Source organism: Terasakiispira papahanaumokuakeensis (assembly GCF_001709345.1).
Taxonomy (GTDB): domain Bacteria; phylum Pseudomonadota; class Gammaproteobacteria; order Pseudomonadales; family Halomonadaceae; genus Terasakiispira; species Terasakiispira papahanaumokuakeensis.
Genome location: NZ_MDTQ01000001.1, coordinates 689980 through 805322 on the forward strand (window position 1 = coordinate 689980; position 115343 = coordinate 805322).

A 115343-nucleotide genomic window follows, 5' to 3' on the forward strand; every position below is an offset into this window, starting at 1 on the left:
TTATGTCGAGCTGGGTGCTGCTGATCTCGGGGTGGCAGGCAAAGATGTGCTCATGGAGCATGGTGACGAAGGTCTGTACGAGCCGCTAGATCTGGAAATTGCACACTGCCGTTTGATGACCGCTGGGATTAAAGGGGCAGCCATTCCGCAAGGGCGACGCCGTGTGGCCACTAAGTTCATTGATACGGCTAAGCGCTGGTATGCTGAACGTGGTATTCAGGTTGATTTGATTAAACTTTACGGCGGTATGGAGTTGGCCCCCATCATGGGTCTGGCCGATGAAATCGTTGATATTGTGGATACTGGCAATACGCTTAGAGCCAACGGACTTGAGCCACGTGAATGGATGGCCGATATCTCAACGCGTTTAGTGGTCAATAAAGCGGCCATGAAAATGAAGCATGTTCGTATTCAACCATTGCTTGAGCAGATGCGTGAAGCGGTCGTGCGTAAGCGGACAACTGCTGCCTAGTGTCGTCGCTTGATCTTAAATCAGTATGATCAATCAATGCCGATATTGCGGGGTGGGCCCGTAATACTCGTTCTGTAGTGCTCAGTGCTGTGATGTCGTTGTTATCACGGCGCTGGGTTTATGACTCAGGTCTGACCGGAGATAAAATCTCATGACGGATGTAAGCCTAGTGAATCGTCTTGCCACCACAGATGCTAATTTTAATAAGCGTCTGGATCATCTCTTGGCTTGGGACTCGGTGTCCAACCATGAGGTGCAGCATGCGGTTGAGGCGATTATTGCGGATGTCCGTCAGCAAGGTGACCAAGCCCTACTGACATTGACACGTAAATTTGATCGTGTTGATGCGACCTCTTTTGCTGAATTGATCTTGCCCAAGTCTCGCTTAAAAGCCGCATATGAAGGGTTGCCCGAAGCACAACGCCAAGCTTTGGAAAAAGCGGCCAGCCGTATCAAGACTTACCATGAGCACCAAAAGCAAAGCTCTTGGGAATATACTGAAGCTGATGGCACGGTGTTGGGACAGCAGATTACCCCGTTGGATCGTGCAGGGATTTACGTACCTGGAGGTAAAGCCGCTTATCCTTCTTCGGTATTGATGAACGCAATTCCAGCGAAAGTCGCAGGGGTCAAAGAAGTCATTATGGTCGTGCCGACTCCAGGTGGCGAGCTGAATGAACTGGTGTTGGCTGCGGCTTGGCAGGCGGGCGTGGACCAAGTGTTTACGATCGGCGGGGCGCAGGCGGTTGCCGCTTTGGCCTATGGGACTGAAAGCGTTCCTCATGTCGATAAGATCGTTGGGCCGGGAAATATTTTTGTGGCTACCGCTAAACGTGCCGTGTTTGGCCAGGTCGGCATTGATATGATCGCAGGCCCTTCTGAAATTCTGGTGGTGTGTGATGGTCAGACCGACCCCGATTGGGTGGCGATGGACCTCTTCTCACAGGCCGAACATGATGAAGATGCGCAAGCCATTCTGGTGAGCTGGAATGCTGATTTTATGGATCAGGTTGAAGCCAGTATGGCGAAGCTGCTGCCAACGCTGGAGCGTGAAGCGATTGCGCGTACCTCACTTGCCAATCGTGGCGCTTTGATTCATGTGCAAGATCAGGCTGAGGCGGTGAAGATGATCAACCGTATTGCGCCTGAGCATTTGGAGCTGTCTGTAGAAGACCCGCAGGCTTGGTTAAGTCAGGTGCGTCATGCGGGGGCGATCTTTATGGGGCGCCACACTTGTGAGGCGCTAGGTGACTATTGTGCCGGGCCCAATCATGTCTTGCCGACTTCGGGTACAGCGCGTTTTTCCTCGCCGTTAGGGGTGCAGGATTTCCAAAAGCGTTCGTCATTGATCTTCTGTTCTCCTGAAGGGGCTTCAACATTAGGCCAAACGGCCTCTGTGCTGGCCCGTGGGGAATCGTTAACGGCTCATGCCCGTAGTGCTGAATATCGGATTGATCCGACTGCGGAGGTGTCGAAATGAGTCGATTCTGGAGTGAAACTACTCAAAACTTGACGCCCTATGTGCCTGGCGAACAGCCGAAAATCGCTAATCTGATTAAGCTCAATACCAATGAGCATCCCCATGGGCCTTCCGCGCAAGTGATTGAGGCGATTCAGGCCGCGACGAGTGATGCTTTGCGCTTGTATCCTGATCCTGAAGCAACAGCACTGAAGCAGACGTTGGCGTCTTATTATCAGGTGAAGCCGGAACAGGTCTTTGTGGGTAATGGTTCCGATGAGGTGCTAGGGCATATCTTCCAGGGCTTGCTCAAGCATGAAGCGCCTTTGTTGTTTCCTGATATCAGTTACAGCTTTTATCCTGTTTACTGTGGACTGTATGGGATCAACTATCGACCTGTGCCGCTGGATGATGAACTTTGTCTGTGTCCACAAGATTATATGCCAGGGCCTGATCAGCCGGTTGGCGGTATTATCTTTCCGAACCCTAATGCACCAACAGGTCGTCTGTTGGCGTTAACGGCTATCGAGCAGATCCTCAATGCCAACCCTGATGTGGTGGTTGTCGTTGATGAAGCCTACATCGATTTTGGTGGCGAGAGTGCGATTTCACTGGTGTCACGTTACCCCAACTTACTCGTGGTCCAAACACTGTCTAAATCCCGCGCATTGGCAGGATTGCGTGTGGGGTTTGCCATAGGGGATGCACACTTAATTGAGGGGTTAGAGCGAGTTAAGAATAGCTTTAATTCTTATCCGTTGGACCGACTAGCGATTGCCGGTGCAGTGGCGGCCTTCAAAGATACGGCATGGTTTGAAAAGACCCGTCAGGACGTAATCAGTTGGCGTGAGACTCTGACCGCCGATCTGCAAGCATTGGGCTTTGAAGTATTGCCCTCTGCGGCCAACTTTATCTTTGTGCGTCATCCTGAGTGTGATGCGGGCGAACTGGCTGCGGGGTTGAGAGAGCAGGGCGTTATTGTTCGGCACTTTAAGCAAGCCCGCATTCAGCAGTATCTGCGCATTACGATTGGGTGGCCGGAGCAGCATAAGGCGCTGTTATCAGCGTTAAAGCCTTTGTTGTCGCGTTTGGTTTAGTGTCTTATTCGATCTAGTCTCTAGCGTGAGTATGGCAAAAAGGCGGCCTTTCAATTGAAAGGCCGCCTTTTTTAATTAATTTCTCTGTTTAATTAATTTCTCTTTTAATCAAGTTCCGTTATCAATCTCTCGCAATGGGCGGGTTTATTGTGTGGTCGGTGTTGGCCTTTGTTGAACGGTTACGGTGGTTTCGAGCCGTTTGCCATTGCGCAATACTTGTATTTTGATGCGTTGATGGGGGGGGGTTGATGCGATTTGATTCATCGACTGACGTGCATTCTCAACGGCTTGTCCATCCAGCTCAACAATGACATCACCGGGTAATAGACCCGCTTGATGGGCGGGCCCACCACGCAGTAAACCTGCGATCAACACACCTTGAGTGTTGGGCACTTGTAATGACTGGGCTAATGCAGGCGTGAGATCTTGAACTTCAACACCGAGCCAGCCGCGCACCACATAACCATTGTCAATCAAGTCTGTCATGATCTTGCGGGCCAGATCTGACGGGATCGCAAAGCCTATGCCTTGTGAGCCCCCGCTACGACTGAATATGGCGGTATTAATGCCCAGTAACTGCCCGTAAGCATTGATCAGGGCCCCGCCCGAGTTGCCCGGGTTAATCGCCGCATCGGTTTGGATAAAGTTCTCATAAGTATTGATGCCCAGGCTGTTACGCCCCAGTGCACTGATAATGCCCTGGGTCACGGTTTGCCCAACACCAAAAGGGTTACCGATTGCCAGTACCACATCTCCGATAGCGGCATCGTGGGCGCTGGCCAAGGTGATGACGGGTAGGTCATCTAAATCGACTTTCAGTACAGCCATATCGGTGTCAGGATCTGCACCAACAACAGTGGCAAACGCTTCTCGCCCATCGCGTAACGCGACTCTGATTTCATCGGCGCCGCTGATCACGTGGTGGTTGGTCAGAATATAGCCTTCAGCACTGACAATGACGCCAGACCCGAGACTGGATTGCATTCTTTTTTGGCGCGGTGGTGCGCTACGACCAAAGTAATGACGAAAGAAAGGGTCGTTGAGTAGCGGATGGGATTGTTGCTCAATAATTTTAGTGGTGTAAACGTTCACAACCGCTGGGGCTGCCAAGCGGACGGCTTCAGCATAGGAGACCGGGCCTTGCTGACGATTAATGCGAGGCAGTTCGCTCGCCTGGACTTCCGGAATAATCGTATCCGTATGTGTGGGCCGTTCGACGGGGGAGGGCTCGCCGCTTAGAATAGGGAATGTCTGGAGTAGCACCACGGCCAGTAAAATGCCGGAGATCAGTGGCCAGACAACGGCGGGTCTGAGTAAACGCATGCAAGACAGTCCTGTTATCGTCTTGGGATTAGGGCATTCATGACCCCATGGGCCAAGCGTCAATAAATGACGTGCTTTCGGCTCATTATGACAGACCTGATGCTGATCGTGGACTGTTTGATGTCATTTTGGCCGGTGACGGCGGGTTAAATCTAAGGAGTTAAGATGTCTGTACCTTTGAGTACCCTGTGTGAAGCGATGAACCAGGAACTCGCGGTTAACCAGTTTCAAGATTATTGTCCAAACGGATTACAAGTTGAGGCGAGTGACCAGGTTTCTCATATTGTGACAGGCGTGACGGCTTGCCAGGCTTTAATCGACGCGGCCATTGAACGACAAGCTGACATGCTGCTGGTTCACCATGGTTATTTCTGGAAGGGGGAAAGCCCGGCGCTAGTCGGCATGAAGGGGAGGCGTATTCGTCATTTGATGCAGCACGGGATTAATCTAGTCGCTTATCACCTCCCTTTAGATGCGCACCCTGTGCTGGGGAATAATGCCTGTTTAGCCGAGCAGTTAGGGTTGGTGACTGAAACTGGGCTGGATAGCAGTGATCATCCCATCGGCAATATCGGGATTTTGGAAACCCCTTTGACAGGCGCTGCGTTGGCGGCGCGGATTGAACAAGTGCTTGGCCGATCGCCTTTACATATTGCCGGGCATGAGGGCCTGATTCGGCGCGTTGGCTGGTGCACGGGGGCAGCCCACAGTATGCTCAACAAGGCTGCTGACCTGGGGCTGGATGCCTTTATCAGTGGAGAAATCAATGAGCCGACGGTGCATTTGGCACGAGAGCGAGGCATCGATTATTTCGCGGCAGGGCATCATGCGACAGAGCGTTACGGTGTGCAGGCTTTAGGACGCTGGCTGGCGCAACGCTTTGATGTCAGCTGTGAGTTTATCGATATTGATAACCCCGTATAACACCATGGCTCCAGCAAGCCGTGCTGGAGCCATCGTTGTCGAGCGTGATTCACTGAGGGCGATCAAGCGCCTGTACGTGGCGGTTCTTTGACATCCTGATGGGAAAAGCCAAAATCCTCAGACAGGGTCCCGCTGGTGCCTTCAGAATAATCTTTCGGTGGCTCATAATGATCCGTTGAAGGTGCGGCAGGGTCATCGTGGGTGGCTCGACGATGCTCAAGACGCTTCAATACCGTATCATCATCACACAGTCGTGAGGCATCCTGCTGCAAGCTTTGCTCAAGCTCTTCTATTTGACGCGCTAAGATGGAGAGGCCATCGGCCGTGCGGGCAAAGTGGTCATTGACACCTTCACGCGTCTGCGTCAGCTGCAACTCTGTTTCCGTCAGTTTCTGACGAACTTTCAGGTTACGCGCGACACTACTGTTGAGCAGATGATAAATCAGTGCGCCTGCACCACCGCCCAGTAAAAATGCAATCAGTACAATGATCCAAGGGGTATCAGCTAGGTTCACGCCTGGCTCCTTAATGCTTCGGCCATGCACCTGCTGCAACGGCCATGATTTCATTATATCGAGCTTAACCGGTCATTGGTCAAACATTGAGTAACAGTTGCGCTTATTTGAATGGAAACGAATAGATTTGTCTTGTGGGCTCTGATCCGATTTGTGCTGATTTTGTTGATCGGGTGTTTCTTTGTGATATCTACTGATGAATGCTCATCCAGTCGTTACCCTTTGTCCCGTTTAGGTATGAGGTCATACGTGGGGGATTGCAAGGCGTTAATGACGACAAGTTGTTGCCGGTGATGACAAGTGGTTGTCAGCCTCTTTTGAGCTGAGTCATCGATTATCTGTATAATATGCCTCTTTTGAGGTGTCGCCGGTTGTGAAGACTGCCACCTCACTGCCCACAATCCTGACGACAATACTTGATCGTCCACTGAGGCTACGCCTGAGTCGGTTGGCGCATCATCACTGTCTGTAGCCTCCGTTTTATCGAGGCTGGTCGACGTGATGGCTTGTATTGGTATAAGAGACTTTTTATGACACCCCTTGAACGTTACCAGGAAGACCTGAAGCGGGATGACTTTCATCATGATGAAGCCCAAGAAATGGCCGTGCGCCATTTGCAACGTGTCTATGATGAACTGGTGGCCTATGAACGACCTCGGCAAGGATTTCTGGATCGTTTAATGAAGCGTGATCCAGATGTTGAGCCGGTTAAAGGCCTGTACTTCTGGGGTGGGGTCGGACGGGGTAAAACGTACCTAGTCGATACTTTCTTTGATAGTTTGCCGTTTAAAGATAAGTGGCGCACTCACTTTCACCGCTTTATGCAGCGCGTCCACAATGATCTGCGCGAGTTTGATGGTGAAAAAAATCCTTTGGAATTGGTCGCCCGTAAACTGGCCTCCGAAGTGCGCGTGTTGTGCCTAGATGAGTTTTTTGTCAAAGACATCACCGATGCCATGATTCTGGCTAACTTATTGCAAGGCTTGTTTAAACGAGGCGTAACCTTGGTGACGACCTCCAATATTGTGCCCGATGGCTTGTACAAAGATGGTCTCCAGCGTGCACGATTTCTGCCGGCCATCGATTTGCTCAAGCGCTATACCGAAGTAGTGAATGTGGATAGCGGTGTTGATTACCGTTTGCGCACCTTGACGCAAGCCCGTTTGTTCCACCATCCGCTGAACGACCAGGCTGAGCAGGCCATGTTAGAGAGCTTTAAAACGATGGTGCGTGGGGCCGAAGGGCAAGTCGATGTGTCTGTCCCGATTAATCATCGGGTGATCACCGCAAAACGCTTGTATGACGGCATTGTATGGTTTGATTTTGATGCCCTGTGTGATGGCCCTCGTAGTCAAAACGACTATATCGAGTTGTCGAAGGAGTTCCACACGGTATTGCTTTCAGGTGTGCCGCAGCTCGGGCGAGAGAATGATGACCAAACGCGACGGTTTATTAATCTCGTCGATGAATTTTATGACCGTTGCGTCAAAATGATTATTTCCGCTGAAGTCGGTATTGACGAAATCTATACGGGCGGCAATTTGGCGTTTGAAATAGAGCGAACACAAAGCCGATTATTAGAAATGCAGTCTCAAGAATATCTTGAGCGTGAGCATAAGCCATAATCGCTCTTGGCAAGGCCGGGTATATCAATTGGCCCTTAACAATTCAACTCAACACACGTATAATGCGCGCTCTCTTGGCTTAGGGTGCTGAATGTTGACGGTGTTAATGTCGAAATATGTTGATGTCGAATATGTTCAAAACGCCAGCCAAGGGGTTCGAAGCACTGTAGTGCGTGTTGTTCTTTGTATTTCAAAAGCACTGAACAACCAATAAAAATAGGTAATGGTCAGTACGATCTGATTGATCGCCATGATTTATTAATCCACTGCTGTGGAATATGAATCAAAGCATCAGTTAAGTCGTGAAGACCCTGCTGAGGTTTTATTCATGAAAACTTTCTCTGCCAAGCCGCAAACAGTCACGCGTGACTGGTACCTCGTGGACGCTACCGACCTGACTTTAGGTCGTCTGTCGACTGAATTGGCACGTCGTCTGCGTGGTAAACATAAGCCCGAATATACGCCTCACGTTGATACTGGCGATTACATCGTCGTGATCAATGCTGAGAAAGTTGCCGTTACTGGCAAAAAAGCGCAACAGAAAATGTACTATCGTCATACCGGTTTCCCGGGTGGCCTGAAAGAAACTAATTTCGCCAAGCTCATCGACCATGCGCCGGAGCAGGTGATCCAGAAAGCCGTCAAGGGCATGCTGCCGAAAGGTCCGTTGGGCCGTGCTATGCTGTCCAAGCTCAAAGTTTATGCCGGTGCTGAACACCCGCATACCGCCCAGCAGCCGCAATCCCTGAACATCTAACGGAAGGTTTGTCATGTCTGTTAATCAAAACTACGGTACTGGTCGTCGTAAGACCTCTACAGCGCGTGTATTCCTGAAGCCAGGCACTGGTAATATTTCAGTTAATGGCCGTACTCTTCAGGATTATTTTGGTCGTGAAACTGCTCGCATGATCGTCATGCAGCCGCTGCAAGTGACGGATACTGCTGGGCAGTTTGATCTGCATATCACCGTTAAAGGTGGTGGCGGTAATGGTCAGGCCGGTGCGATTCGTCATGGCATTACTCGTGCCTTGATCGATTACAATGAAGAGTTCCGTCAGCCGCTGCGTGCAGCCGGTTATGTGACGCGTGATGCGCGTATGGTTGAACGTAAGAAAGTGGGTCTGCGTAAAGCGCGTAAGCGTCCTCAGTTCTCCAAGCGTTAATCCATACGGGTGTCAGGGACAAAAATTTGTCCTGCATCAAGGAAACGCCCATCCGCTACAGCGGATGGGCGTTTTTTTATGAAAAAATCAATAAGATGTCACCCCAAACGATCCACCTCAATGTTGTTTGTCGATAGAAAGGCTACATTGGGCAAGTTGGGTAGTTTTTTCTACGATTAATGTCATTTGACAGTATAAAAAAATTGGCGACAGCTGTAGTCAGTGCTGCCGGTTTGATAGAAGGATGGGGAGACACCTGAAATGAGCAATGACGGCGTGAATAAGGGGCGGCGCCGCTTCCTCGTCGGCGCGACTTCCGTCGTGGGGGCGGCGGGGGCCGTAGGCGTGGCTGTACCCTTTGTGGCTTCATGGAATCCGAGTGCCAAGGCCTTGGCTGCTGGCGCGCCCGTCAAGGCGGATATCTCCAAGCTGACCGACGGTCAACAGATGACAGTCGAATGGCGGGGGAAGCCGATTTGGATTCTTAAGCGAACTCCGGAAATGATGAAGCGGTTGGAAAGTCTTGGAGAGGATACCCTTAGGGATCCTAACTCTACGGTGGCTTCCCAGCAGCCCAGTTATATCTCTGGACCCATGCGTTCGATCAAGCCGGAAATCGGCGTCATGATCGGCATTTGTACCCACTTGGGATGTTCTCCAACGTTTCGGCCTGAGCCTGCTGCAGCCGATTTGGGAGGAGACTGGCCGGGTGGTTACTTTTGTCCTTGCCACGGCTCTCGTTTTGACTTGGCGGGACGCGTTTTCAATGGTGTACCGGCGCCAACCAACTTGGAAATTCCGCCGTACTCCTATGAGAGCGACAATGTGATTGTCGTGGGTGTGGATCAGGAGGTGGCTAATGGGTAATTCAAACCGTGCCAAAGCCGAAAGCGGCATCATGCGCTGGATTGATGATCGCTTTCCTGCGACGCAGATGTGGCAGGAGCATCTAAGCAAGTATTATGCACCGAAGAACTTCAACTTCTGGTACTTCTTTGGCTCATTGGCATTGCTGGTATTGGTGAATCAGATTCTGACTGGGGTCTGGTTGACGATGAGTTATAACCCGACTTCTGAGGGCGCTTTTGCCTCAGTTGAATACATTATGCGGGATGTCAACTACGGCTGGTTGTTGCGCTATATGCACTCAACTGGTGCCTCAGCGTTCTTTGTCGTCGTTTATCTGCATATGTTCCGCGGCATTATTTATGGTTCTTATAAAGCGCCGCGTGAACTGATCTGGATTTTCGGGATGGCGATTTACCTGGCGTTGATGGCTGAAGCCTTTATGGGATACCTGCTGCCTTGGGGGCAGATGTCTTACTGGGGGGCTCAGGTCATCATCTCGCTATTCACTGCGATTCCGGTTGTCGGTGGGGATTTGGCACAGTGGGTCCGGGGTGACTTCCTGATTTCAGGGATCACACTGAACCGCTTCTTCGCACTACATGTCATTGCCTTGCCCATTGTGTTGCTGGCGCTTGTCGTCCTGCACGTATTGGCTTTGCATGAAGTAGGGTCTAATAACCCCGATGGCGTGGATATCAAAAAACTCAAAGATGAAAATGGTGTGCCGCTAGATGGCATTCCGTTCCATCCGTATTACACCGTGAAGGATATTGTCGGTGTCGGCGTTTTCCTGCTGGTATTCTGTGGTGTTATTTTCTACTTCCCTGAAGGGGGCGGTTACTTCCTGGAAAAACCCAACTTTGAGCCTGCTAACCCCTTAAAAACACCGGAACATATTGCACCTGTTTGGTACTTCACGCCTTTCTACGCCATGCTGCGTGCGATTACTTATCCATTATTTGGTGTGGATGCCAAGTTCTGGGGGGTTGTTGTGATGGGGGCGGCGATCGCCATTCTCTTTGTGTTGCCGTGGCTCGATCGTAGCCCAGTGCGTTCCATCCGATACAAAGGTTGGATCAGCAAGGTCGCGGTGCTGTTATTTGCCATTAGTTTTATTGTGCTCGGTGTTTTAGGCGCTATTCCGACCACTAGTGGCCGGACGCTGATGGCTCAAATCGGCACCTTGGTTTATTTCCTCTTTTTCCTGCTGATGCCCTGGTATACCCGTGCAGAGCAGTGTAAACCGGTTCCAGAGAGGGTGACTGGCTGATATGAAAAAGCAACTGATTGCACTCATTATGGCGCTGGTGCCGTCATTGGCGCTGGCTGCAGGGGGGGCTGCTGTCCACCTGGATTCAATGAAACCCGATATCCATAATCAGGCTTCATTACAAAATGGTGCGCGCCTATTCGTGAACTATTGTATGGGATGCCACTCTGCCAAATTTCAGCGTTTCTCACGTACGGCTCAGGATCTAGGGATCCCGCAGTCTTTGGTGGAAGAAAACCTGATCTTTAACCCGGACCTGAAGTTTAATGACCAAATGCGGATTGCGATGCATGAGGATGATGCGGCTCAGTGGTTTGGTGCGCCGCCGCCTGATTTGTCACTGACTGCACGGCTGCGTGGACCGGATTGGATTTATACCTATCTTCGCAGTTTCTATGTCGACGACAGTCGGCCTTGGGGCGTGAATAATACGGTTTTTCCCGATGTCGGGATGCCGCATGTGCTGGCGCCGTTGCAGGGTGTAAACCGTTTGACTTGTGATCCTAATCATGTGGAGTCTGAAATCATTGACCCGCTCAAAGGCTCTGTGACTTCAACTCGGGATTGCTTTAAACAAGTCCAGGCTGGCAGTATGTCGCCACAGCAGTTTGATCATGCGGTCTATGATCTCACTAACTTTTTGGTCTATGTCGGTGAACCCAGTAAACTGCAAAGTCAGTCTATTGCTTGGAAAGTCTTGCTGTTTATTGTGTTCTTCACTATCGTGGCCTACCTGCTTAAGCGTGAGTACTGGCGCGATGTGCACTAAAGCCGTTGGCTGAGTCCTAACGCTTGATTAAGTGTGTTGAGGGCGTGCAGATTAAAAGTCTGCACGCCTTTTGCTTTATAAGGCCGCAAAGCGGTAAAATGGACGTTATTAATGTCGAGTGAGGATCTTTTCAATGGGTGTTGTGACCAAACGCTCTTCCATGACCTTCTTCTCTGATGGTGGGGATCACTATAGTCATCGTGTTCGCATTGTCTTGGCGGAGAAGGGGGTAACTGTCGACGTACTGGACATCAACCCCGATGACAAGCCGGACGAGTTGGCAGACCTGAACCCTTATAACAGTCTGCCGACGCTGCTGGATCGTGACTTGGTCCTATATGAGTCCAAGGTGATGATGGAGTACCTCGATGAGCGCTTCCCTCATCCGCCATTGCTGCCGGTTTATCCCGTTGCGCGTGCCCAAAGTCGGTTATGGATGTACCGGCTGGAAAATGAATGGTGCCCGCTAGTGGATGAAATCACCAAAGGTGCAGGGGGTAAGAAGGCGGATAAAGCGCGTAAAGAGCTACGTGAGAGCCTCTTGGGGGTTGCCCCCATTTTCCAAGAATGCACTTATTTCATGAGCGATGAGTTCAGTCTGGTGGATTGCTGTGTGGCTCCGATTTTGTGGCGCTTAGATCATATGGGCATTGAATTGCCGGAAAAACAGTGTCAGCCACTGTTTGACTATATGACACGCATTTTTGCGCGAGATGGTTTCCAGGCCAGTCTGTCTGAGCAAGAAAACGATATGCGTGGATAATGGTGAGGTCATCAGTGATGAACGCATCTAGTCGTCCCTACTTGTTACGCGGTTTGCATGAGTGGCTTTTAGATAATGGCTTGACGCCTTATGTCATTGTGGATGCTGAACAACCCGGTGTTCAGGTGCCTCAGCCTTATGTCAGAGACGGGCAGATTGTGTTGAATGTCTCGCCGGATGCGACTCGACATCTCATGATTGATAACTTTGGCATCAGTTTTAGTGCTCGCTTTGGTGGTGTAGCGATGCAGCTGAGTATTCCTGTCGCGGCCGTTATGGCAATATATGCACGCGAGAATGGTGCCGGTATGGTCTTTGGTTCAGAGCCGACTTTAGAAGCCGGGTCTGATGAGCCGTTGACGGATGATTCGGTTGATCGAGCGCTTGAGGTGGTTCATCAGTTGAAAGATGAAGATGACGTCGCGACAGAAGACACTGACTCGGCTGAATCTGAGCAAGTATGGCATGAGCCTGTCGATACAGATGATGACGACGATGATGATCACACACCTCCAGGAGGAGGGCGAGGAAGCCACCTTCGCGTGATCAAATAGTCAGCCTTGCCGTGGTAAACAGGTGTGAGTTGTAAACTGAAAGCCTGCTGTCTGAAATAGGCCATGCTGGCTTGTCAATAAAAACGCCCGTGAGTGTCATCACGGGCGTTTTTTTATGATCCACTGAAAGCGATGTCTTACATGCCGCCGAACAGTTGCTCATCAATCAGATCACACAAACAGTGAATGACCAGTAAATGCACTTCTTGAATACGTGCGGTGACATCACTGGGCACACGGATTTCGCAATCCTCCGCGGTCATGAGTGATGCCATATTGCCGCCATCTTTACCACTGAGCGCCACGACCTTCATATCCCGCTCATGGGCGGCTTGAATCGCTTGAATAACATTGGCGGAGTTGCCGCTGGTTGAGACCGCTAACAAAACATCACCTGGCTGCCCTAACGCTCTGATCTGTTTCGAGAAGACTTCGTTGTAACTGTAGTCGTTAGCGATCGATGTCAGTGTTGAGGTGTCTGTTGATAGCGCCATGGCGGGTAGGCTCGGGCGTTCACGCTCAAAGCGATTGAGCAGTTCAGAAGAAAAGTGCTGAGCATCGCCGGCTGAACCACCATTACCACAGCTTAGAATTTTGCCTTCATTGAGTAAGCTGTCGACCATCAGGCGACTGGCGTACTCGATATGCGCGGGCAAGACTTCGCTGGCCTGGCTTTTGGTATCAATGCTGTTATGAAAATGTGTGAGAATTCGGTTTTGAAAGTCCATGGGCGTCCTGTTGAGCTCTCGAAATGTCATCAGTTCGGCATCGGCTTAGAAGGCCTGGAAAGCGTCGCGAATCCATTGATCGATGCACGGCTGGCCTTCGTGATCCAGCACTAAGGTGATGACATCAAAACGACAAGGAGATGATAACTGTTCATGCTGCAAATAGAAATTAGCGGTGTGAATCAGTCGTTGTTGTTTTTGTCGAGTCACACTGGCCAAGGCGCCACCAAAACGATCGCTACGCCTGAGTCTGACTTCAACAAAAACACATGTATTGCCGTCCTGCATGATGAGATCGACTTCTCCCAGGCGACATAAAAAATTTTGTGTGCGTAATGTTAATCCCTGGTGTTTGAGGTAATCGCGAGCGAGGGTCTCTGCTTGATCGCCGAGACGTTGGCGAGCTGTGCGTGGCGACATCATAATGGCCCTCCATGGCCATCAATAGGGGAAGGGCCGATATAAGGGATTATCGGCCCTTCTTGCGTGCTCTGTTTTCGTTTATCGATCGTTTATTCGTTGTTGGCTGCTGTTGGCTTTACCCATCGGGCTTTGCTTATCGGGCTTTACTCATCGGGAATCAGTTGCTCGGCTAATCCTTGCTGAGCATGAATATCTTCTGGCGATAGTGGGCGAGGGCGGCCCTCTTCAAAACGTGCCCACTGTAGGTGGCGCATAATGCGTTGATGGGTTTGTGTGAGCCGACCCGTTGCTCCCTCGATTTGACTTTCCGGCAGCGCTTCTAATAAAGGCAGTCGCTCAGCCAAGGTATAAGCATCTGCCCCCATGGCATAAAGTCTTCCATAACTGTGCATGTTACCGGGCCATAACTCGGCTAATTTCTGACGCAATGGGTTATCGCGATTTTCTAAGTACCAAGGGATATCGCAAAAGGCAATGCCATCCATATCCCGATCTTGCTTCGGATCGATCTGGCCATCGAATACTGCGGAGGTGGCCAGTACAGGGAGATGGTTGGCTTTTAAATAGGCGAGTGCTGGCGTAACCTGCCGTGCGGTTCCCGGCCGTGCATGTAAGAAGAGGAAGTCGGCATCTTGACGTGCACGCGGTTCAAAGTGCATGCCCAGGCCTAAGGTCTTGACCAGCTGGCGTTTACGCTCTTCGCTCAGGTTGACTTCCAATAGTGAGCGGAGTGCTTTGTCGACATTCTGGCCGTCACCGAATGTTGCTTGGCGGGCAATGCTGCCCCCCATTTGGGTCCAGACTTGAGTAAAGCTATCCGCGACTCTTTGTCCCCAGCTGCTATTCGGTGTGAGCACTAGGGCTCGACGTAAGCCATTCTGCCAGGCTTGTTCGGCGACTTGTTGCGCTTCGTTTTCAGCGGATAAGCCAAACTCCATCAGGCCGTCAGTCTCATTATTTTTTTCTGTGCCGTAGTTTAAAGCCAGTGTGGGTAGTGGAACGCTGCGCCACTGCTCCAATTCACTTACTAAGCCTTTAGCCAGTGGGCCGATGACGACATTGGCCCCGTCGTCTTCGGCGCGATCATAAAGATCGTCGAGCGAAGTGCTTTGGGTGTCGTAAAAATGCATTTTAAGCACCGGTTGACCGGCAGCGAGGCGTTGATAGTGACGTGCCATCAAGGCATCTCTTAGCACTTGAGCGGGGCCTGCTAAAGGACCGCTGCTAGGCAGAAAAACAGCCACTTGAGCGACTGGGTTTTCGCTGAGTTGGCGCAATAGGGCCAGATCCTTGGGTAACTCTTCTCGGGCCGGGTGATCAGGCCAACGACGGAACCAGCTGGTGAGTTGCTGGTCCAGATTAACGAGGTTGTCATTGGCGGTCTGACGAATTTCGGCCAGCTCGAACCAACCGCGCAGTGTGGCGATTTTTTCTTGGTTGGCGAGCATTTTGAGCGTGTCTGGAGACAGCGCTTGTAAGTTACGCCAAATCGCTTTGCGGGTTTCGGTTTGGGCGCTGGGGTTGTTGCGCTGGAGTTGGCTGACGGCGAAATACTCTCTTGCCGCAGCCTCATGCAGGCCGATCAGTTCATAAGCGTGAGCGCGGGCAATTTGTAATTGCGTCTGTTGATCGCGGTCGAGTTGCATCAATGATGGGCTGATCTCATCGATCATCATCAATGCTTGCCAACCATCCTCAAGGTTCAATGCGGTCTGTGTGCCTAAGTGGATGAGCAGCCAACGGTCATCCATGGTGAGCATACGCCACTGGATTTTGGAGAGAATATCCAGTGCCTCCTGATCACGATTGAGCTGTGCTAGAATTTGGCCGGCTTTGAGGCGTGCTTCAGCGGCTTGGCGACCTTGGCTGCGGGCAGCCAGATCCAGCCATTGCTCGGCACTGCCTTCGGTGCCGGCAATTTGTGCCGCACTGGGGGTGGTATTTTGACCGGCGCAGCCGGCCAGCAGGAGTACGCAGACCGCTAGCAGCAGCCCGGTGAGACGGGATTGGCACTTCACGCTGTTTTCCCTCACCCTATGGTCAGTTTGACTAGAAGATATTGGTTCAATGTTCCGGTTAATCCCAGGGCGCTTTGATCGCTTTGGGTTTGATACTGGAGTTGCTTATCCTAGCCGCAAGGACTTGTTTCTATTATGTCTGATGCTCGAGCTCATGCTCATGTATTACCAGAGTCTAGCGCCGAATCCGGTGTATTGTATGTCGTCGCCACGCCGATTGGTAATTTGGCTGATCTCACCGAACGCGCAAAAGATCTGTTGTCTTCTGTTGATCTGGTTGCTGCTGAAGATACCCGCCATACTCGCAAGCTGCTAGTGTCGCTGGGCGCCAACCCTTCTATGTTGTCATTACATGATCATAACGAGCAAGGCCGCATTGCCCAGATACAGACACGACTACAAGCCGGAGAGTCTGTTGCTCTGGTTTCTGATGCCGGTACCCCGCTGATTTCTGATCCGGGCTTTACCTTGGTCCGAGCGCTTCGGGATGCAGGCCATCGGGTCGTGCCGGTGCCGGGCGCTTGTGCGCTGATTGCTGCCCTGAGTGCCAGTGGATTACCGACCGATCGGTTTACTTTTAACGGCTTTTTACCCGCTAAATCTAAAGGGCGGCGGGATCGTCTGCAACAAGTGGTGCAAGAGAGTGCCACTCAGATTTTTTATGAATCGCCCCACCGTATTATGGATACGCTTGATGACATGATGACGGTTTTTGGTGAGCACCGAGATGTGTGCTTAGCCCGCGAATTGACGAAAACCTTCGAGACGTTTTTATCGATGCCCTTGGGTGAGTTAAGAGATGCGTTGGTGGCCGATTCTAATCAGCAGCGTGGCGAAATGGTGTTGATGGTGGCGGGGCGGCGTGAAACTGATCTTGATCAGGCTTGGCCACAAGCTCAAGCTTGGCTTGAGTCATTGATGCCTTTGTTGCCGTTAACTCAGGCGTGTGCTGTGGTGGCTCGACATACCGGCATTAAAAAGAAAGCCCTTTATAATTGGGCATTGTCGCAGTCATCCGACGAAGACGCTTGAGCCTTGGGCCTAATGTCTATATCCTTGCGCAGCGGAAGTCGGCTGGACAGTCGCTGTTATCCCGTCTGATCTCTATGAGATGGCGCGATAATGGAGGAAAGTCCGGGCTCCACAGGGCAGGGTGCCAGGTAACGCCTGGGAGGCGAAAGCCTACGGAAAGTGCCACAGAGATCAGACCGCCGATGGCTGCTTGCAGCACAGGTAAGGGTGAAAAGGTGCGGTAAGAGCGCACCGCGCGGGTGGCAACATACCGCGGCACGGTAAACCCCACTCGGAGCAAGACCAAATAGGGACCCATTGGCGTGGCCCGCGCTGGGTCCGGGTAGGTTGCTAGAGCCGGATGGCGACATCCGGTCGAGATGAATGACTGTCCCCGACAGAACCCGGCTTACAGGCCGACTTCCGCCCTTTCATATAGAGTTCAGCATGACAGACCAATCCGCTTCTCAATCCTCGTCTTCTTCTTTGATCTCCTCTCATGACACAGTGTCATCGCAGGCCGCGGAGCAAGCGCGTGACCGGCACGTCACGGTTTTATTAGATGAAGCTGTTGAAGCTCTGGTGACGCGTCCGGAGGGTCGATATATTGATGGCACTTTCGGCCGGGGTGGCCATAGTCGTCTGATTTTACAGCAGCTGAATAATGAGGGACGTTTGCTGGGGATTGATAAAGATCCACGTGCGATTGCCACAGGTGAAGCTTTAGCGGCTCAAGACCCCCGTTTTCAAATTGCTCATCGCTCTTTCGCTGAGATTGAAACCTTGACCGAGACACAAGGGTGGAGCGAGCAGGTGGATGGCATTTTGCTGGACTTGGGGGTGTCATCCCCCCAGTTGGATGACCCCGAACGGGGCTTCAGCTTTATGCATGATGGCCCGCTCGATATGCGCATGGATACCAGTCAGGGCATGAGTGCGGCCGACTGGGTCGCGCGTGCGCCCGAAAAAGAAATCGCGGATGTCTTGTTTCGGTTTGGTGAAGAGCGCCACTCCAGGCGGATTGCTCGGGCGATTGTGGCCGCACGTCAAGACACGCCGATTACGCGAACGTTGCAGCTGGCTGAAATTGTCAAAGCCGCTAACCCGTCTTGGGAGAAGCATAAACACCCGGCGACGCGTAGCTTTCAAGGGATTCGTATCCATATCAACCGCGAGCTGGCTGATCTTGAGGATGTTTTAGACCGCGCTGTGCGACAGTTGCGTCCTGGTGGGCGTCTGGTCATTATCAGCTTCCATTCGTTGGAAGATCGTATGGTGAAGCGATTTATTCGAGATGCGGCGCGCGGGGATACTCATTTGCCGCCGGGTATTCCGTTAACGGAAGATCAAATCGAACGTCGTTTGAAGCCGATCGGTAAAGCGATCAAACCCAGTGCCGAAGAAATCGAAGTGAATGTTCGCTCACGCAGCGCTGTGATGCGTGTTGCAGAAAAGCTGGAGTCGGTTGGAAATGCGTTGGCGTGAGCTGTTATCCCGGTTGAGTGGCGGGCATTTATTCAGTGTTCCTCATCGACGCCATCCTCTCCTGAAAGGGGGGATGGCGTTGGCTTTGCTATTAGCCGTATTAGTCACGGCCCAGGCGCTGATCCAAGTCACCCAAACATCACGCCAACAACAAGTGCGTCTGCAAACGCTGCAAGGTGAGCAAGATGCCTTGCAAGTGGAGTGGGGGCGCCTGTTATTAGAGCAGGGCGCATTAGCTTCTCCCGCACGGATTGAGCGCCTGGCACGTGAAAAGCTTAATCTCTATCTGCCCGACCCTCACGATATTCAGGTACGCGAGCCATGAGTGGTCACTTTAAACCTGTTGCCTCTTGGCGTTTTTACTTGCTGCTCGGCATCATGGGGTTGGTGGCGGCAGGCTTGGCGGGATTTGTGGTTTGGCTGAATCTGTTTGAGCATGACTTCCTCAAGCAGCAAGGCGATGTGCGAACACTTCGTGTCGAGCCGATCACGGCGCACCGGGGAATGATTACAGACCGCAATGGCGAGGTGCTGGCCATCAGCACGCCTGTGGTGACCTTATGGATCAACCCTCAAGACTTCCCCAAAACGGCTGATGCGGTGCGCCAGCTGGCGCAGGCAGCAGGTCTCTCGCCCGTCAACTTGGCTCAGCGGCTTAAACGTTACGTCAATCATGAGTTTATGTATTTGCGTCGGCAGATGACACCGGATGAAGCCGATGCGGTACTGGCGCTGGGTTTGCCGGGTGTTCATGCCCGCGATGAGTTCAAACGTTACTATCCGCCTGGTGAAGTAGCGACCCATTTGGTCGGCTTTACCAACCTGGATGATCAAGGTCAGGAAGGGTTGGAGCTGGCTTACAATGACTACCTCAGTGGCGAGCCAGGACAACGGCGTGTTTTGAAAGATCTCAAAGGGCGTATTGTTCGTCAGTTGGCGGTTTTAAAGCCTGCCGAGCCCGGTGGTGATCTGGCCTTAAGCTTGGATATGAGGCTGCAGTATTTGGCCTATCGAGAACTCAAGGCCGCGGTACAGCAACACCATGCTGATGCCGGCAGTGCGGTGATTTTGGATGCTAAATCGGGCGAAGTGTTGGCGATGGTTAATCAGCCCGCTTATAACCCCAATAATCGCGCTCATATGGACCCCGAAAGCTTGCGCAATCGAGCCATGCTGGATTTGCTTGAGCCAGGGTCAACCGTGAAACCCATCACCGTGGCAGCTGCGTTGATGTCGGGTGAGTACACCCCCGATACGATCGTGGATACTCGCCCTGGTTATATGCGTATTGGTGGTCATACGGTGCGCGATGTGGTCGATCATGGTGTCCTCACAGTGACCCGCGTGATCACCAAGTCCAGTAATATCGGAGTCGCCAAAATGGCGATGGCTTTGCCAGAGGATGCCGTGTGGGGGCTGTTCAGCCAGTTAGGCATGGGGCGTGCGACAGGTACTGGGTTCCCCGGCGAGAGCGTCGGTCATCTACCGCCCAATACATTGGTTGATCGCGCGGTGATGGCTTATGGCTATGGGCTTTCTGTGACCCCGCTTCAATTAGCTCAGGCTTATACCCCTTTGGCTGATCATGGCCAATTACATGCGGTTAGCTTGCTGCGTCAGGATAAGCCCCAAAGCCACCAAGTGATACCGCCTAAAATTGCCCGTGAAGTCTTGGAAATGATGGAGACCGTGACTCAGAAGGGCGGCTCTGGAACACGGGCGCGTATTCCAGGGTATCGTGTTGCGGGGAAAACCGGGACCACTCACAAAGTCGGCAGTACGGGTCAATATACCAGCGAATACCGCGCCTTTTTTGCAGGGATTGCGCCTGTTTCTGATCCTCGGTTGATTGCCGTCGTTGTCGTCGATAACCCAAGAGGACGTCAATATTACGGTGGGGAGGTAGCGGCGCCGGTATTTTCCCGTTTAATGGGGGGGGCACTACGTATGTTGAATGTACCGCCGGATAACTTAAAGACGCTACCGCAAAAAGATTTACCCACGGGGAGTCTTCCCCAAGATGTGAAGGTCGCTGAATAACAATGAGTGAATTAACCCTGCCGCAACCTTTGACCCCTCAGCACTGGCTGACGTTTTGGGCGCCGTTGGGGACGTCCATGCCGTCTGGCCATTGGCCTCAAGTATCGCGATTGGTGAGTGACAGCCGTCGGATTCAGCCTGGGGATGCTTTTCTCGGGTTATCTGGGGTCTCGCAAAATGGAACAGATTTTTTTGATCAGGCAGTGACTGCGGGGGCGGTGTTATTGGTCAGTGAAGGCCATTGTTGGCAAGTGAGCCAGTACCAAGGCGTTCTGCATTTACAATTGCCGCTGTTATCTCAGCGGTTAGGCGATTGGCTTGCCCAGTTAACCGGGTTGGCATCAAGTGATTTGAATATTACCGCAGTGACCGGCACCAATGGCAAGTCTTCGGTAGCCCTTTACTTGGCCCAAGCCTGGCAGGCCCTGGGCTACAATGCACGGGTGATTGGCACTTTGGGGCGAGGTCGACCGGATCAACTTGAACCGACCACACATACCACGCCTGATTTACTCACCTTGCATCGCTGGTTAGCGCAGTGGTTGGCCGAAGGGGTCACCCATGTGGTGATGGAGGCGTCTTCCCATGCGCTGGATCAAGGGCGTCTGAATGGCTTGCCTGTGCGCTGTGGCGTGCTGACACAACTGTCTCGTGATCACCTGGATTATCATGGCAGTATGGCGGCTTACGGAGAGGCCAAAGCCCGCTTGTTTCTTCGCCCTGAATTAGAAGCGGCCGTTATTAATCAATCTGATCGGTTCGGGCAATCACTGATGGATCGACTTTCCCCCAGTGTGCAGCGCCTGTGTTATGCGACCGAGCACGATGAGCCTGTTTCAGTACCCACTGACCCCGTTGATCTCTCTATTGATGAAGCTCATTTCCATGATGGTGGGATTCGTGCCGTGGTGCGCTATGGTCAAGGGCCGACCGCTGAAACCGGTCTGTTGGAAGCGCCTTTGATCGGAGCCTTTAACCTTGCCAATCTGTTGGCTGTGTTGGGCGTTTTATTGAGTGAAGGGTTGGCGTTATCTCAAGCGTTGCTGGCGATGTCGCAGCTTTCACCGGTGACTGGGCGGATGCAGCGCTTGACACGTTCGGGAGCACCGACGGTCGTAGTGGATTATGCGCATACCCCGGATGCCCTCGCGAATGCCTTGGCGGCGGTGCGGTTACATTGTCTTGGTCGGGTTTGGTGTGTGTTTGGTTGCGGCGGCGATCGTGATACGGGTAAACGTGCCGAGATGGGGCGGATGGCCATGCAGTATGCGGATCAAGTGATTGTGACCGACGACAATCCTCGCACTGAAGACCCGAAAGTGATCCGTGAAATGATTTTGGCCGCCTGTCTTGCAGAAACCGATACGACCGATCACAACACTGGAACGATGGCGCATAGGTCTCCTGGTTATGATCAGGCGCTTTGTCATGCTGCGGCTCTTTGTGATGAAGTCGCCCCGCGTGAAGCGGCGCTTGCGCATGTGTTACAGCAAGCAGGGCCAGAAGACTGGGTCTTAGTGGCAGGTAAAGGCCACGAAGATTATCAAGAAATCCGTGGGGTTCGGCATCATTTCAGTGATATTGAACAGATTCAACGTCTGCTCGCTGGGGAGGTGCACTCATGATTACACAGCTCGCACAGTTAGCAGACATCTTGCAATTGGCACCTTTGTCAGCTGCCGTTGGCGCGCTTGAGTGGGCCCAAGTCAGTACAGATTCTCGTAAAATTGCGCCCCAAAGTCTTTTTGTTGCGCTGGTCGGCGAGCATTTTGATGGCCACGATCACCTCGCCCAGGCTCGTGAAAAAGGGGCCGTGGCGGCATTGGTTTCACGCCCAGTGGCGGATCCGTTGCCTCAATTGGTGGTACCCGATACATTACAAGCACTGGCGGATTGGGCGAGTTGGCAGCGTCAGCACTGGCAAGGCCCGATGATTGGGGTGACCGGTAACAATGGTAAAACCACCGTCAAAGAACTGTTGGGGGCTATACTGCGGTTGCATTATGGCGACGTCTTGGTGACAGCAGGCAACCTCAATAACCACATTGGTATGCCTTTAACACTGATCCAGCTGGCCTCTCATCATCAGGCGGCCGTGATTGAAATGGGGGCCAACCATCTGGGAGAAATTGACGCCTTGGCAGCGCTTGCGCGCCCTGATTATGGCGTCATCACCAATGTGACCGGTGCTCATTTAGGTGAGTTTGGCAGTATGGATGCCATTGCCGAAGCCAAGGGGGAGCTGTTGGCTCATTTGCCGCCTTCAGGCACGGCGATCTTAAATGCGGATGATACCTACTGTCGCTACTGGCAGGCCCAAAGTCCCTGCCCAGTGCACACTTTTGGTTTAAGTCAAGGGGACTGGCAGGCTGAAGCCTTGACCCTCTATCCCGAAGGCGGTGCATCATTTACCCTGTCGGGGCCCGACGGTATCCAGCGACAGGTGCAGTTACAGTTGTCTGGCCGCCACAATGTCAGTAATGCGTTAGCGGCCATTACCGGCGCCCTCTCGATGGGGGTGCCTTTGGAGACCGTGATTGCTGGCGTGGCTAAGGTGCAGCCTGCTGCGGGCCGTTTACAGGTGGCTCAAGGGCTGATGGGCATCACCTTGATTGATGACAGTTACAATGCGAACCCTGGATCGACTCGAGCGGCGATTGACTTACTCGCGTTGCGCCCGGCGTCGAGCCGTTGGCTCTTGCTCGCGGATATGAAAGAGATGGGGCCGGAAAGTGAGTGGTTTCATCGTGAAATAGGTGAGTATGCCGCTCAACAAGGTATTGACCATCTGCTCTCTTACGGGCCCATGGCGCGTTTGGCGGCAGAAACCTTCGGTCCGGGAGGCGAGGCGTATGACACTCAAGATGCGCTTCTGGAGGCGGTGATCCCGCGATTGGATGCACAGAGTGTGGTCTTGATCAAGGGCTCACGAAGTGCTCACATGGAACATTTGGTGACGCGCCTGCAAAGTTGAGGTAACCCGCAAAATGGATGCAACTTGTAAACTGGATACAACAAACAGGCGCTAAAACCTGTATTAGAATTGATGCTTATTCAGGAGACCGGCGCATCGCGCCGGTCTGAATTTTGAACCATATAAGACACTGCTCATGCTGCTTTGGCTGACCCAACTACTCTCTGAATTATTCCCGGGCCTGGAAGTGTTTAGCTATCAGACATTACGGGCAATTCTAGGCATTCTCACCTCCTTACTCATTGCATTGCTTGTCGGCCCTTGGATGATTCGCCGTCTGACCCAGCGTCAAATAGGTCAGGCTGTGCGCCAGGATGGCCCTCAAACGCATCTGTCTAAAGCCGGCACGCCGACCATGGGCGGCGCCTTGATTCTTGTGTCCATTGGCCTGAGTACCCTGCTGTGGTCTGATCTAAGCAATCGTTTTGTTTGGATTGTGCTGCTGGTGACGCTGGCCTTTGGTGCCATTGGCTGGGTGGATGATTGGCGTAAGGTGGTTGAGAAAAATCCGCGCGGCTTACCGGCTAAATGGAAATATTTTTGGCAGTCGGTGGTGGGGCTCGGCGCGGCGCTTTGGCTTTACAGTACGGCCCAGTCGCCAAGCGAGACGCAGCTGATTGTGCCTTTTTTCAAATCGGTTGCCCTGGATTTGGGACCCGCCTTTATCGTGCTGACTTACCTGGTCATTGTGGGCTCAAGTAATGCCGTGAACCTGACTGATGGTCTGGATGGTTTGGCGATTATGCCGACGGTGATGGTGGCCGGTGCTTTAGGGATTTTTGCTTATGCCACCGGGCACCTGGAATTTGCCAATTATCTCTATATTCCCCATGTGAGTGGTGCCGGTGAGTTAGCTATTTTCTGTGCGGCGATTATTGGCGCAGGCTTAGGGTTTTTATGGTTTAACACTTATCCCGCCCAGGTGTTTATGGGCGATGTCGGGGCTTTGGCACTGGGGGCTGCCCTTGGGATTGTGGCCGTGATTGTGCGCCAGGAAATTGTCTTATTTATCATGGGCGGCGTCTTTGTGATGGAAACCGTGTCGGTGATTTTGCAAGTGGGGTCATACAAGCTGACGGGGCGACGCATTTTTCGCATGGCCCCTTTGCATCACCACTTTGAACTCAAAGGCTGGCCGGAGCCCCGCGTGATTGTACGCTTTTGGATCATCACCGTCATTCTGGTGCTGATCGGCTTATCAACATTGAAACTACGTTGATGGATACGCCGTTGATGGATACGCCGTTGATGGATACGCCGTTGATGGACGCTGGGTTGATGAGAGAGGCTGCTATGGAGACGGCGCCGGTCGCGACTGATCAGGTCGAAGTGGCGGTTGTTGGGCTTGGTCAGACCGGGCTGTCCGTCGCACGCTATCTCTATGAGCAAGGGGTGGCCTTTGTGGTGGCGGATACGCGCCTCTCACCGCCCGGTCTGACTGAATTACAAGCACTGTGTCCCGATGTGCCGTTATGGTTAGGGCCCTTAAATGGGGCTCAATTGGGACAAATGCAGCAACTGATCGTCAGCCCAGGGATTGCCATTGCGGAACCAGCGTTACAGCAGGCGCAACAGGCCGGTGCGGAAATTATCGGTGATATTGAGCTTTTTGCTCGTGCTCATAGCACCTTGGCAACACCGCTGCCGGTGATCGCCATTACGGGCTCTAACGCCAAGAGCACCGTCACCACGCTGGTGGCTGAGATGGCTCGCCAAGCGGGTTGGCAAGTCGGGGTGGGGGGCAATATTGGTACACCGGCCTTGAGCCTCTTGGGCGCACCCTATGATCTTATTGTGTTGGAACTCTCTTCTTTTCAGCTTGAAACGACTCAAAGCTTGCATTGCCAAGTCGCGACCATTTTGAATCTGTCGGAAGATCACCTTGATCGTTACGACGGGATGACGGGCTATATTCAGGCGAAGCAACGGATCTTCTTACATGCAGCACAAGCGGTTGTGCCGCTGGATGAGCCCTTGACTTACCCCCAGGCCATGGCCGAAGCGGTGCCGCTGACGACTTTTGGGCGGGTGCCTGAGGCTGATTTTGGCCTTGCCACAGTGGATGGGCAGCGGATGTTGATGCAGGGTGATCAGCCATTATGTCCTGTTTCGGCGATAACACTGCCCGGTGGCCATGGTCAATTGAATGCGCTAGCGGCACTGGCGTTGGGCCATGCGGTTGGGCTACCGATGCCCGCGATGCTGGCCACTCTGGCTGATTTTAATGGGCTGGCGCACCGCTGTGAGCAGGTTGCGATCCATCAAGGCGTGACCTGGTTTAATGACTCCAAAGCGACGAATGTCGGGGCGACCTTGGCCGCTATTGCGGGTTTGGCCCCGGAGTACTCACGTCTTTGGGTGATCTTAGGCGGGGAAGGTAAAGGGCAAGATTTTACGCCACTATCCGATCCGCTATTAAAAGCGGATGCTGTCGTGATGCTGCTTGGTCGTGACGCCCCTCTCATTGAGCAAGCATTGGATAAAGGGATTCCCTTGCAGTCAGCGGCTGATTTACCGGCCGCCGTCGCCGCCTTGGCTGAACAGGCCCAACCGGGTGATGCCGTGCTGCTATCACCGGCCTGTGCCAGTTTTGATATGTTCCAAGGATTTGCCCATCGTGGTGAGGTGTTTGCGCAATGCGTTCAACAGCTATCGTCTTAAAGCTGAAAGCGTTGCGAGCGCGTTTCCCCGATCTTGGGTGGCCGCTGCCGTCAACGGTCGTATGGCAACGTGCTTTGGGCGACCGTTGGTTGCTTGTGAGCGCGTTAGGCCTTTTGTTCATGGGTTGGATCATGGTCAGTTCGGCGTCAGTCGATGTGGCTCAAGCGCGTACGGGTGATCCTCATTATTACTCTATTCGACATGGCCTTTATGTCTTGGCCACCTTGATCACTTTGGTTGCAGGGTCTTGGATTCCATTACGTTTATGGCAGCGCTACAGCCCTTGGGCACTGGTGCTGGGCGTGATGCTGTTGGTGGTCGTGCTGCTCGTTGGGCGTGAAATTAACGGTAGTGTGCGTTGGATTCCGCTCGGCATTATTAATCTTCAGGCCTCCGAAGTCGCCAAATTGTGCTTGGTGATTTATCTCGCCAGTTATCTCGTGCGGCATATGAACGCTGTGCGGACAGAGTTTCGTGCTTTCTTACGGCCCTTCCTGTTGATGATGGGGATGGGGCTGCTGGTGATTTTGGAACCCGATTACGGCGCCCTAGTGGTGATGCTCAGCGCACTGCTCGGCATGATGTTTATGGCCGGTGTGCGCTGGTACTACTTTGTCGGTGTCGTCGTGCTGGCCATCGTCGGCATGGCCTTGATTGCTTATGCCGAACCCTATCGCGTGGCCCGAATGATCACGTTTACCGATCCTTGGGCGGAACAATATGGGGCGGGCTATCAGCTGACCCAATCACTGATCGCTTTTGGTCGAGGGCATTGGTTTGGTCTCGGCTTGGGTAATAGTGTCCAGAAGTTGTTTTATCTTCCCGAGGCGCATACGGATTTTGTCTTCGCCATTGTCGCCGAAGAGTTGGGTCTGTTTGGTGCGCTCAGTATGTTGGGGCTGTTTGTATTGCTGGTGGCGCGGATTATGCTGGTGGCTCGGCGTGCCGAACTCCGTGGACGCCTTTATGGGGCTTATCTCTGCTACGGTATCGGGGTCATTATCGCAGTACAGGCGACGATTAATATCGGGGTGAATGTGGGCGCTTTGCCGACCAAAGGCCTGACTTTACCGCTCGTGAGTTATGGCGGCAGTAGCTTATTGATCAGTGGGCTGATGCTCGGCATGGTCATGCGGGTGGCTTTAGAAACCGACTCCTATCAGCCGAAAGCGCCGCGCACTCAATCTTCATCACGTCATGCTGATGCCCGAACGTCTTCTCGGCGCCGAGTGCCCCCTGCCGGTTCGGAGGCGCCCTTATATCGCCAGCCGACTCGCCGTGCCTCACGTTTTACTCATTTGGGAGATCATTGATGCGTCGTACAGTCATGATCATGGCCGGGGGGACCGGTGGGCATATTTTTCCTGGCTTGGAAATCGCCCGTGCATTGCAAGCCCAAGGACATTTCGTGTGTTGGTTAGGCAGTGCTGGGCGTATGGAAACGCGGCTAGTGCCCGAAGCCGGTATTGACCTGGATACGGTGACCATTGATGGCTTAAGAGGTAAAGGGCGGCTCTCATTATTGGCCGCGCCTTGGCGCTTATTGAAAGCGACACTACAGGCAAGGCGTATTATTCGTCGACGGCGGCCAGATGTCATCCTGGGGCTAGGCGGATTTGCCAGTGGGCCGGGAGGTTTGGCGGCGCGCTGGTTGGGGGTTCCCCTCTATGTGCACGAACAAAATGCGATTGCCGGTGTGACCAACCGGGTGCTCTCGCGCTGGGCGCGGCGGACACTGGCGGCTTTTCCGGGCGCTTTCCCTGAACCGCAAGCGGTCTCGGTGGTGGGCAACCCTGTCCGTGAAGCCATTCGACAGCTGCCTGCACCGGTGCTGGATCCGGCGCGCGCTGTTCAATCCCTCGGCGACACCGCCGCTCATCCCCCCCGTTTGCTTGTTGTGGGGGGCAGTCTTGGCGCTCAAGTATTGAATGAGCAAGTCCCTAAGGCATTAGCACAGCTAGCGGCCTCATTGCGCCCTGAAGTGCGACATCAGGCGGGCCGAGATAAAGATGAAGTCACTCGGCAAGCTTATTGTGACGCGGGCGTTGAGGCGCAAGTGAGTGATTTTATCGGTGACATGGCCGCTGCTTTTGCATGGGCGGATCTGGTGATCTGCCGAGCGGGTGCTTTGACGGTATCAGAACTCGCTTGTGCGGGGGTTGCTTCGATTCTGGTCCCACTGCCGATTGCGGTCGATGACCACCAAACCATGAATGCGCGTTTTTTGAGTGAGGGTGGGGCTGCCATTTTAATGCCGCAGCCTGAATTAGTGCAGGGTGCGCTGATCCCCACCTTACAGGGTCTACTGGCCGATACTGACCGATTGCATGATATGGCTTTGAAAGCCCGCGCTCTGGCACGCCCTGATGCGACAGATGCGGTGATTGAAGCCATTCTGGAGGAATTTTAATGACAGCTGTTTTTAATGATACCGTGTATCCGGTACCCACCATGCGTCGTATTCGGCATATTCATTTTGTCGGGATTGGTGGCTCAGGCATGTGTGGGATTGCCGAAGTCCTGTTGACACAAGGGTATCAGGTCAGTGGTTCAGACTTACGCGAGAGTGCCGTATTAGCCCGTCTTCGAGATCTTGGGGCTGTCACCTGTGTTGGGCATTTGCCTGAACATATTGAAGGTGCGGATGTCGTCGTGGTGTCCAGTGCGATTGACCCGACTAACCCTGAAGTGGCTGCTGCTCAGGCACGCCGTATTCCGGTTGTGCCGCGTGCGGAAATGTTGGCTGAACTGATGCGCTTTCGTCATGGCATTGCGGTGGCGGGCACTCATGGGAAAACCACAACGACCAGTTTGATTGCCTCTATTTTAGGCGAAGCCGGGCTTGACCCAACCTTCGTCATTGGCGGGCGGTTGACCAGTGCCGGGACGAATGCACAGTTGGGCGAATCCCGTTATTTGGTGGCAGAAGCCGACGAATCTGACGCCTCTTTCCTGCATCTGCAGCCGATGGTCGCGATTGTCACCAATATCGATGCCGATCATATGAGCACTTATGGGGGGGATTTCGAGAAGCTCAAGCAGACCTTTATCGATTTTCTCCATAACCTGCCTTTTTATGGGCTGGCCGTTGTGTGTATTGATGACCCCATTGTGCGGGAGCTGATTCCACGGATTGGCCGCCCCGTGTTGACTTATGGGTTCAGCGACGATGCGGACTTTAAGGCCGTTGATTTCCTGCAGACTGAAGGTCGTATTCAATTCCGAGTCCAGCGGCCTGAAGGGCGTAAAACCCTTGATGTCACACTGGATATTCCCGGTGAGCACAATGTATTAAATGCCCTAGCCGCCATTGTTGTGGCGACCGAAGAAGGGTTGGATGATGAGGCGATTGTGAATGGCCTTAAACAATTCCAAGGCGTGGGCCGACGTTTTCAAGTCTACGGTGATTATGCGACCCCGCGAGGCGAGGTGAAGCTCGTCGATGACTATGGCCATCACCCTCGTGAAGTCGAGGCCGTGATTAAAGCTGTACGTAAAGGGTGGCCAGATCGCCGCTTGGTCATGCTGTATCAGCCTCATCGCTTTTCTCGTACCCGTGACTTATACGAAGATTTCGTCAAGGTGTTGTCCAAAGTGGATCTTTTGGTCTTGTTGGATGTGTATCCGGCAGGTGAAGCCGCGATCCCTGGCGCGGATGGCCGCAGTCTTTCTGGCACCATTCGTCAGCGTGGGCAGATTGACCCACTCTTTTTACCCAGTGCAGACGAGTTAGAGCATGTGCTAGGAGGGATCCTTCAGGGCGGCGATATTTTGCTGACACAGGGTGCAGGTGATATTGGTGGCATTGCTCAGCGGTTAGCGGCATCAAGCCTGAATTTTGTGAAGCAAGTGGATTAAGGAGCCACCATGACGACATCGGACGTAACGCATCAATCACTATTCGACCGGGCCCGTGCACTAGGACGTGTCGCCGTGCTGATGGGAGGGTGTTCAGCCGAGCGGGAAGTCTCACTGAAAAGTGGCGCTGCTGTATTAGCGGCTTTGCGCGAAGCGGGCACTGATGCCTTTGGCCTTGATTTGGGGGCCGATGCGCTGGCTCAACTGCAAGTAGAACCTTTTGATCGTGCTTTTATCGCATTGCATGGTCGGGGGGGAGAAGATGGCACGATTCAAGGATTACTGGAATGGATGCAAGTCCCTTATACCGGTAGTGGGGTGATGTCGTCCGCTTTGGGTATGGATAAACTGCGCTGTAAACAAATTTGGCAGTCGTTGGGTTTGCCAACGCCCAACTTTATGCTGCTCAAGGCCCCTTTTGATGCGCAGTCGGTGGTCGATCAACTAGGCTTACCGCTGATGGTGAAGCCTGTGCATGAAGGTTCCAGTGTCGGTATGTCTAAAGTCACCAGTGTTGAGGCGCTGGCAGAGGCGTATGAGCGCGCTTGTGCGTTTGATGGCTTGATCATGGCAGAACAATGGGTGACCGGTCATGAGTTTACTGTGAGCTTGTTAGGTGAGCAGGTTCTGCCCGTTATTGGCTTGGAAACACCGCATCATTTTTATGATTATGATGCCAAATATATTACTGACGATACTCGTTATTTGCTGCCATGTGGCCTGTCTGATGAAGCCGAAACTGACATTGGCACTTTATCGGTTGCGGCGTTTAATGCCATTGGCTGCTCCGGTTGGGGGCGCGTTGATTTAATGCAGGATCAAGCCGGGCGCTTCTGGTTGCTGGAAGTGAATACCAGCCCTGGGATGACAGACCATAGTCTGGTGCCTCAGGCTGCCGCTCATGCCGGTATTTCATTGGCTGAGTTGGTTGTTAGCATTGCCGAAAAAGCACAGTGCCATCTAAGCTTGTCCGGCGTGAAGGAGGCTTAATGCGGCGTCCTGTTCGCTGGGGAGTCACACTGGCATTGCTTCTCATCATGATGGGAGGGGCGATATGGGGGCTGATGACCATGTTAGGTCGCCCCGTCGGCCAAGTGGCGATTCATGGTGATGTACGCTATGCCGATGTTGACCAACTCCGTGAGCGGATGTTGCCGCTGGTGGCGGTGCCTTTTTGGTCAGTCGATTTACCCGAATTGCGCGATGCATTGGAAGATGTGGCTTGGATTAAAACGGCGGATATTCGTCGTCACTGGCCCGATCAGTTGGAAATCAATTTGACCGAGCGTCAACCCATTGCTTATTGGAATGATGACCAGCTGATCGATGCTGAAGCTGTCCTACTACCCCGCTCGCCGAAGTTTAAAGAAACCTTGCCTCATCTGCGCGGACCTCAGGCACGACGACAAGATGTATTAGAGATGGTGGCGCGCCTGAAACAAACACTTACGCCAAAACAACTAAAATTAACCGCCTTAACACTAGAGCCGCGAGGCGCATGGGCGTTGCAACTTGACGACGCTATTTGGGTCGATATGGGTCGTGTTAGAATTCAGCCTCGTTTTCAAAGATTTATCGCCGCTTGGGGAGACTGGCTTGGCCAATATGCCCACCGTATTGAACGTGTGGATATGCGTTATCCCCATGGTTTATCGGTGCGCTGGCGAAAAGCTCAGGCCCCTCGTGTCGCTGATTAGGATCATTGCGTTGCAGAACATGATCACTAATGCTTGTAAAGGCGTATAATTGAGACAAGAATGCGTCTAAAAGTATAGATGAGACAAACACGCAGGGAATTTCCCTCGGTTTGAAGCTTCCTCAAAGGAGTTCGCCAACTTATGGCTCAGCAGTCAAACCGCGGCGACTTGGTGGTGGGCCTGGACATCGGGACCTCCAAAGTGGTCGCCATCGTCGGACAGCTCACACCCGATGGTCAGATTGAAATCGTGGGTATCGGCTCTCATCCCTCCCGTGGGATGAAAAAAGGCGTGGTGATCAATATTGAATCCACCGTGCAATCGATTCAACGGGCGGTGGAAGAAGCAGAATTAATGGCCGGGTGTGAAATTCATTCGGTTTATGTCGGTATTGCGGGTAACCACGTGCAGAGCATGAACTCGCATGGGATCGTGGCGATTCGAGATCGCGAAGTTGGCGATGCCGATTTAGAACGTGTTATTGATGCCGCTCGTGCCGTGGCGATTCCGGCCGATCAACGCATTATTCATATTCTGCCGCAGGAATATGCCATTGATAGTCAGGAAGGGATCCGTGAACCCTTGGGCATGTCGGGTGTCCGTTTAGAAGCTCGGGTTCACTTGGTGACTTGTGCTGTCAATGCGATTCAAAATATTGAAAAATGTGTTAAACGTTGTGGCCTGGATGTCGATGATATTATTTTGGAACAGTTGGCTTCCAGCTACTCGGTGCTGACCGAGGATGAAAAAGAGCTGGGCGTCTGCTTGGTTGATATTGGTGGTGGTACGACCGATATCGCTATTTTCACCGAAGGGGCGATTCGGCATACCGCCGTGATTCCCATTGCCGGTGATCAAGTGACCAATGACATCGCGATGGCCTTGCGCACACCGACACAGCACGCTGAACAGATTAAAATTAAGTATGCATGTGCCCTAGCTCAACTGGCCGGTGAAGATCAGATGATCAAAGTGCCGAGCGTGGGTGATCGCCCGCCGCGTGAGTTATCTCGGCAAGCATTGGCAGAAGTTGTCGAACCGCGCTATGACGAATTGTTTACATTAATACAAGGTGAATTACGTCGAAGCGCTTTCGAAGACCTGATCCCTGCAGGTATTGTATTGACTGGTGGAACCGCCAAAATGGAAGGTGTGATTGAACTGGCCGAAGAGATTTTTCATATGCCGATTCGACTCGCTCACCCGCAAAATGTGACCGGTTTAGCCGATGTGGTGCATAATCCAATTTATTCGACAGGGGTAGGTCTGTTACTCTACGGGATACAGCGTCAGCAGGCGGATAATCGGCGTGCTTTCGGCTATGCCTCGGAAAGTTCCAATCAAGTGGCTGAAGTTGCACCTCAGCCCTCCCTGATGGAGCGCGTAAAATCCTGGTTTCAGGGCAATTTGTAAGTGTTCCTGATGAACAGATTTAAAGCTGTTCGACCACTGGGATGGCAGTTTATGTAAAGCATTGTGTATGAAAATAATGATCACAGCCATTATCTTTATAACCACTGTTTTGCTACGCTGCAATATAATAAGCAAGTAAGACCTGCGTAGTGCCATCAGGATTTAGGCCCGTCTTTCTCCCGAGGAAAGAGCAGGCGAGGGCAGGGGTAGTCGGGACGATTGATCATGCAGGCAAGCATATAGGGTTAAATAGGCAGTCGTGTTTTGGTTCATGGCTGCGTTTAGGAGACGGACATATGTTCGAGCTGGTAGACAACACGCCCTCCAACTCAGCAGTCATCAAGGTCATTGGTGTCGGTGGCGGTGGTGGCAATGCCGTCAACTACATGGTGGCCAGCCACATTGAAGGTGTCGAATTCATCTGTGCGAACACAGATGCGCAGGCACTGAAAAATGTTGCCGCTAAGACGGTGCTGCAACTGGGCAGCGAAATAACGAAGGGATTGGGCGCTGGAGCCAATCCTAATGTCGGCCGCGAGGCTGCACTCGAAGATCGCGAATTGATCGCCGAGGTGCTGCAAGGGGCTGATATGGTCTTTATCACCGCCGGTATGGGCGGAGGTACGGGCACGGGTGGCGCCCCTGTCGTTGCTGAAGTGGCGCGAGAACTGGGGATCTTGACAGTTGCGGTAGTGACTAAGCCCTTCCCTTTCGAAGGCCGCAAGCGTATGCAGGTGGCTGAAGAAGGGATCGAAGCGCTTTCGGGTCACGTCGACTCACTGATCACGATTCCGAATGACAAGCTGTTGACCGTGCTGGGGAAAAATACCAGCCTGTTGGCTGCATTTGATGCGGCCAACAACGTGCTCTTGGGTGCAGTACAGGGGATCGCTGAGCTGATCACCAACCCAGGCCAGATCAACGTTGACTTTGCTGACGTGCGTACCGTGATGTCTGAAATGGGCATGGCGATGATGGGCACTGGTAAGGCAACGGGGGATCAACGTGCACGGGATGCGGCTGAGACTGCGGTACGTAGCCCGCTGCTGGAAGATATCGATCTGCGCGGGGCTCGTGGTGTACTGGTTAACGTGACCGCCAGCAGCGATGTGACGATTGGCGAATTCTCTGAGGTAGGTCAGGTGATTCAGGAGTTCGCTTCTGATGATGCCACTATCATCGTGGGGACTTCCATCGACAACAGCTTGGAAGAAGAACTGCGCGTCACTGTGGTGGCTACTGGGTTGGAACCGCGTAATAAGCGCGAAGAAAACCTTACTGCGCAGCGAAGCAAACCGGTTCAGCAGTCACCGCAACGTATGCGTAATGTTGCAAATCAGGCGGCGGCCCAAGCTCCGCAGGAAAAATCAGCCATCAGCCCGCAGAAAGAAGCGGATCTGGGCTATCTCGATATTCCTGCCTTCCTGCGCAAGCAGGCTGACTAAGAGTTTAGCAGTTGTTTGTTAAAGTTTGGTGAAATGAGCCGGGGCTGCTACAATGCCCCGGTTTCATTATATTTGTTACATCTTCACGACGGCTTACTCAAGCCCAATCGAGTTTCCGATGATCAGACAGCGAACGCTCAAGAACACCATTCGTGCAACCGGCGTAGGGTTGCATTCAGGCGAAAAGGTATATTTGACGCTGCGCCCGGCTCCCATCAACACAGGCATTATTTTCCGTCGTGTTGACCTTGAACCGGCAGTAGACATTCCCGCCCATGCATTGAATGTCTCGGAAACCACCATGAACACAACCCTGGGGCAAGGGGATATCCACATCAGCACTGTCGAGCATTTGCTTTCTGCATTGGCTGGCCTGGGCGTGGATAATTTGTATATTGAAGTCAGTGCCCCAGAAGTTCCCATCATGGATGGTAGTGCAGGGCCTTTTGTCTTCCTGATTCAATCCGCCGGGATTGCCGAACAGGAAGCGCCCAAACAGTTTATCCGTATTAAAAAGCGGGTTGCGATCGAAGAAGACGGCAAACTAGCCAGTTTTGAACCTTACAACGGCTTCCGTGTGACCTTCAGCATCGATTTCGACCACCCCGTTTTCCGCCAGCAAAAGCAAAAAGCGGTAGTGGACTTTTCAACGACCTCATTCGTGCGTGAAGTCAGCCGTGCTCGCACCTTCGGTTTCATGCGTGACATGGAATACCTGCGTGAGCGTAATCTCGCTTTAGGCGGCAGCTTGGAAAATGCCATTGTTGTGGATGATTACAACATCCTCAACGAAGATGGCTTGCGTTATGACGATGAATTCGTCAAACACAAAGTACTGGATGCCATTGGCGATCTTTACTTACTCGGCAAAAGCCTGATTGGTGAATTTAAAGCTCACAAATCAGGTCATGCACTGAATAACCAGCTGCTGCGTGTGCTGTTGGAACAACCGGATGCCTGGGAACTCGTCACCTTCGAAGGTGAAGCCCAGAAAGCCCCAATTTCCTTCTCCACACCCGCAATGGCAGGCATTTAATACTCCTAGGCCATCATAACGCTGGTCGAGTGCACAACTGTCTGATCAAAAAGCCAACCTTCGGGTTGGCTTTTTTTTATGCTTTTTACCCAGATTCTCTTGCCTGCAAGTTCGATGGATCATATCGCTTGGCTTTCTTCGACTTGGCGAATGAGTAAAAGTATGTAAATGTTACTTTTTAGGAAGACGATATTTCAAATAGCCTGACAGGGAATGTGACGGCATGGATGAGTTCTCCCCCTCTGATTTAAAAACCATTCTGCACTCCAAGCCAACAAATTTCTATTCTCTTCAGCGTTGCCGCCTATTAGTCGATAGTGGCCGGGATATATTGCGCCGCCAGGATGAAAATGATTGGCACAGTGGTCAATTGATTCATCTGCTGGCCTCTATGGCGGCGTTATTTCACGATGTGGGTAAAGCGTCTGATGCTTTCCAGAGGCGTCTGACCGGCCAGCTTGAAGGCCGTAATCTGTATCGCCATGAGTGGACTTCCCTGCGCATACTGGAAGCCTTTGTCGGAGACGATGATGATGACGGTTGGCTCACACGGCTACAGCGGGACGACGATGATACGGAGGCGGCGCTTAATGAGGGGCTCGGCTGGCTGGCTCGCCTGCAATGTGATGGCCAAGATCCCGGCATCAATACTCAACCCTTTAAGCGGCTCCCGCCCTTGGCTGCTGCTATTGGTTGGTTGGTGGTTAGTCACCACCGCTTACCCGCATTGCCTGTTTACACCGATGATGGGCGTCAGCAGAAAAGGGTGGGAGCTAGGGCGATTCTCAATGGCGCCAGCGTGCCTTCTCTGCCTGAGGCGATAAAGGCGGCTTGGAATGAACGTCTTGATCCCCATACCCCGGATGAGATTAAGCCTTACTGGTCTTTCTCTAAAGGATTACCCATGAGCAGTCAGCCTTGGCGGGTGCGCGCTGCACGGTTGGCCCGTCAGTTACAGTCGCTGAAGTGTGCTCAGCCCCCTTTGGGCATGCCCTATGTGATGCACCTGGCGCGTTTATCGCTGATGTTGGCGGATCATCATTACTCCAGCCTAACCACATCGGGTCGGTTAACAGGGAAGTGGTCAAACACCTTGTTTGCCAATACTGCTTATATCCAGGGGCGCCGACAGATGAATCAGCCCTTGGATGAGCATCTCGTCGGCGTGACACGTGGCGCTGGGGAAATTGTGCATCGTTTGCCTGATATCCTCATGGCGCTCCCCCGCATTGCTCGGCACAAGGGGTTTAAAGCACGCAGTAAAATTGCTCGTTTTCGCTGGCAGGATAAAGCCTTTGATCTGGCGACGGGGCTGCGTGAAAAAAGCCGCGCCCAAGGCTTTTTTGGCATCAACATGGCCTCGACCGGATGTGGCAAAACCATCGCCAATGGTCGCATTGCCTATGCCTTGAATGATCCTGAGCAGGGGGCGCGTTTTTCGATCGCGCTGGGGCTGCGGACTTTGACATTACAAACCGGGCAGGTGTATCGCGAACGCTTAGGGCTCGAGAGTGATGATCTGGCCATTCGTGTGGGCGGTAGCGCGGTACGCGCCTTATTTGAGCATCAGCAATGGTCTCGTGCCCAGCCATCATTAAAAAAACCGCAAATGGCTGCGAGATTGAGTGATTTTGGAGGCTCAGAATCTCGTGGTGAATTATTGGATGAGCAAAGCCACGTGCACTTTGATGGTCAGTTAGAAGCTCATCCGGTATTAAGCCGAATGTTGGTGAATCCGCAAGCCCGTGCTTTGATCACAGCCCCTGTTCTGATCTCCACCATTGATCACTTGATGCCCGCGACCGAAAGTCTGAGAGGGGGGCATCAGATAGCGCCAATGCTGCGTTTGATGAGCAGCGATCTGATCTTAGATGAACCTGATGATTTTGCTCTTGAAGATTTATCGGCGCTTACCCGTTTGGTGTATTGGGCGGCCCTTTTAGGTTCACGCGTCATACTCTCATCGGCCACGTTACCGCCTGCGCTGGTGCGGGGCTTGTTTGATGCTTATCGAGCCGGGCGGGCTGAGTATCAGCAGCATCGAGGCCTGCCAGGGGCACCGGTTGAGCCCATTTGTGCCTGGTTTGATGAGTACGGCTGTACTCACAAAGCCTGTGTCGACGGCGCCCAATTCGATATCGCGCATCAAGCCTTTGTCCTGCAGCGCATCAGACATCTGGCGGAGCAACCGGTTTTACGTCAAGGCTATTGCGTCCCGCTGACATCGGCGTCGCCTAAACCTGAAGCCGTTTGTTCGGCCTTGGTCGAGACGCTGTTGCCCGAAATGTTCCAATTGCACCAGGCTCATCATAGCCAAGATCCCGGCACACAAAAGTCCGTGAGTTTTGGCTTGATTCGGATGGCCAATATTGAGCCTTTGGTGAGGCTCGCAAAGGCCCTTTATCAAAGCGAGATCCCACAGGGCTGGCAGCTTCATTTATGTGTGTATCACTCGCAATTGCCATTGATCTTGCGGTCACGGTTGGAAGCCCAGCTTGATCAGGTGTTGGACCGGCGTGATCCTGAGGCGGTTTTCGCGTTGCCAGAGATTCGTGAGCGGCTGAACGGGCCTGCTGAGCATCATGTGTTTATCGTGCTGGGCTCGCCGGTGACGGAAGTCGGGCGTGATCATGACTATGATTGGGCGATTGTAGAACCTTCCTCGATGCGCTCGATTGTGCAACTGGCAGGCCGTATTCGGCGTCATCGGCTCACGCCTGTCAGCTCGCCCAATATCGCCCTGTTAGACACCAACGTTCGCCACTTGCAACGCAAAACACCGGCGTTCAGTCGCCCTGGTTTTGAAAGCGACGGTTGGCCGCTTAACACTCATCGGTTAAGCCAATTGCTTCCTGATGACACTCTGGCCGCCATTGATGCACGGCCACGGCTCTTACCGAATGAGCCGCTAAACCCAACGACCCAGCTGGTCGATTTAGAGCATGCCCGACTCCAGGCGCTGATGGTGGAAGAGGCGTCGCCTGCGCAGCAACCGTCACGACGTAAACGTCGAAGTACAATGCCGATCGTGCCGCTAGGGGCTTATCTGTTCTTTCGCCCTGTTTCGATGAGCCTGAGCGCTATGGCGATACAACACGCCCCCTTCCGTTGGGACCCGACCCAACAAGATGAGTGGGTGCTGCTGCCGGACGAGGATGAAACCGACTACGTCTTTTGTCGCGTTGATCGGGCTGATGATGGCGAGCACTTCACCCCGGTTGAGCACGAAGTCACGCGGTTATCGGATCACGTCATCACGCACCCTCGGATAAAGCCCTGGAACGAGCCGGATTATCTCACAGCGCTCGCGGCACAAGCCGATGCTATGGAGCTCTCGCTTGCACAATGTGCAAAACGCTTTGGTCGCGTCCGTCTGACTCGGGATTATGCCCCTAATGGCTGGTGCTTCCACCCGGCGTTAGGATTTGTGCGGCGGGAATAAAAAGCCGGCCTTTAGACGGCCGGCTGAACTGCCTGTGCGGCAGCTGATGGTGCTCTAAAGCATCAATTGATATTGCTGAGCAGCCTATACGGCTGTACATATAAAGATAACATCTTTTTCGAAATTTAAAGAATCAATTGATAGGTTGACTTTTTGGGTTTGGTCTATCATTATGAATGAGAGCTCAATGAGTGGGGGCTCACACAAAGAGTGGCCGCTCTTTGTGTGAGCAAATAGCTAAGTACTTTTAATCTGCTTGAGTAAGAGCAAGGAGGTCGTGGATGGTTGGTTATCATCCCGTTAGAAGAGACTGAACATCGCGCATCCAGCCCCAAGCCTTAGCTTGGGGCACTATAGCATGTATTGAATTAGTGTCCAAAAGGGCAGATCGTTTATGTCTGATACTCAATCGTATGGTTCTCTGCGCTCATTGATTGAGCACTTTATTCGTGATCGCTTTGAAACCAAAACAGAAAAACTCGAACCAGGTTCGGAGGCTTATTTAAAACTGCAAGCGCAGTTTGAGCCTCAAGCGTGGTTGGCTGATGCGGCTCGCCGAGTGAGCCAGTTGCAGGTGGTTACACATTCCTTAAAGGCGATTCATCCTGACGCTAAAGGAACCAACGTGTATGTCACGCCTCAGCAGCTTCCGACTATTCCTCTGGTGGGGAGCCACTGTTTACCCGACGCTTTTGAAGGTGATGTGGTCGGTAATGCGGCGGCGCTGGATGTCTATAAATTCCTGAAGCTGTCATGGGGCGAGCGCTCCCTGTTGGCGTTAGCCCTTCAACGAGATGCGGATTTGTTGGCGGCGTTAAGCCCTGATCCTGCTGAAGCCACCCAATGGGTCGAAGCCTTTGCGGCGATTGTTGAGCCCAAAGGCGCGCCCACCTCTCATACGCGCGCCAAACAAGTCTATTGGTTGGTGGGCGATAACCCTCGTCATGATCAAGACTACCGTTTGCTGGCGCCGTTATATTCAACCGCATTGACCCATCGCTTTTACGAGCATGTCAGCCCGAACCGCTGGTTTTATGGGGATGACAACAAAGCGGCGCGTCATGCCTTGCGAGATCGCCGCGAGTATGAGGGCGGCTATATCCGCTACCCTGATTTGGCGGTGCAAAAACTGGGCGGTACCAAACCACAAAATATTTCTCAGCTTAATAGCGAGCGCGGCGGGCAAAACTACTTGTTAGCCTCATTGCCGCCTCATTGGCAATCACGCGAGATTTATCCGCCCAGGCGCAATGCTTTGGGCGCTTTTCAGCGTCGCCCGGGGGTGGGGCGTTTGGTTCAAGAGTTGAAAGCCTTTCTTGAAGCTGACCCCGTGAAGAATATGCATACCCGTGATCTACGGGATGATCTCACCGCCATGCTGATTGATGAGCTGATGGTCTTTACCCTGGATATGCACAGCCTGGCACCGGGGTGGAGCGCCGATGAGGACTGCGAACTGGCCGATGATGAGCAATATTGGTTAGACCCTGGGCGTATTCATGAGGATGACGCCTTTGCCCAGGCCCGCCGACAGTCGGATTGGTCGAGCGCGATCAGTGATCGTGCGGCTCACTGGCTCAACCGTCAGCTCACTTATCGCAGTGGATTGCGCATGGGGGATGTCGAGCATCGCCATTGGAAGCAGCAGATTGATGAAACGCTAAGGGACTTCCGTCATCAACTAGATGAACTACAAACCGCTTTGGATGCGGAAGATGAGGATACGGATGCGGGTGATATGAAGGCGGGTGATGCGAATGGTGGAGATGTGAATAGTGGAGATGTGAATGGCGATCAAGCAGGAGCCTTATCATGAACCCTAACGATCAACTACATCACCTGCTGGTGTTACCCCGGTTACGGATTCAAAACGCCAATGCCATCTCCAGCCCGATGACTTGGGGCTTTCCCGCCATGAGTGCCTTTGTTGGCTTTCAGCATGCGCTGGAGCGCGGTCTACCGGAATCGATTCAGATTCACTTTGACAGCATCGCCGTGGTCTGCCACCGCTTAGAACCTCAAGTGGCGGATGGCATGGTCGCGCATACCTTTCACTTGACCCGCAACCCTGTGACCAAAAGTGGCGATACGGCCGCCATTGTCGAAGAAGGGCGCGCCCACTTGGACGTGACCTTATTACTTGAAGTCTCCTCCGAAGGGGACGATCTGAGCAGCTTTGAACGCCGCCAGGCCATTGCTGATCAGATCTTTGAACAGGTGCATGGCATGCGCATCGCCGGTGGTAGTGTGATGCCATCGTTATCTGGCTCACATCGCGCTCGTCCCCGCTTGATTAACTTCAGTGATGACAGCGAAATACGGCAGCGTCAGTGGCGTTCACTGCGGCGCCAACTGTTACCCGGTTTTGCCCTAGTGCTGCGGGATGACCTACTGAAAGAGCATACTCAGACCCTGCAAGCCGAGGATGAGCAAGCGACCGCGCTGGAAGCTTGGCTAGACCTTTCTCGCATGAATCATGAATGCCAAATCACAGAAACCCATGACGCGTCTCGCGAGCAAGTCACCCGACAGGTGCATTGGACGTTGCGGCGCCCTTATCCGGGCTGGCTGGTGCCGATTCCGGTGGGGTATGGCGCGATTTCACCCTGTTATGAGCCGGGCGAAGTGGCCCAGGCGCGAGACGCGCAAGTGCCCTTTCAGTTTGTCGAAAGCCTCTACTCGATGGGCGAGTGGATCAGCCCTCACCGCATTGCCCAACCCGAAAGGTTGATGTGGTTTGTTGAGAATGATCTCGACCAAGGCCTATACCGCCTGCAAAACGATTACGCCGAATTTATCGAACACGATTAACCATCCAAGGGATTATGTCATGGCTAAAAACGATACTCTTAAAACGGCTTCTGTCTTAGCGTTTGAACGTAAGCTCGACCCATCCGATGCCTTGTTATATGCCTGCCAGTGGGAGGCGCGCCAGCAGCAGGATCAATGGCAGCCGGTGATCGTGCGCGAGAAATCCGTGCGCGGCACTATCTCCAATCGCTTGAAAGCCAAAGATCAAGACCCCGCGAAACTGGATGCGGCGATTGAAAACCCCAACCTGCAAACCGTTGATGTTGCTACCTTACCGCACGATGCCGACACCCTGGCCATACGCTTTAGCGTGCGCGTGTTGGCGGGAGCGGGCACGCCTTCAGCCTGTAACCATGCGGACTATCAACAGAAACTGACCGATACCGTCGCCACTTACGTCAATACCCATGGCTTTGGCGAACTGGCCCATCGCTACGCCTGCAACCTCGCCAATGGGCGTTTTTTATGGCGTAACCGGGTTGGGGCTGAACAGGTTGAAGTGATTGTGAATAGTCAGCAAGCGGGTGAAGCCGAAGCATCTTGGACCTTCAATGCGCATGAGCATTCATTACGTGATTTTGAAGGCAACGACAGCACCCGCGCCCTAGGGGATGCCATCGCTCAGGCTTTAGCCGGTGAGCGTTACCTGCTGCTGGATGTGATTGCCTTTGCTCGAATGGGCACCGGTCAGGAGATCTTCCCTTCCCAAGAGCTGATCTTGGATCGCTCTCGCGGCAGCAAAAGCAAAACCCTCTACGCCATAGGCGACGAAAACCAAGCCGCGATGCACTCCCAGAAATTGGGCAATGCCCTGCGCACCATCGACACTTGGTATCCCCATGATGAGGGCGAAGACCTAGGCCCGATTGCGGTTGAACCCTATGGCTCAGTCACCACCCAAGGTAAAGCCTACCGTCAGCCCAAGGCCAAACAAGATTTCTACAATTTGTTGGATCAATGGCTACTGAAAGACAAAGTGCCTGAAATCGCGCAACAGCATTTTGTGATGGCCACCTTGATTCGCGGTGGTGTCTTCGGTGATGCGGGGTAAAGTATGGACAGCTATCTCGACATACAACTGCGACCAGACCCTGACTTTGCGCCCCACATGCTGATGAGCGCGCTGTTTAACAAACTGCATCGCACCTTGTTTGAGCTACACGCTCAAGACATTGGCATCAGCTTCCCGGAGCATCGCCACGGCGTTCAAGCTCGCACCCTCGGCAACCGGCTTCGCTTGCACAGCACCGCTGCCCGGCTAGCGCAACTCATGGAGACGCCATGGCTAACGGGCATGCGAGATCACGTGCAACTGAGCGCACCGCTCACCGTACCGGCTGAAACGCGCCACATCCAAGTGATGCGCAAACAACCCAACTTAGGTGGCCCCAGCCGGGTGAAACGTTATGCCAAGCGTCACGGCATCAGTGAATCCGAAGCAGAGGCCCTCTACGCACAACTGGCCACACGGCGGCTGACACTGCCTTTCGTCACCCTCAACAGCCGTTCTACGGGCCAGCGCTTTAACCTCTTGATCGCCCATGGCAAACCTCAAAAAACCGCTCAAAGCGGCCCTTTTAACCACTATGGGTTAAGCCAACACGCCACCGTGCCTTGGTTCTAACCCTTTTCTGGCCCACCCCAGGGTGGGCCAATAAAATCAAGGTGTTACAACGCGGCCTTAAAAAAGGGTCAACTCCACCGAATTCATCATCGCTCTTTAACAAACAACGACTTAACCGTGATAACCTCTAGTTCACTGCCGCACAGGCAGCTTAGAAAATGGGCCGTCTTAAATATTTCACTCAAAACCGGTTCACTGCCGCACAGGCAGCTTAGAAAGGTTTCAGCGGGATCATCGGCAAGCTGATGAAGTTCACTGCCGCACAGGCAGCTTAGAAAAGCTGCGGGCGATGCAGGACAGCTACTACGCTGTTCACTGCCGCACAGGCAGCTTAGAAATGTGCCGATCTGGGCACCGATATAGCCGCCAAGTTCACTGCCGCACAGGCAGCTTAGAAAACGATGGGCGGGGTTAGGGATTAGATATTCGCGTTCACTGCCGCACAGGCAGCTTAGAAAAGCGCGCTCATTAATCTCCAGCGCTTTCTTGGGTTCACTGCCGCACAGGCAGCTTAGAAAGCGCAACATCTGAAATTACAGCACGCCCTATGTTCACTGCCGCACAGGCAGCTTAGAAAGCTGAGCATCACTTCTGCAAATCCGCGCAACAGTTCACTGCCGCACAGGCAGCTTAGAAAGTCTTGCTTCAGCTCAATACTGGGCTTCAGCTGTTCACTGCCGCACAGGCAGCTTAGAAAATAACGGCATAATGTTTAGCATCAAGGATGCGGTTCACTGCCGCACAGGCAGCTTAGAAAGTTGTCAGTCGTTCGGATCTGAACCAGCATATGTTCACTGCCGCACAGGCAGCTTAGAAATGGTAGCGAACATTCAGTGGCAGACGTATGGGGTTCACTGCCGTACAGGCAGCTTAGAAAATGGGCGACGAACGCCTGGCCGAAATCATCGAGTTCACTGCCGCACAGGCAGCTTAGAAAGCAATAGAATGTGGCCTCGTGGCCACGATAAAGTTCACTGCCGCATAGGCAGCTTGGAGGTTTGAGTGGTTCGGGGCGTATGGATTCGCGGCCAAGGCCGCTCCTACAGTTGCTTGGGAGTTGTAGATACTGTTGAGCAGGCAGCTCAGAAAGCCGAGTGGGTCAACGTCACGAACCCCACCAAGTTCACTGCCGCACAGGCAGCTTGGAGGTTTGAGTGGTTCGGGGCGTTTGGATTCGCGGCCAAGGCCGCTCCTACCAAACCCTCTTCAATCTCTGAGGCTTGTATACCTTTCGCGGCCAAGGCCGCTCTACAGTTGCGTGGGAGTTGTGGGCGCTGGGGGCCGTTTTTCGCCTTCAAGCAGGCGCCTACTGTGGGTTCAGGGGTTGGCGTTCGACATCACCCCCTCTTCGTGACCAACGCTTTGATGTCGATCGCATCGAGGGGGCGGAGGGGGTATGCTCCATCGATCTGAATGCTGTTCATTAAAGGATACTCGATGTTATGAGCCTGCTGGATCAAAGAGCGGCCTATTTAAATGAGGTGTTGGTGTGTGGGGGTATTCGAGCTGCGGCTGATCAGCTGGGAGTGAACCCTTCTGTGGTCAGTCGTCAGATCCGTCGTCTTGAGGCCGAGGCTGGTATGGCGTTGTTGGAGCGTCATGGCCGTCAGGTTAAGGTGACTGAGGCCGGTGAGCTGGTGGTTGAGCAGTTTCGGGCGCAACAGCGGTTGAGCAGTGAGTTGCGTGATACGCTGGCGCGCTTGAATAACCTTGAGGCGGGTAAAGTGGTGGTCTCTGTAGGCGATGGGTTTATCGATACCTTTGTGGCGCAGGTATTGAAAAAAGTCTCGGTACGTCACCCGGATGTGATGATTGAGGTTAAAACCGGGATTTATTACCCCCGTGAGCCGCATCATATGGTGATTGATGATGAGGTGGATATCGCCATCACTTATGGGCCTGTCTCTGACCCGCGCTTAACTATTCGCTCTTTTGTGCGCGGGCCCTTGTGTGCGCTGGTCGCGCCGGATCACCCACTGGCTGACTATGAGCAAGTGAGCGTAGCGGATCTGACCTGCCATAAATTGATTTTTCTCCCCGAGGCCTCGGGGTCTCAGCGTTGTATCAACGCGGTTTTTGCTGATGCGGGTAATTTGGTGACGCCCGCTTACCGTTGTAATTTGCATTCTGTGGCACGGCGTATGGCGGCGGCTGGGATAGGGATCGCTTTTATGACGCCCAAAGCGGCTCAGGATGAAATTGGTCGAGGTTTGATTCGAGCGATTCCCATTGATCATCCTGTTGCGGCGAGCACGGTGGGAAATCTGGTACGACGGACTGGGCGGCGGTTATCGCCGGCGGCTCATTTTCTATGGCAGTTGATGTTGCAGATGCAATAACGGCTCGGCTCGTTGCTCTGGTAAAAAAAGCAAACTTCCGTGTCTGCTGTAAAGGGTAATCGGTCGTCAATGCCGACAATTCGCCAATAAGTCGTGGTTCGTTCACGAGTCGAGAGGGCTTAATGAGCCGCGATCCATCAAGGGATCACGACTCATTAATGCGCGAGGTTACTGAGCCATCATCCCAATGCCCGGGCCGATATCCAGCCCCAGCATCAGCCAGATCATCAGGAACGCCGTCCAGGCCACTAGGAAGGCGATGGAGAGGGGTAGCATCGTCGCCATGAGCGAGCCCAGCCCCAGATTCGGTTGATAGCGCTGCATATACACCAGTGCAACTGAGAAATAAGGGCTCATGGGGGAAATGATGTTGGTACTGGAATCCCCGATTCTGAACATTGCTTGTACGAAAGCGGGTTCAAAACCCACCATCATCAGCATCGGCACAAACACGGGAGCCATTAATGCCCACTGCGCTGAGCCACTGGTCATGAAGACATTCATGATGGCGGTCAGAATAATAAAGGCTACGACCAGCGGCAGTCCGGTAAATCCAGTACTTTGCAGCACATTAGAGCCTTCAATGGCAATAAACTGCCCTAATTCAGACCATTTGAAGTAAGCAATAAACTGGGCAATCGCGAAGAACAGCACGAGTGTGGGAGCGAGATCTCGCGCCGCTTCCCCCATTTTATGGGGAATATCCTGGCTGCTTTTAATTTTGCCCAAGGTCACCCCATAGGTGGTGCCAATCAGGACAAAATAAATAAACATCAGCGGCACCAGCGACTTCAAAAAAGGCGAAGGAATTAAGCCGCCATCGGCATTTCGTAGCGGTGATGCCTCGGGCAACACGGCCAGAAAAATTAGGCCGATATAAAGTAAAGTGGCCAGCCCCACCCGTTTCAGACCGCGTTTTTCATCCGCTGATAGTGTATGCGGTGCAGGCATATCAATGGGGGAGTCGGTCAATGGCAGCAGGCGCTGTAAGCGGGGCTCGACAAATTTATCGACTACCAGTGTGCCGACCAGTGCCAGAACGAATACTGAGCAAGCAACAAAATAGTAGTTATCAATCGGCGAGACATACGCATTAGGGTCAACCAGGCGGGCGGCTTCTGTGCTGATGCCAGAGAAGAGCGCATCCCCTACGGTGATAAATAAACTGGCATCAAAACCTGCGCCAGCGGCGGCATAAGCTGCGGCGGCCCCAGCCAATGGGTGACGGCCGACAGAATGGTAAATCATCGCTGCCAACGGAATCAGAATCAGATAGTTGGCATCAGAAGCGATACTGCCGCAAATCCCCGCCATAAAGACGCAGAAAGTCAGCAGGGCTGGAGGTGCTTTAGCGACACTGACTTGCATCAGCGTAGACAGTAAGCCCATGCGGTCCGCCAAGCCAATCCCGAACATGACCACCAGGATGAGCCCTAGCGGCGGAAAGTTAACGAAGTTGCTGACAACGCTGGTCAGCATAAATTCCAGGCCAGGGCCTGAGACTAGGCTGCGTACCGCGACTTCTGCCCCTGTTTTGGGGTTCACCGCAGTAATACCCGCTGAGGCCAGTAATGCAGAGACGACGATGATCACGCCAGACAGAATAATAAATAGAATGAACGGGTGAGGGAGCTTATTGCCCACACGCTCAATCGTCGAGAGGAGGCTATTCATGAGGGATCAATCCTTTTATAGGTTTTGTTATCTTGGTTTTATTTAATTATTGTTATGTAATCGTTTGATTGAGGGTCATTTCCCATGATCATGTGGATGATCGAATGAATTCAGACAAGGCGATGCCTTGAGCGTTTCTATAGAAAAGCCCTGTAGAAAGCTTATTTAGAAAGACGCTTCAGGCATGCCATGTCGGGTGGTTACGATGCCTGCTCAGAAGACATCATGAGATGACGGACCAACGCCACAAAAGTGCCTGCTGCGACCGGTAGAATCTCGTCATTGAAGTCATAATGTTCGTTATGCAGGTAAGCGCCTTCTGTGCCGTTACCGACAAAGAAGAAGCAACCCGGTACTTCATTGAGGTAAAAAGAGAAATCCTCAGCGCCCATGGTCGGCATGTAATCGATCAGTTCAATATGATCTGAGACACCAAAGCGTCGACCGGCCTCAAGCACGGTTTCTGCCCACTCAGGGTCATTGATGACGGGAGGCACGGCATGCAGAGACTCAAGCTGATATTGCGCTCCATGAATCGAGCAGATACCCGCGACAGTTTGCTCTACGTGACCCGCCATCGCTTCTCGTGAGGCGGCAGTACTGCTGCGAATATTGACCAGAAGCTCAGCTTCACCAGGAATGACATTAGGCGCATCGCCGGCATGGAAAGCCGAGACGGTAATGGTGCCGGCTTCCAGTGGCGATTTATGTCGAGACACCAGCCCCTGAAGCTGCTGAATAATGCCTGAGCCGACATAAATAGGGTCAACGGCCAAATGGGGCATGGCCGAGTGGCCTGAGGTGCCCTTGATGGTGACTTTCAAGGTGTCGTTGCCGCCCATGGCCGGGCCTGCTTTGGCAAATAGCATACCGGCTTCAAATCCAGGGCGATTATGGTAGCCAAATACGGCATCCACACGAGGGTTATCCAGCACGCCATCTTTCACCATGGCTTCTGCGCCATTGCCGCCTTCTTCAGCCGGTTGGAACAATAGCTTCAAGTAACCATTCAGCTGTGCTTGATCTTGCATGATCCGCTCGGCCGCGAGTAACAGCGTTGCGGTATGGCCATCATGGCCACAGGCGTGCATGCAACCTTCATGGGTCGAACGGTGATCAAATGTATTGGCTTCGAGAATGGGCAGGGCATCCATGTCCGCCCGAAAAGCGATCACAGGGCCCGGGCGCCCGGTATCCAGCTCAGCCAGTATCCCGGTTCCCCCAGCAAGCCCCGTGGTCACCTGATAACCCAGTGCCTTCAGCCGTTCAGCGACTTTTTCTGAGGTGCGTACTTCGGCGTAACGTAATTCTGGGTGGCGATGTAAATCGTGACGAAAGGCGCGTGCCTTTGCTAACTGTTGCTCATCAAACATGCGAGGCCTGCTTGTTATTATTCAATCGTGATTGCTTGCTTTGTAGCGATTATCTTGGCGAATCGATACAGAGCGTATTCATGGTGATGACTATGTCGTGTTTCGCTATATCAGAAAAAGTCGATCAAACGACCTTTTTGTTGCCTTAAAGGCAACGATTAAACGATATGATGACTGAGAGATTGAGCTGCGAGATTGAGCCGAGAGACGATGGAGCGAAAAAGAAGGGCAAGGCACTGACAAGCAATGGGGAAGTTGAGCTTGATCCAAAAGCACACACGAGGGATCGTTCGTGCTAAAGGTTGATCACGCAATCCTGATGATCTGAAGAATCTGAGTCGAGAAGTACAGTGAAGAGTCGAACTAGGGAAGGAGGATAAACTGAAGCGGTACAGATTGGAGCGGGTGAAGGGAATCGAACCCTCGTCTTAAGCTTGGGAAGCTTCTGCTCTACCATTGAGCTACACCCGCGAAGGCCCTTTACTATATTGATTTTACTGCGGAAGTCAAGACTTATAGTACTGTTAGCCGTGCTGTTAATGGAACGACTCATGGAGCGACTCACACTTAGACTCATACTAAAACTGAGTCATCACTTGAGATCACAAGGTGTCTTTGAATGGTAACAGTTTTCAATAGCGATTTGACTGTATAGTGTGAACAAGCTGATTTTGAATACAAGCGGATGTTAGCGATAACACTGATACGCTATGTCGTTTGGATAGTACGGATGCTCACCAGGTTCAGGATGAATCGACTGTCAGCACAGCTTGATTAATTCCCCTCCTGTGTTTTATCCGTGGCTCCTTCGACGCTATCGCTCTCTTTATGATTGCGCTTAGGTTGTGGTGCTTAGAACTCCATCCGCTTGCTTCAGCATCCGAGAGACCGATGCACTCCTAGGATGGCCTATGTGTGTGTCGGTCATGATTGATCATTGTCAGTTAATGAATGGAGTCTCATATGATTAAGCATGAAAATGGCCACCTTTTGATGAGCCAAGCGGGTGCGACCAGTGGCAATGACTATGTCAGCGCTTACGACGGTTACATGTTTTTTGGTCTTGAGGGTAATGACCGTTTTATTCATGCCGCAGGCAATGATGTGTTCCTCTCCGGGGGCCAAGGTAACGACCTTTATCGTTTTCATGATGTGGGTAATGATGACATGGAAGGTTCCGTGTTCATTTATGAAAATGCTAACGAAGGCCATGACACCCTTGTGTTAGGTGACATTGACGATTACAGCTACTTTTCCTTAAACGGTCAGGACCTTGTCTTCAGTGATCAAGCCTCAGGCGCAACTGTCACTATCCTGGATGGCATGAATAGCCTCAGTAACATTGAGTCAATCCAATTCCAAGAGAATGGGCAGCAGCAGACTGTTTCCAGTATTCAGTTTTTGAATAAGATGGCTCTGAATGGCGCTTATGAAGGCGACTACTCATTTGATCAAGCGGTCTCTACAGGCAAGCTGGATTCAGCGCTTACCGGGCAAGAGTATCAGCAAGTGACTGAGCACTTTATTGACACCGTCGAACTGTCTGGTGTCACGAACCAGGTGAGTGATCAGATGGTGGAATTCTGATTTTTATATTGAATATGTTGATTCGCATAAGCTTTTATTTAGAATCGATATAGCTTTAGCTTGTGCTTAAATAGCAATAATCTTTTGGGGTTTTCATATGATGACCCCTCTCTTGCTATTGGTTAATTTGTTGTTTTTTAACCGTGTTGATTTTTTGAAACTTAACTTGACTGTCGATATTGGGGGTGTTTAGTGTATCGACTGTTGGTTGAATTATTTGACTGCTTTTAATTCTAGCAGTTTATTAATCAACGAATTAATTGAATGTGAGTTGAGCCTAATGAGTAGGCTGTGGAATGAAATCTTGCTAAGGAGATACGCATGGCTGCGTTGCAATTGAATAAACGTCACTTCAACGAAAGCAATAATGAAATCATTACTCACTCTGGTGATGCTGCTTTTGGGCACAGTGGTAATGACGAGTTTAAAGTGAATGGGGAGCAATTATCTTTCTGGGCTGGTGGTCAGGGAGATGATGTTTACTACTTGGAAGAATTCAATGGTCTTGTATCTATTATAGAGAACCCTCATGATAGCAGTAATGATAAGTTAGCTGTTTCTGCGAGCTTGTTTGATATTAGTGGTTATAATGAAAATAGTAATTATTTTGCTGATGATCTGCAGGTTTATTCAGTAGATGATCAGCATCTTTTTATTAGAAGTGATTCCCATGATCAAAGCATTGTAATCGCCAATGGTATGGATAACTTTGGTAACGTTGATTTTGTCCGCATGGTGGGTGAAAAGCATGTAGCAGAGATGAGTTCAAGCTTGGTTTTCGATAACTTGATCTCTAGTGATCATTATATGGGCAATGTTTCCGCCTCAGAACTTGGTGCTAGCGATATTGCGAATGCGTTGGATGATGTGATTCATGAAGCACAGTTGACTTCTCAAATTGAAAATAATCTGGCTTCTGAGAACTTAACTTGGGATGAATCAGTGGATTTTATCAAAGATAATATTGATAACCCCCAGGCGATCTATGTTGCGGCGAATCTTTCTGATTTGAATACTGAAATGCTGGGTGTATTAGTCGGTGTTTCAACCGATACAGTGAACGAGTATTTTACTGCTAACGGTTTTGATCCTGCTGGGCTGGGTTAATTAGCCCTAGTTTAGATCATAATCTGATCTCTAAAGCCGCTCTTTTCGGGGAGCGGCTTTTTTTATCTTTTGAGTAAACCATCACCATCACTTGGATATCATCATGGTGATGAGTTCAAGGCTTAATGGATTAAGCCTGAGTACCAAAAGACTTTACCAATGATGCGAATGCAGCGTTGTACATACTCACCATCGAGGTCTTCATCCGGGTATTCGCTATGGTTGAGGCTGCGAATACGAATACCGCCCCCCGGTAGACGGTGAAGGATTTTGACCCTCAGCATGCCGTCGTGATCAATCGCATAGAGTGCGCCATCGCGTATAGTGGTTTCAGCCAGATTGACGCCCACGGTGCTGCCATCATAGAGCATGGGTTCCATGCTATTGCCGACCACACTGACACAAGCGGCGTGTTCGGGTTGTACGTTCATCCGCCTGAGCGTGCTTTTGGAGAAGCGCAGCTTGAAACCATGATTTTCGACCACTTGTGTGGCGCCAGATCCTGCTGACAACTCAACCTCCCTGAAGAACGGTAGTTCAACCTCGTCTTGATCCAAAGGTGTGTGGCTATCCCATGTGGATAAATAGCCTGCCAATTGGGCTTCTGATTGGCCATTGGGGGCCTGAGGGCTACCCGTTCCAAATTGTAGCCACTCGACATTGACTTGTAATCGCTTGGCCAGCTCAGCCACTCGGCTTGGCCGTGGCGCGTTGCGATCTGCTTCCCAGTGTTGGACTGACTGCGGTTTGACGCCTAAGGCCGCGGCCAGCTCCGACTGGTTGAGGCCCGCTTTTTCACGAGCTTGTTGGATTCTCTGACCTATCGACATTACCCACCTGTATTTCAGATCACCATCGTGTATGGCGTTATGGTACAAGCCTGCCTTGCAATATTCACTGCAAGATGAGCTTGATATGATGGGTTTTATCTTGCATTATTGCAAGCATTGCTTGTAATTGTGTGAGGTAATGAGATGGAACAGCGACCCTTTAAAAGGCTGTTGGTCGGGGCCTTTGAGCATAAAAAAGCCCATTTATCGGTCGGTTTAAACCGGTGTGTTCTACGGTTGAATGGCGTTGATTGGGCGTGTTACTGCGCATTACAAGAAATACTTGTTGTTATGTTTGCGGTCATGGCTTGTGTGGCGCTTTCCCTTGGGGCTTTAGGGGGTGCGCGATGAGCTGGGTGGCGACGGCATGGGCAAGGCGACAGATGCGAACGGATCAAGCGGTTGATTTGTCGCCGGTTGATCGCTTGTTGCTGTTGTTACTGGCCGATACCGCGGATGAGTCAGCCATTTGCTGGCCCGGTGTGCGTCGCTTGGCTCATGAGTGTGGTTGCTCAATGCGCACGATACAGCGGCGCTTGCAGCACCTTGAACAAGCTGGATTTATCCTGCGCTCCCCTCGTCGAGAGGCCAGTGGTCGGCAGCAGAGCAATGTGTATCAGTTATTGATTAAGCCGCTTGCCAGCGAATCGGTAACGGGGATTGAACCGAAGACGGTGACACCTTGCCATGGAGCCCCTGACAAGTCTTTGTCAGGCCATGAATCACCATTGGAATCTCACTCGCTCTCTGCAGGTGCCGACACAGTGTCGCCCTGGCAAAAACGATCGATGAGCCTGGAGTGGGAGCCTGATCTGACGCAGTTAACCGCACAGTTACAGCGCTCGGCCATTCCCGAGCCGGTCGCTTCGGCTTTGGCATCAGATCCAGAGTTAATCAATGCCTTTCGCTTGTACCACTTGGGCCAGCCGCGTGAAACCACCGCCAGTGGCTGGACATCCCTATGCGCCAAATGGTTGTCCCGTGATTGGCAAGGTTTAGGACGACCGATGAGCCATGACGCTTTGCAGCGGGCCCGAGGCTGGTGCACGGCTGAACATACCGGAGGTGCTGATGAACAATATGCAAACCGTGGCGCAACGCGTCGCCAGCGAGATGACATCGAGCAAGCACTGGCCAACCCAGGAAGCCTCGAATGGGGCGAGTCCCTGTGGTCAGAACCTCAGTGGTCAGAATCTCAGAGGTCAGAACCTTGGGGATCAGAATCTCGGGGGTCAGAGCCTTTATGCCAAGAAGCCGCCCCATGGACCTCAGGCGTCGTCGAATCAGGCCCAGATCAAACCGCTGGTGGATCAGTTGTTCACTCGGCTGGCGGCCCTGTTTCCCCGGCGTTGGTCGAGTGCCTTTTGCACCACACAAATGCTGAAGTTGGCGATGACTGAGCTGGCCTTGGAAATCGGACGCTGGCCTGTTTTGCCCTCAGTTGCGGTGCTCAATCGGGCGATTAGCGAGATTCAGCAGCAGGGGAGTGAGTGGCCACCGTCTATTCCTCAACTGGCTGTGGCGCTACGTCCTCGCTTCAGTGATTTTGGAATGCCCGAGCCCGAGCAGGCCTGGCGTGAAGTCATCACGGATGCCGGTCGCGGAGAAAGTCGCCACTGGTCGCATCCTGCGGTGAAAGAGGCCGGCCGCTTGACGGGCTGGTTTGACCTGACACAGGCAACCTCGCAAACCCAGTTGAAGGGGGTTAAAGCGCGGTTTTTAAAGCATTACGACGTCTTGGGCGTTCGTGTGATGACGTTGGGGCAGGCTGAAGGTCAAGGGCTTTTGTCTCCAGCCTCGTTCTCTCAAGACCCGAGCGATGATCGCGAACAACAACGTTTGGCACTGACTCAGCAGCAAGTGCAGCAGCGTTGCCAAGCTCAGGGGTTGCCGATGCGGATGAGTGCCGAAGAGGCGTTTGCCCATTGGGAGCAGTTGGTCGCTTTGCCGCCTGCTCGCACGGCATCGGCCGTTAACCGTATTGAATAGGAGGTGATCTGATGAGATTACACACACGGGGGTCGACAGGGGCCTTCTATAAACGCCGAAAAACTCAGGAAATTAGCATCTTGCAAGCGCTGAATGATGTCCCTGAGGGCATGACGCGCAGTGAGTTAGCGCAAGACTTGAAGCTGCGAGTGAGTTCAGTGTGTGGTCGTTGCCGAACACTCATAGATCACCATCTCGTTAGCGTCGAGCAGGTTCGCCACTGCCGCGTCAGCCAGCGTCGGGTTCAAGCATTAGTACTGACCGCTGAAGGCCAAGCCGCACTGAGTCAATACCGGCATTAAGTCGAGTTGATGAAGATACGCTCAAGCGCAGATTTTGGGAGGTTAGGATGACAATACACAAGCGTTACACCCTGATGCTGGATGCGATGAGCTTGACTCAGTTGCAAGCTGAAATGCGTCATGACGATTGGCGAGCCCCATTGGCGCGTAAAGCCTTTGCGGAGCAGTTGCTGGCGATCCGGCTCGACACCTTGCTGGGCTATGATGAACCAGGTTGGCACAGTGTGAGCCCTTTATATGGCGCGATAGAATTTCAAGGCAGTTTACCTGATGGATTACGGCAAAAGCCCAGTGATCGTGTGCTGCAAGCAGCGGATAGGATGCGTCAAATGACGCGCGCTGAAACACTGGCTGCACAGTTGATTGATCGGTTACCGGCCCGTCAACGCTTGGCTTTATTAATTGATGGATTGCGCCAACGTTATCAAATGACCCGTGCCGCCGCCTGTCAGCTAGAATCTTGGTCAAAATTGGCAGGCCAGTTGCAGCTCTCGCGGTGGTTGACGCCGAAACAAATGAAACCCATGTCGCCTCAGCAAATGGGGGTATCGGTTGGGCAGGCGCGCCAACGTTTATCTGATGAGCTTGAGCTGCACCAAGCGGCCTAGCGGGTTTCAAGAAAAATACTGTATAAATATACAGAAAATGCTTGACCCTTTTTTATCTCAGCGGCATAATATCTCTATCTTGTGATTCATACGCCCCGACGGCCTAAGCCGTTGGGGCGTTTTCGTTTCGAATCTTTGCTTTTTTCTACTGGTTTCATCCATGAGGTCCCCATGACTGAATTACTGACGATCTCGACAGCGCACACCTTGGTGTTGGCGCTGGCGTCGCTCGTGCTCGTTCGGCTGGCCTTAATGCTGCTGGATCGTGCAACGGGCCGCTCTTTCGCTCAAACGCTGGAGGTGATGCATGCCAATCCACTGGCGCTGTCTATTTATTATGGTTGCCGCTTTATTGGCGCCTGTTTGTTGGTCGGCCTCGCTATCGGATGATCAGTACGATGCCGCGATTCAGCAAGCGGTAAAGCGCTGGTGGCCTGGGGTCGATTGGCGCTTATGGAAGGCTCAGCTCTGGCAAGAAAGTCGATTTGATCCTGATGCCGTTTCGCCGGTAGGTGCTCGCGGGCTGGCGCAGTTTATGCCCGCCACCTGGGCTGACGTCAGTCAGCAAATGCAGATGGCCGGGCTCTCGGCCCACTTAGCAGAACCGGCAATCGAAGCGGGCGCTTTTTATATGGCGCGATTACGTCAAAATTGGTCGAGCCCGCGGCCCGAGCAAGACCGCCACTCTCTGGCGATGGCTTCTTATAACGCGGGCTTGGGCAACCTGCTCAAGGCTCAAAGGGCATGCGATGGGGCGCTGTTGTACGCCGACATTGCGCAATGCTTGCCGCAGATCACCGGGCCCCATGCCTCAGAAACGCTTCATTATGTGCCCGCCGTTTGGCGTTGGTACCGCGCCCTTTTGCTGCTCGAGTAAATCCTATGTCGATCTCCCGCTTAATGCTGCTGGCTGCTGCCTTGCTGGCGGCTTTGGCTTATCACGTCATCACGGTGTCTCGCTTGGAACAAGACATCCATGATACGCAGCATTTGTTGCAGCAGGTTAAACAGGATCGGGAGACCTATCAGGCCGCGCTGGCGCATGTTCAAGACACGCTCAAACAGGTGCGTGACCAGTATCAGCGGGAAGTGAGTGCACGCGATGCGGCTCAACGGCAGGCCCAACAATTGGAGGCGGACTATGCGCAAGCCAAACGTCAGTTGTTACAGCTATCCCAACAGGATGAAGCGGTGGGGCGCTGGGGTCGTCAGCCTGTGCCTGCTGCTTTGGTTGAGCGGTTGCAGCCCTCAGCCTCTCGCGCCGAGGGTGATCACTGAACCGGTGATGATCTGGCCGAATCCTTTACCGCTGCGTCTGACAGAACCCATTCCTTTGCCCTCGATACCGCCACCGCCGGTGGTGAACCTGGATCTGATCCATTTATTGCTGCGTTATCAGCACTTGCTGGAGCAGGCGAATAATAATCGCACTGAAATTCAACAACGTTGGCCGGTGGCTGATGATGGACCTTGAACCTCATGAGACGTCTCCCATGGAGCGTCATATCCAAACCATCGTGGCGGGTGTGGTGGTGGCCATTTTGATCTGGGTCGGCGCGACGTTGAATACCGCAACACAGCAGACGGCGCGGCTCGAAGAGCGGCTCTCGTCGTTATTTCGAGAAGTGCAAATGCTGCGCGAACAACTGGGAAATCAATACACCCGGCACGATGCAGAACGCGATTTATCGATTGTCCGTGCGCGGTTGGAAGACCAGCAACGTCGTCTTGAGCGTCTGGAGTCAAAGCTGTCGCGGGTGCCTTAACGATCACTTCTGTCTGCTTTGATCATTCTTCTCGTCTGACCCTTCTCTTCTCACTCTTCTCTTCTCAGACTTTTGCATCACTCACGCCTTTTCGAATAACGGATACAGCTCATCGATCGAGGTTTAGCATGATTAATACGGTACTCAATGCGCTGCGTAGCGAGGGGTTTGCAGCGTCACATTCAAGTCAGGTGCAGCTCGCCACGGATAGCAGTGAGTCTTCATTAAAGGCCCTGCTGTCCCCCTTATTTGAAAGCCCCATTGTGGGCGGCTTATGGGATGACCCATGGCCGGACACTGGCGCCTGTTATCAATGGTGTGATCGTGTTCCGGTCCGCATTGACCGCTATGTGGTCGGCGTCCGGCCGACGTTTGAGGTCACGCTGACCGCGCCGGATTTCAGCGCACTCAATCTTGCCATGCAGGCCGTGATGCAAGCCTGTGACGCCGATACACACTGGCAATGTGTGAAAGCTGAACATGTGACGCTTAATGAGCGACGGTGTGGCCGTTTAACGCTTTGGACTGGCGTTCGTATGACCGGTCCCAGTCTCCATCTTGTTTCAAGTGAAGCCGCCAGCCCTAACACCATGGGGGCTGTTGAACAGGTGGTCACTTCGACACTGGCCGTCATCCTGGTGGCTAAACCGGATGCGCTTGAGGCCTTGAAATCGCAAGTCAATCAAGTGTTGTTGGGGTTAGTGCCCGCCGCGGGCGATAGCGTGTTGCCGGTGATTTCACCACTGGCAGCAACCGGTGGGCGCATCCAAACTCATCTTGGCCCTGAGCTTTATTGGCGCGGGCTTTATCAGTATCGCGACCTGGCGAGCCGTCAGGCGTAACCCCTTGCGTGGCGTTTAGCCGACGCTGTAGGGCTTGAAAGTGAACCTCTTGTGTTCACTGAAGCCCTTGTTTGACCCTTCTGAGGTTCCTTCGAGGGCCTTGTGATGGGTTCCTTCGTGGTTCCTTAGTTGTTCCTCTGCAGTTCTTTGTAAGTCGTTTTTTGTAAGTCGTTCCTTTCCTTTGTTTCACCGGTTTGCACTGCATTGAGCGGTAGCAGCCGATCTATTTTATTCACTCGGAGTAATCTGATTATGCCTTTGATGCGTAAATCTTATGTCGTGGCTCAGCTTGAAAGTACAAAAGGTGAAGATGCTCAGCCGACCGCGGCTGACATTCTGCCGATTACCCAAATTGGCAGCTATACCCCTTACGACGGTAACACCCAATCTCGCGAACGCATGCGCCCTTACCTGGGTGCGGTTGAGCAGGTGAATGTGTCGCCGCGTGCCAGTATCCAGCTCACCTTCCCGCTGTATGGCGCTGGCACTGCCGGTGAAGTGCCTTTCGTGGGCCGCGTATTGCGCGCCTGTGGTATGGCCGAGACGGTTGTGCCTGCCGCTGATGATGGCGCCACGGGTGCGCTGGTCAAGTACACCCCGACCAGTGCCGACTCTGAAACCCTAACGCTGTGGTTTGAGCGTGATGGTCGTTTGCAACGCCTGACCGGCGCTGTGGGTGCACCGACGCTGGATCTCTCGACTGAAGGCTTCCCGACGCTGCAAGTGACCTTTACCGGCGCTTACAACCGTCCGGAAGTCTCCCCGCTGGAAGGTGTTTCCTTCGAAGAAAGCCTGACTGAAATTCCGGTCAACAACCAGAATACGCCTAAGTTTGCAGTCCATGGTCAGGATGAAGTCATGCAATCGCTATCTGTCGACTTTGGCAACAATGTGGCCTGGAAAAACCTCGTGGGCTACGAAGGGGCTGACCGTACTGATCGTCAGCCGAGTGGTCAGGTCAATATTCGTGCCCGTGGCGCGGAAGAATCTCTGGCCTACTTCGAGATGATGGAATCTCACCGCCAGGTTAAAACCGGTTCGCTGGAGATTGTCCACGGTGTGAATGAAGGCAACATCATTGAATTCCGTGCGCCGCAAGCACAGCTGTCCAGCATCAGCGATCAAGACAGCGATGGCCGTCTGCATTATCAGTTTGATCTCAGCCTGCTGCCAGAAAAGGGCGATGACGAGTTCGAACTGATCTTCCGTTAATGCCTGATCGAATGTAATCCCCCTTTGATGCCCTGCCGAATCCGGTGGGGCTTTTTTGATCCTGGCCGATGGGTCGAGCATGGCATCACGCCGTGCGGTTCATGGCCTGATAAATGATGGAGTCTTTTCATGTCTTTTACCCTGAAACCGATTACCGATATTCAAGTTGATGTCAGCATTGACGTACCGGGTGCTGAAAAGCCCTCGACTTTAACCGCGCGCTGGCGCCTGCACCCGTTCAGTGAACAGCAGCGCATTTATGATCGCCAGAAAAATGGCGAGATGACCGACGATGAACTGGTCCAAACCGATCTGTTGGATCTGCAAGGCGTTCAGGATGAAGCGGGTGACACCATCGCCTTTACCCCAGAACTGCTCAGCCAACTGATGGATCTGCCTTACGTGCGCCGTCCTCTGGTCTTGAGCTGGTTCCAGGCTCAACAAGGTCGTTCACAGGCCGCCGCAAAAAACTAAAAGCGGCCGGTCGGTACTGGGCGGGGGCGGGCGATGACCGTCGCGAACAGGCCCAGCAAGTGCTGGGCATTCAGGTCGGCACGCCGGTCAGTACCGACGACGCTCCTGGCGAAGTGTGGGCTGAACACTGGCCTGCGGTCAGTCTGTTTCTGGGCGTTCAAACCCAGTGGCGGATTGCCGCAGGCATGGGCGGCCTTTTTTACCAGGGGTTGGAATATCCGGCCATCTACGGACACCCCGCGTTTACCACGCTGGACCCCGACACTCAGCAGACACGCCTTGAGCAACTGCAACTGATCGAAGCCGGTGCGCTTGAAGTGCTGAATCGGCGTTAATCGTCCGGCCCTCCCTCCTGCGCCCTGCGGGGCGCTTCACCATCTTCAAGAGAAAGACTTATGGCGAGTCAACACAAGACCAGCCTGATCATCGAGGGTGATGCGTCGGGCGGTATGGTCATTAAAGCAGCCCCAGCGTTAAAACAAGCGCAACACACGCTTAATCAAACGGCACAAGAAGCCCAAGCGCAGTTAGATCAATGGGTTAAGCATCTCAAAGCTGATGCTGTTGAATACTCAACGCGCCGACTCAGTGAGACTTTAAATCAAACCGATCGGGCGCTAGATGTATTAAGCCAACGTTTGTCACTGAGTGGAAAAGAAGTCGATGTATTCAAACGAACTTTGACTCAGGGCGCGAGTGATGCGGCGTCAGTACTCAAGCAGTTGGGAAAGAACTATCGACAAGATGACAAGCAACCTTGGCGGCAATCCATGGAGGCGATTGTGAGTCGCACTGGGGATCAGCTGGTTGAACGTGAGGCTAAAGTGCTGTCGACGCGTTTGGGGCAATGGGGACAGTCGCTTGATCAAGTCTTGTCCAAGCTTGAGTTACCTTCTGAAGTGAAAAGCATTGGACAGACTTCTTCCCAGCAACTGATTGCTGTGATGCAGCAGGCCGTGCAGCAAGCTGCTGCGGGGGAAACGCCGCATATGCAAGCAGCGATAGAAGCGATTGGTCGTCAATCACTTGAGTCGTTGAAAACATTAGGGCAGCAGGCGATTTCACAGCAAGTCGACCAAAGTCGCCAAGCGCTATCTCAAACGATACAGCAGCAATTGGGGCAACTGACTTTGCCTGGGCAAACCGGTGAAGTCCTAGAAAACCGCAGCAATCAACTGATTAAGGTTCTGAACCAAGGCGCTCAAGATGCGCTGCAAGGGCGTTCGGTCCACTTAGGTGATGCACTCAACGATATTAAAGACGGTTTGTTGGGGGATTTGAAATCGGAGGCCAAATCCGTCTCCAGCCAGGTGGTTGACGCAACGCTGGATCGTGTACATGACGACATCTCGAAAAAAATCAGTGAATTATCCCTGCCCGGGCAAACCGGTGAAGTCCTAGAAAACCGCAGCAATCAACTGATTAAGGTTCTGAACCAAGGCGCTCAAGATGCGCTGCAAGGGCGTTCGGTCCACTTAGGTGATGCACTCAACGATATTAAAGACGGTTTGTTGGGGGATTTGAAATCGGAGGCCAAATCCGTCTCCAGCCAGGTGGTTGACGCAACGCTGGATCGTGTACATGACGACATCTCGAAAAAAATCAGTGAATTATCCCTGCCGGGGCAAACCGGTGAAGTTCTGGAAAACCGCAGTAACCAACTGATTAAGGTTCTGAACCAAGGCGCTCAAGATGCGGTTCAAGGGCGTTCGGTGCATTTAGGTGATCAAGTTAAGGCCATCAAAGAGGGGCTGTTGGATGACCTGGCTGATGAAGGTCGACAGATAGCCGGTAATGTCGCCGGGCAGGCGTTGGAGCACACTCATCAATGGTTAGACAATCAAGTCGTTGATCTAGCGTTACCCGAGGAAACCACCCAGCTATTGACGAGTGCTGTTGATCGCCTTGCTGAGATGGCCCACCAAACGGCCGATGATATGATCGCGGGCAAGTCTGTCGATGTATTGCCCATGTTGCGGTCATGGGGAGAAGAGACCCTTCAGGGGGCCAAGCAGAAGGCCGTGAACGGCGCTTCGCAATTGATTCAGGATGCACTGAGTGATAACACTGCGGTGCTCAGCCAGTGGCTGGGGCAAATGGGGTTACCTCAGGCCAGTTCGGCATCTCTTGAGCGCGTGATGACACAGGCCAGTGGCGAAATTTCGACAGCTGTTCAGACGCTGGCACAGAATTATTTAGCCGGTGAACATACTCACTTTGGCCGTGATCTTAAATCCATCGCCACAGGTAGTCTCGATGAGGTACTGAAAGGTCAAATTGAGCTGTTAACCGCATCTTTGGGCGACCTTTCCGGTGTGGCTGAGCAGTTGGCCCATTCTTTGGGCGTTAACCCCGAGAAGATGCAAGGGGTTGAGCATGTACTCCAGCAAGGGACTCAGGCCCTTGATCAGACCTTAAAGCATTGGTCGAGCGCTTTGGTGTCAGGGCAGACTATCCATTTCGGCGATGATCTGAAAGGGATGGTGAAAACCACCGGTCAGCAGTTGGTCAGTGAAGGCATTAAAATGCTGACGGATTCACTGTTGAAAAAAGCACCGCAAGTGGAGCCCATGACACTGGCGGCAAAAGTAGATGCCGGTTCTCAACAAAACATTAAAGGGCTTGGGCAAGAGCTGAAAGGCCTGAATGCTCAGGCTCAAGCTTCAGCTCAAAGCACGACACAACTGACACAACAAGCGGGGCAGCTAGCGCAGTCTCTAGCGAATGTTGTTCCTGCGTCAAAGCAGGCCTCTTCGGCTTTTGATCAGTTTGTGAATGCCTCGACTGATCGTTTGGGCCTTTTTGCCTCTGATGTCTTTACCCAGTGGTTTGAAGAGGGCTCATTAGGTTTTGATGACCTGATGGATCATGTTGAATCCTCCTTCAAAAATACTATGACAAGCTTGGCCTCCGAGCTGACCTCCTCAACCTTAATGAATGTGATGGGCGGCGGTGGGGCTCAAACAGGAGGCTTTGATCTCGGTAGCCTGATCGGGATGATCAGCGGTAACAGCAGTGGCGGTAGCTCGGGCGGCCTGAATATCGTTGATATGATCAGTGGTGCTGAAAAGGCCTGGGATTGGGCTTCTGAAGCCTTGGGCTTTGGTGGCGCATCAACAGTCGCAACGTCATACACCAATAGCGCAATAGGTCAGGGAATTAATAGCTATTTGGCTTCAGGAGGCACTGAAGTCACCGGTAGTATACTGGCCTCTGCAACAGGCTCCCAGGCCGCAGCAGCCAATGCATTGCTCATCAACAGTGGTGCACCGCCGCTGAGTCTCGCTAGCAATGAAGTGCTACAACAATATGGCATTACTCGAGCCGGGGTCCCAATAACGCAAAGTGGTGCTGCAGGAGCTGGTGGCTCTATCGCCTCTGGTTTAGGTACTGCAGCGGCAGGTTATGCGGGTCAATGGGTCGGTGGCCAGCTGGGTCAAGGTATCACCGGGAAGCATGCCAATTCTAATATTGGCGCAAGTGTCGGCACCGCAGCAGGCGCCTATTTTGGCAGTATCATTCCAGGTTTAGGGACCTATCTGGGGTCAGCTTTGGGGGGAGCGATTGGGAGTTTTGCTGATGTTGCGTTTGGCTCGGGTCGAGAGGCTGTTGTGCGGTTTCGACAGCTGGCAGACACGCCCGAAAACGTTTACAAAAACGATCCCAACAACGGTATGGTTTGGTACAAAGAGGGCGTTGGCCCTACTTTGGGATACGATACTGACCCCGAAAACGGCAACCTATGGTATAGCTCCGGGAGTTGGGATAATGGCAACCTAGGGCGTGGTAGAACTTCAGCGTTTGGTACATACGGCTATTTATCTAAAGATGTGTTTGAGCCTGAGGATTTGGCCAAGTTTCTTGACGGCCTGAAAATGCTCGATGATTCGGTCGCTCAATTTCTTAATGAATCTGAAATCGCGAATATTAAGGATGATTTAGCAGGCTATTATTATCGTGGAGATGACCTGCCTGACATTATTGACGATCGCCTCACCATCATGTTTGAAAACGTTGATAGTGAGTTTGATGAAGGGCTGAAACGGCTGGCGCTGTCCGGGGGTAAGTTGCTCAATGACCGACAGAAAGAGATTTTTGATTCGGTATCCAAGGAGCAGTTGGCGCTTCTTGCTAGTGGTAATGCTGACGACTTGGAGCGAGATCTTTTCAACCCGTTCGGGTCTGGATATGTTGGGTTAGGCGGCGGAGGTTACGACTTAGATGAGGGCTTGTTTGCAGCCGCTTTTATTGATGCGCTCCAAATTGAATCGCTCGGCGAACAAATGGGGGATGCGGTTGCTGAGGATATGTTCTCACGATTCTCTGAATCGTTGGAAAAATCGAAAAATACAGAGCAGATTGATGCGGCGGCTAACGCCATTTCATCGGTGGCCAACACCATACTATCCCTCGAAGAATCGGTTAAGACACTTAACTTCACCTTCGATGACACCTCTGAAAATGCCTATGAGGCTGCCGAAGCGATCAACAAGGCCATGGGCGGCCTTGGGAATTTGCAGGCGGCGCAAACAGCGTATTACCAGAATTATTTCTCTGAAGAAGAGCGGCGGGCTGATACGTTCGAGTCGTTAAAAACATCACTCACCGATTACTTTGATGCCATTGATGTGGCGATGCCGAAGTCAAAGGCGGCATTTCGGGCCTTGGTGGAGTCGCTGGATGCGACGACCGATAGTGGGTCTGAGGCGTATGTGGCGCTGATGCAGATTCAGGGCCAGGCGGCACAGTATTATCAGTTGCTCGCAGAGCAGCAGGCGCAGGCGGCGCAGAATGCGTTGGCGTCATTTGAGCTGCCGGATGACATGCGCAGTTATCTGCAAGATCTCAGTGATTGGGCCACGCAGGAGTTGGCTCAGATCAGCCAGACTTATGCCGAACGCATCCGCTTGTTGGAGCAAGAGCAGCGCATCGGGCGTGAGTTGCGCCAGTATGTTGAAGAGTTGAAAATCTCTGAGCTGAGTCCTTCTGGCCCGTCGGAAAAACTGGCTGAGGCGAGCGCCCAGTTTGCGGCGCTGTTGGTCAAAGCTGAAAACGGCGATATGGACGCCGCCGGGCGTTTGCGCGGCTCGGCTCAAACTTATCTCGAAAACGCTGACAGCTACTATGGCCGTACCGGTGCCTATACCCATGTGTTTGATGAAGTCATTAGCGCATTGGATAGCCTGGGTATCGGTTTCATGCAGAGCGATACCACGGCGGAGAAACTCAATGCTGAGATGCTGCGTGAGCAGCAGCGCATTCGGGATCATGTCCGTTCAGAGCTGGATTGGGCGCAGCGTCAATTCACCCAACTGACGTCGATCAATCTGTTGTTAGAACAGCTGCCGGAGAGTTTGTCTTCTTCTCTGGCGGAGATCATTGCGGCTCAAAATACGAATGGAAGCTCTCAAAGTGGTGGTAGTCACGGTGGCAGTAGTGGCGGTAATCACCAGCCCCCCACACAACCCGACCGTCCTGCCTTAACTGATGCCGGTTGGGCTGATCAACAAGTCCGTGCTATCGCTGCAGGGATGGTCAGTGAACCTGAATTGCAGCGGGTGATCAGCAACTTCCAAGTTGCCCTCACGGATGGCGCGAGCCGTGAGGCAGTTTACAAAAATATGCTCACTGCGCTGATTGATTCGGCCAATTACGACTCCGAGTGGCAGAAAGTCTACGACTATTATATGGCCAAAGGTGTCGATAAAGTGCCGGGCATGATCAACGGCTCGCACCGCAACGGTTTGGCTTCAGTACCGTTTGATGGTTACCGCGCTGAGTTGCATCAGGCGGAGATGGTGCTGCCCGCGCCTTTAGCCAACCATGTGCGTAATAGTGTCGGCCAGTCATCGGTCAATATTCAGCCGATGGTGGCGTTGCTGGAGTCGCTGCAAAGTGAAGTCTCACGCTTGACTCAGTTGGTCGGGGCCTCGGCGGATCAGGCCGGTCGCCAACGTGAGCAGCAAATCAAAGCCACGCAACAAGCCGCTCGGCACGCCCGTCCCACCCCTGTCACGGTAGGATAATTCATGACTGATCAAGACTTTCAGCGCTGGCTCAGAGAGCCCAGCGCGGCCCGCCTATTGCTGGTCGATTTACATCATGCCGAAGGCGTCGAACGGGTGGCCAACGGCGCTTATATTACCCATCCTGATGATGACCCGCCCAATACACCGTATCTGGATGTGTTGAGCGAGGCGGTCGACATCACCCAAAGACTGGATGCCCAGCCGAGCTGGGGAGATCTGGCCTTGATCGATGATGGTCAATTGGCCCATTGGCGTGCTTATCAATGGCGGGGGCATGAGGTGGTGATGCGGCTCGGCTCACCGGATTGGCCCTTGCGTGATTTTCGTGTGATCGCCCGACAACAGTCGGGCGCTATTCTGTCGGCTGATCGGGATCGGTTAACCCTAGGGCTGTATGACCGTTCGGCCCTGCTGGATCAACCCATCGAGCGTGAGGCCTTGCCTAATGGCGAAGCGGCGCCGCTGGTGTTAGGGCGCGTGTTTTGCGCCCCGGCGGTTCGGGTTGATTCTCAATCCTTGCTGTATCGGGTCTCATGGTTGCCGGTGACTCGTTTGGTTGTTCGTGATGGTAATGGTCCGGAAATCGCCCATACCTCGCGTTATGCCACCGGATCGTTTATCGCCCGAGCTTACTCTCCACGCGCCTTGTGCTGCGATGTGCTGGAGCCTCATCAGACACCGGCGCAAATCGTGCAGTGGGTCGCGGCCCAGTATGGCTTGTCGGTTCATTCTGGCGGGGCCGCTCAGGCTGAAACGTTGCCCGAGATTACGCTCGGGTTGCGTTATGACGGGGAAGTGACCGGGCGTCAGATCCTGGATGATGTCTGCCAGGCCATTGGCGGCTATTGGTCGATCGATATAAATGGTCAGCTACGGGTCCAGCGGTTGACGATGCCGGAGCAGGTCGACTTGACGTTAGCCGCAGACGATCTGGAGCAGGGCAGCATTCAGCTGGATCGGCTGGAATCCCCGTGGCGCTCACTGACGCTGCGTTATGACCGCAACTATGCCCCGATGAACGATATAGCCGGGTCCATCCAGGATAACCAGCCAGCGCTGGTCGAGCGCCTTTCTGAAGAATGGCGCGCGGTTACTCGCTCGCTGGATGACGTGACCACTGAAGATGATCTGGATCTGAACGACTTCCCGCTGGCACAACCTAAAACGCTCTCCACGGTACTCACGCAAAAGGCCGAGGCGGAGCAAGAACTGATCCGTCGGCTGCGATTACACGCTAAACGTCGTGAAGTCTGGTCGATGACCGCCTTCCTTCCCCCTTTTGAACTGTCGCCCGGCGTCGCGGTGCGCGTTCGACACCCGGCCCTGGCTGAACGTATCGGTCGGGTGATCAGCGTGTCGGCCTCGCCGACGTCCGGGCGTACGTCCTTGGAGATCTGGTACTGATGGCTAACTTACGTATTCTGGCTGAGAACCTTTGGGATCAAGCCGAACTCACGGCCTCAAGTCAGGCCATGCCAGTGGATTATACCCAGCGCAGTGAGCGGCCTTTTGTCTGGCGTTCCACCTCAGCCCAATCACAAACCCTGACCGCCACATTGCCTGCGGCGGCCTATCTCGACTGTATCGCCTTGGCCCGCCATAACCTTGGGGGCCTGGGGTTATGGCGCATTGAATTACTGCTGGCCGATCAAGTGGTTTATGACTCCAGTACGGTCAGCACCGGCATGCTCATTCCCGCCGGGGTCTTCCGGGCCGGGATTGATGCCTGGGGCGCCACTTATAACGACCGCTTGCCGAACACCTCAAGCCTGGGCATTCACTGGCTGCCGGGGCCGCTCGCGGCCGATACCTTCCGCCTCACCTTAATGAGCGAAGGCGTGGACTACCTCGAAGTCGGCCGGGTCTTCGCGGGCCTTTCTTGGTCACCGCAATACAACCTCAACTGGTCGCCCCAAGTGGAATGGCAAGAAGATGCCGAACACGCCATGACCGAAGGCGGCTCACTGCGCACCGTCGGCAGCGGCCGATTACGCCGTCACTTTGCCCTACAGCTGGATTGGCTGAACGCCTCTGACCGGCAAATGCTCGTCACCGACTTAGCCCGTATGGGCATGCGGGCCGACCTGCTGGTTGCCCTTTACCCTGATGAAGAGGGGCTCAACGCCCTGGAACACACCATGGTCTGTCGGCGTGATGCCACCATCAGCCACACCCACAACATGCTGCGTAACTGGCAGACATCCTTATCTTTCCTGGAGGTTTAACCATGGCACGACCCCACGTGACCCCACCGGAGCCGATTGATCTGACTGATCAACGGATTCAAATCGGGGATACCACCGCCTTTGTCACCAAATTCAATACCACCCAAGATCAGTTCGAGCGGTTCAGCACCGAGACGGACGCCTACACCACTCAGCTCAGCGCCTTGGGCGACTACCTCGAACAACGCGCCGATAGCGCGGATGCTGACGCCGCCGCTACAGCAGCTGACCGGCTGGCCGTGGCTGGTGACAAAACCGCCGTCGCGGTTGACAGAGCCGCTGTAGCCGATGACAAAACCGCCGTAGCCAGCGATCGCCAAGCGGTTGAAACGGCCGCCAGCCAAGTCGCCAACGACCAGCAAACCGTCGCCACCGATAAAACCGCCGTGGCCACCGGCCGCGCAGCGGTTGAATCTGCCGCCAGCCAGGTGGCCAACGATGCCAGTGCGGCGGCGGAATCCGCCGACAGCGCCAGCAGCAGCGCCCAAACCGCCGCACAACTGCGCGATCAGACTCAAGCCCTGCGCGATCAGGCCGAGGCCATCGTCGTGGATGACGACGTCCGCGCCGCCATGCGTGATGCTATGGCGGGCTCAGCGGTGACAATCACCAATAGCACCGCCCCGGGCGCTCCGGCCGGTGGCAGTTGGAGCATTCAGCTCCGAGCGATGAGTCGCCAGGTGGGTGGCCAGGTGGTGAATTTTGCGATCACTTGGTGGGATGGCCAACAAGAGACGATCTACCCGCCTAACGGGGTATTGTTTGCGTCTCACGCGGTTGATCGCCCCGTCGGCGAGACGGTGACCGCGACCGTAACGGCCTACGATGACATCGGCAACGAGAGCGAGCCTTACCCGATCACCGCCACGGTGTCCGCCGATGCTGCCCCCACGGGCACCGTGTCGATCGGTACCGTTACGCAGGCCCAGCCAGGCGATACCATCCAGTTTGCGTTTACGGGTGCGACAGATCCTGATGGCGGCAGTGTGATGTACCAAGTCGTCGACGAGGCAGGACTAACGTGGAGCAAAACCACGGGCATCGTCGCTGGCGAGATCGTGACCGCCAGCGTGCCGCTGAGCTATGAGGGCTCGCCTGCGCTGGTTTCAGCCTGCGCGGTGAGTAGCCGAGGCGTTCAAGGTGCGGCAGCGACCAAGTCCATCACCATCAGCCGCGCCGACATCATCGGCGTTTCGTTGCTCGAAACCGGCGGCCCCGGCGGCACTTGGCAGCATATCGACGTCAACGGCAACGCTATAGCTCGCCCGTCCACGAGTTGGTTTAACTCCCATCCGGTGTGGGGGGGCATGTCAGACCAGATGATCGACGGCCAGCATATGGTGTTTGTGCCGCGATTCTACTACAAACGGGGCGAGGATGCGTTAGGTAACGATGCGTGGTGGATCAGCCCAGTGGAATACGCCGGGTTCACACTCATGCCCGCGTTTATGTATGGCGGCAGGGCGATTGATGGTTTTTGGGTGGGCAAATATCAGGCCAGTCTGATCGGCGATGAACTGGCCTCACGCCCCTGGGTGTTGCCAGCGGTGTCTAAAACCCTCGCTCAATTCATGACGCATGCCACTAATCGCAATAGCGGTGGCGTGCAGGGATTTCGCATCTGGCACTACGACATGTGGCTAGCGGTCCAGTGGCTCTATCTGATCGAAAACGCTACGATGGACAGTCAAGCCCACACCGGCAGGGGTCGGGTCTCCACAGGCAGCGCCGCCAGCGTCTCAACGGCCGATGTGGCTGAGGCGACGTATCGCGGCATCGTCGGCCTGTGGGGCAACGTCTATCAATGGATGGACGGCGCAAGGGCACTGAACGATGTCATTGAGCGACGCAGCTATAACGGCAGCTGGACGTCAACAGGTGAATCGGTGTCGAACTCCGGTAGCGCAAATTATCCGCTGACCTTCAGGCCGTCATCACCCCAGCAGTTTATTGCAGGCACCTATCGGACAGGCAATGGCAATGCGACATTGCCAGACTATGTGCGCTGGCGAAATGGCGGCGAATACTATCCCTTTGTCGGCGGCAGTTGGAGCACTGCGGCGAGTGCCGGGCTCTGGTACGTCAATTGCGGCGGTTCGGCTTCGAGTGCGTACAGCCACGTCGGGGCGCGGCTCGCGAGGGTGGTGTGATGGCCGAAAATCAACAGGGGTTTACGATGCAAATCATTGAAACTGACAGCGGTCGTTTTGTCGAGTACGGGGGTTTTACAAAACCGCTGCCGCCGCTGGCGGTTGACGCGGCGGTGCACGGGTGGATCACACCGGATCAGCTGTGGATCAGCGTTCAACGGCCGGGCGAGCTGAAAGATGTTTATCCAGGTGAGGATGGCCGGTATTTGGGCGCGCTGGGCATTGAGGCAGACCCAGAGCTGGCCGTGGCTGCAGAGCGCGAACAGCGTATCGAAACCCTGCGGGCCGCGATTGAAGACCAACGCAAGCAGGCAGAAGACCAGGGCGTGATATATGAAGGCATGCGTTTCTCGGGCAGCCCCGCTAACCGGCAGTATTTAAGTGAGGCGCTGCAGTTTGCCCAAGCTGTTGGCGTTGACACATTCGACACCTGGAAAGACAGCGATAACCGATTCCACGCTAATGTGCCCGTGGTCACCGTCACCGAGGCATTTCGGCAAATTGGCCAACGCCGCAATGCATTGTTTGAGCGCGAACAGCACTACGCCCAGCAGATTGACGCGGGCGAGCTGCTGAGCGCCGAGGGGCTTGATTGGGCCTTATAAACGACTAACCTCACCACGTCTTACCCCGCTGTCTCTTTTATTTCTCGACTGCTCTTCTATTTCTCGATTTCTCTTCTGCAGTTTCGGCTTTAACGCCCACTTTTTGATGTCTTTCGCCTGCCCGTTGGCGCTTTCGGCTCATTGATCCGCTGATGGTCGGTGTCGTCGGCCCTGCGCGATGCTGTGCGTTGGTTCGGCAGGCCGTTTTCTTACTGGAGGTTTAACCATGGCACGACCCCACGTGACCCCACCAGAGCCGATTGATCTGACCGATCAACGGATTCAAATCGGGGATACCACCGCCTTTGTCACCAAATTCAATACCACCCAAGACGCCTTCGAGCGTTTCAGCGAAGCGACCGGCCCTTATGCCGAGCAACTTAACGCCCTAGGCGAATACCTCGAACAGCGCGCCGACAGCGCCGAAGAAGCCGCGCTCTCAACGGCGGATGATCGCCAAGCGACCCGCGCGCATTTAAAGACTGTGACCGAGTTAAAAGATGAGGTCGTTGATCAGCGCACCCTTGCGGAAGACGCGACCAGTACCGTGTTAAGTCGGTTGGATGATGCCCTTGAAGCGACAGATTACGCCAATGCGCAATCGGCGCGTGCCGAGCAGGCCGCGACCACCGCGCAACAGGCGGCCTCTGATGCCTCAACGGCGGCTGAAAACTCCAATCAACAACGCGCACTGGCCGAAGCCGCTGCGGAACAAGCCGCGCAATCCGCAATTGAAGCCGGGCCGACACACTTAAGCGTCTCGCGCAACGCCACCGCCGTCACCATTGAAAGCTCGACCGGCCAAAACGCCGTACTCCCCGCAGCAAGCGAGACCACTGCAGGGTTGATGACGGCGGCAGATAAACAATCATTAAACCAACTACATCAACATCAATTAATGTTTGACGCAGCCTTATTTGGAGTGTGATCGCCATGAAAGTAATGAATATTAATGAATCAGGTGGCTATGGTTTCTCTACACTGTATCGCGTGCCGCGTGGGAAAGTTGCAAAAGTTATTTTGAATACTGTTGCTGTTAATAATAATAATATGTCTAAAGATGATTTTCCTGTCTGTGAACTATTGTTGGGAAATATGTACTTTAAATTTGAATTTGAAGGAAAATCTGATTTTTACTATGATAGAGGTGATTTTCCGACTTATGACGCTTCTTTGTTGTTTTTTTATGGAGCCGGAACTGGTTTGGTTATTGTTCCAAGAGTACACTATCTTGTAAGTGATGAGGTTGTTAAATCTGGGCATAATAATTCTCAGCACAAAGCCAAAGGCGTAAAGCTAAATTTGTTGGCGACTATTTTCGAAGAGTCAGTTTGATTGGGTTAAATTAATTGTTTGAATAATTTTTAATTTTTTATTATGTTGTTTGGTTAAATTCGTCATTCTATATTTCAGTCAGCGTGCCGATCAGGCACGCTTGTCTCGTGTCCCTTGTGGGGATATCGCGAGGGGGTTAGCGTTGGCCGGCGCGGCGGTAGGCGACGGTGGCGAGGGCGGCCCAGTCGAGGGTGCCGTCGCCGTGGGCCAGGGCGTCGAGGCCGTTGTCTTTCAGAAGGCTGGCTTGGGGCATGGGAACGCGGGCTTGTTCGGCGGCTTCGAGGGCGAGGCGAACGTCTTTATGGCCTAAGGCGAGTTTGAAACCCGGGGGTTCGAAGCGGTCTTCGGCAATGGCTTGGCCGTAGCCTTTGTACACCGGGGCGGCGAAGAGGGTGCTGGTGATTAAGTCGATAAAGGCTTTTTTATCAATGCCATAGCCTTGGGTCAGGGCGGAGGCTTCACCCATGGTATTGATGGCGCTGGCGATCATAAAGTTGGCGCCGAGTTTGACGGCATTGGCTTGAGCTGGGGTGTCACCGAAGTGCCAGGTGGTTTGTCCCAGAATGTCAAAGAGTGGTTGCGCTTGAGCCAGGAGTTGAGGGGCGCCCGCGGCGAAGATGTTGAGTTGCCCCGCGGTGGCGACGTCGACACGGCCTAACACGGGGGCGGCGATATAGCCCACTTGGGCGGTTTGATGCTGTGCTGTCAGTTGCTCGGCCAGGGCAATCGAGATGGTGGCCATGTTGATATGCAAGGCGCCGGGCTTCAGGGCCTCGAGTGCCCCTTGTGTGAGCATCACGTCTTCGACGGCGTGATCATCCGCGAGCATGCTGATGAGGATATCGGCGTCTTGTGCTGCTTGGGCCGGGGTGCTGGTGACGGTCGCGCCTTGCTCGGCTAGGGGCTGAGCGGCCTCAGCGCTGCGGTTCCAGACATTGAGGGCGTAGCCTGCGTTCAGCAGGTTAATGGCCATGGGGGCGCCCATGGTGCCGAGCCCTAGAAATCCAATCTTCGGTGTCATGTCTATTTTTCCTGTTGTGTTGCGTTTTTCTTATACCGCTTTGGTGTCAATTGAAACCAAGTTTGAAGCCATCGTTGAAACATGAGTGGGTCGCGTTGTTGAAGCCGTTGTTAAAATAATGGTTGAAGCGGTTGTTGAAGCGGTTGTTGAAGTCGTTTTTGAAATCGTTAAAACACGAGGCTGATTAAGCACGCTAATCGGCGAGTGCTCGTTTGTCTAGTGAGTTGATGAGCAATGCATGTTTTTTTTGTAGTTGGCTATCTTTTTTAAATTCTTGATTTTAAATGAATTTTTATTGGGTTTTGGGTTAAGACTAAGGTCGGTATTGAAATGACGCCTCAGATTGCTTTTTATAACATCATACGTATGACGTAAGACGTCATTGAGGTCGGCATCATGACGATGGTGAGGCCAATCACATGAGTGGATATCAATCGAGTCAGTTCAATCGAGTCAGTTCAATAAATCAGCTGGCAACAGGAGGTGAAAAACTAACGTGATCACGGTGTGTGTGGAGGTCAGCGATCTGGAGTCGTGACCTTGTTGTTGCCATCGGATGAGTGGGCTGCATCCATGGAGTCGCCAGCAGTGTAAGGGTTATTGAGTCGTTAAAGCTAAGCGTTATGACCGTCGCACATTTTTCATTGACGCCTTCTGGTCTTGCCCAGGCGTAGGTGTGGCCGCCTGCACCTTGACCGGTCATTGAACGGTTGGTTTTAAGCGATCGGTAGTCAGTCAGTAAGACACTTAAAACAATAAATTTAAAAAATTAGGGGATGTTATGAATAATAATAAAATCGTTATCGGTATGATGTCGGTAGCCGTTCTTTTTAGCGGTTATAGCATGGCCGGTACTACATCGATTACGACCAAATATGAACAAACATTTAGGGAAAATAAAGATTACAAGCCTAAGTTCTCTGTGGGTCACTCTTTTGATAATAATATGTGGGTGGGGATTGAGCATCAGCGCCGCTGGAAAGATGACATCAGTGGTTCCCCCGAATTCGCTGAAACAAAATTAGCCATTGCTTATAATTATGCGCTAGATGATGCCGGTCGTGTGAAGTTGCAGCCTAAGCTGGAGTGGAAGTTTAACTCGGGTAAAGAAACCATGCGGCCGATGTTGAAGTTGACTTATAAGTTAACGGATGATTGGTCCATCGGCACTCGTTATCGCTATGAGTATCAGAGTTATAGTGAAAGTGGTGGTAAACGTTCTCGCGTGAATCGTTTTGATGGTTATTTGAGTTATGCTGTTAATGATTCGGTCAGTTTATCCTGGAACCCGAATTATGCGTATGTACTGGCCGATAGCGGCACCATGTATACCGGGAACGATGATCGTTGGGAACATGAGTTTAAAGTCGGCTATAAGTATGATGCCAGTAATTCCTTTGCGGTGACTTATAAACATAAAGATAAAATTCGTGATACCGCCACTTATAATGCCGGTGAGCATAATGATGCGGTGCAGTTAGCCTACACTTATAAGTTCTAATGAGTTTTAGAGGTTCTCATGGGGTGTTATCGGGTGAGTGTTTCTCGCGGGCTCGATGACAATGATGGCGGTCGCTCAAGGCGACGCTTGCGGTGGCCTGTTGGTTTTCTTCAGGCGCACCGCTTTTTTGCGATCTTTTCTTGTCATCGAATGTTTAGTCTTTGTTTGACATGCTTGTGCCGGAGTTGATCAATGCGATGGAGTGCTTGAGCAAGGTGGGGCGGCGTTCGTCGAGGTTGATTTTTTATCAGCACAAGTCCGCTTAATGGCCGCTGGTCTTGTTGACGATCAGCGAGGAGTCCATGGATGAAAACTCCGCTTTTGATGGGCAAATGCTTAGGTGTTGTGATGGCATGTGGTTTGTCTTTAAGTAGTGGCGCTCAAGCCGCTGGTTCATACCAAGCGGTGACTCTGCAAGGGTATGCCACGGCACGTGATTTGAGAGTACCGGCGCGTGTGCAAGTGACGGATCAGTACGGTCAGCAGGTTCAGACCACAACGGATGGTGATGGTCATTATCAGGTTAAATTGCAGGGGATGAGGCCACCATTATTGGTTGAAGTCTCTGAACATGGGGCTGAATGTGAGCGCAACGATCGACCTCGCGGACAATGTTTGGGCGCCTTGTGGGTCGGCTCGTCATTGCCGGATACGGTGACGGTGAATGTGAACCCGATGACGGATTTGATGCTGTCAGAGGTTGCAGAAGCTTCAGGCTTTTTGGGGCCTCAGCAACTGTTGGCGACGACTCAGTTTCCATTGGCTTTGTCTCAGGCCGCTTGGCAGTCAGCACGTATGCGGTTTGTGCACACTTTTCAGCAGGCGTTGAGTCAATTGGGTTTGCCTGAGGATTTAAGCCCAGTGACTTATGCCGCGTCCTGGCAGCCACAGATGGCGACTTTGGTGGACAACCTATGGAGCAATCGCGGGTATGACACGGCTTCCGGGCAAACGTCGGCAACGATGTTGACTGATGTGTATTTTGAGCCGTTGGCGGTGCCGAATCGTCAGGGTGTGATTGAACCTCTGGATTGGGCGCAGTTGCAGCAGCGTCATCAAGCGATGAAGACGGCCCGTCAGCGCATCTTTATTGTCGGTGACTCCACGGCGTCGAATTATGCTGATCAAGTTTATCCTCGCATGGGCTGGGGGCAAGTGTTGCAAGCGCAGTTTGTGCCAGGTCAGGTACAGGTCGTCAATGGGGCGCAATCCGGACGCAGTTCGCGTGCCTACTGGGCCCAGAACTGGTGGCGTTTTATGAAAACGCTGCTTCGCCCGGGTGATTATCTGCTGGTGCAGATGGGCCACAATGATGAAAAGTGCAACGGTGCCAAAGCCGGTCGAGGGGTCTTTGATGTGGCGCATTTGTGCACTTATCCCAATAGTGTCGATGGACAAGTGCAACACCCGCCAGGCCAGCCGAAGATGTCGTTTCAGGATATGCTGGCCCATTATGTGTATGAGGCGCGTGAGCTCGGCGTGACACCGGTTTTGCTAACACCGATTACCCGTGTTCAGAATGCTGAAGGTGATCTGGCCTTCCCGGTAGGCGGCACTCATGTCACTCATCAGCATCGTGACGGAGGCTATGCGTTTGTGGGGGATTACCCGCAAACCATTAAGCAGACTGCCGAGCGTTTGGGGGTGCCGCTATTGGATGTGGAGCAGGCCACGATTGAGCTTGTGAATCAGCTGGGCCCGGAGGGTTGGCAAGATTATTGGTTGGCGGTTGATCCTGAGGTTTATCCCTATTATGAGGGACGGGGTGGCCGTCTGGATGACCCGGATACAACACATCTTCAGGCCCGTGGGGCGCAGGCTGTCGCCGGTTTGGTGGCGGATTTATTGAAACAGTCGCCTGAGTTGTCGCCATTGGCTGCGGTGTTGTCTGAAACGAGGTCTGAGTCCGAAACGAGGCCTGATGGAGTGAGTGATCCGGTTTCCAATAATTGATATGACGGGCGCCCGGCGAGGGTCGGGCGCTATTTTCTTGTGATTGTCGGTGGGGCCTGTCGACGAATAGATTTGTCGATGGATCCCCCTAGAACTGGATAGACCAAAGTCTAGATTGTCTTGACCTTCACAAGCTTCTATTGTTGTATGATGTATGACAATTGGTCATTGCTTAAGAGGATGCAGCCGTGAATTTTTCCCGAGAACAAACCCGTGCCGCCATTTCTGATGGGCTTCTGTCCTTTCCGGTAACGGATTTTGATGCTGAAGGTCGTTTTGACCGTGCCAGCTACCAGGACCGCCTGAAGTGGTTTGCCAGTCATGATATTTCTGCTGTTTTCGTGGCTGGTGGTACTGGGGAGTTCTTTAACCTGTCGATGGAAGATTTTCGTGCTGTCGTCACGACGGCCGTTGAAACCGTTGGCGGAAAGTTACCGATTATTGCGGCCGCTGGGCAAAGTGTCGAAAACGCTAAAGCGCATGCCAAGATCGCTGAAGACGCCGGTGCCGATGGCATTTTGTTGATGCCGCCTTATTTGACTGAGTGCCCGCAGGAGGGTCTGGTGGATTATGCCCGTCAGGTCTGTGAGAGCACTTCACTGAATGTCATTTATTACAACCGTGCCAATGGCATCCTCAATGCTCAGTCTGTTCAGGAACTGGCCGATGCCTGCCCGAATCTCGTAGGTCTCAAAGATGGCAAAGGGGATATCCAGGCGCTGAACAAAATCATCAAGACTGTGGGTGATCGTTTGGCTTATGTCGGCGGCGTACCGACGGCTGAGATTTTTGCCGAAGCCTACTTGTCCATTGGCGTCAGCACTTACTCTTCTGCTGTCTTTAACTTCGTGCCGGATATGGCGGTGAAGTTCTATAAAGCGTTGCGCGCCGGTGAGCAGGAAACGGTGACGCGTATTGTGAAAGAGTTCTTTATTCCGTTTGTCGATCTGCGAGATCGCAAATCGGGTTATGCGGTGAGTCTGGTGAAAGCCGGGGCTGCCTTGGTGGGTAAGCCGGCTGGCAGTGTGCGTGCGCCGTTGGTGATGCCGACTGAGCAAGAGCAAGCGAAGTTGCGTGATCTGGTGGGCATCGCTCGCCAGCTCTGATGTGTTGATCGGGGGCGTTAATAGCCTCGATGCAGGGGGGGGGCGTCTCACAATCGAATGACTTGGATGTGATTCAAGTGGTGTCGATGGTGGCTGCTCCCTTGGCGTTGAACGATAACCGTTGAATGGTCACCGATGGAATGGTTACTGATTGAATGGTCATAGTGGATGAAATAGTTAAATAACACAGCTTAATAACAACAGATTAATGACAACAGATTAATGACAACAGTCGAATTACAACAATGATAATGATATTGGAGTCATGTCATGCCTATAACAACAAAACGACGCAAGACGGCCTCATTCACTGACATTAAAGCCCAGTTGATGAAGGCTACTCTGGTATTGGGGTCTATGGCGGCCCTATCGACTTCGATGCTGTCAACGACAGCGCAAGCCGATACCTGGCGCGGTTGGAATATTCATCCACCCGGCTATCCCAATACGATTGCGTTGGAATCTTTTGCCAAGGAAGTCAAAGAGGCCACTGACGGGCGAGTTAGCCCCAAGGTTTATAACAACAGTATCTTGGGTGATCAGACGGATGCCATTGAGCAAGTGCGCAATGGGGCCCTTGATTTCGCCAACTTCAATATGGGGCCGATGGGGCCGATTGTGCCTGCGACCAATGTCGTGTCGCTGCCTTTTATTTTTAAAAATATCGATCATATGCACCGGGTGATGGACGGCGAAGTCGGGCAGCGTTTTGCTGAAGCGATGGCCGAAAAAAATCTGGTGGCTTTGTCCTGGTTTGATTCTGGGGCTCGTAGTTTTTATAACACCAAGCATGCGATTCGTACGCCGGATGATGTGAAAGGCCTGAAGCTGCGTGTGATGAACAATGATCTGTATGTGCAGATGGCGGATGCGTTAGGCGGTAATGCCACGCCAATGTCTTACAGTGAGGTCTTTCAATCATTGAAGACCGGTGTCATCGATGGGGCTGAAAACAATTACCCGTCTTATGAATCCAGTAATCACTTCGAAGTGGCGGGATACTTCTCGCTGACGCAGCATCTGATTATTCCCGAGTGTCTGTGCATTTCAAAAAGAAGTTGGAATGCGCTGTCTGAAAGCGATCAGCAAGCCGTCCGTGAAGCGGCTGAGCATGCCTCGACATTACAGCGTGAAGAGTGGACCAAACGCTCTGAAGCGAGCCGCGAAAAAGTGTTGGCCGCTGGCGTGAGTATTAATGAGGTCGATGACAAAGCTGCATTTCAGGACCGTATGACGCCTATTTATGAGCGCTTTGTCGAGCAGAATCCGGCATTGGCTGATTGGGTTGAAGCCATTCAAAACACACCCTGATTTTTATCCTGGTTTCAGCACCGGCGTTTATGCGCCGGTGCTGCATACGGAGATGCCTGATTATGACAGCGCAACCGTCGATACGACCGACTTCATCGGATCGGGTCCAGGGGCTTGGGGCACGGGTCGAGGCCGGACTGGATGGCCTGGCTAAAGTCTGTATAGGTTCGGCTGGTATTTTACTGGTTTTTTTGGTGATCAGCTTTGGCTGGTTAGTGTTTGGTCGTTATGTCCTGAATGACACGCCGACTTGGGTGGAGCAGCTGGCGCTGGTTTTGATTGTTTATATCACGTGCCTGGGGGCGGCTGCCGGGGTGCGTTACCGCACGCATCTGAGTATTGACTGGTTGAGTCAGCGTTTGTCAGGCCTCGTTTCACGATGTGTCGATGCACTGGCGGATCTGGTTGTGCTGGTGTTTGGTGGTTTCATGTGTTGGGAAGGGGGTCAGATGGTGGCCAGCAATACTGAACGCATGATTCCCATGTTGAATGTGGCGGAAAGCTGGCGGCTCCTACCGTTACCGGTATGTGGTGCCTTGCTGGTGATTTTTTCGTTCGCCCGGTTGCTATTGGGTGAACGAGAGGAGGCACGCTAATGGGGTTAACCATTCTGTTTGGTGTTTTTTTCCTCGGGTTGGTGATCGGTGCGCCGGTGGCCTTTGCGGTGGGGTTGGCCGCGTTGTTCACGTTTATGTATGAAGGGTTACCGCTGTTTGTCGCTTTTCAGCGTATGCTCTCTGGTATTTCAGTGTTTTCTCTGCTGGCCATTCCCTTTTTTATTTTTGCAGGCGAGTTGATGTTGCATGGCGGTATTTCCGCTCGCTTGGTGCGCTTCGCGTCTGCGGCGGTGGGCCGGATTCGCGGCGGCTTAGGGCTGGTCAATGTCAGTTCTTCGATGTTGTTTGGGGGGATTTCGGGGTCTGCTGTCGCCGATACTTCAGCGCTGGGATCGATTTTGATTCCGGCGATGAAAGAAAAAGGCTATGACGCAGATTATGCCGTCAATGTCACCGTGACCTCTTCGATTGCCGGCGTTGTGATTCCACCGAGCCATAACATGATTCTTTATGCGGTGGCTGCTGGAGGTGGTATTTCGGTAACGCAGCTATTTCTGGCCGGGTTGGTGCCGGGCGTCATGATGTGTTTGGCTTTGGCCATTGCGGCTTACTGGGTGGCCGTCAAACGCGGTTACGGTGCTGAATCCTTTCCCGGTTGGCAATCGTTGGTCATCAGTCTTGCGGTGTCATTACCTGGCTTGATGACTGCTGTGATTATCGTCGGTGGCGTGCTGTCTGGCATTTTAACCGTGACTGAGTCGGGGGCTTTCGGGGCTTTATATGCGTTGGTCGTGACGGCACTGGTGTATCGCGAGTTGTCTTGGTCGACCTTTAAGCAGGCGGTGGCTCAAGCGGTCAAAACCACGTCGCTGGTCATGATTCTGGTGGGGTGTGCTTCGGCTTTCTCTTATTTATTGGCGCTCTATGATGTGCCTTCTTTGGTGGTCGAGGCCTTAACCGCGATTTCCGAAAATCCTTACGTCATTTTCCTGATGCTGAATCTGGTGCTCTTGGTGCTGGGCATGATTATGGATATGGCGGCCTTGATTCTGATTTGTACGCCGATTTTTCTACCCATTGCCATGCAATTTGGAATGAGTCCGGTACATTTCGGCATTGTCTTGATGATGAACCTTGGCATTGGTTTGTGTACGCCTCCGGTGGGTTCCTGTCTGTTTGTGGGCTGTGTGATCGGCAAGATCAAGCTTGAGCAAGCGGTGAAGACGATCTGGCCTTTTTATCTGGCCTTGTTTATTGCGCTCATGCTGGTGACTTATGTGCCCTTCCTCTCGATGGCACTGCCTAATGAGTTAGGAGGCTCGTGAGATGAGTCTGTCCGTACATCACAATATGAACAGGAGCCTGGCATGAAAATTGTGCGTGTCACCCCTTATGTGTTGGATTATGCCTTGCCGCAGGCCTTTGAAAGTGCCTCCATGCGTTTTGATCGGCGCCAGCATTGTTTAGTTGAAGTGGTTTGTGACGATGGCACTGTGGGGTGGGGCGAGTGCCTAGGACCGGCGCGCTTAAATGCGGCTGTTGTCCGTCAATATGGTGAGGCGTTACGAGGCGCTGATCCATTGGAGACTGAGAAATGTTGGCTGATGCTCTACCACTTATTGCGCGATCACGGCCAGCGTGGCCTGACGATGACGGCACTAAGCGGGATTGATATCGCCCTTTGGGATATCAAGGGCCAGCACTTTCAAACCTCAATCGCGACTTTACTCGGTGGGCGTTTTCGCGAACAAGTGGCGGCTTATGCCACCGGTTCTTTCCGGTTGGATGGTATGGATCGCGTGCAGGCGGTGGCCGATGAAGTGGCCGGGTATGCCCGTGAAGGCTTCCGTGCGGTCAAAATTAAAATTGGTTTTGATGTTGAAGAAGATTTACGTGTGATTGCGGCGGCGCGTGAGGCCATCGGGCCTGATGTGCGTTTGATGATCGATGCTAATCATGGTTATGACGCGCTCGAAGCCATTGAGCTGGGCCAGCGGGCAGCCACTTATCAGGTGGATTGGTTTGAAGAGCCGGTCGTGCCTGAACAATTGGCGGCTTATCGCGCGGTACATCAGGGCCAGCCGATTCCGGTGGCCAGTGGTGAAAACTGGCATGGGCGCGAGGCGATGTCCGGCCCGTTGAGTGAGGCGGTCGTGGATATTTTACAGCCGGATGTGTGTGCGGTCGGTGGATTTACTGAGATGCGCAAAGTGGTCGATCTGGCCCATCACCACGGTGTTCGCGTTATGCCCCATGTGTGGGGCACGGCAGTCGCCATTGCCGCCAGCCTGCAATGCTTAGCCGCATTACCGCCCTATCCGCCGCGCCGGACCCCTCGTGAACCGATGATGGAGTTTGATCGTACCGTCAATCCTTTCCGTCAGGCGGTCGTTCAAACACCCCTTGAACATCAGCAGGGGATGATGACGATTCCGTCAGGCCCTGGTCTGGGTATCGAGATCAATCCGGATGCTTTAGATCAGTATCTTGTACAAGATTCACATTAAAACGCTTTATAGGAGGAGGCGTGATGTCCATTCCAGAAAATACCCGTCCGTTAACCGGCCCTGCGCCACGTTTGAAGGCACCCGCTGGGGCGACTGACTGCCATGTCCACGTCTTTTTACCCGGTTTTGAAGCGCAACCCGGTGGGCCTCAGATTGCTGAATTAGCGACCGTAGAGAACTACCGGGCGCTACAGCAGTGGTTGGGTTTGGATCGTGTCGTCCTGACACAACCGAATGCGTATCAAACCGACAACCGCGCTTTATTGACCGCGTTGGATCAGTTGGGACCCGATGTGGCACGTGCCATTGCTGTCGTCACTCCCGAGACGACTCAGGCAGAGCTCAAGCAGTGGCATGACCAAGGGGTCCGCGGTGCTCGCATCATGCAGTTACCGGGGGGGGCCGTGGGGATTGATCGGATGCTGGCTGTTGAGCAGGTGATTCGGGAGATGGACTGGCACTTGATGGTGCAGTTTAACGGTCGTGATTTGTCTCAGTATCTGGATGAACTGCACAAGATTGAAGGGCGTTACATCATCGATCATATCGGCAAATTTATGGACCCTGTACCTGCTGATGATGTGCGTGTCGATGAGATTTTACGTCTGCTGGATAAAGGCAATGCCTGGTTCAAGGTGTGTGGTGCCTATGAGACCAGCCTCACCGGTGGGCCTGATTTTGCTGATGTGGCGCCACTGGCCAAACGTGTGATTGAGCATGCGCCGGAGCGAATTTTATGGGGCAGTAACTGGCCACACGTGGGCGTTCAGCGGAGTCAGTATCCCAGCGATGTCGAGCAATTGGATGTGTTGCTTGATTGGGCTGATGAGCCGACCCGACAAAAGATTCTGGTGGATAATCCCGCTGCACTGTATGGATTTTGATGGGGTTGTGAGGTTCTGCGTCAGGCACAGTATTTGAGATATCGGTTGAATATCGATTAGAGATCGACCGGATGTCGGTTGAGTGGCTCGTAAAAATGAATGGTTCCTGTCGATGAATCATTTTGAGTCATGAATGATGTTCAAGTCATCAATAAGATTTTGTTTTTATTGATTAAATAAAAGGAAGAGGTTGCCATGTTAAATAAGTTACTGGTCACTGGTGCTGCCGGTGGTGTGGGCAAAGCGATCCGTCCTTATCTGAAAAGCCTCGCTAAAAGCGTCCGTCTTTCAGATATTGTTGATATCGAAAATCCGGCCGATCATGAGGAAGTTGTGACCTGTGATTTAGCCGATTATGAAGGTGTTAAAGCACTGGTTGACGGGTGTGATGGTGTCATCCACCTGGGGGGCGTTTCTGTGGAGAAGCCTTGGCAAGGTATCCTCCAGGCGAACATCATCGGTACTTACAACCTGTATGAAGCCGCTCGCCATTTGAATAAACCGCGCATTGTCTTTGCCAGTTCCAATCATACGATTGGTTTTTATCCGCGTAGCCAGAAAATTGATACTGAAGTGCCGCGCCGCCCCGATACCGTCTATGGCTTGTCCAAGTGCTTTGGTGAAGATCTGGCCAGCCTCTACTTCGATAAATTCGGTATTGAAACGTTGAGCGTGCGTATCGGTTCATGTTTCCCGAAACCGGCAGATACCCGCATGTTGGCGACTTGGCTCAGTGTTGAAGACTTAATGAGTCTGTTTGCCCGCGCCTTTAATGCCCCGAAATTGGGCAATACCGTGATCTATGGTGTGTCGGATAATACCGAGCAGTGGTGGGATAACCGCAAGGTCTCTTTTTTGGGATGGAAGCCGCAGCATAGTTCCGAACAGTGGCGTGCTGAGATTGAAGAAAATGCCCCTAAAGCTGACCCAAATGCGCCGGAAGTGGTTTACCAAGGGGGTAAATTTGCCGCTGCTGGGCACCCAGATGATTAAATGTCATATGTTTCATTAAAAATTAGTCTTTGTTGTTATATAGTGGTGTGGTTAAGGAGGGCAATCGCAAAGCCTTAATAATCTTTGATTCGGTGAGAGATGGTTAAACATGAACGAGCTTGGCATTAAACCTTTATCCCATGGTGGCAGTTTATCGCGCCAGGTATCTCAACAGCTTGAAAGTATTATCGGGCGTCAAGAGATTCCTGTGGGCGAAAAGCTTCCCCCGGAAGGCGCACTATGTGATTTGTTTGGTGTGAGCCGAACGGTCATTCGTGAAGCCATCACTCACTTGAAGTCTCAAGGGCTTGTGGAAACCCGTCGGGGAATCGGCACGCGTGTATTGCACTCCGCCCCGGAGACCCAGTATCCGGCCAAACGCATTCGGTTAAGTACGGTTGAGGATATCCTCAACATGCTCGAGTTGCGTTTAACCATTGAACCGGAAGCTGCGGCCCTGGCCGCTCTTCGTTTTAATGAGCAGGATAAGCAGCAGCTGGAAGCGGCCCATGCACAGTTTGTGAAGGCCTATCAGAACAATGCCCAGGCGCGTGAAGAAGACTTTATGTTTCACCTGGCCATTGCACAGGCCACACATAATCCTGCTTTTGTCACCACTTATGAGCAATGGAATCTGGGAGCTATTCCGCGGGCCAAGCTCGTCTCTGTCGAGTTGGACCCGCAGGCCACTTATCAGTATCTGGAAAAGGTCAGTCATGAGCATGCGGACATTCTGAATGCCATTCTGGCACGAGATGAGCAGGGGGCTCGCGCCGCGATGCAACATCACTTGAGTCGTGCCCGTGAGACTTACTCATCTTATAAATGATCTCGACTTTTAGCACATGGCTAAAGTGGTTGATGCTTTATAACTATTTGTTTTTAAATGATTTTTTATGATCTCATATTCATATGATAAGGCCCGTATATTGAATTGGATATATTGAATTCAACGGGTTGAATCGAATATGTTGGGCCTTATCATGCTGGCGCAGAGATTGAGGACGCGGTGGAATGACGCCCGGAAAAGCCAATACTTGAGGAGAGCGTTATGACGACGTTGGAAGGTAAACTTTTGATCGGTCAACAAGCAGTGACGGGTCAGAGTGCTGAAATTAAAGCCATTAATCCGGCGACAGGTGAAACGCTTGCACCCGCTTATGCTGGCGGTAATGCTGAAGCGGTTGATCAGGCTTGTGCGTTGGCCTGGTCTGCATTTGATCAGTATCGTGAAACATCCCTGGAACAGCGTGCCCAGTTCTTGGAAAAAATGGCTGATGAAATTGATGCCATTGGCGATGAACTGACTGAACGCGGTGTGGCTGAAACTGGCCTGCCTCAGGCACGTCTGCAGGGGGAGCGTGGTCGTACTTGCGGCCAGTTGCGTTTATTTGCTCAGGTTGTTCGTGCGGGTGAGTGGCTGGATGTGCGTATTGATCCGGCGATGCCTGAGCGTCAGCCGATGCCACGCGTGGATCTGCGTCAGCGTCATATTCCGCTGGGGCCGGTTGTGGTGTTTGGCGCCAGTAACTTCCCGCTGGCGTTCTCTGTTGCTGGTGGTGATACCGCTTCTGCACTGGCAGCGGGTTGTCCGGTGATCGTCAAAGCACATTCGGCGCACCCAGGAACTGCGGAGCTGGTGGGTAAAGCCATTCAGCGTGCTGTGGCCGCTTGTGGGCTGCCGGAAGGGGTGTTCTCATTGCTGTATGGTTCCGGCCGTGAAGTCGGTTCTGCGCTGGTGGCTGATGCGCGGATCAAGGCGGTGGGTTTCACTGGATCCCGCAGTGGTGGGACCGCCTTGATGAAGGTGGCTCAGAATCGTCCGGAGCCGATTCCGGTCTATGCTGAGATGAGCAGTATTAACCCGGTTTTCCCTCTACCGGCGGCATTGTCTGCACGTGCTGACGCCATGGGGAGCGCCTTTGCGGGGTCTCTGACGATGGGCGCGGGGCAGTTCTGTACGAATCCGGGTCTGGTCATTGCACAAAAAGGTGCTGATCTGGATCGCTTTGTCAGCAGTGCTGCGGCTGCATTGAAAGATAGTGCGGCTCAAACGATGCTGACGCCAGGTATCTTCCAGGCGTATGAGCAAGGCGTTTTGCGTCTGCAAGGCGAATCTGAAGTCCGCGAAATTGTCCGGGGTCAGGCGGGTGATGGTCCGAACCAATGTCAAGCCGGTCTGTTCGTGACTTCGGCCAAGGCATTCCTGGGCAGTGAAGCGCTGCAGGAAGAAGTCTTTGGTTCGGCCTCCCTGGTGATTGAGTGTGATGATGCCGCTGAAGTGAAAGCGATTGCTGAGCACTTGGAAGGCCAGTTGACTGCAACCGTCCAAATGGATGATGCGGATCTGGATGCAGCGAAAGCGTTGCTGCCGACCCTTGAGCGTAAGGCCGGACGTATTCTGGTGAATGGTTGGCCGACGGGGGTTGAAGTGTGTCACGCGATGGTTCATGGCGGACCTTTCCCAGCCACTTCTGACTCGCGTACGACTTCAGTGGGCAGTGCTGCCATCTTCCGCTTCCTGCGTCCGGTGTGCTATCAGGATCTGCCTGATGCGCTGTTGCCGGAAGCATTGCGCGAAGCCAACCCGCTGGGTTTGCGTCGCCTGTATGACGGCCAGCGCGAACAGTAAGTGCTTTAAAACAGTAAGTGCTTTAAGCGGTATCCAAGCCACAGGCGTGATGCCTGTGGCTTTTTTTATCGCCTATTTTTCGTTAGTCCGTTTTATTCATCCATTTTGATTAACCATAATCGGGCCTATGTCATGGCCTGATTGTATTGGCATTGCTTGAATGGACAGGCTTTTGACATCCACGTGGTTGATATATCGATCGATGATATCCGTGTTTTTAAGTCTGTATGTTTGTTTAAGGTCAATGCTGTTTAAGAGGTGAAGCTATGGAAAGCGGTCGTCGTACTGAAGATGTAACGTCCCTGGTATCAGAGGCGCCAGCATCGGTTACGCTGAGTTACGATGAGGCGATTCAGTTGAGTCGTCAGATATTGACCCATCATGGTTATAGTGCTGATCATGCCGATGCCATCACCCGCAATGTGGTGACGGTACAGATGGATGATGGCCATTCTCATGGGTTGTATCGCCTATTGAGCTGTATTGAGATGGTGAGGCAAAAAGGGGTCGATCCTCAGGCGAAGCCGGTGATTGTCGGTAATGAAGGTAGTCTGATCCGTGTGGATGCCCAACGCGGTAACTCGCTGCTGGCGTTTGAAATGGGGTTACCCCGGTTGCTTGATAGAGCTCGCCAGCAGGGGATTGCGGCATTATCGATTCATCATGCGTTTCACTTTTCCGCGTTATGGACCGAGGTTGAAGCGATTGCGGCCGAAGGGCTGGTGGGGTTGGCGGTGACGCCGACACATCCTTTTGTGGCCCCGGCTGGAGGCACAAAACCTTTGTTGGGTACCAATCCGATTGCGTTTGCTTGGCCGCGTCCGGGAGATTTTCCGTATGCGTTTGATTTTGCCACCAGCATGAGTGCTCGGGGTGAGATTGAATTGCATCGCCGAGCTGGAGAGTCCATTCCACCTGGTTGGGGGCTGGATGCCGAAGGCCAACCGACAACCGATCCGACCGAGGCGCTTGCGGGTGCGCAGCTGCCGTTTGGGGATTATAAGGGGTCGGCCTTGTCGACCATGATTGAGCTGCTGGCCGGGCCTTTGATTGGGGATCATCTGGGGCACCAGACGCGCCCGGCGGATGGGGATCCCGAGACGCGCTCGGATCACGGTGAGTTGATTATTGCGCTGAGTCCGCAGGCCTGGCTGGGCGCGCGGACTGATCACTATCTTGCTGAAGCAGAAAAACTGTTTGCCGGGATCGAAGCGCAAGGCGCTCGTTTACCTTCACAGCGACGCTTTGCCGCTCGCCAGCGTAACCATGAGGCGGGAGGAATGAACATTCCACTGGCGTTGTATGAGGACCTGCGGGCGCTGCTTGATTAAATAAGCGACTGCTAGAGCCAACAGGCGCCTGTTGGCTCTGCGTCCAATGTCGAACTTGTCATGAGGACGGCATCGGTGCCCTTTGGTCGTGTATGCCCTTCGGTGGGGTCACAAGTGTCTCAAGCGTGAATTTCAATCCAATCCGGGCTTTGCCCCACAGCCAGTCGATCAGTGAAGTGTAATTGGCCATTATCAGTGTCGATGCGGTAACTGCTGATATGGTGAGAGAATTGGCCGGCTGCAATCAGAAATGCGCCATCGGATGTAATGGCAAACCCTCTGGGCCGGTTTTCAGTGTGAAACCGTTGACTAAAGTTCAACAGGCCATCCGAGTCGACATGAAAGAGGTTGAGTGTGGAGGCGGCTTTTTCTGAGGCGTAAATCCATCGGCCATCCGGGGTGATATGAATATCCGCCGCTTGGAACGCTTCTGCTGGGTGTGGCATTGACACCGTTTGAAGTAGTGCTAGACCGGCATCACCATAGCGCAGCACGTTGATACAACCATTACGTTCACCAATCACATAGGCTAATGGCAAGGTTGGGTGGAAGGTGATATGCCGAGGTCCTGTGCCGGTCGGTAGGTCGAGCTGCTGTTGATGGTGTAATGGCGTGGCAGGCATGACCGATGTTTGGGGCGGATGCCACTGCCATTGATAGATGCAGTCGCCGCCAATGCTGGTGGCCAGTAAGTGTTGTCCTGTCGGTGCCATGCTTAAAGCATGGGCATGGGGCGCCGTGTCGATGCGGGTGATGGCCTGTCCGACCGTATGATCCTGTTCGATGGGGTAGATACTGATATGGTGATCGATATAAGAGGCACTCAAGAGATAGCGGCCATCGGGCGTCGCTTGTAAGTAAGCTAGGTTGGTCTCAATGGGGGTGCTGTGTCGGTGTATAAGTGCACCGTGAGGCGCAATCTCATAATCCGCAATAAAAAAGGGGGTGCCGCGAGAGACGGCATAAAGGTGCTGTTGATCATGGCTGAGGGCCATGGGCATGGCGCCGCCGGTATGCTCTAAATCCGGCAGCCGTTGTCGTTGTTCCCGTGTGAGTCGGCCAGTATCGGGGGCCAGTAAAACGGTGGCGATCTCTCCGCTTAAGGCACAGCCAATATATAAACGGATCGGTGTGTCTGGCATGTCAAGCTCCTGATTGATGCGACTTATTTTAAGGTGCGACTTGTTTTAATGAGTGCAGTCGCGCTGAGTGTCTGTGATGTGAGCGTCAGCATGTGCTGGACGCCTTATCTCCGTGTGGATGGATACCGGTGTCGATGAGTACTTGTGCCAATGAGTACTTGTGCCGATGAGTACCGGTGTCTATCAAGACCGATGGTTTAATTAATACCTATGTCTATGTTGTTGGCGTCTCTATGAACACTTACGATCAAACATATTATGTATGATCTTTTGAGTCCATCGCTGTTGCAATGGATGATTACCGAGAGACAGAAGTGAGCGTAGGAGCCCGACACACCATGAATATTGAATCCATCTCCGTGGATGTCATTCGTTACGAGTCCAGCATATCACGTGATAGTGCCGGGCATGCCCACGCCGGAGGCCCGAGTGAGGCGCGTATTGCCATGCTGACGGTCACGGCTGAAGACGGTAGCCAGGGACACGCCTTTGCACCGCCTGAACTGGTTCGGCCTTACGTCATCAATCAGTACCTCAAAAAAGCTGCCCTTGGTCAGCCTGTTCATGCGCGTGAGCGAGTTTGGCATGATCTTTGGCACCGTCAGCGCGGCAGTGGTGGTCAGTTAACGGACCGGGCGATGGCGATTCTGGATTCGGCGCTGTGGGACTTGGCCGGACGTCAGCTCAATATGCCGGTTTACCAGTTACTGGGGGGCGCACGCGATAAGGTGAAGGCATATGCCAGCACCATGTGTGGTGATGAGGTTAAAGGTGGCTTATCCACGCCCGATGAGTATGCCCAATTTGCCGAAAAACTGGTCGCTCGTGGCTATCAAGGCATCAAGCTGCATACCTGGATGCCGCCGGTCAGTTTTGCGCCCAGTGTCGAGATGGATATCAAGGCTTGCGAAGCCGTTCGTGAAGCCGTTGGGCCTGATATTGCGTTGATGCTGGATGGTTACCATTGGTATAGCCGTACCGATGCGTTGAAGATTGGCCGTGCCTTGTCTCGCTTAAACTTTGCCTGGTTCGAAGAGCCCATGACGGAAGATTCGATGGAGTCTTACCGCTGGCTGACTGACCATGTGGACGTACCGGTGATCGGTCCGGAGAGTCTGGCCGGTAAACATCACAGTCGTGCCAGTTGGGCGGTTCATCAGGCGTGTGACATTTTACGAGCCGGGGTTGCCAATGGTGCCGGTATCGGCCCCTGCATGAAGGTCGCTCATCTGGCGGAATCCTTCGGTATGGATTGTGAAATTCATGGTAACGGCGCCCCGAATCTGGCGGTTGTCGGTGCCATCACCAATTGTCAGTGGTATGAGCGTGGTCTGCTACATCCGGAGCTGGATTACGATCAGCCGCCGGCATATCTGAATGCCATCGTCGATGAAATGGATGAAAACGGCTATGTGCATTTACCCCAACGCCCGGGTCTGGGTGAAAACATTAACTTTGATTACATCAGGGGTAATACGGTCGAGCATTATTGATAGGCCGTTGAACTTGATTGTCGTGTGTTGATTGAGCGGGGTCATCTACTCAGTTCAATGATACGGGAAGACGATGGCGTTTGGGGTCTCGCAATAATGACGCACCGTTAGGGAAGAACCGGCCTGGCCTGTGCATTCCAGCGGGGAAGAGGTAGGCATGTTCTGCGTCAATAACAATAAAAACGCGTCATGGAGTCATGTTTATGAGTGTCGATATTTGGGTCATATTCATCTATCTACTGTTTCTGGTCGTGATTGGGTGGGTCTTTAAGAACTTTAATGACAACACCAGCGACTACTTCCGCGGTGGCGGTAACATGTTGTGGTGGCTGGTCGGTTCGACGGCTTTCATGACGCAGTTCTCTGCCTGGACGTTTACTGGGGCCGCTTCGAAAGCCTATTCCAGCGGGTTTGCCATTGTGTTTCTGTTTATGGCCAATGCGGTGGGTTATCTGCTGAACTATCTGTACTTTGCCCCACGTTTTCGTCAGTTACGCGTGGTGACGGCGGCAGAGTCACTCAAAATGCGTTATGGCAAGCCCAGTGAACAGACCTTCATTTGGTTCAGCATGTTTGATGGTCTGGTGTCTGCTGCGACTTGGCTGAATGCGTTGGCTGTGATTGCGTCAGCCGTGTTTGGCGTTTCGCTGGAAACTATTATTGTGCTGACCGGCGTTGTCGTGGTTGCGATGTCTGTCACTGGCGGGGCTTGGGCCGTTGTGGCTTCCGATTATGTGCAGATGCTGATCATCATGGCGGTGACCTTTGTTTGCTTCTTCGTGGCTTGGGATAACACCGATAGTCTCAGTACCATTGTGTCCAGTTATGACGGTGAGTTCATGACCGGCAGTGGCTATGGCTATGCATGGTTGTTTGGCTTCTGGGTCTTTATGTTGATCATCAAACAGATCTTTATGATGAACAACACGCTTAATGGCTATCGCTATATGTGCGCCAAGGACAGTAAGAACGCGCGCTTCGGGGCTTTATTTACCTTGTGTCTGGCCTTGATTGGTCCTGTGATCTGGTTCTTCCCCTCTTGGTATATGCATGCGAATGATCCGGGCTTTATCAATGATTTTGCCATGCTCGGTGCCAAAGCGAATGAAGCGGTCTTTGTTGGCTTTGTGAAAGACTATATGCCGGCGGGTATGTTGGGGCTGCTGATGGCGGCGATGTTTGCGGCCAGTATGTCATCCATGGACTCAGGACTGAATCGTAATGCCGGTTTCTTTGTGCGTAACTTCTACCTGTCCGTGATCAACCCGAATGCCAGCGAAGAGCAAATGCTGCGTATTTCACGCTTTGTGACGCTGGGCTTTGGTGTCTTGATTGTCGGTATCGGGTTGTTTATCAACTCGCTCAAGAGCATGAGTCTGTTCGATATCTTGCTGACAGCCAGTGCCTTGATCACTTACCCGATCACGATTCCTGCTTTACTGGGGCTTGTGATCCGTAAAACGCCGGATTGGTCAGGTTGGAGCACGCTGATCGTTGGCTGCATGGTCTCCTATGGTGTGGGGGCCTGGTTGAGCCCCGAGTGGGTCAATAGTGTGATGGGCATCGAAGTCTCTGCCCGTGAATGGTCTGACTTCCGTGTGGCCTTCGGTATTGGTGCGCATACGGTGATTACCGGTGGCTTCTTCTTGATGACGCGCTTCTTCTATAAGGAAGAAAGTCATTCCCAGGCACGTCTGGATGAGCGTAATGAGATGTGGCGTCGCTGGTCGACTCCGGTTGATGAATCCGAAGCCGGTGAAAACACACTCTCCATCGACTATGGCCAGAAAGTGATTCTCGGTCGCCTGATTCTGATTGGCAGCATCATGGTGATGGGGCTCTCACTGCTACCGAATCCAGATAATGGTCGCCTGATCATGCTGCTGTGTGGAGCCCTGTTGATGATCCCGGCTATCTTGATGCTGGTATCGGCCCGCTCCAGTAAACGCGCAATGGAAGCACGTGAACAAGCCTCTTCAGCAGGTTATCAGTCAGAAAGTATCCAGGAAGGATGATCGATGAAACACCGGTCAGGGGTTCATTCATCGCCATATTGGGCTAGCAAGACAGCCGGGTGGATGAATCGCCAGCGTCAAACGGGCCGGTGATAACGAAAAAGGGCATGTCTTAATCGCTCGCCCTGTTAAGGCTGCCTCACCGATGGCATACCATTGAGCCCTCTATTCGAGGGCTTTTTTTGTGGGGTGTTGATTGAAGGGGGCGCGCTTTAACACCGAGTCCTGTTTTCTAGCAGGGCTTGAAGCAGCAGTCCCCGCGTAATAATGCCGATGACTTTGCGGCCTTCCAGTACCGGAAACACTTTGGGTTTATCCGGGCGCACCATGACGTTGATCAACTCCACAATATCGTCATTCGGCGAGACACTCAGGACTTCGGTTCTCATCACATCCTGCACGGTGACGCCGCCATCACAGTGGTAACTGGCTTGCAGCACTTGATGTAACAGGTCGTGTTCGGAGACAAAGCCGACCAGCCGTTTTTGCTCATCGACAACGGGCGCACCAGGGAGGCGGTGGTGTTGTAGCGCACGAGCCGCTTCATCCACGCTGGCGGTCACGGCAATTTGGTAACTGTCGCGGGACATACAATCCCGTACGCGGATATTCTGGCTCATGATGTTCCTTCCTTTTGACTTTCATGTCAGGCCAGGCATTGAGCCTGGCCAAGGCCTATGTATTGAGCATTCAATAAGCTTTGCTTACTGAATCAGTTGGTGTGCCACATCGCGCAGGGCGGTACGCACGCCTTCTTCGATCACTGGATGGTAGAACGGCATCTCCAGTAATTGTTTGATGGTCAGTTGTTGTTGAATGCTCCAGGCTAACAAGTGGGCGATATGTTCCGCCCGAGGGCCCACCATTTCCATCCCCAATAGCTGCCCGGTGGACTTATCAGCATAGACCCTTAACAGCCCTTTGTTGATGCGCATCACCCGAGAGCGGCCTTGGTTTTCAAACGAAACTTCACCAATGGCCAACTGGGATTCACTCAGGCGTTGCTTGAGCTGGGGCAGGGTTTCACCGGCCATGGCCAGTTGTGGGTCACTGAACACCACGGAAATGGGGGTACGGCGATGGCCTGGATTCACCTGGGGGAAATGGGCCGCATTATGCCCGGCGATGCGGCCTTCATCGCTGGCTTCATGCAACAGCGGTTTATCATTATTGGCATCGCCACTGATAAAGATATGACTGGGCGTACCGTCTTGGTTAACGCACTGCAGTGTGCTTGAATCAAACTCGGGCACACCTTGCGTATCCAGTTTCAGGCCGGCCGCTTCGATGTTGAGTTGGTCGACATTGGGGCGGCGCCCTGTGGCCGCCAATAAGTAATCGAAACGTTCTTCGATGACGCGGGCGCGATCGGGATGATAAAAACGAATGACGACCTGATCCTGCTCACGGCGGATGTCTTCAACTTGGGCGTCAGCGTGTAGTGGGAATTCTTCTGCGAAAGTATGTTCAGCATATTGGCGAATCGCTTCATCTTGTAATGGCCCGACCAAGCCTCCGCGGCCGAATAACCGAATATTAACGCCCAGCCGGTGCAATGCTTGGCCCAGTTCCAGACCGATAACGCCGGGCCCAAAAACGGCAACCGATTGAGGGAGCTCATCCCATTCGAAGACATCGTCATTGATGACCAGTCGATCCCCCGCCGCTTGGAAAGGCGCGGGGACATTGGGACGAGAGCCTGTGGCAATCACCATATTGGCCGCTCGCACCTGGGTATGGTCATCCACTTGGATCAAATGAGGCTCGATAAAACGCGCGTGTCCCCGTAATCGGTCGGCTTCTGGGAAAGATTCAATATCATCAATGACAAAGTTAACAAAACGATCGCGTTCTCGTCTGACGCGGTCCATGACTTCTCGGCCATTGATTTCAGGCGATGAGCTATGAACACCAAAGGGAGCTGATTCTCGAATATGTTGGGCGCTTTCAGCGGCGGCAATCAGCAGCTTACTCGGCATGCAGCCGACGCGGGCACAGGTCGTACCGTAAGGGCCGTTTTCAATCATAACGGCGCGTTTACCCGCTTGAGTGGCGGCACGGTAGGCGCTTAATCCAGCGGTACCTGAACCTAAAATGGCCACATCGACCTGAAGTGATTGCATCGTTGATCTCCCGTTAATTTTTAACATGGTCGTTTTAAGACGATTTTTCCAGTGATTCGGCGCAGCCTTTGTTTTGTATCAAATGCCTTAAATCTGACGGTATTGATTTCAAAGATCGATCATCTTGTCTGACTTGAACTGCGCCTGACTTGATGGAGATGATTGTGGTCGCGGTTGGTGTTTAAGTGAAGTTCATAGTTTTTAAGGGCTTGATAGCTAATTTTTATTAGGTGTCGAGGGTAGCGAGCCACGGTCGTATTTTTAGTGGCAGGCATTTTTAGTGGCACAGGATTTCTAGTGGCACGGTATGTCTAGTTGAATGGCGCTTCTATTGGTCTGGCAGTACACTAGCGCCCCAATGAGTCAACTTGAAAAGAAAAAGAGGTTAACCACTATGGGGTATCTGTGGGGGGTCACCCTGCTTTGGGCGTTTTCCTTCAGTCTGATCGGGGTCTACTTGGCCGGTCAGGTGGATAGCTATTTTGCGGTACTGACTCGCGCCCTATTAGCTGCAGCGATGTTTCTCCCGCTGTTGCGTTGGCGTCAGGTTTCCGCTGAGCTGGCGCTGAAAATGATGGCGATTGGCGGATTGCAGTTGGGGGTCATGTATCTCTGTTTGTATCAGTCGTTTATTTACCTCTCAGTGCCGGAAGTGTTGCTCTTTACCATTCTGACACCTTTGTACATCACCTTGCTCAATGATGTGATGCAACGACGCTTCAGCCTAGTCTATCTTGTCACGGCTGCGCTCGCTGTGCTGGGCGCTGGCATTATTCGTTATCACCAGGTGAGTGCGGATTTTTTAGGTGGCTTCTTGTTGGTACAAGGCGCTAATCTTTGCTTTGCCATTGGCCAGATCAGTTATAAGCAGTTGATGGCTAAACGTGAAGAGCGCTTGCACCAGCATACGGTATTTGGATTTTTTTATTTAGGCGCCTGCGTTGTGGCTGCGGCCGGCTTTGGATTGTTTGGCAATCCTGATCGTTTGCCGACGACCGCCTTGCAGTGGGGCATTTTATTGTGGCTCGGGTTGGTGGCTTCAGCGCTGGGCTATTTTTTCTGGAATAAAGGCGCCACTCAAGTGGATGCTGGCGCTTTGGCCATTATGAACAATGCTTTGGTGCCCGCCGGTTTGATCGTGAATCTGGTGATTTGGGATCGTGATGCAGATTTATTGCGCTTAAGCCTAGGCGGCGCGGTGATTTTGCTTTCCCTTGGTTGTAATCATTATTGGACTCGGCGCCGCCAGCGCTTAGCATCCGCTGCTATGTGAATCACGTTTTTGTGCGAGGGCTTCCATATCGGGGCTGTGGTGGTGATGCTCGGCATGCACTTCACCTTCGGCCAAGGCGGAGAGAATGGTGCAGTGTTCGGCCGACATGGGGCCGCCGCAACAGGCGTCGGTTAATGTCGAGAGGGCTTCACGCATCCGCGCCAACTCACTCATGCGTTGTTCGATCTCAGCCAGTTTGGCCTCGGCCATGTCTTTGACTTCCTGGCAAGTATGCGATTCGCGTTGAACCTCAAGTGATAATAGCTCTTCGATATCTTTGAGGGTAAAGCCGACGGCTTTAGCTCGGAGAATAAAGTGGACCCGTTCGAGATTCTCCGGGCTATAGTAGCGGTAACCATTGTCACCTCTGGCTGGGGCTGTCAGTAATCCCTGATGCTCGTAGTAACGCAAGGTTTCGACGGTGACCCCGGTGGCTTTAGCCAACTCGCCAATACGTAATCGTTTGCCTGAAGCGCGGGCTGTCGAAATGGCTTCAGGGCTGAATAATTGACTCACCACAGACCTCCTATCGGATGCCTCAACATGAATCATGTGAGGGAGATTGGCGGCGCTTGAACGTTGCTTACCATTGCATGAGCGCTTTACCTGTTTATCTTTGGGTCGCTCAACCCTAAAGTCAACAACAAGGTTGAGTTTCGACCTCGTTGCTTTTCCCACATCTACTGGCCCACCGCTATTGGCCCACATTGATTGGCTCATATCTATGAGGCCACGCTGATGGTTTTTGTTGGATTAAGGGTTTTGTCTTGCTTAAGGAGAGGGTTTGTCCCTGATTGGTGACAGCAGACAAGGGCGTCAGTCTTGACCTACTATCGCGCCGCTGTTTGTGATTAGCGACAATCTATCGGCCAAAGAGAGCGCAGGTTATGAGTATTACAGCACTGCTGATGCTGTCTCCTATTTTTATTCTTCTGTTTCCACTGCCTGCCTTGCTGGCGTACAAGAAGAAGCATCCTTATAAAGAGAAAATTGCCCTGACCAATGTGCTGGGGTTTTGGCTTTTTGGGATCGGTTGGATCGTCGCACTGGCCTGGTGCTTTATTGGCGCTAAAGGCAAAGGGCGAGAAGATAAAACCGTGAGTGTGGCCGCCGAGATTGAGCGCATGTACAAACTCAAGAAAAAAGGCATTCTCACCGATGAGGAGTTTGAGGCGCACAAACGTTCTTTATTGGGCGATGCTTGAACGAGGTAATGATTGAATGGGGATAATTGAATAGTGCTATGCCTGTTGGATCGATTTTATCGCTTGATGGTGTTTGTTAAATAATAATGATTTGTATTAGCTTTTTTTAGCCCTTAGAATTAAGCCGTTGTTGATTGATCTTAAGTATTGACCTCAAGTATTGATCTTAACTTAAGAGGCGCAAATGGCGGCTTTGGTTCAAGCGGCAGTACCGGTCGGCGAATTATCGACGGGTCTCCTTCAATCTCCCCCTGGCCAGAGCAACGACACGGTGGCATGTCTTTACGATGCCCATCAACGCTGGTTGTGCGCTTGGTTGCAGCGTAAGACCGGCTGTAGCTGGCAGGCGGCCGATTTAGCCCAGGATACTTTTCTCCGTATTTTGGCTTCCCCCCGAAATATGCAGCAATTGACAGTATTGCGTGAGCCGCGCCATTTTCTGACGACTATCGCGCGTCGGGTCTGGGTGGATTTCGTGCGCCGAGATGCATTGGAAAAGGCCTGGCTTGAGACCCTACAGAATCAACCTGAGCCAGTGATGATCTCCGCCGAAGAGCAAGTGACGATCTTGGAAACCTTGTGTCGTGTGGAGGCCATGCTGGAGGGGTTGGGTGATAAGGTGCGGCAAACGTTTCTACTGGCCCATCTAGAAGGATTGAAATATGCCGATATTGCTGAGCGTTTACAGGTGTCAGTCAGTTCAGTGAAATCCTATATGGCCAAAGCGATGACGCATTGCTTGTTGCTGATGTATGAGGATTAGCGTGATCGCTCTTATCTTATCATGACGCCTTCCTCTCAAATGAAAGCCGCACTTCAATCGGCCGCTCATTGGTATGCCGTACTTTATGCCGAGGATGTCTCTGAACAGCAGCGTCAGGAGCACCGCGCTTGGTTAGACGCTGACCCGCTTCACCAGCAAGCCTGGCAACAAGTTGAACAATTGCGTGAGCAATTACAGGCCATGCCTGGGTCGCCTGCGTTGCAGACTTTGCAACGCCGTGAGCATTATCAGCGACGTGCTGTGTTACGGGGGTTGGCGGTATTGGCCTCTGGCGGTATTTTAGGCACCTTGGCTTGGCAGCAAACGCCTGTGGGACCTGCTCTGAGCCGAACGGTGAGGGGGTGGACCGCGCAATATCACACGGAGCGAGGTGAGCAACACCACTTGACGCTGGATGATGGCACCCAGTTGATCCTCAATACCGCTACAGCATTGGATATTATCGAAACCGCAGACAGCCGCTTGATTCGTTTGTATGACGGTGAGATTTGGGTCAAAACCGCTCATGCGGCTGGGGCAGAGCGGCCCGCCCAGGCGATGGCCAAAGCCCTGCAAGTCCATACGGTACAGGGCATGGTGGTGCCCTTGGGCACTGTGTTCACTGTGCGGCAAAAGGCTCATTTGACTCAGGTGGGAGTGATTGAAGCGGCGGTTGAGCTTTTACCGCTGGCCGGGGGCGGGCAGGTGCAACGTTTGCATGCCGGTGAGCAGGCCCAGATGGACCGTCAGCATGTCACGGTCTCAGCCCTTAGCCAGACAGCCGATAGTTGGACGCAAGGCTTGTTGGTGGCCGTAGATTGGCCACTGCATCGCTTGTTGGCGGAATTGGCCCGCTATCGCACGGGGCGCTTGCGCTGTGACCCTGAGATTGCGCAATGGCGAGTGACTGGCACCTTTCCCCTGGATAACCCTGAGCGGGCCTTGCAAGCGATTATGAATGCGTTACCTGTCCGTGTTGAGCGCTGGACGGATTATTGGGTGACCTTGCATCCGGCCCCGACGGCGTGATCAAACCGCAATATGATGACTCACCCTTAAAAAATTCATCTCAGCTTGTCCTTTTTTAAATCTCGTTCGACCCCTTTATTAGCGATGAATAGTGATGACGAATGATTGGCTTTCTTAAATCGCCGAGAGTCATGACTGTAAACGCTAGAACGCTTCTGCTTGAACACATCGCGCTAGCCATATCGAGTTTTCATAATACGAACGAGTGCATGCCATGATTTTTCATTCCTGCTCAAAAGCCCCAATTTCCAGTGGGGACCATTCTGATTTACGTCGTTTTTTGCCTTTGCGTTATATCGCGCTGGGGTGTGTCTTATTAGGGCCTACAGCAGCGCTCCCTGTTCAGGCCGAGACCGCAGCGGGTCTGCGTGCTGATCAGCGTGCGACCGGTCAGCAGGATGCCACCACACGGGTATATCAACTTAAGCCGGGGCCATTGGGACAAGTGTTGAGTGAGTTTGCCCGCCAGTCGAATGTTGTGTTGTCCTTTCCTTCACATTTAACCGACGGTATGCACAGTGATGGGCTCCAGGGACGTTATGCTGTTCCCCAAGGGTTTGCCGCGCTGTTATCCGGTTCGGGCTTGCGTGCGGTGAAGCAGACTCAAAGTGATGACGTTCAAGGTGCTGAAATACAAGGTGATGAAATACAAGGGAATTATGTGCTGCAGTCGGCGCCACAGGCCCATCCGGTTGAGCTGGATGCGATGAGAGTTCAAGGGCAACGTCTGAATCATGATGGCTATTTGGCCAATACGGGCACTGCGGTCACGAAAACGAATACGCCTTTGATGGAGACGGCTCAGAGCGTCAGTGTCGTGACCGAGGATCAGATCAGCGATCGGCAGGCGTTGTCGGTCTCTCAGGCTGTGGCGTATGCCGCGGGTGTCCGTGTTCAAAGCTCCGGATTGGACCCTCGTTTTGATTCGATTACGTTACGGGGCTATCCGGTGGTCTATAACGGCGATTTTCTGGATGGTCTGCGTCAGCCCAATACTGATTGGCTTTCTTATTACGCCACTCAGCCTTATAACTTGGAACGGATTGAAGTCGTCAAAGGGCCTGATTCAGTGCTTTATGGTCAACTCTCTCCCGGTGGGTTAGTGAATCGCGTGAGTAAGCGGCCCCGGCAGGATGCCCGTCAGGAAGTCCAGGTTCAACTGGGCAATCACGATCATCGTCAGGGGCAGTTTGATGTCGGGGGTGCCCTGAATGATGCACTTCAGTATCGACTGGTGGGGTTAAAGCGTGATGCGCAAACGGATATTGAGCAGGTCGATAATGATGCCACATTGCTGGCGCCGACACTGCGTTGGCAAATCAGTGAGCGTACTGATATTACCTTGATCAGCCAGTATCAGGAGCGTGAGACATCGGCTTCGCCTCGTCCGTATCAGCGTGGTGAAAAACTGACCCATTTCTGGGCCGGTGATGAAGATTTTGACAAGCTCGATCAACACCAGTGGGCGCTGGGATATGAGCTGAATCATGCGTTTAATGATCGCTGGTCGCTGCAGCAGAATGTGCGTTATGGCGAGGTGGATACCACTAATCAGTATCTGTCAGCGGGTACCTTGAGCGGCACAACCTTGAGTCGCAGCAGCGTTGCGCTGGAAGAGGATATGGAATCCCTGAGTACGGATACGCGCTTAATGGCGACGCTGCAGCAAGGCGAGATGAGCCATCAGCTGTTGATGGGGGTGGATTACGCTTATCTGACGCATGATGTGACTTATGCGGGCGGTGAAGCGCCATCAATTGATCTTGAGCATCCTGATTATCATCAGCCGATTCCTCACCCGGATGATATGTGGACGGATGATCATGGCAAGACACATCGGGCCGGTGTTTACCTCCAGGATCAGCTCAGCATTGACCAATGGCGCCTGACTGCAGGTATCCGCCGGGATTGGGCGCGGGATGAAACTCAGGATCACCTAGCAGGCGAGACCACTAAGCGACGTGATGCCAAAACCACAGGCCGGTTGGGTGCCCTGTATGTGTATGATTTCGGGCTATCGCCTTATTTTAGCTATTCCCAATCCTTTGTGCCTGAGACGGGCGCAGATGCCAGTGGGCATGACTTTGAACCGACCGAAGGTGAGCAGTTTGAACTGGGGGTGAAGTATCAGCCGCCTGGTACTGAGGCACGTTTCACTGCGGCGGTTTATCAGATCACTGAATCGCATCGTAAAACCACGGATCTTGAGCATCCGCTGTTCCAAACACAAACCGGTGAAGTGCGCACTCGCGGGCTTGAGTTAGAAGCCGTCGGAGATTTGACTGATGATCTGCGGATGACCGCCAGCTACAACTTTAACCAGGCTGAGATCACTCGGGATAATGAGGGCGATCAAGGCCATGATCTGGCCAATACACCACGACATCTGGCGTCACTGTGGTTGGATTATGCGGTGCCCTGGGTTGAACGTCTGCATGTGTCGGGCGGGGTGCGTTATATCGGGACTGAATATATCGATAATGCGAATTCCGACAAGAATGAGGCCTATCGCTTAGTCGATCTAGCGGCGCGTTATGATTTTGGCGGGCGACTTGAAGGGGTTCGGCTGAGCCTGAACGCCACCAATATCACGGATGAGGAACATATCTCCTGTGAAGGTCCTTATTGCTATCGAGGCGCTGGTCGAAGCCTGATCAGCAGCTTGGCGTATCGTTGGTAATGGGGTTGAGGATGATGAACCTGGGAATCTCTTTTCCGATGCGGTGGTGGCTGGGCCTAGTGATCTTGCTATGGGGCGGCTGGGTTCAGGCCAGCCCTGCCGCGGATGCCCATGTGACTGACCAGGACACCACTGAGGCCTTTCAGGATGAAGGGCCGGTTCGGCTGGATAAAACCCGTGAGTGGTCGATGCACAATGCACGCGGTGAACGTTATCGCATCTTCATCAGCGAGCCGGAAGGGCCATTGCCTTATACCGGTGGTTATCCGGTACTTTATGTGTTGGATGGCAATGCATTCTTTGCTTCTCTACATGAGGCGAAGCGAGCTCAGGAGCGTTTCCAGCAAGCCATTATTGTCGGTATCGCCTACCCGGGCGAGGCCACTCATAATTTCCGGCGGCGGGCCTATGATTTCTCTCCCCCTCCGGGGGAGCCGACGGATCCGCCGCAAGGCGGGCAGGATGAATTTCTGGATTTTATGGCGCAGCAGGTGATGCCTGCAGTGGCCCGTCAATTTCCGGTGAACCATGATCAAGAGACGCTTTATGGTCACTCATTTGGCGGTATGTTGGGCTTGTATGCGCTTTATACCCGGCCGGGTCTGTTTGATCATATTATCGCGGCGAGCCCGAGCCTTTGGTGGGCGGATCGTTACTTGCTGCCGCATGAGCGTGCTTTTTCTCAAGCGGTAAAATCGGGGCGGGTTGATGGGGTGAATCAGAGCCTGTCGCTGATGGTCGGTGATCAAGATTCACTACAAGAGCAGCAAGATGCCGAGCAGCTCTCTCAACGCTTGTCCGGCTTATCCGCTTATGGTCTACGCAGCAGTTTTTATCGTGTGGATGGTGCGGATCATATGGCCGTGCCCTTTAACATTGAAAACCGCATTCTCCGCCAAGTGTTGGAAACGCGTAACGAATAGTGCTAAGTGATGACCCCTCTAAAGCCCTGGTACTGCCAGAGCAAAAATGCCCAGTAGGCCAAGCGAGATAATGGTACCACTGGCGATGGTTTGGGCTGAGTGACCGGTGCCGAGGTAGTAAGTTTCCAGCACCACGGTATTCGCGGCGGGTGGGAGCAACGGCAGCATCAGAAAGACCCAATAATGTTGTTGAATCAGTGGAATAGCGAAGTAGTGCCCAAGGCCAATAAAGCCTGCGACCAAGAGCCCGCCAATCAGTGCTCTTTTGAGTGTGGTATGCAGGGCCTGGTGCAGTGCGGTGCCGGTGATTTTGGCGTGGTAGAGCCAGATGCCTAAGATGGCCATCCCGAAAATAGACATTAAAGGCTTGGCGGCTGTGTACAAATGGCCTAACAGTGTCCAGTCTCCCAATGTCGGCCAGATTAGGTGTAACACTCCTCCGAATACAGCGGCGAGAAAGGGCCAAGCGGTGACGGTGCGTTTAAACAAGACCCAGCGCGAGCTTTGCGGTTGTAACGCCGCCGCTGCCGCAACATTGCCAAAAACAGAGCCCCCCACGTAAGCGACGATGATGATACGCCCGGCAGCATCGCCAAACAGCGCCAACGCCAACGGTAGCCCCAACCAACCAATATTGAGATAGCTGAAGGTGAGCGCTTCGACCGGGTCTTCGCTAAGGCGCCGGGCAATGAGAAATAATAAGGTACAAAACACGATGGCAAATCCAGCGACCAGCAGGGTACCCGGTTGGTAGGTCAGTAAGTTATAGAAAATGACATAAGGAATCAGGATCAGCGTTAATCCTTTGGCGAGGAAGGTTCTCGCCTGCGGATAGACACGTCCCAACAGCATACCACCCAACATATACAGCAGTGGGAGGAGTGTCATCATCGTGAGGTCCTTAGCCTTAAATCATAAGGGCGGTGAGAGATTAAGGGGCGATGGGGTGATGGCTCGCATCGATATAAGCGCCTTATTTTGCCTGCTAGAAAGAAAAAATCATACAGAGTTGGACACTTCGTCACTGGCGTCAGGGGCATGCTGTGATAGGCTGAAAGTCGATTCGTTGGGTCATGAGTATCGGGCATTGATGCGTTTCAGCTCACTCCTTATTCAGTCCCAACCCAATCACCCTTAACCTAACCACAAATCAATCATAATCACTCTGATACACAATCGTTCTGATACATAATCACTCTGATACATAAGAGGACTCACGATGAAACCGCTTTTGACGGCAGGGATTTTGGCAGCCTCCGGCCTTTTAGCGCAGCCTGCGCTGGCGCTGGATACCTACGATGATACTTATACTTATGCCGCACTGTCGGTGCATAACTGGGATAGCGACAGTGATAGTGGACAAAATCCGGATGCTTCGGCGACGGGTGGGAAGATCACGTTTGGCCAGCAGTTAACTTCTTTAGTCGGGGTTGAAGTCCAGGGCGCCTTAGGCGGTTCGGATAGTAGTGGTGATACCGATGTGAAACTGGAGCACATGGTGGGCTTGTATGTGCGGGGTAACTTGCCGTTAGGGCGGATTAATCCTTACCTGAAAATCGGTGCCTCTTCGGCCAGCCTGGAAGTGAAAACCGCTGATGGCACCAATAGTAATAGCGAGTTCGAGTTCAGTTATGGATTAGGGGCTGAGCTGAGCTTTACCGATGAGCTTTATATGCAGTTAGAGTATATGAGCTACATCGATACGGATGATCTGGAACTGTCAGGCGCTTCTGTCGGGTTGGGATACCGCTTCCGATAAGCTCGATGCGTGGCATGCGGTGGTTGACTGAAGTCACGCATCAGATCAGCAAGCTAAAAGGTACCGGTCATTCATTGGCCGGGGCCCTTGATCCCCTTATAATGCCCCTCCCATCCATGGTCGTGCCGGAGCCCTTAGGTTATGGAGCAGTTTAAGAATATTGGTCTGATTGGTCGTTTAGGCAGTCACAAGGTGGTTGAAACGCTGAAACGGCTGATCCGCTTTTTAGAGGATCGCCATTATCAGGTGATTCTCGAAGACCAAACCGCCACCGTGCTATTGGGCCATGGTCTCCAGGAAGCCAGTCGCAAAATGCTGGCCGAAATCTGTGATCTGGTGATTGTGGTGGGCGGTGATGGCAGCCTGTTGGGCGCTGCGCGTGCGATGGTGCGGACGGGTGTGCCGGTGTTGGGCGTGAACCGTGGACGTTTGGGGTTTTTGACCGACATTTCGCCGGATGACTTGGAAGAAAAGGTCGCTGAGGTGTTGGCCGGGCGCTATCTGATGGAAGAGCGCTTTTTATTGGATGTTGAGGTGCGCCGCGATGGCGAACCGATTGGTACGGCCGATGGTCTGAATGATGTCGTGCTACACCCAGGAAAATCGGCTCGAATGATCGAATTTGATTTGTTCATCGAAGGTCAGTACGTCTATAACCAGCGTTCTGATGGCCTGATTGTGGCCACGCCAACGGGGTCAACGGCATATGCGCTATCTGGCGGTGGGCCCATTATGCATCCTAAGCTGGATGCGCTTGTGGTCGTGCCGATGTTCCCGCATACGCTCTCCAGCCGTCCGATTGTGGTCGATGGCAATAGCGAAATTAAACTCCATATCAACGAGCATAACGAAACCTATCCGCATATCTCTTGCGATGGTCAGACCCATATTGTGACCAAGCCCGGCGACTGGCTGTATATCCGCAAGAAGCCTCATCGACTGAAATTAATTCATCCGCTAGGGCATGATTATTACGAAGTGTGCCGGACCAAACTGGGCTGGAATTCACGATTGATTGAAGGCTGAGGCGATTTTTATGTATGAGCAGTCTCCAATGTGTGCTTCATCCGCCTCGTTTCCGGGTTATGACCTGATCGGTGATGTGCATGGCTGTGGTGCGACGCTGGTTCACCTGCTGAATCTGCTGGGTTATCGCTTGACTGAAGGATGCTACCGCCATCCGGAAGGGCGCAAAGTGATTTTTGTTGGCGATATTATTGACCGTGGTCCGCGTATTCGTGAAGCGTTGAATCTGGTCCGTGCCATGGTCGACAGCGGCGAGGCGGAAATTGTCATGGGCAACCATGAATACAATATGCTCGCTTTCAGTACCCCGGGTCGTCCAGGTTCTGGGCGAGATCACTTAAGAGCGCATACGGAACGTCACTCACGAATTGTCCGTGAGACGTTGGAGCAGTTTGCCGGTCATGCTGATGAATGGGCCGATCATTTGCGCTGGTTTCAACAGATACCTTTAGCCCTAGAGAAAGACGGGCTGCGTGTGGTGCATGCTTGTTGGGATCCTCAATTGATGCCGCGTTTTCTGGCCCGCTACCCTGATGCGCGGATTGATGCTGATTTTCTCCATGCCTCGGTCGAGCCGGGCAGTTTTGAGTTCCACGTGATGGATCGCTGTACCCGTGGCTGCCACATGCCATTGCCGCCGGGGGTGCGTATTCATAGTGGTGATGGCTTTACCCGCAATAGTTTTCGCGTGCATTTCTGGGCTGAGAATCCCCAGACTTACGGCGATGTCGTTTTCCAGCCGGATAACTTGCCCGGTGATTTGGAAGACCAGCCGATTTCGGATGAAGACCGCGAGGCCTTGTGCTTTTATGGCCCTGATGAGCCTCATCTATTTGTCGGCCATTACTGGTGTGAAGGTTTTCCTGCCGTGGTTCGCCCCAATATCACCTGTGTGGATTATAGTGCAGTCAAGTTTGGTCGTTTGGTGGCGTATCGTTATGACGGCGAGGCCACACTCAGCGCCAAACGATTTGTCTGGGTGGATGTTCAAGGTGAGGAACGTCCCCCGATTGATGAGCTAGCGGCCGAAGGTGACAGTGCCCCTTGATGGGCCAGACCTGGGTCAATGCGGGCTCCCGACTGATAGGTCAATGCTTATGCAGAAGCTGATTACCTTGTCGTCTGCGGAAGATCCGATGCCCTTGTCCCGCCATTTATGGGCGGCGGGCATTGGTCATCGGATCTTGCCAGGTGAGCAGGGGCATGATGTTTGGTTGTTGGATGTCCGCCAATGGACGCGTGCTCAGGAAGTGTTATCAGCCTGGCATCATGGAGCACCGATGCCAAAGCGTGCGCCGAATTCCCTCTTGAAGGTGTCGGCACTGGTGCAGTTGTGGCGCCGTTTGCCGGTCACGATTTCGCTGATTGTCGTGTCGCTATTGGTCTCGGCGGGCATGAGTTATTGGCCTGGCGAGGTGTTGTTTGCCCAGTTGGCCTTCACGCCGCTTCAGTTCAGTGGTCAATATGTCACCATCTCGGGGCTGGAGACCATGTTAGCCTCCGGTCAATGGTGGCGTTTTATTACCCCTATCTTTATGCATTTCGGGCTCATGCATCTGATTTTTAATTTGATGTGGGTCTGGGTGCTGGGTGGGCGTTTGGAAGCGATTCAAGGGTCACGACGAACACTGCTGATCATTGTCTTAGCGGGTGTGCTCTCGAATCTCGCACAGTTTTGGTTTAATCCTACGGTACCGTTCGGTGGCGCTTCCGGTGTGATTTATGCCTATCTGGGCTATATGTGGTTGTGGGATCGGCGCCACCCGGAACAACCCTTGAATGTGCCGACGGCATTGGTGATTTTTATGGTCGGCTGGATGGTGTTCTGTATGACCGACCTAGCGGGTTCTCTGGGATTCCATGTCGCCAATGAAGCGCATTTGGGTGGATTGTTAGTGGGGTTGCTGCTGGCGCTGTTGCCATGTAAAACCTATCGTCGTTAAACCGGGCGTCGTTAAACCGAGCGTCGTTAAACCGAGCGCCGCTCACCACCGAATTGTATTGGGTTTATGGTTTTAATCTGATGGTTTTTATCTGATAGCGTTTAAACCGTTATGAAAGGTTGTGAAGCGTGTTGAGGCTGAGGAGTCTGCCATGAATTTTGAAAAAATGATCGACAATATGTCACCAGAGATTTACCAGGCCCTCAAGCGTGGTATTGAGTTGGGTAAATGGCCGGATGGCCGTCCTCTGAGCAGTGAGCAGCGTGAGTTGTGTATGGAGGCGGTGATTCGCTTTGAGGTACAAAATAATGTGCCGGAGCAGCAGCGTGTAGGCTATATCGATATGAGTCGTTGCGATAGCCATGATGGTGACTCCAATCTGGATGATCAACCGATCAAATGGATGAACTGATGGGCGTGAGTGGACACTTGCGCAAAATGGCGACGACCCATCAGCCTGCGTCTGATGGGCCCAATGTGCACTATCAGTTGCGCTTGGATGATCAGCAATGGTCTTTGATGTCCCTGCTGGGGCAGTCGATACAATTGATCTTCTCGGGTCAAATCCAGTGCATCCATTGTGGTCGGGCCACGCGTAAAAGTTTTAGCCAGGGTTATTGCTATCCGTGTTTTAAATCCCTCGCCCAGTGTGACAGCTGTATCGTGAAGCCTGAGACCTGTCATTATCATTTGGGGACATGCCGCGAGCCTCAGTGGGGGCGCGATCACTGTTTTCAGCCCCATGTGGTTTACCTGGCCAATTCCAGCGGCCTCAAAGTCGGCATTACCCGAGGCACGCAAGTGCCCACGCGCTGGATGGATCAAGGCGCTTCTGCCGCGCTGCCGGTGCTTCAGGTGCCCGATCGGTTGGCCTCTGGGCAGGCTGAAATGACCTTCAAAGACAGCGTCAATGATCGAACCGCCTGGCAGGCTATGCTCAAAAACCAGGTGCCTGATTTATCTTTGGAAGAAGAGCGCGACCGGTTATTGGCGGAGTATCATGACCGTTTATCAGCCTCGCTGGGCACTGCACCTCAGGTGTTGATTGAGTCGGTGCGTCATTTTCACTATCCCGTGTTGGAGTATCCGACCAAGGTGAAAAGCCTGAACCCGGAAAAATCACCGGTGATTGAAGGCACCTTGATGGGCATAAAAGGGCAGTATCTGATCTTGGATACTGGCGTGATTAACCTGCGTAAATTCGGCGGTTATGACGTGACGTTGCTGGCCGATGCGTTGACTGAGACCGATGATGAAACGGCGTCGCTCTCAATATCTGCATCGTCCGGCCAGACTTCTTTGTTTTGAAAATCGTTGTTTTAAAGATCAGGTTGAGTGCCCTGATGCGCATCGCCTAGCTGCGCAGCGGTGTCCGGGTCGGCCAGCATGCGCATCGACAGGTTGCCGTAGGTGTAGCTCATATGCCAAGTGTCTAACCCCTCGGGTTGAGCCCCTGCGGCGACCAGAAGCGGCAGAAAGTGCTCCGGCGTTGGGTGGTTCCGTTGAGCAAACGGCGCCTGTTGCTGCCACTGCTGTAAGCGCTCCCAGTGCCGCCGCTCAATCACTTGATGAACCCATTGGTCAAACTGCTGCACCCAAGGTGCTGTTGGAGTCCCTTCTGGTGCTAAAGCCCGTAGGTTGTGGGTGATGGCTCCGGTGGTCACCAACCAGAGATGGTGCTGACGGGCAAAGTCTCCCAGCACTTGCCCCAGTTGCCATAACTGCGCTGGGCTGAGGTCTTCCGGCAGGCTCACCGGCAAAGTGGGGAGGTCTGCCGTAGGGAAAGGCAGGCTCAACGGCGACCAAACCCCATGATCCAACGGCCGTTGATCATCTTTTTGGGCTTCAAAACCGGCCTGTTGCAGTGCCTGTTCAAGCGCGTGGGCGTGCTCGGGCAATCCCGGTGCGTTCCATTGCCTCTCATACAGGGGCGGTGGAAACCCATAGAAGTCATGCAGGGTGCTGTGTTGCGTGGCACTGCCAAGCTGGACCTGAGTGCCGCTGTGGGCCCAATGCGCCGATAAGGTTAATAGACCGGCTGGACGTGGCAGGTTGGCCAATCGTGTCAGGGCGCGTCGAGCGGCGACCTCTTTGAGGACCAAGTCTGGGCTGCCGTGAGAGATAAAGAAAGTTCGCATTGCACGCCTCTTCATTCGAATCATCTAAAATGTTGGCCGATTGATCGCGTGATCAGGCTCAAGGTTGAGCATCACTCGGGGCCAGAAGATGGGTTCAGTGTGCCATGCCCATCAGGGTTGATCAGCCCGTCTGCCGCTGAATGACTGTTTCCTATGAGTTAATAATCAACGCTTGGCCAAAGGGAATGGACTATTGCTTTCTCGTCTTGCGGCCCCCATCTTGACTATCATTCTGAATAAAATGCCGCCCTGATCATGGTGAGATCATCAGTGTCGATCAGGGCGTGGTGTCGATGACAGGGGAGACCGTTATGAATGCAATTCAGCCGGAAGCCGCGCAGCCTCAGGCGATTTATCTTAAAGATTATCAAGCCCCTGCGTTTTGGGTCGATCAGGTCAAGTTGGATGTCGCCTTGGATGATCATCAGACGCGTGTGATCAGCACTTTATCTTTACGCCGCAATGATCAGCGCGAAGCGGGTTTGCCCTTGGTCTTGAATGGTCAAGGGCTGACACTCAAGCGAATTGAGTTGGCCGGCCAGCCGTTGGCAGAAACGGATTACCAGTATCAAGAGGATCTGCTGACGGTGGCGCGTGTGCCCGATCAATTTACCCTGGTGACGGAGGTCGAGATTGATCCGGCCAATAATACAGCGCTGGAAGGGCTCTACAAATCCAACACCATGTTCTGTACTCAATGTGAAGCGGAAGGCTTCCGCCGCATTACTTTCTTCCCTGATCGTCCGGATGTATTGACGCGCTTTACCACTCGAATTGAGGCCGATCAGCAGCGTTTCCCCATTTTGTTGTCCAACGGTAATCCCATCGAACGCGGTGAGCTGGATAACGGGCGCCACTTTGTGACTTGGGAAGACCCCTTCCCCAAACCCTGCTATCTGTTTGCCTTGGTCGGCGGTAATCTTCAAGCGGTGAAAGACACCTTTACCACCATGAGTGGCCGTGAAGTTGCGCTGGAAATTTGGGTTGAGCCGGAGAATCTGCACAAGTGTGATCACGCCATGCGCTCACTGAAAGCCTCAATGCGCTGGGATGAGCAGACCTATGGCCGTGAATATGATCTGGATATCTTTATGATCGTCGCGGTTAATGACTTCAATATGGGCGCGATGGAAAATAAAGGGCTGAATATTTTCAACAGTGCCTGTGTGTTGGCCGAGCCCAAAAGTGAAACCGATGCGGCCTTCCAGCGCGTCGAAGGCGTTGTTGGACACGAATACTTCCATAACTGGTCCGGTAACCGCGTGACCTGCCGCGATTGGTTCCAGTTATCGCTGAAAGAAGGGTTCACGGTCTACCGGGATCAAAGCTTCTCGGCGGATATGAACTCGGCCCCGGTCAAGCGAATTGAAGATGTGGCCATGCTGCGGACGGCGCAGTTTGCTGAAGACGCAGGCCCGACCGCGCACCCGGTCCGGCCTGATCATTATATTGAGATCAACAACTTCTATACCCTGACGATCTATGAAAAAGGGGCGGAAGTCGTGCGGATGATGGCGGAGTTGCTGGGACGTGAGCGCTTCCGTCAAGCCACGGATCTTTATTTTGAGCGCCATGATGGTGAGGCGGCCACTGTAGAAGATTTTGTCGCTTGCATGGCCGAAGTCTCCGAGCTGGACTTCTCTCAGTTCATGCGCTGGTACCATCAGGCGGGGACGCCCAAGATTGAAGCCAGCGGCCACTTTGATGCCGATGCCCGCACTTATCAGTTGACTCTGCGTCAGCATACGCCCGCCACGCCGGGCCAAGCGGATAAATTACCTTTGCATATTCCGGTTCGAATGGGATTGGTCGGGCCCAATGGGCATGATTTACCGCTTGAACTTAACGGCGAACAGTTGGGCACGGAAACGGTGCTGCATTTGCGAGAAGCCGAGCAAACTTTCACCTTCCATAATATTGCTGCGGAACCGGTACCGTCGTTGCTGCGCGGCTTTTCTGCCCCGGTTAAGCTGGCCTTTGACTATAGCCGCGAACAGCTGGCGTTTTTGATGGCCCATGACAGCGATGGCTTTAATCGTTGGGATGCGGGACAGCGGTTGGCGGTATTGGCGTTGCAGCACTTGGTGAACCAGATTCAGGCGAATGAGCCGCTACAATTAGATCCGGCTTTGATTGAGGCCACACGGACACTGCTCAACGGTGAGATGACCGATAAAGCTGTTTTGGCTGAGATGTTACGCCTGCCTTCTGAGGCTTATCTGGCCGAGCAATATGAGCAGGTGGACGTCGATGCCATTCACAAGGCCCGCAGTTTTGCCCGTAAGGCGCTGGCTGATGCGCTTTATGATGATTTTCTACGCCTTTATAAGGTCAATCAGCGTGTGGGTGACTATGCGCCCGAGGCGAATCAGATTGCTGAGCGTAGCCTGAAAAATACCTGCTTGGGCTATTTGATGGCGCGTGAAGATGAAGCGACCATTGCTCTGACACAAGAGCAGTTTAACTGTGCCGACAATATGACCGATCAGCGCGCCGCCTTGACCTTGCTGGCGCATGCTGAAGATCCACGGCTAGGCGCCGAGCCGCTACGCCGCTTTGGTGAAAGCTGGGCGCATGATCCGCTGGTGATGGATCAGTGGTTCAGCCTGCAGGTGACACGTCCGCAAGCCGATGCGTTGGATCGCCTGAAAATGCTGATGGCGCATCCTGCCTTCTCGTTGAAAAATCCCAACCGTGTGCGGGCTTTGATCGGCGCTTTTGTTGGACAAAACCGGGTGAATTTCCACCGTCAGGATGGCCAAGGTTATCAATTATTGGCCGATGTGGTGATTGAACTCAATCGCTTGAATCCGCAAATTGCAGCGCGTCTGGTGATTCCGCTCACGCGTTGGAAACGTATGACGTCAGAGCGTCAGGACATGATGAAAGCACAGCTGGAAAGAATCCGTCAGGAATCCCTGTCACCGGATCTGTTCGAGATTATTGAGAAAGCCTTGGCGGCTTAATGGGCCACTGGTTTTTATCCCATAATGGGGGCGCTTCGGCGCCCCTTTTTTCGTTATGGCCTGACATGAATGGCTTGATGTTAATGGCTTGATGTTAATGGGTTGAGGTCAATGACGTTAGAGCAGATTACTCATAGGCCATATCTTCCAACTCAATGCCGTTGGTTTCACGTACCCATTTGAAGACGAAGATGATTGAGATCAGGGCACATAGTGCGTAGAAGCCATAAGCCCCGGTAAGACCGATGGAGGCGAGCATAATGGGGAAAGTGATGGTAATGGCAAAGTTACTGATCCATTGAAAGAGCCCTGCAATCGCCAGTCCTGAGCCACGGACTTGGTTCGGGAACATTTCCCCCAGCATGACCCACATGACCGGCCCCCAGGAAATATTGAAGAAAAAGACATAGGCATTGGCGGCCAGTAGGGCGATGACGCCCTGATCATCGGACAAGGTCAGCTGTCCATTCACAAAGGTGGCGGTTGAAAAAGCGTAGACCAACTGTAGTAAGGTGATGGCCATGCCCATTGAGCCGACCCAGAGCAACGGTTTTCGGCCTATTTTATCGATCAATATAATGGCGGCCAGGCAAGCGGCAATACTGACAGCGCCGCTGATGACGTTAATCATCAAGGCATCACTTTCAGAAAAGCCAACGGCTTGCCACAGCACGGCGCCGTAGTAAAAAACGACGTTGATCCCGACCAGCTGTTGAAATACGGCCAAACCAATACCGACCCAGACAATCCTCAGGACTTTGCCTGTTTGGGGGTTAATCAGGTCTCTGAGCTGAGGCCGATGTTGTTGGGAAAGGGAGTTATGAATCTGTTGTTGGCGCTCTTGGGCTTGTGGGTTGTTGTAAATCATGTTGAGCACATGATGGGCTTTGGTGTGATGGCCGGCGCTGACCAGAAAACGTGGACTTTCTGGAATAAACAGTAATGCAATCAAGAAAATGCTGGCGGGAATGAGCTCCATCCAGAACATGCAGCGCCAAGCTTCATATCCAAACCAAAGGGGCGTGGTTGAGCCTCCGGCCAGGTCTGCCAGGATGTAGTTATTAAGGAAGGAGCAAAATAAGCCGCCGATAATGGCGACTTGTTGAATGGTCGCAAGTCGGCCGCGCAGATGTGAAGGCGCAATCTCACTGATATAAGCCGGTGACATGACACTGGCGGCGCCGACGGCTAGCCCGCCGAGAATGCGGTAGATGACGAAATCGATAGAGCCTGTCGCGATGCCGGATCCCCAGGCACTGACAATAAAAAAGACGGCGGCCACTCTTAACAGGGTTCGTCGACCAAAGCGATCGGCCAGGCGCCCAGCAAAAAAGGCCCCAACGGCACAGCCCAACAGCATTGAGGCGACATTAAAGCCTGTGCCCACACTGTCGGAGCCAAACGCCTGCTGTAAACCATCGACAGTGCCGTTGATGACGCCACTATCAAAGCCAAATAGAAAGCCGCCAATCGCGGCGACCAAACAGGTGGCGAGCACCAGCATGGCACGTTGAGTATCGCTATAGACGGGAGTGTTAGAGGTGATCGGTGCATCATGATGGGTCGATGCGTCATGGTGAATCGAGTTATCACTGTGAACTGACATGATCCTTCTCCTGCTTGTTATTGTCGTTGTATGAGCAGTGTTGTCCTTGTCTTGAGGGGGGTTAGCACCAGCCTGCATCGACAAAGTAACTGTGCCCAGTGCATCCTGCGCTGTCAGCGGCGGCGAGAAAGAGCACCATGGCGGCGAGGTGCTCGGGTTGTAGACGAAGCTTGATGGCCTGACTGTTGAGAATCTCTTGTTCTCCCTCCGGGGTATACCAGCGTTTTTGGCGGGGTGTTTCTACGTTGCCGGGAATGACGCAATTCACACGAATATTGTCTGGTCCTAGCTCACGCGCCATGGCGCGGGTGAATCCCTCGATACCGGCTTTGGCGGTTTCATAAAGCGATAGATTCTCCAGCCCGAGATGCCAGCTGATGGAGCCAAAATTAATGATGTTGCCGCGGCCTTGCGCTTTCATATGGGGCACCAGGGCTTTGGTCGCAAAAATCATATGACGTAGATTGACGTTGATATTCTGATCCCAGTATTCAGGGGTGATATCCGCCAGTGAATGACGATCATCCCAGGCGGCGTTATTGATCAGAATGTCGACTGTGCCAATGCGGGCCAGAGTGGCCTCAAGTTGAGCGAGATCGGTGAGATCACAGGGATGAAACGTGATCTTGCCTTGATGGCCTTCAACCGACGCTTTTGCCGTCTCGACTAAGGCGTGTGATTCAGTCTCTACAATATCAAGGAAGTGAACATCGGTCTGTTGTTTGACAAAAGCTTTGACTATTCCGGCGCCAATGCCTGAGCCGCCGCCGGTAATGACCACCTTTTGGTCTTTTAAGCTAGGATAAATCGCGCTATTCATACCGTTTTAGCTCCTTTTGTCTGGTGTTGGGCGCTTATTGTTTGCGGCTTGTTTTTGGTTAGTTCAATTAATTTACTAATTCAGATTTGTTGATCTTTGACTTAGCGTCCATAAGACCTTGGTTAAAGTCTGCTAAAAGGTTTTGAATTTCAGTTTCTTGCAATGAAAGAAAAAGGTCGAAGATCAGGAGAGGGCAATATTGGCGTCAAGTTTGCACCGTCAACCGGTGGGCTTTTGATATATTGGTGTCTTGATATATCGGTGCGTTGATATATTAAGAGTTTGATGTTTTTACTCATGTTTTTACTGAGGTTTTTCGAGCCCCATGGTCAGTGCTTTCTCCCCTCAATCCGCCGGTGATTTGAACTTCCTCAAAACGCTCAATCGCAGTGCGGTGATCAGTCATGTTAGGCGCTATCCAGGCGCGACCCGGGCGGATATTGCATCACGGACTCAGTTGACCAAAGCGACAGTGGGCAGTGTGGTTCAAGGGCTACTGGATCAGGGGTGGTTGTGTGAGGGGGAGCTGCAGCCCCGTGGCGAAGGGCGTCCCGGACGGGCACTTTATTTGGATGATACCCACCATGTGTTATGGGGCGCTGATATCGGCGTTAAAAGCTTGCGTCTCGTCGCTTGTTCGCTGACCGGCCAACATTTGATTGAGCACCATGATGCTGAAGCGCCGACGACACCTGAGGCGACGATGAAACGGCTTGCTGAGCTGTTAAACCAGTTGCAACAGCGTCC

Annotated in this window: 101 protein-coding genes, 1 tRNA gene, 1 other RNA gene and 1 CRISPR repeat array (2 of these 104 only partly in view); of the genes, 85 read left to right on the forward strand and 18 right to left on the reverse strand. The window is 52.9% G+C overall.

Translation table 11 applies throughout. From position 1 onward, the window contains the following. The 3 genes from hisG to hisC all read left to right on the forward strand — a co-directional run. Positions 1 to 472, forward strand: the 3' portion of a protein-coding gene (gene hisG, locus BFW38_RS03080; RefSeq protein ID WP_068997073.1) for an ATP phosphoribosyltransferase. Its footprint begins 209 nt before the window's first position; the window shows 472 of its 681 coding nt (coding positions 210-681); its start codon lies off the left edge, out of view; the stop codon is at positions 470 to 472. A gap of 151 nt (positions 473 to 623) precedes the next feature. Beyond that, the gene (hisD, locus tag BFW38_RS03085; protein WP_068997074.1) at positions 624 to 1952 is read left to right on the forward strand and encodes a histidinol dehydrogenase; all 1329 of its coding nucleotides are present in this window, start codon (positions 624 to 626) and stop codon (positions 1950 to 1952) included. After that, a complete protein-coding gene (gene hisC / locus BFW38_RS03090; RefSeq protein WP_068997075.1) occupies positions 1949 to 3028 on the forward strand; it encodes a histidinol-phosphate transaminase in 1080 nt (359 codons plus the stop codon). The genes hisD and hisC overlap by 4 nt, the downstream gene beginning before the upstream one ends. Before the next feature lie 144 nt (positions 3029 to 3172). Here hisC and BFW38_RS03095 read toward each other — a convergent pair whose 3' ends face one another. Continuing rightward, positions 3173 to 4351, reverse strand: a complete 1179-nt coding sequence (locus BFW38_RS03095) for a Do family serine endopeptidase (protein ID WP_068997076.1) — start codon at positions 4349 to 4351, stop codon at positions 3173 to 3175. 165 nt (positions 4352 to 4516) lie between these two features. Here BFW38_RS03095 and BFW38_RS03100 point away from each other — a divergent pair, with 165 nt between their 5' ends. After that, positions 4517 to 5275: a Nif3-like dinuclear metal center hexameric protein gene (locus tag BFW38_RS03100; protein WP_068997077.1), complete on the forward strand. Its 759-nt coding sequence runs from the start codon at positions 4517 to 4519 to the stop codon at positions 5273 to 5275. A 62-nt stretch (positions 5276 to 5337) separates the two neighbouring features. Here BFW38_RS03100 and BFW38_RS03105 read toward each other — a convergent pair whose 3' ends face one another. Beyond that, on the reverse strand, positions 5338 to 5790 hold the full coding sequence (locus BFW38_RS03105) for a Z-ring associated ZapG family protein (RefSeq protein ID WP_069000165.1): 453 nt from the start codon (positions 5788 to 5790) through the stop codon (positions 5338 to 5340). Between the two features lie 530 nt (positions 5791 to 6320). On the opposite strand from BFW38_RS03105, the gene zapE reads away from it, so the two are divergent. The 8 genes from zapE to BFW38_RS03145 all read left to right on the forward strand — a co-directional run bounded on the left by zapE (position 6321) and on the right by BFW38_RS03145 (position 12783). Next, entirely contained in the window at positions 6321 to 7415 is a 1095-nt protein-coding gene (zapE, locus tag BFW38_RS03110) for a cell division protein ZapE (RefSeq protein WP_068997078.1), read from the forward strand. 328 nt (positions 7416 to 7743) lie between these two features. Then, positions 7744 to 8172: a 50S ribosomal protein L13 gene (rplM, locus tag BFW38_RS03115; protein WP_069000166.1), complete on the forward strand. Its 429-nt coding sequence runs from the start codon at positions 7744 to 7746 to the stop codon at positions 8170 to 8172. A 13-nt stretch (positions 8173 to 8185) separates the two neighbouring features. Beyond that, positions 8186 to 8578: a 30S ribosomal protein S9 gene (gene rpsI, locus BFW38_RS03120; RefSeq protein WP_068997079.1), complete on the forward strand. Its 393-nt coding sequence runs from the start codon at positions 8186 to 8188 to the stop codon at positions 8576 to 8578. 261 nt (positions 8579 to 8839) lie between these two features. Next, positions 8840 to 9445 carry a ubiquinol-cytochrome c reductase iron-sulfur subunit gene (gene petA / locus BFW38_RS03125; protein ID WP_068997080.1) on the forward strand — a complete coding sequence of 202 codons (606 nt, stop codon included), beginning with the start codon at positions 8840 to 8842 and terminating at the stop codon, positions 9443 to 9445. Further along, the gene (locus BFW38_RS03130; RefSeq protein WP_068997081.1) at positions 9438 to 10697 is read left to right on the forward strand and encodes a cytochrome b; all 1260 of its coding nucleotides are present in this window, start codon (positions 9438 to 9440) and stop codon (positions 10695 to 10697) included. The genes petA and BFW38_RS03130 overlap by 8 nt, the downstream gene beginning before the upstream one ends. A 1-nt stretch (position 10698) precedes the next feature. Next, the gene (locus tag BFW38_RS03135; RefSeq protein ID WP_068997082.1) at positions 10699 to 11466 is read left to right on the forward strand and encodes a cytochrome c1; all 768 of its coding nucleotides are present in this window, start codon (positions 10699 to 10701) and stop codon (positions 11464 to 11466) included. 133 nt (positions 11467 to 11599) lie between these two features. Further along, positions 11600 to 12229 carry a glutathione S-transferase N-terminal domain-containing protein gene (locus tag BFW38_RS03140; RefSeq protein ID WP_068997083.1) on the forward strand — a complete coding sequence of 210 codons (630 nt, stop codon included), beginning with the start codon at positions 11600 to 11602 and terminating at the stop codon, positions 12227 to 12229. A 17-nt stretch (positions 12230 to 12246) separates the two neighbouring features. Next, a complete protein-coding gene (locus BFW38_RS03145; RefSeq protein ID WP_084004770.1) occupies positions 12247 to 12783 on the forward strand; it encodes a ClpXP protease specificity-enhancing factor in 537 nt (178 codons plus the stop codon). A gap of 137 nt (positions 12784 to 12920) precedes the next feature. Here the strand turns inward: BFW38_RS03145 and BFW38_RS03150 are convergent, their stop codons facing one another. The 3 genes from BFW38_RS03150 to BFW38_RS03160 form a co-directional block, all read right to left on the reverse strand. Beyond that, complete coding sequence (locus BFW38_RS03150) at positions 12921 to 13511, reverse strand: phosphoheptose isomerase (RefSeq protein ID WP_068997085.1); 591 nt, start codon at positions 13509 to 13511, stop codon at positions 12921 to 12923. 45 nt (positions 13512 to 13556) lie between these two features. Next, positions 13557 to 13934 (reverse strand): YraN family protein, encoded by a 378-nt coding sequence (locus tag BFW38_RS03155; protein ID WP_068997086.1) that lies wholly within the window; start codon positions 13932 to 13934, stop codon positions 13557 to 13559. Between the two features lie 143 nt (positions 13935 to 14077). Further along, the gene (locus BFW38_RS03160) at positions 14078 to 15952 is read right to left on the reverse strand and encodes a penicillin-binding protein activator (protein WP_068997087.1); all 1875 of its coding nucleotides are present in this window, start codon (positions 15950 to 15952) and stop codon (positions 14078 to 14080) included. A 135-nt stretch (positions 15953 to 16087) separates the two neighbouring features. Here BFW38_RS03160 and rsmI point away from each other — a divergent pair, with 135 nt between their 5' ends. From rsmI to BFW38_RS03280, 23 genes are all read left to right on the forward strand, one after another. After that, on the forward strand, positions 16088 to 16984 hold the full coding sequence (gene rsmI / locus BFW38_RS03165; protein ID WP_068997088.1) for a 16S rRNA (cytidine(1402)-2'-O)-methyltransferase: 897 nt from the start codon (positions 16088 to 16090) through the stop codon (positions 16982 to 16984). Between the two features lie 34 nt (positions 16985 to 17018). Next, positions 17019 to 17391, forward strand: an RNA gene (gene rnpB, locus BFW38_RS03170) — RNase P RNA component class A. A gap of 19 nt (positions 17392 to 17410) precedes the next feature. Further along, positions 17411 to 18448 carry a 16S rRNA (cytosine(1402)-N(4))-methyltransferase RsmH gene (gene rsmH / locus BFW38_RS03175; RefSeq protein WP_084004421.1) on the forward strand — a complete coding sequence of 346 codons (1038 nt, stop codon included), beginning with the start codon at positions 17411 to 17413 and terminating at the stop codon, positions 18446 to 18448. Beyond that, a complete protein-coding gene (gene ftsL, locus BFW38_RS03180) occupies positions 18435 to 18773 on the forward strand; it encodes a cell division protein FtsL (RefSeq protein WP_084004422.1) in 339 nt (112 codons plus the stop codon). The genes rsmH and ftsL overlap by 14 nt, the downstream gene beginning before the upstream one ends. Further along, complete coding sequence (locus tag BFW38_RS03185) at positions 18770 to 20488, forward strand: peptidoglycan D,D-transpeptidase FtsI family protein (protein WP_068997089.1); 1719 nt, start codon at positions 18770 to 18772, stop codon at positions 20486 to 20488. Before ftsL ends, BFW38_RS03185 begins: the two co-directional genes overlap by 4 nt. A 2-nt stretch (positions 20489 to 20490) precedes the next feature. Further along, positions 20491 to 22113 carry a UDP-N-acetylmuramoyl-L-alanyl-D-glutamate--2,6-diaminopimelate ligase gene (locus BFW38_RS03190; protein ID WP_068997090.1) on the forward strand — a complete coding sequence of 541 codons (1623 nt, stop codon included), beginning with the start codon at positions 20491 to 20493 and terminating at the stop codon, positions 22111 to 22113. After that, the gene (locus tag BFW38_RS03195) at positions 22110 to 23462 is read left to right on the forward strand and encodes a UDP-N-acetylmuramoyl-tripeptide--D-alanyl-D-alanine ligase (RefSeq protein ID WP_068997091.1); all 1353 of its coding nucleotides are present in this window, start codon (positions 22110 to 22112) and stop codon (positions 23460 to 23462) included. Before BFW38_RS03190 ends, BFW38_RS03195 begins: the two co-directional genes overlap by 4 nt. Before the next feature lie 136 nt (positions 23463 to 23598). Next, on the forward strand, positions 23599 to 24681 hold the full coding sequence (gene mraY, locus BFW38_RS03200) for a phospho-N-acetylmuramoyl-pentapeptide-transferase (RefSeq protein ID WP_068997092.1): 1083 nt from the start codon (positions 23599 to 23601) through the stop codon (positions 24679 to 24681). Further along, positions 24681 to 26123, forward strand: coding sequence for a UDP-N-acetylmuramoyl-L-alanine--D-glutamate ligase (murD, locus tag BFW38_RS03205; protein ID WP_245686053.1), 1443 nt, complete (start codon positions 24681 to 24683; stop codon positions 26121 to 26123). The genes mraY and murD overlap by 1 nt, the downstream gene beginning before the upstream one ends. Then, positions 26099 to 27436: a putative lipid II flippase FtsW gene (gene ftsW, locus BFW38_RS03210; protein WP_068997093.1), complete on the forward strand. Its 1338-nt coding sequence runs from the start codon at positions 26099 to 26101 to the stop codon at positions 27434 to 27436. Before murD ends, ftsW begins: the two co-directional genes overlap by 25 nt. Then, the gene (gene murG / locus BFW38_RS03215; protein WP_068997094.1) at positions 27436 to 28533 is read left to right on the forward strand and encodes an undecaprenyldiphospho-muramoylpentapeptide beta-N-acetylglucosaminyltransferase; all 1098 of its coding nucleotides are present in this window, start codon (positions 27436 to 27438) and stop codon (positions 28531 to 28533) included. The genes ftsW and murG overlap by 1 nt, the downstream gene beginning before the upstream one ends. Beyond that, positions 28533 to 29981: a UDP-N-acetylmuramate--L-alanine ligase gene (gene murC / locus BFW38_RS03220; RefSeq protein ID WP_068997095.1), complete on the forward strand. Its 1449-nt coding sequence runs from the start codon at positions 28533 to 28535 to the stop codon at positions 29979 to 29981. The genes murG and murC overlap by 1 nt, the downstream gene beginning before the upstream one ends. A gap of 9 nt (positions 29982 to 29990) precedes the next feature. Next, positions 29991 to 30971: a D-alanine--D-alanine ligase gene (locus BFW38_RS03225; protein ID WP_068997096.1), complete on the forward strand. Its 981-nt coding sequence runs from the start codon at positions 29991 to 29993 to the stop codon at positions 30969 to 30971. Further along, positions 30971 to 31678, forward strand: a complete 708-nt coding sequence (locus tag BFW38_RS03230; protein WP_068997097.1) for a cell division protein FtsQ/DivIB — start codon at positions 30971 to 30973, stop codon at positions 31676 to 31678. Before BFW38_RS03225 ends, BFW38_RS03230 begins: the two co-directional genes overlap by 1 nt. A 141-nt stretch (positions 31679 to 31819) precedes the next feature. Next, a complete protein-coding gene (ftsA, locus tag BFW38_RS03235; protein ID WP_068997098.1) occupies positions 31820 to 33091 on the forward strand; it encodes a cell division protein FtsA in 1272 nt (423 codons plus the stop codon). 296 nt (positions 33092 to 33387) lie between these two features. Continuing rightward, entirely contained in the window at positions 33388 to 34536 is a 1149-nt protein-coding gene (gene ftsZ, locus BFW38_RS03240; RefSeq protein ID WP_068997099.1) for a cell division protein FtsZ, read from the forward strand. 118 nt (positions 34537 to 34654) lie between these two features. Then, positions 34655 to 35572: a UDP-3-O-acyl-N-acetylglucosamine deacetylase gene (gene lpxC / locus BFW38_RS03245; RefSeq protein WP_069000170.1), complete on the forward strand. Its 918-nt coding sequence runs from the start codon at positions 34655 to 34657 to the stop codon at positions 35570 to 35572. A 223-nt stretch (positions 35573 to 35795) separates the two neighbouring features. Next, on the forward strand, positions 35796 to 39014 hold the full coding sequence (gene cas3f / locus BFW38_RS03250; RefSeq protein WP_068997100.1) for a type I-F CRISPR-associated helicase Cas3f: 3219 nt from the start codon (positions 35796 to 35798) through the stop codon (positions 39012 to 39014). A 394-nt stretch (positions 39015 to 39408) separates the two neighbouring features. Then, positions 39409 to 40830, forward strand: coding sequence for a type I-F CRISPR-associated protein Csy1 (gene csy1, locus BFW38_RS03255; RefSeq protein ID WP_068997101.1), 1422 nt, complete (start codon positions 39409 to 39411; stop codon positions 40828 to 40830). Beyond that, complete coding sequence (csy2, locus tag BFW38_RS03260; protein ID WP_068997102.1) at positions 40827 to 41825, forward strand: type I-F CRISPR-associated protein Csy2; 999 nt, start codon at positions 40827 to 40829, stop codon at positions 41823 to 41825. The genes csy1 and csy2 overlap by 4 nt, the downstream gene beginning before the upstream one ends. A 19-nt stretch (positions 41826 to 41844) precedes the next feature. After that, on the forward strand, positions 41845 to 42876 hold the full coding sequence (csy3, locus tag BFW38_RS03265; protein ID WP_068997103.1) for a type I-F CRISPR-associated protein Csy3: 1032 nt from the start codon (positions 41845 to 41847) through the stop codon (positions 42874 to 42876). Between the two features lie 3 nt (positions 42877 to 42879). Continuing rightward, complete coding sequence (gene cas6f, locus BFW38_RS03270) at positions 42880 to 43449, forward strand: type I-F CRISPR-associated endoribonuclease Cas6/Csy4 (RefSeq protein WP_068997104.1); 570 nt, start codon at positions 42880 to 42882, stop codon at positions 43447 to 43449. Positions 43450 to 43579: 130 nt separating this feature from the next. Beyond that, a CRISPR array of direct repeats spans positions 43580 to 44446; the repeat unit is 28 nt; unit sequence GTTCACTGCCGCACAGGCAGCTTAGAAA. 445 nt (positions 44447 to 44891) lie between these two features. Then, positions 44892 to 45788, forward strand: coding sequence for a LysR family transcriptional regulator (locus tag BFW38_RS03280; RefSeq protein ID WP_068997106.1), 897 nt, complete (start codon positions 44892 to 44894; stop codon positions 45786 to 45788). A 168-nt stretch (positions 45789 to 45956) separates the two neighbouring features. On the opposite strand, the gene BFW38_RS03285 is transcribed toward BFW38_RS03280, so the two are convergent. The 3 genes from BFW38_RS03285 to BFW38_RS03295 form a co-directional block, all read right to left on the reverse strand. Continuing rightward, entirely contained in the window at positions 45957 to 47462 is a 1506-nt protein-coding gene (locus tag BFW38_RS03285; RefSeq protein ID WP_068997107.1) for an AbgT family transporter, read from the reverse strand. Positions 47463 to 47662: 200 nt separating this feature from the next. After that, entirely contained in the window at positions 47663 to 48835 is a 1173-nt protein-coding gene (locus tag BFW38_RS03290) for a M20 metallopeptidase family protein (protein WP_068997108.1), read from the reverse strand. Positions 48836 to 49232: 397 nt separating this feature from the next. Next, a tRNA-Gly gene (locus BFW38_RS03295) sits at positions 49233 to 49306 on the reverse strand. Positions 49307 to 49798: 492 nt separating this feature from the next. Between BFW38_RS03295 and BFW38_RS03300 the strand changes: the two genes are divergently transcribed. Both BFW38_RS03300 and BFW38_RS03305 read left to right on the forward strand, forming a co-directional pair. Then, complete coding sequence (locus tag BFW38_RS03300) at positions 49799 to 50422, forward strand: hypothetical protein (protein ID WP_068997109.1); 624 nt, start codon at positions 49799 to 49801, stop codon at positions 50420 to 50422. A gap of 321 nt (positions 50423 to 50743) precedes the next feature. Then, complete coding sequence (locus BFW38_RS03305) at positions 50744 to 51529, forward strand: hypothetical protein (protein ID WP_068997110.1); 786 nt, start codon at positions 50744 to 50746, stop codon at positions 51527 to 51529. 122 nt (positions 51530 to 51651) lie between these two features. Here BFW38_RS03305 and BFW38_RS03310 read toward each other — a convergent pair whose 3' ends face one another. Further along, positions 51652 to 52359 (reverse strand): XRE family transcriptional regulator, encoded by a 708-nt coding sequence (locus BFW38_RS03310; RefSeq protein WP_068997111.1) that lies wholly within the window; start codon positions 52357 to 52359, stop codon positions 51652 to 51654. 347 nt (positions 52360 to 52706) lie between these two features. Here BFW38_RS03310 and BFW38_RS03320 point away from each other — a divergent pair, with 347 nt between their 5' ends. From BFW38_RS03320 to BFW38_RS03410, 20 genes are all read left to right on the forward strand, one after another. Further along, positions 52707 to 53759: a helix-turn-helix domain-containing protein gene (locus BFW38_RS03320; protein ID WP_068997113.1), complete on the forward strand. Its 1053-nt coding sequence runs from the start codon at positions 52707 to 52709 to the stop codon at positions 53757 to 53759. Further along, positions 53752 to 54348 (forward strand): hypothetical protein, encoded by a 597-nt coding sequence (locus tag BFW38_RS03325; protein WP_068997114.1) that lies wholly within the window; start codon positions 53752 to 53754, stop codon positions 54346 to 54348. The genes BFW38_RS03320 and BFW38_RS03325 overlap by 8 nt, the downstream gene beginning before the upstream one ends. Positions 54349 to 54359: 11 nt before the next feature. Continuing rightward, complete coding sequence (locus BFW38_RS03330; RefSeq protein ID WP_068997115.1) at positions 54360 to 54650, forward strand: helix-turn-helix domain-containing protein; 291 nt, start codon at positions 54360 to 54362, stop codon at positions 54648 to 54650. 47 nt (positions 54651 to 54697) lie between these two features. Then, positions 54698 to 55258, forward strand: a complete 561-nt coding sequence (locus tag BFW38_RS03335) for a hypothetical protein (protein WP_139116544.1) — start codon at positions 54698 to 54700, stop codon at positions 55256 to 55258. Positions 55259 to 55429: 171 nt separating this feature from the next. Next, complete coding sequence (locus BFW38_RS17590) at positions 55430 to 55648, forward strand: hypothetical protein (RefSeq protein ID WP_084004423.1); 219 nt, start codon at positions 55430 to 55432, stop codon at positions 55646 to 55648. Then, a complete protein-coding gene (locus BFW38_RS03340) occupies positions 55566 to 56135 on the forward strand; it encodes a transglycosylase SLT domain-containing protein (protein WP_068997117.1) in 570 nt (189 codons plus the stop codon). The genes BFW38_RS17590 and BFW38_RS03340 overlap by 83 nt, the downstream gene beginning before the upstream one ends. A 5-nt stretch (positions 56136 to 56140) precedes the next feature. Beyond that, positions 56141 to 56536 carry a hypothetical protein gene (locus BFW38_RS03345; protein WP_068997118.1) on the forward strand — a complete coding sequence of 132 codons (396 nt, stop codon included), beginning with the start codon at positions 56141 to 56143 and terminating at the stop codon, positions 56534 to 56536. Positions 56537 to 56543: 7 nt separating this feature from the next. After that, complete coding sequence (locus BFW38_RS03350) at positions 56544 to 56732, forward strand: hypothetical protein (protein WP_139116545.1); 189 nt, start codon at positions 56544 to 56546, stop codon at positions 56730 to 56732. Between the two features lie 19 nt (positions 56733 to 56751). Further along, positions 56752 to 57024, forward strand: coding sequence for a hypothetical protein (locus BFW38_RS03355; RefSeq protein ID WP_068997120.1), 273 nt, complete (start codon positions 56752 to 56754; stop codon positions 57022 to 57024). 128 nt (positions 57025 to 57152) lie between these two features. Next, on the forward strand, positions 57153 to 57866 hold the full coding sequence (locus BFW38_RS03360) for a hypothetical protein (RefSeq protein WP_068997121.1): 714 nt from the start codon (positions 57153 to 57155) through the stop codon (positions 57864 to 57866). Between the two features lie 252 nt (positions 57867 to 58118). Then, the gene (locus BFW38_RS03365; RefSeq protein ID WP_068997122.1) at positions 58119 to 59078 is read left to right on the forward strand and encodes a phage tail tube protein; all 960 of its coding nucleotides are present in this window, start codon (positions 58119 to 58121) and stop codon (positions 59076 to 59078) included. Positions 59079 to 59207: 129 nt separating this feature from the next. Continuing rightward, complete coding sequence (locus tag BFW38_RS03370; protein ID WP_068997123.1) at positions 59208 to 59552, forward strand: YEATS domain-containing protein; 345 nt, start codon at positions 59208 to 59210, stop codon at positions 59550 to 59552. 59 nt (positions 59553 to 59611) lie between these two features. Then, positions 59612 to 59887 (forward strand): DUF1799 domain-containing protein, encoded by a 276-nt coding sequence (locus BFW38_RS03375; RefSeq protein WP_175400923.1) that lies wholly within the window; start codon positions 59612 to 59614, stop codon positions 59885 to 59887. Positions 59888 to 59947: 60 nt separating this feature from the next. Continuing rightward, entirely contained in the window at positions 59948 to 65578 is a 5631-nt protein-coding gene (locus BFW38_RS03380; RefSeq protein ID WP_068997124.1) for a hypothetical protein, read from the forward strand. Positions 65579 to 65581: 3 nt separating this feature from the next. Beyond that, positions 65582 to 66985, forward strand: a complete 1404-nt coding sequence (locus BFW38_RS03385; protein ID WP_068997125.1) for a hypothetical protein — start codon at positions 65582 to 65584, stop codon at positions 66983 to 66985. Beyond that, positions 66985 to 67806: a hypothetical protein gene (locus BFW38_RS03390; protein ID WP_068997126.1), complete on the forward strand. Its 822-nt coding sequence runs from the start codon at positions 66985 to 66987 to the stop codon at positions 67804 to 67806. Before BFW38_RS03385 ends, BFW38_RS03390 begins: the two co-directional genes overlap by 1 nt. A 2-nt stretch (positions 67807 to 67808) precedes the next feature. Then, positions 67809 to 69956: a hypothetical protein gene (locus BFW38_RS03395; RefSeq protein ID WP_068997127.1), complete on the forward strand. Its 2148-nt coding sequence runs from the start codon at positions 67809 to 67811 to the stop codon at positions 69954 to 69956. Further along, positions 69956 to 70561 (forward strand): DUF4376 domain-containing protein, encoded by a 606-nt coding sequence (locus tag BFW38_RS17595; protein WP_084004426.1) that lies wholly within the window; start codon positions 69956 to 69958, stop codon positions 70559 to 70561. Before BFW38_RS03395 ends, BFW38_RS17595 begins: the two co-directional genes overlap by 1 nt. A 226-nt stretch (positions 70562 to 70787) precedes the next feature. Further along, a complete protein-coding gene (locus BFW38_RS03405; protein WP_068997128.1) occupies positions 70788 to 71489 on the forward strand; it encodes a hypothetical protein in 702 nt (233 codons plus the stop codon). Between the two features lie 5 nt (positions 71490 to 71494). Next, entirely contained in the window at positions 71495 to 71896 is a 402-nt protein-coding gene (locus BFW38_RS03410) for a hypothetical protein (RefSeq protein WP_068997129.1), read from the forward strand. A gap of 136 nt (positions 71897 to 72032) precedes the next feature. Here BFW38_RS03410 and BFW38_RS03415 read toward each other — a convergent pair whose 3' ends face one another. Next, entirely contained in the window at positions 72033 to 72917 is an 885-nt protein-coding gene (locus tag BFW38_RS03415; RefSeq protein WP_068997130.1) for an NAD(P)-dependent oxidoreductase, read from the reverse strand. A gap of 781 nt (positions 72918 to 73698) precedes the next feature. Between BFW38_RS03415 and BFW38_RS03420 the strand changes: the two genes are divergently transcribed. The 12 genes from BFW38_RS03420 (at position 73699) to BFW38_RS03475 (ending at position 87692) form a co-directional block, all read left to right on the forward strand. Beyond that, positions 73699 to 74418: an oligogalacturonate-specific porin KdgM family protein gene (locus BFW38_RS03420; protein ID WP_068997131.1), complete on the forward strand. Its 720-nt coding sequence runs from the start codon at positions 73699 to 73701 to the stop codon at positions 74416 to 74418. A gap of 306 nt (positions 74419 to 74724) precedes the next feature. Further along, positions 74725 to 76371, forward strand: a complete 1647-nt coding sequence (locus tag BFW38_RS03425) for a rhamnogalacturonan acetylesterase (RefSeq protein ID WP_068997132.1) — start codon at positions 74725 to 74727, stop codon at positions 76369 to 76371. A gap of 188 nt (positions 76372 to 76559) precedes the next feature. Continuing rightward, entirely contained in the window at positions 76560 to 77477 is a 918-nt protein-coding gene (gene kdgD / locus BFW38_RS03430; protein WP_068997133.1) for a 5-dehydro-4-deoxyglucarate dehydratase, read from the forward strand. Between the two features lie 330 nt (positions 77478 to 77807). Continuing rightward, positions 77808 to 78788 carry a TRAP transporter substrate-binding protein gene (locus BFW38_RS03435; protein ID WP_069000173.1) on the forward strand — a complete coding sequence of 327 codons (981 nt, stop codon included), beginning with the start codon at positions 77808 to 77810 and terminating at the stop codon, positions 78786 to 78788. Between the two features lie 62 nt (positions 78789 to 78850). Continuing rightward, positions 78851 to 79384: a TRAP transporter small permease gene (locus tag BFW38_RS03440; protein ID WP_068997134.1), complete on the forward strand. Its 534-nt coding sequence runs from the start codon at positions 78851 to 78853 to the stop codon at positions 79382 to 79384. Further along, a complete protein-coding gene (locus BFW38_RS03445; protein ID WP_068997135.1) occupies positions 79384 to 80670 on the forward strand; it encodes a TRAP transporter large permease in 1287 nt (428 codons plus the stop codon). The genes BFW38_RS03440 and BFW38_RS03445 overlap by 1 nt, the downstream gene beginning before the upstream one ends. 42 nt (positions 80671 to 80712) lie before the next feature. Next, positions 80713 to 81852, forward strand: a complete 1140-nt coding sequence (locus BFW38_RS03450) for a mandelate racemase/muconate lactonizing enzyme family protein (RefSeq protein ID WP_068997136.1) — start codon at positions 80713 to 80715, stop codon at positions 81850 to 81852. Between the two features lie 23 nt (positions 81853 to 81875). Next, complete coding sequence (locus BFW38_RS03455; RefSeq protein WP_068997137.1) at positions 81876 to 82736, forward strand: amidohydrolase family protein; 861 nt, start codon at positions 81876 to 81878, stop codon at positions 82734 to 82736. Between the two features lie 195 nt (positions 82737 to 82931). Further along, positions 82932 to 83729, forward strand: coding sequence for an NAD-dependent epimerase/dehydratase family protein (locus tag BFW38_RS03460; protein WP_068997138.1), 798 nt, complete (start codon positions 82932 to 82934; stop codon positions 83727 to 83729). Between the two features lie 109 nt (positions 83730 to 83838). Next, entirely contained in the window at positions 83839 to 84558 is a 720-nt protein-coding gene (locus tag BFW38_RS03465) for a FadR/GntR family transcriptional regulator (RefSeq protein ID WP_068997139.1), read from the forward strand. 222 nt (positions 84559 to 84780) lie between these two features. Further along, on the forward strand, positions 84781 to 86361 hold the full coding sequence (locus tag BFW38_RS03470) for an aldehyde dehydrogenase (NADP(+)) (protein WP_068997140.1): 1581 nt from the start codon (positions 84781 to 84783) through the stop codon (positions 86359 to 86361). Between the two features lie 266 nt (positions 86362 to 86627). After that, entirely contained in the window at positions 86628 to 87692 is a 1065-nt protein-coding gene (locus BFW38_RS03475) for an Ldh family oxidoreductase (protein ID WP_068997141.1), read from the forward strand. Positions 87693 to 87811: 119 nt separating this feature from the next. Here the strand turns inward: BFW38_RS03475 and BFW38_RS03480 are convergent, their stop codons facing one another. Continuing rightward, positions 87812 to 88834, reverse strand: coding sequence for a lactonase family protein (locus tag BFW38_RS03480; protein WP_068997142.1), 1023 nt, complete (start codon positions 88832 to 88834; stop codon positions 87812 to 87814). Positions 88835 to 89172: 338 nt separating this feature from the next. Between BFW38_RS03480 and BFW38_RS03485 the strand changes: the two genes are divergently transcribed. Then, entirely contained in the window at positions 89173 to 90327 is a 1155-nt protein-coding gene (locus BFW38_RS03485; protein ID WP_068997143.1) for a mandelate racemase family protein, read from the forward strand. A 203-nt stretch (positions 90328 to 90530) separates the two neighbouring features. After that, positions 90531 to 92342 (forward strand): sodium:solute symporter family transporter, encoded by a 1812-nt coding sequence (locus BFW38_RS03490; RefSeq protein ID WP_068997144.1) that lies wholly within the window; start codon positions 90531 to 90533, stop codon positions 92340 to 92342. 212 nt (positions 92343 to 92554) lie between these two features. Here BFW38_RS03490 and BFW38_RS03495 read toward each other — a convergent pair whose 3' ends face one another. Beyond that, on the reverse strand, positions 92555 to 92962 hold the full coding sequence (locus BFW38_RS03495) for a CBS domain-containing protein (RefSeq protein WP_068997145.1): 408 nt from the start codon (positions 92960 to 92962) through the stop codon (positions 92555 to 92557). Between the two features lie 84 nt (positions 92963 to 93046). Continuing rightward, positions 93047 to 94465: a dihydrolipoyl dehydrogenase gene (locus BFW38_RS03500; RefSeq protein WP_068997146.1), complete on the reverse strand. Its 1419-nt coding sequence runs from the start codon at positions 94463 to 94465 to the stop codon at positions 93047 to 93049. A 394-nt stretch (positions 94466 to 94859) separates the two neighbouring features. Between BFW38_RS03500 and BFW38_RS03505 the strand changes: the two genes are divergently transcribed. Then, positions 94860 to 95738 (forward strand): carboxylate/amino acid/amine transporter, encoded by an 879-nt coding sequence (locus BFW38_RS03505; protein WP_068997147.1) that lies wholly within the window; start codon positions 94860 to 94862, stop codon positions 95736 to 95738. Here the strand turns inward: BFW38_RS03505 and zntR are convergent. Then, positions 95718 to 96254: a Zn(2+)-responsive transcriptional regulator gene (zntR, locus tag BFW38_RS03510; RefSeq protein WP_245686054.1), complete on the reverse strand. Its 537-nt coding sequence runs from the start codon at positions 96252 to 96254 to the stop codon at positions 95718 to 95720. The genes BFW38_RS03505 and zntR overlap by 21 nt on opposite strands. Before the next feature lie 371 nt (positions 96255 to 96625). Here zntR and BFW38_RS03515 point away from each other — a divergent pair, with 371 nt between their 5' ends. The 5 genes from BFW38_RS03515 (at position 96626) to BFW38_RS03535 (ending at position 102338) form a co-directional block, all read left to right on the forward strand. Next, positions 96626 to 96943 (forward strand): superinfection immunity protein, encoded by a 318-nt coding sequence (locus tag BFW38_RS03515; RefSeq protein WP_068997148.1) that lies wholly within the window; start codon positions 96626 to 96628, stop codon positions 96941 to 96943. A 184-nt stretch (positions 96944 to 97127) separates the two neighbouring features. Then, positions 97128 to 97706 (forward strand): sigma-70 family RNA polymerase sigma factor, encoded by a 579-nt coding sequence (locus BFW38_RS03520; protein WP_084004427.1) that lies wholly within the window; start codon positions 97128 to 97130, stop codon positions 97704 to 97706. A 39-nt stretch (positions 97707 to 97745) separates the two neighbouring features. Beyond that, a complete protein-coding gene (locus BFW38_RS03525; RefSeq protein WP_069000176.1) occupies positions 97746 to 98735 on the forward strand; it encodes a FecR domain-containing protein in 990 nt (329 codons plus the stop codon). Between the two features lie 214 nt (positions 98736 to 98949). Next, positions 98950 to 101415, forward strand: coding sequence for a TonB-dependent siderophore receptor (locus BFW38_RS03530; RefSeq protein WP_084004429.1), 2466 nt, complete (start codon positions 98950 to 98952; stop codon positions 101413 to 101415). An 11-nt stretch (positions 101416 to 101426) separates the two neighbouring features. Beyond that, the gene (locus tag BFW38_RS03535) at positions 101427 to 102338 is read left to right on the forward strand and encodes an alpha/beta hydrolase (RefSeq protein ID WP_245686055.1); all 912 of its coding nucleotides are present in this window, start codon (positions 101427 to 101429) and stop codon (positions 102336 to 102338) included. A gap of 18 nt (positions 102339 to 102356) precedes the next feature. On the opposite strand, the gene BFW38_RS03540 is transcribed toward BFW38_RS03535, so the two are convergent. After that, on the reverse strand, positions 102357 to 103229 hold the full coding sequence (locus BFW38_RS03540; protein ID WP_068997149.1) for an AEC family transporter: 873 nt from the start codon (positions 103227 to 103229) through the stop codon (positions 102357 to 102359). A gap of 328 nt (positions 103230 to 103557) precedes the next feature. Here BFW38_RS03540 and BFW38_RS03545 point away from each other — a divergent pair, with 328 nt between their 5' ends. From BFW38_RS03545 to BFW38_RS03570, 6 genes are all read left to right on the forward strand, one after another. After that, positions 103558 to 104097: a porin family protein gene (locus BFW38_RS03545; RefSeq protein ID WP_068997150.1), complete on the forward strand. Its 540-nt coding sequence runs from the start codon at positions 103558 to 103560 to the stop codon at positions 104095 to 104097. Between the two features lie 141 nt (positions 104098 to 104238). Then, positions 104239 to 105123: an NAD(+) kinase gene (locus BFW38_RS03550; RefSeq protein ID WP_068997151.1), complete on the forward strand. Its 885-nt coding sequence runs from the start codon at positions 104239 to 104241 to the stop codon at positions 105121 to 105123. Positions 105124 to 105133: 10 nt separating this feature from the next. After that, on the forward strand, positions 105134 to 106171 hold the full coding sequence (locus tag BFW38_RS03555; protein WP_245686056.1) for a metallophosphoesterase: 1038 nt from the start codon (positions 105134 to 105136) through the stop codon (positions 106169 to 106171). Between the two features lie 49 nt (positions 106172 to 106220). Beyond that, positions 106221 to 107066 (forward strand): rhomboid family intramembrane serine protease, encoded by an 846-nt coding sequence (locus BFW38_RS03560; RefSeq protein WP_069000179.1) that lies wholly within the window; start codon positions 106221 to 106223, stop codon positions 107064 to 107066. Positions 107067 to 107217: 151 nt separating this feature from the next. Then, positions 107218 to 107478 carry a YeaC family protein gene (locus BFW38_RS03565; protein ID WP_068997153.1) on the forward strand — a complete coding sequence of 87 codons (261 nt, stop codon included), beginning with the start codon at positions 107218 to 107220 and terminating at the stop codon, positions 107476 to 107478. Beyond that, positions 107466 to 108374, forward strand: a complete 909-nt coding sequence (locus BFW38_RS03570) for a DUF2797 domain-containing protein (RefSeq protein WP_068997154.1) — start codon at positions 107466 to 107468, stop codon at positions 108372 to 108374. The genes BFW38_RS03565 and BFW38_RS03570 overlap by 13 nt, the downstream gene beginning before the upstream one ends. An 11-nt stretch (positions 108375 to 108385) precedes the next feature. Here the strand turns inward: BFW38_RS03570 and BFW38_RS03575 are convergent, their stop codons facing one another. Then, positions 108386 to 109204, reverse strand: coding sequence for a DODA-type extradiol aromatic ring-opening family dioxygenase (locus tag BFW38_RS03575; protein WP_068997155.1), 819 nt, complete (start codon positions 109202 to 109204; stop codon positions 108386 to 108388). Between the two features lie 311 nt (positions 109205 to 109515). Between BFW38_RS03575 and pepN the strand changes: the two genes are divergently transcribed. Next, positions 109516 to 112170, forward strand: coding sequence for an aminopeptidase N (gene pepN / locus BFW38_RS03580; RefSeq protein WP_068997156.1), 2655 nt, complete (start codon positions 109516 to 109518; stop codon positions 112168 to 112170). A gap of 127 nt (positions 112171 to 112297) precedes the next feature. On the opposite strand, the gene BFW38_RS03585 is transcribed toward pepN, so the two are convergent. Both BFW38_RS03585 and xylB read right to left on the reverse strand, forming a co-directional pair. After that, positions 112298 to 113776, reverse strand: a complete 1479-nt coding sequence (locus BFW38_RS03585) for a sugar porter family MFS transporter (protein WP_084004432.1) — start codon at positions 113774 to 113776, stop codon at positions 112298 to 112300. 61 nt (positions 113777 to 113837) lie between these two features. Further along, positions 113838 to 114596 (reverse strand): D-xylose 1-dehydrogenase, encoded by a 759-nt coding sequence (gene xylB / locus BFW38_RS03590; protein ID WP_068997157.1) that lies wholly within the window; start codon positions 114594 to 114596, stop codon positions 113838 to 113840. A 325-nt stretch (positions 114597 to 114921) separates the two neighbouring features. On the opposite strand from xylB, the gene BFW38_RS03595 reads away from it, so the two are divergent. After that, positions 114922 to 115343, forward strand: the start of a protein-coding gene (locus tag BFW38_RS03595) for an ROK family transcriptional regulator (RefSeq protein WP_068997158.1). It continues 769 nt past the right edge of the window; 422 of the gene's 1191 nt are visible here — the first part of the coding sequence; it begins with the start codon at positions 114922 to 114924; its stop codon lies beyond the right edge, outside the window.

Excerpts from the sequence above, each read along its gene's own strand:
- BFW38_RS03095 (WP_068997076.1), bottom strand. The coding sequence starts at position 4,351 with ATGCGTTTACTCAGACCCGCCGTTGTCTGGCCACTGATCTCCGGCATT.
- csy1 (WP_068997101.1), top strand. The coding sequence starts at position 39,409 with ATGTCTGATACTCAATCGTATGGTTCTCTGCGCTCATTGATTGAGCAC.
- BFW38_RS03455 (WP_068997137.1), top strand. The coding sequence starts at position 81,876 with ATGTCCATTCCAGAAAATACCCGTCCGTTAACCGGCCCTGCGCCACGT.
- BFW38_RS03505 (WP_068997147.1), top strand. The coding sequence starts at position 94,860 with ATGGGGTATCTGTGGGGGGTCACCCTGCTTTGGGCGTTTTCCTTCAGT.
- BFW38_RS03385 (WP_068997125.1), top strand. The coding sequence starts at position 65,582 with ATGACTGATCAAGACTTTCAGCGCTGGCTCAGAGAGCCCAGCGCGGCC.
- BFW38_RS03495 (WP_068997145.1), bottom strand. The coding sequence starts at position 92,962 with ATGAGCCAGAATATCCGCGTACGGGATTGTATGTCCCGCGACAGTTAC.
- BFW38_RS03530 (WP_084004429.1), top strand. The coding sequence starts at position 98,950 with ATGATTTTTCATTCCTGCTCAAAAGCCCCAATTTCCAGTGGGGACCAT.
- BFW38_RS03480 (WP_068997142.1), bottom strand. The coding sequence starts at position 88,834 with ATGCCAGACACACCGATCCGTTTATATATTGGCTGTGCCTTAAGCGGA.
- BFW38_RS03570 (WP_068997154.1), top strand. The coding sequence starts at position 107,466 with ATGGATGAACTGATGGGCGTGAGTGGACACTTGCGCAAAATGGCGACG.
- BFW38_RS03415 (WP_068997130.1), bottom strand. The coding sequence starts at position 72,917 with ATGACACCGAAGATTGGATTTCTAGGGCTCGGCACCATGGGCGCCCCC.
- pepN (WP_068997156.1), top strand. The coding sequence starts at position 109,516 with ATGAATGCAATTCAGCCGGAAGCCGCGCAGCCTCAGGCGATTTATCTT.
- lpxC (WP_069000170.1), top strand. The coding sequence starts at position 34,655 with ATGATCAGACAGCGAACGCTCAAGAACACCATTCGTGCAACCGGCGTA.
- BFW38_RS03355 (WP_068997120.1), top strand. The coding sequence starts at position 56,752 with ATGGAGCGTCATATCCAAACCATCGTGGCGGGTGTGGTGGTGGCCATT.
- BFW38_RS03140 (WP_068997083.1), top strand. The coding sequence starts at position 11,600 with ATGGGTGTTGTGACCAAACGCTCTTCCATGACCTTCTTCTCTGATGGT.
- petA (WP_068997080.1), top strand. The coding sequence starts at position 8,840 with ATGAGCAATGACGGCGTGAATAAGGGGCGGCGCCGCTTCCTCGTCGGC.
- BFW38_RS03440 (WP_068997134.1), top strand. The coding sequence starts at position 78,851 with ATGACAGCGCAACCGTCGATACGACCGACTTCATCGGATCGGGTCCAG.
- BFW38_RS03535 (WP_245686055.1), top strand. The coding sequence starts at position 101,427 with ATGATGAACCTGGGAATCTCTTTTCCGATGCGGTGGTGGCTGGGCCTA.
- BFW38_RS03420 (WP_068997131.1), top strand. The coding sequence starts at position 73,699 with ATGAATAATAATAAAATCGTTATCGGTATGATGTCGGTAGCCGTTCTT.
- BFW38_RS03320 (WP_068997113.1), top strand. The coding sequence starts at position 52,707 with ATGAGCTGGGTGGCGACGGCATGGGCAAGGCGACAGATGCGAACGGAT.
- BFW38_RS17595 (WP_084004426.1), top strand. The coding sequence starts at position 69,956 with ATGGCCGAAAATCAACAGGGGTTTACGATGCAAATCATTGAAACTGAC.
- csy2 (WP_068997102.1), top strand. The coding sequence starts at position 40,827 with ATGAACCCTAACGATCAACTACATCACCTGCTGGTGTTACCCCGGTTA.
- BFW38_RS03485 (WP_068997143.1), top strand. The coding sequence starts at position 89,173 with ATGAATATTGAATCCATCTCCGTGGATGTCATTCGTTACGAGTCCAGC.
- BFW38_RS03470 (WP_068997140.1), top strand. The coding sequence starts at position 84,781 with ATGACGACGTTGGAAGGTAAACTTTTGATCGGTCAACAAGCAGTGACG.
- BFW38_RS03550 (WP_068997151.1), top strand. The coding sequence starts at position 104,239 with ATGGAGCAGTTTAAGAATATTGGTCTGATTGGTCGTTTAGGCAGTCAC.
- csy3 (WP_068997103.1), top strand. The coding sequence starts at position 41,845 with ATGGCTAAAAACGATACTCTTAAAACGGCTTCTGTCTTAGCGTTTGAA.
- BFW38_RS03405 (WP_068997128.1), top strand. The coding sequence starts at position 70,788 with ATGGCACGACCCCACGTGACCCCACCAGAGCCGATTGATCTGACCGAT.
- BFW38_RS03225 (WP_068997096.1), top strand. The coding sequence starts at position 29,991 with ATGACGACATCGGACGTAACGCATCAATCACTATTCGACCGGGCCCGT.
- ftsZ (WP_068997099.1), top strand. The coding sequence starts at position 33,388 with ATGTTCGAGCTGGTAGACAACACGCCCTCCAACTCAGCAGTCATCAAG.
- rsmH (WP_084004421.1), top strand. The coding sequence starts at position 17,411 with ATGACAGACCAATCCGCTTCTCAATCCTCGTCTTCTTCTTTGATCTCC.
- BFW38_RS03290 (WP_068997108.1), bottom strand. The coding sequence starts at position 48,835 with ATGTTTGATGAGCAACAGTTAGCAAAGGCACGCGCCTTTCGTCACGAT.
- murD (WP_245686053.1), top strand. The coding sequence starts at position 24,681 with ATGGATACGCCGTTGATGGATACGCCGTTGATGGATACGCCGTTGATG.
- BFW38_RS03585 (WP_084004432.1), bottom strand. The coding sequence starts at position 113,776 with ATGTCAGTTCACAGTGATAACTCGATTCACCATGACGCATCGACCCAT.
- BFW38_RS03520 (WP_084004427.1), top strand. The coding sequence starts at position 97,128 with ATGGCGGCTTTGGTTCAAGCGGCAGTACCGGTCGGCGAATTATCGACG.
- BFW38_RS03380 (WP_068997124.1), top strand. The coding sequence starts at position 59,948 with ATGGCGAGTCAACACAAGACCAGCCTGATCATCGAGGGTGATGCGTCG.
- BFW38_RS03305 (WP_068997110.1), top strand. The coding sequence starts at position 50,744 with ATGGCTGCGTTGCAATTGAATAAACGTCACTTCAACGAAAGCAATAAT.
- BFW38_RS03340 (WP_068997117.1), top strand. The coding sequence starts at position 55,566 with ATGCCAATCCACTGGCGCTGTCTATTTATTATGGTTGCCGCTTTATTG.
- BFW38_RS03545 (WP_068997150.1), top strand. The coding sequence starts at position 103,558 with ATGAAACCGCTTTTGACGGCAGGGATTTTGGCAGCCTCCGGCCTTTTA.
- BFW38_RS03390 (WP_068997126.1), top strand. The coding sequence starts at position 66,985 with ATGGCTAACTTACGTATTCTGGCTGAGAACCTTTGGGATCAAGCCGAA.
- BFW38_RS03490 (WP_068997144.1), top strand. The coding sequence starts at position 90,531 with ATGAGTGTCGATATTTGGGTCATATTCATCTATCTACTGTTTCTGGTC.
- BFW38_RS03100 (WP_068997077.1), top strand. The coding sequence starts at position 4,517 with ATGTCTGTACCTTTGAGTACCCTGTGTGAAGCGATGAACCAGGAACTC.
- BFW38_RS03310 (WP_068997111.1), bottom strand. The coding sequence starts at position 52,359 with ATGTCGATAGGTCAGAGAATCCAACAAGCTCGTGAAAAAGCGGGCCTC.
- murC (WP_068997095.1), top strand. The coding sequence starts at position 28,533 with ATGACAGCTGTTTTTAATGATACCGTGTATCCGGTACCCACCATGCGT.
- cas3f (WP_068997100.1), top strand. The coding sequence starts at position 35,796 with ATGGATGAGTTCTCCCCCTCTGATTTAAAAACCATTCTGCACTCCAAG.
- BFW38_RS03365 (WP_068997122.1), top strand. The coding sequence starts at position 58,119 with ATGCCTTTGATGCGTAAATCTTATGTCGTGGCTCAGCTTGAAAGTACA.
- xylB (WP_068997157.1), bottom strand. The coding sequence starts at position 114,596 with ATGAATAGCGCGATTTATCCTAGCTTAAAAGACCAAAAGGTGGTCATT.
- BFW38_RS03130 (WP_068997081.1), top strand. The coding sequence starts at position 9,438 with ATGGGTAATTCAAACCGTGCCAAAGCCGAAAGCGGCATCATGCGCTGG.
- BFW38_RS03555 (WP_245686056.1), top strand. The coding sequence starts at position 105,134 with ATGTATGAGCAGTCTCCAATGTGTGCTTCATCCGCCTCGTTTCCGGGT.
- cas6f (WP_068997104.1), top strand. The coding sequence starts at position 42,880 with ATGGACAGCTATCTCGACATACAACTGCGACCAGACCCTGACTTTGCG.
- rpsI (WP_068997079.1), top strand. The coding sequence starts at position 8,186 with ATGTCTGTTAATCAAAACTACGGTACTGGTCGTCGTAAGACCTCTACA.
- BFW38_RS03230 (WP_068997097.1), top strand. The coding sequence starts at position 30,971 with ATGCGGCGTCCTGTTCGCTGGGGAGTCACACTGGCATTGCTTCTCATC.
- BFW38_RS03475 (WP_068997141.1), top strand. The coding sequence starts at position 86,628 with ATGGAAAGCGGTCGTCGTACTGAAGATGTAACGTCCCTGGTATCAGAG.
- BFW38_RS03575 (WP_068997155.1), bottom strand. The coding sequence starts at position 109,204 with ATGCGAACTTTCTTTATCTCTCACGGCAGCCCAGACTTGGTCCTCAAA.
- rplM (WP_069000166.1), top strand. The coding sequence starts at position 7,744 with ATGAAAACTTTCTCTGCCAAGCCGCAAACAGTCACGCGTGACTGGTAC.
- hisC (WP_068997075.1), top strand. The coding sequence starts at position 1,949 with ATGAGTCGATTCTGGAGTGAAACTACTCAAAACTTGACGCCCTATGTG.
- BFW38_RS03300 (WP_068997109.1), top strand. The coding sequence starts at position 49,799 with ATGATTAAGCATGAAAATGGCCACCTTTTGATGAGCCAAGCGGGTGCG.
- BFW38_RS03560 (WP_069000179.1), top strand. The coding sequence starts at position 106,221 with ATGCAGAAGCTGATTACCTTGTCGTCTGCGGAAGATCCGATGCCCTTG.
- BFW38_RS03395 (WP_068997127.1), top strand. The coding sequence starts at position 67,809 with ATGGCACGACCCCACGTGACCCCACCGGAGCCGATTGATCTGACTGAT.
- mraY (WP_068997092.1), top strand. The coding sequence starts at position 23,599 with ATGCTGCTTTGGCTGACCCAACTACTCTCTGAATTATTCCCGGGCCTG.
- zapE (WP_068997078.1), top strand. The coding sequence starts at position 6,321 with ATGACACCCCTTGAACGTTACCAGGAAGACCTGAAGCGGGATGACTTT.
- BFW38_RS03330 (WP_068997115.1), top strand. The coding sequence starts at position 54,360 with ATGAGATTACACACACGGGGGTCGACAGGGGCCTTCTATAAACGCCGA.
- BFW38_RS03280 (WP_068997106.1), top strand. The coding sequence starts at position 44,892 with ATGAGCCTGCTGGATCAAAGAGCGGCCTATTTAAATGAGGTGTTGGTG.
- BFW38_RS03460 (WP_068997138.1), top strand. The coding sequence starts at position 82,932 with ATGTTAAATAAGTTACTGGTCACTGGTGCTGCCGGTGGTGTGGGCAAA.
- BFW38_RS03190 (WP_068997090.1), top strand. The coding sequence starts at position 20,491 with ATGAGTGAATTAACCCTGCCGCAACCTTTGACCCCTCAGCACTGGCTG.
- BFW38_RS03445 (WP_068997135.1), top strand. The coding sequence starts at position 79,384 with ATGGGGTTAACCATTCTGTTTGGTGTTTTTTTCCTCGGGTTGGTGATC.
- BFW38_RS03525 (WP_069000176.1), top strand. The coding sequence starts at position 97,746 with ATGAAAGCCGCACTTCAATCGGCCGCTCATTGGTATGCCGTACTTTAT.
- BFW38_RS03150 (WP_068997085.1), bottom strand. The coding sequence starts at position 13,511 with ATGGACTTTCAAAACCGAATTCTCACACATTTTCATAACAGCATTGAT.
- BFW38_RS03145 (WP_084004770.1), top strand. The coding sequence starts at position 12,247 with ATGAACGCATCTAGTCGTCCCTACTTGTTACGCGGTTTGCATGAGTGG.
- murG (WP_068997094.1), top strand. The coding sequence starts at position 27,436 with ATGCGTCGTACAGTCATGATCATGGCCGGGGGGACCGGTGGGCATATT.
- BFW38_RS03195 (WP_068997091.1), top strand. The coding sequence starts at position 22,110 with ATGATTACACAGCTCGCACAGTTAGCAGACATCTTGCAATTGGCACCT.
- BFW38_RS03360 (WP_068997121.1), top strand. The coding sequence starts at position 57,153 with ATGATTAATACGGTACTCAATGCGCTGCGTAGCGAGGGGTTTGCAGCG.
- BFW38_RS03155 (WP_068997086.1), bottom strand. The coding sequence starts at position 13,934 with ATGATGTCGCCACGCACAGCTCGCCAACGTCTCGGCGATCAAGCAGAG.
- BFW38_RS03515 (WP_068997148.1), top strand. The coding sequence starts at position 96,626 with ATGAGTATTACAGCACTGCTGATGCTGTCTCCTATTTTTATTCTTCTG.
- BFW38_RS03465 (WP_068997139.1), top strand. The coding sequence starts at position 83,839 with ATGAACGAGCTTGGCATTAAACCTTTATCCCATGGTGGCAGTTTATCG.
- BFW38_RS03450 (WP_068997136.1), top strand. The coding sequence starts at position 80,713 with ATGAAAATTGTGCGTGTCACCCCTTATGTGTTGGATTATGCCTTGCCG.
- BFW38_RS03435 (WP_069000173.1), top strand. The coding sequence starts at position 77,808 with ATGAAGGCTACTCTGGTATTGGGGTCTATGGCGGCCCTATCGACTTCG.
- BFW38_RS03540 (WP_068997149.1), bottom strand. The coding sequence starts at position 103,229 with ATGATGACACTCCTCCCACTGCTGTATATGTTGGGTGGTATGCTGTTG.
- hisD (WP_068997074.1), top strand. The coding sequence starts at position 624 with ATGACGGATGTAAGCCTAGTGAATCGTCTTGCCACCACAGATGCTAAT.
- ftsL (WP_084004422.1), top strand. The coding sequence starts at position 18,435 with ATGCGTTGGCGTGAGCTGTTATCCCGGTTGAGTGGCGGGCATTTATTC.
- BFW38_RS03565 (WP_068997153.1), top strand. The coding sequence starts at position 107,218 with ATGAATTTTGAAAAAATGATCGACAATATGTCACCAGAGATTTACCAG.
- BFW38_RS03350 (WP_139116545.1), top strand. The coding sequence starts at position 56,544 with ATGATCTGGCCGAATCCTTTACCGCTGCGTCTGACAGAACCCATTCCT.
- BFW38_RS03135 (WP_068997082.1), top strand. The coding sequence starts at position 10,699 with ATGAAAAAGCAACTGATTGCACTCATTATGGCGCTGGTGCCGTCATTG.
- BFW38_RS03345 (WP_068997118.1), top strand. The coding sequence starts at position 56,141 with ATGTCGATCTCCCGCTTAATGCTGCTGGCTGCTGCCTTGCTGGCGGCT.
- ftsA (WP_068997098.1), top strand. The coding sequence starts at position 31,820 with ATGGCTCAGCAGTCAAACCGCGGCGACTTGGTGGTGGGCCTGGACATC.
- BFW38_RS03500 (WP_068997146.1), bottom strand. The coding sequence starts at position 94,465 with ATGCAATCACTTCAGGTCGATGTGGCCATTTTAGGTTCAGGTACCGCT.
- BFW38_RS03410 (WP_068997129.1), top strand. The coding sequence starts at position 71,495 with ATGAAAGTAATGAATATTAATGAATCAGGTGGCTATGGTTTCTCTACA.
- BFW38_RS03185 (WP_068997089.1), top strand. The coding sequence starts at position 18,770 with ATGAGTGGTCACTTTAAACCTGTTGCCTCTTGGCGTTTTTACTTGCTG.
- BFW38_RS03425 (WP_068997132.1), top strand. The coding sequence starts at position 74,725 with ATGAAAACTCCGCTTTTGATGGGCAAATGCTTAGGTGTTGTGATGGCA.
- BFW38_RS03325 (WP_068997114.1), top strand. The coding sequence starts at position 53,752 with ATGACTGAGCTGGCCTTGGAAATCGGACGCTGGCCTGTTTTGCCCTCA.
- BFW38_RS03335 (WP_139116544.1), top strand. The coding sequence starts at position 54,698 with ATGACAATACACAAGCGTTACACCCTGATGCTGGATGCGATGAGCTTG.
- BFW38_RS03370 (WP_068997123.1), top strand. The coding sequence starts at position 59,208 with ATGTCTTTTACCCTGAAACCGATTACCGATATTCAAGTTGATGTCAGC.
- BFW38_RS03285 (WP_068997107.1), bottom strand. The coding sequence starts at position 47,462 with ATGAATAGCCTCCTCTCGACGATTGAGCGTGTGGGCAATAAGCTCCCT.
- ftsW (WP_068997093.1), top strand. The coding sequence starts at position 26,099 with ATGCGTTCAACAGCTATCGTCTTAAAGCTGAAAGCGTTGCGAGCGCGT.
- BFW38_RS17590 (WP_084004423.1), top strand. The coding sequence starts at position 55,430 with ATGACTGAATTACTGACGATCTCGACAGCGCACACCTTGGTGTTGGCG.
- rsmI (WP_068997088.1), top strand. The coding sequence starts at position 16,088 with ATGTCTGATGCTCGAGCTCATGCTCATGTATTACCAGAGTCTAGCGCC.